Source organism: Zhongshania aquatica (genome assembly GCF_027257955.1).
In the GTDB taxonomy this organism is placed as follows: Bacteria; Pseudomonadota; Gammaproteobacteria; order Pseudomonadales; family Spongiibacteraceae; genus Spongiibacter; species Spongiibacter aquatica.
In genome coordinates this window covers 1-115,343 of the sequence record NZ_JANZNQ010000006.1, presented here as the reverse complement: position 1 = coordinate 115,343, position 115,343 = coordinate 1, and the positions used below count along the sequence as shown (strand labels likewise).

Sequence of the window (115,343 nt, the reverse complement as noted above, 5' to 3'; positions counted from 1 at the left end):
TATGTATCGGTAGCAAGGTCGCACCGATCTTCTACAACACCATGGAAGATGCTGGCGCACTGGTTTTCGAAGCGCCTGTTGACGAACTAAACATGGGCGACGTAATTGAAATCCGCCCCTACGACGGCGTTATTAAAAACGTCGAAACTGGCGCTACGTTGAGCACCTTTGAGCTTAAATCGCCCGTATTACTAGACGAAGTGCGCGCTGGCGGCCGTATTAACCTGATCATTGGTCGCGGCTTAACCACGAAAGCCCGTGAATCATTGGGTTTACCCGCGTCTACCCTATTCCGTTTGCCAGAGCAGCCCGCCGACACCGGGAAAGGCTACACGCTAGCGCAGAAAATGGTCGGCCGCGCCTGTGGCTTACCAGAAGGTCAAGGCATTCGTCCCGGCACTTACTGCGAACCTAAAATGACCACGGTGGGATCGCAAGATACTACTGGCCCAATGACCCGCGACGAATTGAAAGATCTGGCCTGTCTGGGCTTCTCTGCCGATTTGACCATGCAGTCGTTCTGCCACACTGCGGCATACCCCAAGCCAATCGACATCGATACCCAGCACAACCTGCCGGACTTCATTATGACCCGTGGCGGTGTTTCTCTGCGCCCTGGCGACGGCATCATCCACAGCTGGCTAAACCGTATGTTGCTGCCTGATACTGTCGGCACCGGCGGAGACTCCCACACTCGCTTTCCCATGGGTATCTCTTTCCCAGCAGGTTCTGGTTTGGTTGCTTTTGCTGCGGCTACCGGCGTTATGCCACTGGATATGCCTGAATCAGTACTGGTTCGCTTTAAAGGCAAAATGCAGCCTGGTATTACCCTACGCGACCTAGTTCACGCCATACCTTACCAAGCAATCAAAGAAGGTCATCTGACCGTTGAGAAAAAAGGCAAGAAGAATATCTTCTCTGGCCGTATTCTTGAAATTGAAGGCTTGGCTGGCCTGACTGTTGAACAGGCATTTGAATTGTCTGACGCGTCTGCTGAGCGTTCAGCTGCTGGCTGTACCATTAAGCAAGGCATTCCAGAAATTTCTGAATACCTGCGCTCGAACATCACTCTTCTGCGTTGGATGGTAAGCGAAGGCTACGGCGACCCACGTACTCTTGAGCGTCGCGCTGCCAATATGGAAGCATGGCTGGCTAACCCAAGCCTGTTAGAAGGCGATGCAGATGCCGAGTACGCTGCAGTTATCGAAATCGATCTTGACCAACTGAAAGAGCCCGTTGTTTGCTGCCCTAACGACCCAGACGATGCAAAATTACTGTCTGAAGTTGCCGGCGACAAAGTAGACGAAGTATTTATCGGTAGCTGCATGACCAATATTGGTCACTTCCGCGCAGCTGGTAAGCTACTCGATGCCAACAAAGGCACGCTGAATACCCGCCTGTGGATCTCGCCACCGACTAAAATGGATCAGCACACGCTGATGGAAGAAGGTTACTACAACATTTTCGGCGCATCAGGCGCGCGCACCGAAATGCCAGGTTGTTCATTGTGCATGGGTAACCAAGCACGTGTTGCAGATGGTGCGACAGTGCTGTCTACCTCAACGCGCAACTTCCCTAACCGCCTTGGCAACGGTGCCAATGTCTACCTGACCTCTGCCGAGCTGGCATCGGTTGGCGCGATACTGGGCCGCCTGCCAACGCCGGCTGAGTATATGGAATACTGCAAAGACTTGGATGCCATGTCAGGCGAGATTTATCGCTACATGAACTTTGATCAAATTGCGTCTTTCCAAAAAGGTGCCGAAGAAGGTAAGCGTATTGCTTCGGTAGAAATCACTGAAGTAACTATGTAAGAACGATGTAAGTCGTTGAGAAAGCCGCCTTCGGGCGGCTTTTTTTATTATTCGAATATCAAACGCAATACTGCTTTTTCAAGCTAACAAGACATTCGCTATTCTTGCTTGCGGAATAGAGCACAGAAACGATATTTATAGTCTTTAACTTCACTAAAGACTGGCAAAGACCAATCTGTGAATATATTGGGTGGCAACGCTTCGGGAGGCACTGGTGATGACGAAAGACGGTCAGTCCAGCTCATATGAATTTCTTCCATCGCGGTTTCAATCGGCATGTAGCCGTTCCGCTGCAGATCATCTTTGATACTTTTTTGGTGGAACCCCGACGTCACCAACCAGCAATTATTATACGAACTCAAACGGTCAAATACTTTAGCCTGTATATCCGCAGACACGTAAACCAATGCGTTAAGTAGTACCACCACATCAAAACTGCGCTCTGGTTCAAAGTCCGTAAAGTCACATGCGGCGTAAAACTCAACAGACTGTTTTACCTTGTCTGTTAATGACACCGTGCCACCATCCACCACAAAATACGCTCGCTCATTCTCCGAACAACCCTGCAGTACCTCTAGTGGGAAATGGGCTTGCTCAGCAAACCTAACAAAGTCGGGCTGCTTATCGGTAGCAAAACAAGAAACAATAAAATGTTTATCGAAGCCACCCACCAGATACTGAATCAAAAAACTATAAACTTCAGCGCCGATCGAGCAAGCATGAAATAAAATCGAATACTCTTTACCACCTGCAATCAGTAATTCATTGAGTAGCGTTTCATTAAGAACTCTATTGCGGAAAAAGGCTGTTGTACCGATTACGTCACCTACGGTTGGGCGCAAGCGAACTGGGGCTGGCTGTTTTTCAGACATTTGTTCGCTACTCAAGTTAAAAATTCAATAAACCATAACTGCGTTAACGCATATTAGTAAATACTTTTAGAGAAATCGAACAGCGTCACCGACTACGCAACCGTAGCTCAGTTAGCTAAGGGCGATTTGTCCTAGTGACGTTTTTTTCATAAAAAGAAATCGCCCACCCAAAGATGAAACAGGAATGTCGCCAACGCAGTATATGTAAATGCAATTCGATTATTATTTTAGGGTTAACACGTTTACCGAAAACCCAAAATAGCGGAGGCAAAAATGTTACTACCCCCACGGCGCTAGAGGCGCCATCAAACTCTCCCCTGGATACCCTACTACCTTTCCGAAGTCTTTAGATTCACCACTATTCCAGTCAGCAACAAAGCCACTAATTTCTTCCTTAGTGCGACCGATAAAATTCCACCACATCAACACATCTTCCTTAAATGGCGTGCCGCCAATGAGTAAAAAACGGCTGCCTTCATCGGCAATTATTTCAAGACTACTACGCCCGCAAGATAGATAAAGCAACTCGGTGGTATCTAAATTTTCACCAACTACATTTACTCGCCCATCCAAAACCAGAACGCCATATTCGAAATCAGGATTTAGCGCTAAAACCGCCAGCTTACTTTGAGCTGCGAAAAAATCCGCAGCCATCAGTGGTGTATAAAATTTCGCTGGCGCACTTAATCCGAACGCGTTCCCGGCAATGACGGTTATATCTAAGCCAGATAACTGCAATTTTGGTAAGTCAGGAAAGTGTTCAAACGCTGGATCGATGAATCGATGCTCTTCAGGCAGCGCTATCCATAATTGAGCGCCATGAAACGCTGACGGACGACCGTCGGGAGACTCCTCCGAATGACTAATTCCCTTTCCGGCAGTCATTAAGTTTACCTGCCCAGGACGAATCAATTGTTCATAGCCAAGGGAATCTCGGTGCAGCAATTCCCCCTCAATCATCCATGTAAACGTTTGCAAACCCGTATGCGGGTGGGGACCAACCTGAACACCGCTGCTCTCACTAATATCAGCCGGACCTATATGATCTAAAAATGTCCACGCACCGATCATTCGAAGGTGCTTACTCGGCAAAAACCTTTCGATAGTCATACCGGTGCCGAGTAATTTTTTTGCGCCGCCAATACGGCTGCTCTCAGGCCGACCAACTCTTACTGGACAACCACTCGAATTTGATGCTTCGCTTGCCTGGTCTGATACGCTCATACTCGCCTCGCTATATGCTAAGTTCGCATTTGAATTCAGGAATCAACAATATCTACTGTGTTTTAAAATGGTTTTGGCGCGTAGCCAGTCACTTCCGAAATACCCATTTCTTTACCTAATGTAGTCAACGGGTGAACGACAACTAAACCTCGGACAGATTTTTTGAACTTACCCATGTCCGCTTGTTCAACTTTAGTCAACGCGCGCGAAAATGCCATGGCCTTCAGTATCTCACCCTGCGCAGAATTATTACGACTCTGCATACCTTTAATACTAGCGATCTTTTTGTTCACTGTTGCCAGTTCTCGCTTAAATTGGAGAACCAAAGGCTGATTATCCTTGGCCTTTGCGTCATCTAACTTCCGTCGCAGAAGGTCTAGTTTATTGTTTAATTGCTGGATATCTTTGTTTAAATTCATTGCCTGCTCTCATCAAATTTTCAAATGACATCCTAAAACGTCTTTCGACATGCGTCATTAATGGCAGCAGTATAACAATATCTAGGAAGTAAACAGCGATAAAGCCATCAGGTTCTCGTATTGCTCACCCATTTAGATTGGAGCCTAGCGGTGAATTCGATGGCGGTGTCGAGAATAGATATCAGCAACTAAATATGGATGACAGGCTTAACTCGCATCGGCACCTGATCGTTGTGGTAAATACTTCAGCACGTATGGCTTTCTCAGGACCAAAAACGCAGCGGGCACAAAGAACAACGACAAAATTGTGGTCAAAACCGTGCCTCCTGCCAGAACGACTGCGAATGGCGGCCAAAACCCGCCGCCAGATAAAATCAAAGGAATGAGTCCGGCCACTGTGGTTATTGTTGTCGAACTAATATGCTTTGTGCACACCGAGACAATAGATACAATCTCGGCCTTATCGCCAGCCATAGCCAAAGGTGAGGCTTTTAACTCTGTCAAAATTACGATGGCGGCATTAACTGCTAACCCCATCAAACCCATCAAACCGATAATTGCAGTAAAGCCGAAAGGATATTGGCCAAGCCACAAACTGAGCATTCCCATTCCCGCCGACTGAAACGCCACCGCAAATACCAGTGCCGATAGCCGAAAAGAGTCGAATGCCATCACTACAGTGACTATGAGCAGAACTAAAATAATTCCAACGCTGCCCATGAGATTACCAACAGCCTCGTTGCGGCTTTCTGATTCACCACCAATTTCAAGTGTATAGCCTGTTGGCACCTCAAAATTTTCAGCCGCTAATCGCGCCTTTATACTTACTAGAACCTCTGAGGGCAGCACATCATCTCTAATAAATATCCCCACCATATTTGCGCGTAGGCCATCGCGTCGAGATATTTTTGCCTGTGCCGGCCGCAGCTCCACATTGGCTAGCGCTGACAACGGTCTTGGGCCCGATGGCAGCGCTAGCGGAAAGGCCATTAACTTTTCAATACTGGTCTCTTTTACACCAGCACCGGACACACGTACTGGCAACTGCTGCGTACCATCCAACATACTACTGCTCACAACGCCGTCAATACTCGCGGCGAGTAAGGATGAAATATCTTTAAGCCCAATTTGGCTGCGCTGCGCTTCACTCTCATCAATGTCCAGCCACACTTTCGGCACAGCTTGGCCAAGGGAGTCCTGCACGTGGATAACACCCTCTGTCTCCAGTGCAATTCGGCGCAACTCATCACCCATAGATTTTAAGCGCGGTAAACTGCTGCCATACAAACGTAGCTCGACCGGCGCATTAGCGGGCGGGCCTTGAGAAAGACGCTGTACAATAATTTGATAATCTGGAAAAGCCTCATCCAGCTCCCTCTGCAACACCGCGATTAAACGATTGGCTTGCGTAAAGTCAACCATTGTCATCATGCTCTGCGCGTAGTTAGATGCGCCATCCTTGGTATTGGTCAAGTTATAGTAAAACGACAGTGCACTGCGGCCAATAAACCAATGTAAGGACGCCACTTCAGGATGACGATTTATCACTTCGGAAACTTGTGCTGTCGCGAGTCGTGTGTGCTCAATGCTACTACCAGCGGGCAGATAGATCTCGAGGTTTATCATGTCGCGATCAGAGGGAGGGAAAAATTGTTCCGGTAAAGTTTGAACGGTGATAAAACCCAACACCGGTAGTATGCAAGCCACCAACATCATCCGTCGAGGACGAAGCAGAACCCAAGACAGTGAGCTACGAAACCAACTATTTAGGCGCGGAGCACCTACCCCGCTTGCCTGAGTATTTGACAACCATTTCCCAGCCACGGGCGCGATAATAAAAAGGGAGATCACCCAAGAGCCAATCAGTGAGAATATTACCGCACGAGCTAATGGACCGATAAATTCACCTGCCGGCCCTGCCATAAGGACTACCGGCATAAAGGTCAAAATCGTCGTCAAGGTTGACCCAAGCAAAGGAACCCATAAATGACGAAGTGCTTTTGTGGCAGCTGCGGTAGCGGAATAACCGTCACGGCGGTATCGCATTACAGTGTCGGCAACAACAATCGCATTGTCGACCATAATGCCCAACGCCACGATCAGACCGGTCACCGACATCTGATGAATAGGTAAGTCAGTCATCCTCATGCAAGCGAGAGAAAACAGCATCGTCAATGGCAGAGATAGGGCAACAATCACAGCAGATCGCCAACCTAGGGTGACTAGTAGAATCGCGAATATAAAAAGAAAACCAAGCAAGATATTATTTATTAAATCGCTCAAACGTACATCGTTATAGCGCTCTTGAACAAACAGTTCTTTCAGCATGATCTCATCAGGCAATGTTGCCGCAAAATCATCGACCTCTGCTTGCAGCTTGGCTGTCCAACGATCACCTCGCATATCAGGCAACATCCGAGATCCAATTGCGACGGCACGCTCACCACTCACTATTGCCATATCTCTGGGGACGTCTGGCTCTCCACGGTAAACTTGAGCAATATCCTGCAGTTGGAGAGATCCACCGTCTGGAAAGGTCAATATTGGCGTGCGCTTAATGCGCTCAACGGCATCAAAGCCGCCAATTAATTCAATAGAAATACGCTGTTGATCATTGGTCAGTTCGCCAGCCGCCGTTTTCGCGTCACTGTCGCGAAGTATTCCTGCAATTTTCGGTACATCCAAGCCAACTGCAGCCGCCTTAACAACATCCACTTTGACTTGTACTTCTTCAGCTGGTGCACCAACAATTTCTACGATGTCTGTACCGGCTATGTTTCTTAACCTGCTTGCCAGCTCATCGGAATAGCGACCCAGGCGCATTAAATCTGCTGGCCCGCTTCCCCGCCACGATAGCGCACCAATCCACGTAAACGCGGAATGACGATCAGTATCCAAATACGGCTCGCCTGCTCCATCGGGAAGTTGACGCGCGGTCTGCTGAATTTTGTCTCTTAATTCCGCCCAAAGCTGATCCCCGTCATCTTGCATTACGGCATCTTCCAGCTGTACAACTATCACAGACACACCACCACTAGAATGGGAGGTGATATGAAAAACTTCTGGGACCGTACGAATAGCATTTTCAAGTGGTTCAGCAACTAAACTTTCCACTCGCTCTGCGCTCGCGCCAGGAAAAGGCGTCACTAGTATTGCGTGACGATTGACAAGGTGAGGGTCCTCAAGTCGCGGTAAACTGGCGACGGCCGCAAGGCCAGCCACAAGTATAAGAGCGGTCAAAAGCGCAACCATGCGAGGATTAGTCAGCATTTTAGAGATCATACCGAATTACTCAGCCGCTAGACTGACATGCAGTCCCGGCGACAGCGTGTGCAGGCCTGCCGTAACCACCCTATCCCCGGTCTGTAACTCACCGTCGACGTAGACCAGCCCCTCATATTGATAAACAGGCTGCACTGACCGCTTTCTTAATTGATACAAACCGTCATCGGCGGGCGCGAGAAAATAGACTGCCCACGTTCCCCTTACATCTTGTAACAAAGCCGACAATGGCAACCAAAACCCTTCAATCTGACGTTTTTCAGGAAAGTGTAAGTAAGTCGTATTGCCATCAACTGCTGACGTCTCAGGTGGTAATTGAACCCGCACGGCCCTCGTCTGAGTTCGCCAATCTAAGTTTTGGGCGACTGAAACAACAGATACCGGCCACCGGCCAAAATCACCAGAAATGACAAGCTGTTGACCATAGGTAAGATTTCGCCCTAAACGATCAGAAAGGCCAAACACCGCCTCGGTACTGCCAGTAACAACTAACTGCATCAAGGGCTGCCCTGCACTAACCAAAACGCCCTCTTCTAAATTCTGAGTAGATACTTCCCCGCTGAATGGCGCAGTCAAATTAGACTTTTGCAATCGCAAGGCTACGCCCTTTAAACGAGCATCAACCTGAGAGAGCTGCGCTTCTGTTGCACTGCGCCGAGAGTCAAGCTCGTCTAGCTGGCCGACTGACACATAGCCGCTCTCACGTAAATTTCGGAATCGAAGCACATCTTTGTCTAGCTGCTCTAGTCTCGCACTGACCTCTCGTTTTGCGGCAAGTAATTCCGACCTTTCTATGTCTAAAGATCGGGTATCCAATCGCGCGAGTATGTCCCCTGCGTTTACTTGTTGACCATCTTCCACCAATACTTCCGCAACTTTTCCGGCAAGCTCAAAGCCGATATCAGCCCGCTGACTGCCCACCACTCTGCCAGCAAACAAGCGCTGCGCCTCGTATGCCGGCAATCGTTCTACAACCGAGCTACTAACGCTATGAATAGTGATTTCGGCACGTGCGCCGAATGGCGCAAGCCAAATCATCGCGAAAAACCCAGCCAAAATAATGAACCGCTGCATAACTAATACTCGAAATACTGTAAACAGCTCGAATATAGATAAACCATACTGGACTGTCCAGTCTATTTTATATAAATTAGCATTACAGCTCGGCAACCTCCGTCGCCGAGCAATATGTAGAAGGCAAACAACACAGTGCAAGAAAAACGCGTGAGACTAAAAAGCGAGGAAAAGCGCAGTCAAATTATCGATGCTGCCGGCGTACTGTTTATTAGCGATGGATTCAAAAAAGTCAGCATGGAAGAAATTGCTAAATCTGCGGGTGTGTCCAAGCAAACAGTTTACAGCCACTTTGGAAATAAAGAGCAATTATTCACCGCCGCCATTGACTGTAAATGCGACGAATATGATCTTGCTCCAGATAAAATCAAACACGCCATGCACTGTGAGGAATATCTGATTTTCTTTTGCACCCATTTAACGGCCCTGCTCACTAGCGATGATGCCATAGGCATGTTTAGAGTGTGTGTAGCGGAAGCGGGACATTCAGAGGTTAGTGAATTATTTTGGGAAGCGGGTCCAGGGAAAATCCGCGCCCAACTCAGTAAGTACCTCAGCGAGCAAAATGAATTGGGCACACTCATTATTGAGGATATTGAAATCGCGTCTGGTCAACTAATCTCGATGATAGTGTGTGAATCACAATTTAGACGCGTATTAGGTCTAAAAAAGAGCAAATCGAATGCTGAGCTCAAGAAATATGCCACAGATTGCGCAAGGCTGTTCTACAAAGCATACAGAGCCTAGCACTGTGGATCCTCTTTTTTCTGCGCTGCTGCGCTAGATTCCGAGACAGTTGCTAGCGGTTCATCCATCTTCAACTGCTTCGCGTTACCATTTAGTTTAATCACCGCTTTCTGTAAAATTATCGTATTCGGATACGTTACTGTACTGCCATCGTCACGCCGAATAAGTACATGAAACAAGGCAATTTCTACAACTTGTCCAGTAATATCATCATCTTTATCAACCACTTTAATACGATCACCAATGCGGTATGGAAAGGCGAAAAAGATAATAACGCCGGCGGTGATATTACTTAAAATTGACCACTGCGCCACTAAGGCGATACCCAATACCGCCAAGAACGATGATAGGAATATAAAGACTTGCTGATAACCTAGGCCGAATAAAAAGCAAATTAAAATAAAACCTAGAAGCAAAAAACCAATATTAATCGCCTTTCTCACGTAACCAAGACGCAGCGCTGACATACGGTTTTTTTGGGCGAACTTAAGTAAAAACCCCGTCACAAGCCGATTTAAATAGAAGATCAAAGCGACAGAAAATAACACAAGGACAATTTTGGTAATCAACGACTCATTCATCTATTTTTCTCAAATCTAACCACTTACGTGGACTTTGGTGACGTCGCAATTGTCTCAAATTATCCTGATAGCTTGCACTATCTTTAGGCAAATAACTGCAGGCACTAAATCGCTGTGTTTGCATTGACAACCAAGCACCCCAGCAGGGCTGCTCAATATTGACCCTCGCAAGAAAATCTTCTGGGGTTTCACCTGTCTTACGCGCGCATCCCCGTCGGGTCAGCGCGCGACAACTGTTTAAGTAATACCGTGCCGGCACATCGTCACTATGCCTGCGCGGTAGACGTAAACTAAAAAATGCCACTACTGCCAAAGGTAGGCCACCGACGAAAGCAACTGCAATGAGCATTCGCTGCGGGCTTATCTCTCCTAAAACTCCGCGTAAAAAACTATTCTGTGTATCGCTATCAAAATTCAACACCCAGCGCGCCCACGCGTAATTCATATTGTCTACAAAATAGCGTAAGCGGTTTGCCCACTCAAAACGACGTAGCGACATAGGCGAATCTTTTAAATACCCACTTTGCCTACTTAGGAGTGCTTCCGCTCCAAGTCTTATTCGAGAAGGCGCCACAGTGGCTGTTGGATCGACGCGCACCCAGCCACGATCATCTAGCCAGACCTCCGCCCATGCATGGGCATCAGACTGATGAACCAAAAGATAACCATCACGCTTATTAAATTCACCGCCTTGGTAGCCAACAACGATACGCGACGGCACTCCCGCGGCGCGCATTAAAAATACAAAACTACCGGCAAAATGCTCGCAATAACCCTGTCGCGTTGTGAATAAAAACTCATCAACATTATTTTGTCCGAGGATGGGAGGTGTAAGTGTATACACAAAGGGAGTTGTTTCGAAAAAGCGAATGGCAGCGGCCACCCTATCATTTGGATCGGCTAAGGTGTCCTGCCATGTAGACGCTAACGCGCGTGCTTGCGCATTATCACTACGGCTGCCTAACTGGAGGTTTTGGCGTTGTGACGCAGCACTATCATCGAGCTTCTGCGCAAAATTACTGCTTGCAGTATATTCCACTCGGCCACTAATGGGCCGTTTACTCAGCCACTGATGTTGAGCGCTGTAGTAAATATCAGCTCTATTGATATCCGCTAATGGCAGTGCATACAACCATTCGTGCGGGCCCGACTCCAAGGTCACCGTATACTTAATCTTCGGCTCAGCGATCACAGGCGAGGGTATTTTGTTTCGGGCAGGCCAGGCATTGCGACTCCAACGACGACCGTCGAATTGATCTAAGACCAACCCTCGCCAATACAGTGTTTCTAAATTAGGTAAGTCGCCTTCAAATCTAACCCGAAATGCCAACTCGCCAGATTGGCTTAATTTGGCGATATCGCCAAATTCTAAAGAATCCGACATTCCCACTTTGCCCTCACCACCAGGCAAGGGCATGGTCCAAAGCGGGCCTATTCGCGGAAAAATCACAAACAACAGCAGCATTAAAGGTATTGACTGAAGCCCCATCAACGACACCGATCGCAGCATTGTCACCGCCGAAGTTTTATCACGGTTCAACGCCTGCTGCGCGATCAGTAAGACAGCAACTTGCAGCAAGCTCACAACAACATCGACTATTTGTTGTGAAAATAATAAGCCACAAGCCACCACAAAATAGCTGAGCATCAGCACTAGCCAATGATCGCGCTCTGATTTTAGTTCGAGTAATTTTAAAATAAGAGCGAGAACAAGCACTGCTACCATCGCTTCGATTGCAAACAATGACGAAAACGATAGATACACTGCAATCGTCGCCGCAATTGCAAGTAAACCTTTAATTGGACCTATAGGAAACGACCAGCCAAAGGTGAGAATGCGCCAGTACCACCACGCCGCAGCAAACCACACCGCTACAATCCAAAACGGCAAAACCGCAACTAAAGGGAGTATCGCAAACAGTTGCGCAAGCAAAAGCCAAATGACCGCATGACGATTTTCCGCTGCATTCATAATAGCCATCTACTTGTACAAGGCCAGCGCGCGTAGCACGCGCGAGAGTTGGTCGTCGCCGCTGGCGGCGGTGATTCTTACTCCCGGTATTGTTAAACCAAATGACAAGCCACTGGTATTGCAGTCTAGCGCCCACGCACATAGCGTACTTAGTCTTTCTTCTGCATCAAGACCATCGAGCGCATCCCAATCAAGAATCAGCTCATCTGCCTGAGATTGCTCATATTGCTTACTCTGTAAACCCTGCCCCTTTGCGTAAGCTTTCCAAAATATTCGTCGCGGTGATTGTCCCGGCTGATAGCGCTGAAAGCCACTAAATTCGTCACTGTCGTGTTCGACATTGGGAATACTGCCCTCTCCTTCCGCAGCGCTATTCACCAACGGCCGTAAGCGTCTCGGCTTTGGGTAGACCAAACAATGCCAATCTAATTTAGGTGTTCCCCAACAGCGTAAAACGCCGAGTGGATAGCGTGTCGTAATTGTCATCCGACCTGGACGCATCGCACCCCGCTTTGTCGTCGGAAAAGTTAAGAGTACACTCGCGCCGCCAACATCTGACGGTACAGAACATGCCACTTCTGTCTGATCTGCAAACCCCAAATACAAGCGATGGCGATCGCGCTGTCCCGGGTCTAGGTGTAATTGAAAGGCGGCAGACTGCCCTGCAAAAACCGGTTCAGCGGCACCAGCTCGCAAGGTAATACCCGAAAGATTTGCAAAAGTATGGAGAATGGCAACCAAAAAAATACTAAACAACCAAAACGTAAGTGCAAAGATCAGGTTGTTTTGGTAATTAATGGCAAGCAGCAACAAGCCAAACAACATCAATAAATAAGCACCACCAGCGCGGGACGGAATAATAAAAATGCCACGCTGATTTAATAAAACTTCACTGCAAGGTGGGCTGCGCTTTTCCAGCCAGATGTCGAAACGACTACGAAAAAACGCGCTAATTTTGCCCGCCATAACTACACCACGACCGGCACCTGAGACAGCAGCCTTTTAATCAAATCCGGACCATCTTCCTGACTATCAGCGGCGGGTTTGAGACGATGAGCTGCGACAGGTTCTAATAAAATTTGAATATCATCCGGCAATACATAGTCCCGCCCAGCCAACATCGCCCATGCCTTGGCGGCCTGAATTAAAGCCAACGCTGCGCGCGTGGAAAGGCCGAAAGCATAATGAGAGTCTTGGCGGGAAAAAGCTATTAACCTCTGCACATAAGACAATACGCTATCTCTAAGTTCTACCTTATCGACCATTGACTGCAGGCCAATAATTTTCTCTGCGCTCAGCATAGCGCTTAGCTCACCGATGATAGTCCGAGGATCTCCACCAGCTAATAGACGACGCTCAGATTTTTCGTCTGGATAACCTAAAGAAATCCGCATCAAAAATCGGTCTAGTTGGGATTCGGGCAAGGGAAATGTGCCGGATTGAAACCACGGATTTTGGGTAGCCATAACAAAAAACGGATTAGGCAAGGCCCTCGTTGCACCTTCAACCGTTACCTGTTTTTCCGCCATAGCTTCGAGCAGTGCACTTTGGGTTTTTGGGCTGGCGCGGTTAATTTCGTCTACCAACAAAAACTGGGTAAACACAGGCCCCGGATGAAAATGGAAGGCACTGCTATTACGATCAAAAACCGACACTCCAAGAATATCCGAAGGCAGCAAATCACTGGTGAATTGTATGCGCTGATATTCTAGCCCCGTCACTTTCGCAAAGGCCTGAGACAAGGTCGTTTTACCAACGCCCGGCACATCTTCGATCAACAAGTGACCACGTGCCAACAGGCAACACAGTGCTTGACGCACCTGTAGATCTTTGCCTAAAACGACCCGAGAAATTTCCTGTGTTATCTGCGCAAAGATATCCATGTTCTACAGCGCGTCCAAGCCGCGCTGCATATCTTTACGTAAATCTTGAATATCTTCTAAGCCAACAGACACCCGAATAAGATTATCCGCTATATTCGCTTGCTGGCGCTCCTCAACGGTTAATCGGCCGTGGGTGGTCGTTGCAGGATGAACAATCGTCGTCTTGGCGTCGCCTAAATTCGCGGTAATCGACACTAAGCGGGTTGCATCTATAAATCGCCACGCGGCGTCTTTATCACTACCAACCTCAAACGAAAGCACGCCGCCAAAGGCTTTTTGCTGAGATGCCGCCAGTTCGTGTTGGGGGTGGTCGGGTAAGCCGGAGTAATACACTTTCTTGACGCCGGGTTGCAGTTGCAACCACGAGGCTAATTCCAGCGCGTTACTGCTGTGGGCCATCATTCTGAGTCTCAGCGTTTCTAAGCCTTTTAGAAACACCCACGCATTGAAGGGGCTCATACTAGGCCCAGCGGTGCGAATAAAACCAAGAACCTCATTCATTTGCTCACGACGACCAACAACAGCGCCACCTACACTCCGCCCCTGGCCATCCAAATACTTGGTCGCTGAATGCACAACAATATCTGCACCCAAGGCGAGAGGCTGTTGTAATGCGGGCGTGCAAAAGCAGTTATCTACCACCAACAAACACTTGTGCTGATGCGCGATATCCGCCAAAGCGCGGATGTCGGCGATCTCAGACAAGGGATTAGACGGTGTCTCTAATAATAGCATCTTGGTATTCGGCGTTATGGCGTCTTGCCATTCTTGCGCGTGGATGGGAGAGACAAACGTCGAGCTGATACCGAGCTTACCCAGATATTTAGTAAGCAACATAGTAGTTGTACCAAATACACTGCGCGAACAAATAATGTGATCGCCAGACTGCAGCAAGGCCATGCAGGTACTTAAAATGGCCGCCATTCCTGATGCTGTCGCCACGCCCATTTCAGCGCCTTCAAGTGCCGCAATGCGATCCTCAAAGGTTCTTACCGTCGGATTGGTATAGCGGGAATACACATTTCCTGCTTGTTCACCCGAAAAACGCGCTGCCGCCTCAGTGGCCGAAGCAAACACATAGCTTGAGGTCATAAAAATTGGCTCAGCGTGTTCGCCTTCAGCGGTACGAACTTGACCAGCTCGGACGGCGCGGGTATCAAGCTCAGCTTCCGCCAGTACCGCCTGTCGCTGGGCCAGATATTCTTGTTCGGTCATTATTAAATTTTGCTCCCGTCACTCAGCGCGGAAATAATTAAGTCCCTATGATACGTCGTTATGCAAGCCGATCAATGCACCTTCACCCATAACCGCATTTCGCTCACTTTGCGAATCGTCATTGCGATCAGCCGCCAACTTATCAAGGTAAGCTTGATCGACATCACCTGTCACATAGCTGCCATCAAACACCGAACACTCGAAATTGCTTATTTTCGGATTACCCTCAGAAGAGCAGCTTATCAAGTCATCGAGATCTTGGTACAGCAACCAATCTGCACCGATTTCTACCTGCACCTCTTCTGGCGTACGACCGTGGGCGATTAGCTCACTTGCCGATGGCATGTCGATGCCATACACATTGGGGTAACGCACCGGTGGCGCCGCAGAAGCGAAATACACTTTGCGTGCGCCGGCATCACGGGCCATTTCAATAATCTGTTGGCAGGTGGTACCACGTACGATGGAGTCATCCACCAACATGACGTTTTTATCTTTAAATTCCAAGCCAATAGCGTTTAGCTTTTGTTTTACTGATTTTTTGCGAGCGCTCTGACCGGGCATAATAAAAGTACGGCCGATATAACGGTTCTTTACCAGACCCTCGCGGAATTTAACGCCCAATTTCGCCGCCATAGATTGTGCGGCAATACGACTGGAGTCTGGTATGGGCACAATAACGTCGATGTCGTGATCAGGGAATTCGCGCAGAATCTTTTCCGCTAAGCGCTCCCCCTGACGCAAACGAGATTTATAAACTGAGATACCGTCCATAATAGAATCTGGACGAGCAAAATAAACGTGTTCAAAAATACAGGGCCGATACTCGCTCACCTCTGCACACTGCCTAACGTGTATTTCGCCACTGGTTTCAATAAACACCGCTTCGCCGGGAGCGACATCACCGATTAATTTATAACCCAATGCATCCAGCGCAACACTCTCAGACGCCAGCATATATTCTTTACCCAGCGCCGATTCACGCACCCCATAAACCAGAGGACGAATACCGTTGGGGTCGCGAAAACCAATAATGCCGTAATTCGCAATCATCGCCACAACGGCATAACCGCCTTTACAACGGTAGTGAACACCGCTAACCGCGGCGAACACATCGTCTGCAGCGGGTACTAGCTTGCCTAGTTTCTGCAACTCATGGGCGAAAACATTAAGCAGTACTTCTGAATCCGATTCCGTATTTAAATGGCGCAGATCAGATTGAAATAACTCTTTTGACAATTCCGCCGCATTGGTCAAATTACCGTTGTGGGCAAGGCTGATACCGTAGGGTGAATTAACGTAAAAAGGCTGAGCTAGGGCCGGACTGGAGCTACCTGCGGTGGGGTAACGAACGTGGCCGATGCCAATATGGCCCATCAAGCGCTGCATATGGCGAGTGTGAAAAACGTCTTTTACTAAACCATTGCCCTTGCGTTGATTTAATTTTCCATGTTCAAAGGTTACGATACCAGCGGCATCCTGACCACGATGCTGCAGCACCGTTAACGCATCGTACAAATCTTGGTTTACATTAGTCTTAGCGACTATACCGGCGATGCCACACATGCAGTACTACCTCATTAGGACGAAGATCAAACGGGTTAATTACTCTGACTCGACAATAACGATGAGCCCCAGTTAACCACATCATTGAAGCTCTGCTCTGACCAGTCCTTCATCAACAGAAACTCAGGTATCAGTTGGGATTCCTTCCACCACTGATCGTTTTCAACTCCCGTCAGGAGTGACGGGAGCAACACCAGCGCAGCCAACACAACAATCAAGCCACGCGCAGTGCCAAAAATCATACCGAGCAATCGGTCAGTACCACTCAAGCCTGTGCGCTTCACCAAGACCACAATAAAATAGGTGATCAAGCTTCCCGCTACCAAGGTCGCCACAAACAGGAGGATATACGCGAGTATCTCGCGCAAATAGATTTTGTCTATCAGCGCCTCTAAAAAGGCGACCGCTTGAGGATGAAAGGCAACCGTCACAAAAAATGCAATCGCCCACGCCAGCAGAGAAAGGGCTTCTTTTACAAAACCGCGAATTAAACTGATGAGCGCCGATGCTGACACAACGGCAAGAATGGCCCAATCAGCCCAGTTGAACGTGCTTAGCACCGTGGTTGGCTCCCGCGGAAATTCAAGACGCGAATTCTAACAAGCCAAAGGCTGCAGCCCAAGTAAGATTTTACTTTGTCTGCCAACTAAGGCTCGAATCGATTAACAATTGACTTCACATTAAACTTTCTATTAATGGCCGCTTGCTGCGACACGGCCTTTTCATTGCTAATAACCGGCCCAACCAATACACGGTAAAGCGTTTTAGAATTACGCTGAACCGGATCAACAAACGCCTTGTAGCCCGCGCCTTGAAGAGATTTTTTCAATCCTTCAGCATTAGCTTGACTACCAAACACGCCCACCTGAACAACCCAGGCTGGCGGCAGACCATTATCATCTAACTTTCTCGTTTCGACTGGACCCGGTACCGCTTTTACGGCGGTTTCTTTTTTCACTACTGGCGCTGTTTTGGCCACACTTGCCGTTTTTGTCGGTGAATCGGCCGGATCAGGGATATTCGCAGCCTCGGCTTTGACGCCAGCGCCACGACCGTCGTCGTCTGAAACCGGCAATATAGGCTGCGGTGGTACTAATAACGTGTCCGCTGACGCGATACCCTCAGGCTTTTGTGGCGCGGAATCAATGACAGGATCAACCAGTGGTGCATCTGGTATTTGGGTGTCCCTATCTAGCTTATAAGCAGCCGGGCCCGTGAATAGCAGTGACCAAAGAATTACTCCGCCACACAATAATACTAAAGCGCCAACTAAGCGTTGCCTCATCATAATCGGACTCCTAAAACCTGGTTATTCTAAGCCGATTAAATCAGCTAATTCTGCCATGGCCGCAGCCACGGTGAAAAAAGACCCAAATACAACTAACCGATCCCCTGCCGACAAACCTGACATGGCAGTATTCATACAGCCAGCAAACGAGTTTGCCACCGACACCGAATCAACATTCATTGAAGCTAGCAGCGCGCTCACACTGACTGTACTTGCTGCGCGATCGTTACTCTCTAGTGGCGCCAAATGCCAATGATCAAAACACGGTATTGAAATAGCGACTATATCCGTTATCGCCTTATCAGCCATTACCGCAAAAAGACAATCACTCCGCCCCGACACAGGATTAGCCGCCAGATGATCGACTAATATCTGCACCGATGCAGGGTTATGAGCTACATCCAACACCACATCGATACCACGGTACTGAACATGCTGACAGCGGCCGGCAATCTTAACAGAACCTAAACCCTGCTTGATCGCGGTATAGGACACCGGCAATCCCACATACTGCAAGGCTTGCAACACAGTGGCCGCGTTGTCGATAAAAATAGGCGGCTTTGGCAAGTCCAAATAAGACAGCGGATCTCCGTTCGCGGCCTGCCCCTTCCACGCCCACCCATCTGCACTTTGTTGAGCGTCAAACTGCGCACCACGACAAATAAGCGTTGCACCTAGTTTTTTACCGTAATCCAACACGGACTTCGGCGGTGTGCTTTCACCAATTATCGCCGGGCGCTTTGTGCGAAAAATCCCCGCCTTCTCACGGCCGATTGTTTCCCTATCGTTTCCCAGCCACGCCTCGTGATCAATCGAAATAGAAGTGACGATCGCCACGTCTGCGTCAACAATATTGACCGCATCTAATCGACCGCCCAAGCCAACTTCTAAAACCGCAACATCGACTGATTGCTGTTGAAAAACAAGTAAGGCGGCCAGCGTACCAAATTCAAAATACGTTAATGACGTGTCGCCTCGCGCTTCGTCAATCACAGAAAAAGCAGTACACAAGGAATTATCATCAACGCGCTCGCCAGCAACGACTATGCGTTCGTGATATTGATTAATATGGGGAGAAGTATAGGCGCCGACCCGATAACCATCTGCGCCAAGTATGGCTGACATTAAGGCCACACAAGACCCTTTGCCATTCGTGCCCGCCACTGTAATAACGGGCATCTTTAAATTGATGTCTAAACGGCTTGCGACTAGCGCAACCCGCTCAAGACCAAGATCGATAGCACGGGGATGTTGGGTTTCCATCCATCGCAACCACTCATCGACCTGCGTAAACCTCATAGAGTTTATCTAGCGCTGATAATACATCAGACTGCCGAGCAATCTTGCCAAGGTATCACGCATATCCGCACGACGTACGATCATGTCGATAGCGCCGTGGGCCAAAAGAAATTCGCTGCGTTGAAAGCCCGGCGGCAGTTTTTGACGGATGGTCTGCTCAATGATGTTCGGACCAGCAAAACCCGCTCTTGCGCCTGGTTCCGCCACATTAATATCACCCAACAAGGCCAAGCTTGCCGATACGCCACCATAAATTGGATCGGTCATTACCGAAATATAGGGCACGCCATTTTGTTTTAAACGCTCTAGAACCGCGCTGGTTTTCGCCATTTGCATCAGCGAAATTAACGCCTCCTGCATACGCGCACCACCGGAAGCAGAAAAGCATATTAGTGGGCAGCGCTCTTTAAGGGCAACATTCGCCGCCTGAGTAAACTTCTCACCCACAGCTGAGCCCATAGAGCCCCCATGGAAGTTAAATTCAAAGGCAACAACAATCACCGGCAATTCTTTGACTGTGCCCTTGTAGGCAATTAGTGCATCTTTTTCACCGGTCGATTTTTGCGCAGCGGTTAAGCGGTCACGATATTTCTTTTTGTCTTTAAACTTAAGTCTATCAACCGGCTCAATGTGACTTAGAATTTCTTCGCGTCCGGCTTCATCTAAGAACAAGGCAATGCGGCGACGGGCGCCGATACGCATATGATGATCACACTTTGGACAAACGTCCTGATTACTTTCCAGCTCGGGTCGGTAAAGTACCGCTTCACACTTAACGCATTTCTTCCAAAGCCCTTCAGGCACAACACCCTTCGCACCACGGCGTTCTTCTGAATCAACCCGTCGCACTCCCGAGGGAAGAATCTTATCAACCCAGCTCATAGTCCATTCCTGTTGTCATTTATAACTTTTTACAATGCACAAAATTCAATGTGCACTACTTTACCTTATCTACCGAACAATGAGCAGCCTGATATACGCAGCCACTCCCAAGAACTTAGGCGTCAAGGGCTGTTCGAATATCACCAATTAATGTTGCTGCAGCGACGACACGATCAGTGGCCGACATTGTTGCGTTGGTCGCAACTATGCTCTCAATTAAGGCACTACCCACCACTACACCTGCGCAGAATGGCGCCAATGCTGCCGCAGACGCACCATCTTTAATGCCAAAACCTACGGTTACGGGAAGGTCGGTGTAGCGCTTAATGCTGTCTAACTTTTCTGACACGGCCTTAACATCCAAATGCCCCGCACCGGTGACACCTTTTAGCGAAACACAGTACAAATAACCACTGGCCAAAGATGCAATTTTTTCAATGCGCGCGTCACTAGTGGTCGGAGCCAGCAAGAAAATATTATCTATACCCGCATCGCGCAGTATTTTAGTTGGCCCTTCCGCCTCCTCAGGTGGCATGTCCACCGTCAGCAAACCATCAACGCCCGCCGCTGCTGCACGATTAGCAAAGACGTGGTAACCCATGCGCTCAATCGGATTTGCGTAACCCATCAGCACAACAGGCGTCTCTTGGTCTTGAAGACGAAACTCAGTAATGAATTCAAGCACCATGGTCAGCGTCACGTGATTTGCTAAGGCCCGCTCGTGAGCAAGCTGAATCACCGGGCCCTCTGCCATCGGATCGGAAAACGGCACACCAATTTCAAGAATATCGGCGCCTTGGCGAACCAACTCATGCATTAAAGGTACAGTTAACGTCGTATCAGGATCACCGGCAACGATATACGGAACCAGCGCTTTGCGTCCGTTTGTTTCTAATTTTGTAAATACAGTAGCTAAACGACTCAAAGGACTTCCCCGTTACTCAATGCCAATACCGTCGATAGTTGCGACGGTATGAATATCTTTATCACCACGGCCAGACAAATTGACCACAATACTCTGTTCAGGACTCATGGTTTTTGCCAACTTCTCTGCATAAGCCACCGCATGGGCCGACTCCAAGGCTGGCATGATCCCCTCAACCAAGGTCAACTTGCGGAAGGCCGTCAGTGCTTCGTCGTCATTGATGGCGACGTAATTAACGCGCCCCATATCTTTGAGCCACGAATGCTCGGGCCCTACACCTGGATAATCCAAGCCGGCAGACACCGAATGGGTCTCAATAATCTGGCCGCCCTCATCCTGCATTAAATATGTGCGGTTGCCGTGTAAAATCCCCGGAATACCATCGTTTAGGGGCGCGGCATGTTTACCGGTTTCTACCCCGTAGCCACCGGCTTCAACGCCGTACATCGCCACACCTTCGTCATCGAGGAATGGATGAAACAGCCCGATAGCATTTGATCCACCACCAACGCAGGCTACCAAGGCATCAGGTAGACGACCATTTTGGCTCAAGCACTGCTCGCGGGCCTCGCGACCAATAACAGACTGGAAATCTCTCACCAACATCGGATATGGGTGCGGGCCCGCGGCGGTACCAATAATGTAAAAAGTATCATCAACGTTGGTAACCCAATTCCGCATCGCCTCGTTCATCGCATCTTTAAGGGTTCTAGAGCCCGATTTAACAGATACAACCTCGGCACCCAGTAACTTCATTCGATACACATTTAAGGCCTGACGATGGATATCTTCCTCGCCCATAAATACTTGGCAGGTCATACCCAAACGTGCGGCGACAGTTGCTGAGGCAACGCCGTGCTGGCCTGCACCGGTTTCAGCTATTACGTGTTTTTTGCCCATGTATTTAGCGAGCAGCGCTTGCCCTACGGTATTGTTTACCTTGTGGGCACCGGTATGATTTAGATCCTCACGTTTTAGAAAAATCTTTGCGCCACCAACCTCTTCTGACCAACGCTTCGCGTAGTATAGCGGCGAAGGACGCCCCACATAATGAGCTAGATCATGATCGAACTCCGCCTGAAAACTTGGGTCGTGACGAAGGCGTTGATAGGCCGATTCTAACTCGTCCAGCGCGAATACCAGTGTTTCTGAAACAAAACGCCCACCATAGATACCAAAATGGCCATTGGCATCAGGAAACTGACTAAAGTCTGCTTTTTCCAATTTACTTCCCACTCAATCCTCCCGTCGATCAGCTTTGCTGACCGCGTCAATAAATCTAGTCATTCTTTGCACGCACTTGATACCGGGCGACTGCTCAACTCCGCCGCTAACATCCAACGCGAATGGCTGGCATGCGGCAATGGCCTTCATTGCGTTTTCCGGGTTTAATCCACCCGCCAACACCACAGGGATATCTAAGTCCTTTGGTATGCGATCCCAGTCGAATGACTCGCCTGTACCACCCGGCACGCCAGGTTTGAAACTGTCTAATAGCAATGCGCTTGCACTAGCATATGTGCGTGTCGAAGCACGTACATCAACATCATCACTCATCCGAAGCGCTTTCATATAGGGCATAGAAAACGATTCGCAAAACTCAGGCGACTCATCGCCATGAAATTGCAGTAAATCGAGAGAGCACGACGCAAGTATTTCCCTTATTTCAGCCTCTTCAGCGTTAACGAAAAGGCCAACTTTGCTGACAAACGGCGGCAATATCGAGATAATTTTCGCGGCTTGTTCGCCCTTCAATGCACGTGGGCTTTTGGGGTAAAACACAAAACCCAGCGCATCAGCACCGGCATCGATGGCTGCAAGCGCGTCTTCAGCTCGGGTGATACCACAAATTTTTACGCGGGTACGGAACACTTGGATGTACAGCCAGACAATTAATCGGATGGAATACTAACAAATAACTGCCTGATTTGTCTGTAGATCAGAGCGTTAACAGGGAACAAAATCAGGACCAATATCTGTTTTTGGTAAATTGAAGTGTTCGGGATAAATAACATCAACTAAATACAGGCCATCAGGCTTCGCAGTAACACCACCCTGATTACGGTCACGACTATCTAACACCTGTTTCGTCCACCCCACCGGCATTTGACCGCTGCCAACCGCAATTAGAACCCCAGCGATGTTTCGAACCATATGATGCAAAAAAGCATTACCACCAATATCAATCACGACATAGCGTCCATTCCGACTGACATTTGCAAAATGGATATTTCGCATCGCTGTTTTAGACTGGCAAGACGCCGCTCTAAACGCACTAAAATCCTGTTCTCCGAGTAATGACTGTGCCTCGGTGTGCATGATTTCGGTGTTTAGAGGCTGATCAATCAGGGTTAAGCCATTCGCTAAATGCGCAGATCGACGGGCCTGATTAAGAATAATATAGCGATACCGTCTGGCGGTAGCCGAAAATCGAGCATGAAAATCGAAGGGAACTAACTTGGCCCACTTGACCGAAATATCTTTCGGTAACTTAGCATTCACGCCCGCAACCCACGCTTTCAAAGAGCGAGAAACCGGCGCTTCAAAGTGAACTATTTGGTGAGTTGCGTGAACACCGGCATCGGTGCGCCCAGCACAAATGACAGTAACCGGATGCGCAGCAATAGATGATATCGCACTTTGCAATGCATCCTGGACTGTTGCCACCTTTGGCTTATCTTGACTTTGCCAACCTCGGTAGGCGCTGCCCTGATACTCAATCGCCATAGCAACACGACATCCGACCGGCAGAGCGTTATCCGCAAACCGGTCAAAACAACCAAACTCATCAATCACTAATATTCAGCCAACACTTATCCGATATTATCTAACAAAGCCTGAGCATCACTTTGTTGCTGAATATCGCCTTCTTCTAGGACTTCTTCCAACATTTCGCGCGCACCTTCGCTGTCACCCATATCTATATAGGCGCGCGCTAGATCGAGCTTCGTGGCGACAGATTCCGAATCGATCAATGAATCAAAGCCTTCGACATCGTCTTCACTGGCGTCGAATTCATCAAACACCAAATCCTCTACCGATATCGCCTCACCACTAGCAACACTGGGCTCTGCGATTTCAGACGGCTTATCTTCAGACCCAGCGTCAAGTATTTCTCCACTCTCAGCAAACAACTCGTCGTCTAGGGTAATTTCATCCGATGTCGCATCATCTTCATCGGTCACGAAGAAAGACTCATCTACCTCAGACTCGTCGACCTCTGATACATCACCATCCGAGCTAGCGATTTCATTAGGCATATCAAAATCAGCCAGATCAAGCTCTATCTCATCAGTATCGGCATCACTTGTCGCAGCAAGACTAGCTGCACCGAGGGTATCAAACTCCTCCATATCCAAGTCTGACAAATCCAAATCAAGTTCGTCTTCGTCATTTGACTCTGGGTTTAAAGTTGGTTTATCAACAAATTCTGGGACTAATTCTTCGGCCGCACTGCCTTCTTCATTAAGCGCGGTAAGCTCGCCAATTTCGGTATCACCTAAACCAGAACTAGCAAACTCTATAGTCTCAAGCTCCACATCTGTGTCATCGCCATCAGACATTTCTGTAGAAGTTTGAGTATCCTCATTGACGAGAGGCGCACCAAGCTGAGTATCATCCAACTCAAAACTGGCAATATCGTCATCATCAAATGAGATCAACTCATCATCAGTCTCTTCAACGGGCGAAGAAACCTCGGCATCGTCGAGCGAAAAATCTAAATCAATCTTATCTAGGCTAGTATCGCCAGAGGCGTTACCGGCAGGACTGATTTCGTGGGCATCATCCAAACTGAAATCTAGCTCTTCATCTTCTGACAAGTCAGCAAACGCGGGGCCGAGTTCACCCGAGACGTCCATTTGGCCATCAAATGACGCCGGCGCATCTTCATTAAGGCTTTCGATCGGAGACGCTTCCGAAACAATACTCGGCGGCAACTCTCCTTCAACATCTAGCGGCTGCTCACCGGACTCGACACCAAAATCACCTTCAAAATCAAAATCCAAATCAGCTAGATCGACATCCAGAGACTCTAGCGTATCGGTATCTGCTACTGAGTCAGCGCTCGTCAACGGTTCTGCATTATTGTCCGCATCGACAAGCGTAGCAGTCTCTTCTGAAGTTTCAGGAGAATCGATAGGCGCATCATCTAACTCAAAATCTATTTCGTCATCGTCAACAGCCATTACGCCGGCATCTTCGACACTATCCAAACTGAAGTCTAAATCATCGCCATCACCATCAGCCTCGTCACTGACCGCTCTATGGCGACCAACATTCACGGTATTGTCCGAGACACTAGACTGCTCTTCACCCAACCAATGACTAACGCCCTCAATGGCCGACATGGACTCTTTAACCCGCGCGACCGCGGCATCATCGTTAAGACCTAACAGTCCACGATACGCACTTTCAAAATTCTCCTGATCACGAGTATCAAGATAAATATCGATAATCTTTAAGCGCAATTCACTGTTTTCTGGATCCTGGGCGATGGCAGTATTAAGCAAACTAGCCGCTTGATCGTAACGACCGTAGGCAACATATATCTCTGCCTCAGCAACAACGTCTCCTGTTTGAGGCGTGACAACAGCATCGCGAGTTTCTGCAACTTCATCAAACGCTGAACTATCAGCAACAACAACGTCGTCAGCTGATTCAGCACCGTCCGACTCCGACATACTGTCAAAATCAAAATCGTCGGCACTGAAAACCACTTCAGCGTCATCTTCATTTTGAGGAGCGTCAAAGCTCTTTTCATCAGAGTCAAAATCGAAATCGCCGTCACTTGCAAACATGACAGGTGACTCGTCTTGCTCTACTTCATCCAATCCACCTTCAAAATTCGCTAAATCAGCCTCTTCATCTGGGGACTTACGACGGCGAATCACTAACACCAGCAAAGCCAGCAAAGCCAAAAACACACCAACAAAAGCCACTAAATTTTGCTGTACCCAGCTTTGTGAGTCTTGTGCTGCAGTAACTACTGCGGCGGGCTTAGCCGGTTCCGCAGGCTTAGCGACCGAGGGCTTGTCGACGGCAGCATCCTTATTCTGAGCTTCCTTAACCGGCTCTGATGCAGCCTCAGCCTCATCGCTTGCCGCAACAGGCAGCGTCGCGACTTCAGGAGCCTGAGCTTCATCGCTGGCCTCATCAGCAACCTTTGAAAGGTCAGCCCCAGGCTGAGTCTGACCGTTTTGCAACGCAGCCAGTTGACTGTTTTTTAAAGCTATCAAACTTTGTAGGGTCTGAATTTGCTTTTCCATTTCAACAACACGATTTTGCATCGCACTGTTTTCCAGCTTTGTCTTTTCTAGATTTTCCTGCTCTTCCCTAAGTTTCTCACGAACCGCATCGGTGTTGTCGCCAGACGCTGCGTCTCCCGCACTACCTAAAGAGAATTTAACCGTTTTGTCAGCATCACTGGATTCTGGCGCATCAGAGTTCGCCGTCGCATCTAATTGCGGCGCCATTGGTGCGGCGGCTGAGGTGGCACTAGGAGCAGCAGGCGTTTTTTCAGCAGTGGGTTTGGAGCTTGCTGGCCTGGCGACTTTATCGCCACGCCACTCCTTTGCTTGTATCTTAATCTCCTCTACAGCTTGATTGTGATCTATAGCTTTCACTTCCGCCTCTGATGGCAAACGCAGGATGTAACCAGACTTAATCTGGTTCACATTGCCATTTACAAAGGCTTGAGGATTCTTTTTCACCAACGCCAACATGGTCTGCTGCGTGGTCACGTAGGAGCTTGGGCGTAGCTTATTGGCTAAACGCCACATGGTATCGTGATTCTGAACACGGTACTCATTGGGGTTATCTGATGCTGGTAATTCTTGCTGTTTGTCAAGATCACGAGGAACCGGTGGAGCACGATCTACTGCACCAATTGAACCGCCCGGATCACGTTGTGGCGCATTAGTCGGCACCGCCGATTGCCTAACGGGTGTTTGGCTTATAACTGGGCTAGTGGCGCTAATCGATACCGCCTGCGAAGCGCCATCGTCTGCATATACAGGCAAATCGAGCAAAACCGTGTATTCGCGGATCATTTTACCGTTGGGCCAGCGCGCCTCAACAATAAAATCTAAGTATGGCTCAACGACCGCTTTAGCAGTTGTGACAATAATTCGACCGTTACCGCCACTAAGCAGCTCAACTTTGAACTCCAAACTCGACAAAAACTGACTGCGATCTACGCCCGCATTTTCGAATGCGGTGCTATCAGCCAGCTGAACCCTGATTTGCTCTACGTCGAGCTCGCCGATATCCCTTAATGGAATTTCAGCACGAAAAGGCTGATTCAGCGTTGAATCGAGTGCTAACTCTCCTAGGCCGAGGGCACTGACTAGTCCGCTGTGCAGGGCACCAACCGTGAGCACCACTTTTGCCAGCCTATTACGCTTCATAATGTCACCGTTCGTGTATTAGCACTCACCCAAAGTTCAAGGAATGGCCAGTGCTACGATCAAATAATAACCAGTGGGTAGTAATTACCCATGACAATAGGTCGCCATTTCTCTAAACAGCATGCATAGATATAAGCTAGATATTGATTTTTATCAAGATTTTAAGCAATGCAATGATGTTAAACACCGAACCTTTACGAAGATTATCACCGACTAGGGTGCAGCGAAAGACCGTTCCATCCTGTCTTCCACTACTTATTGCTGAAATATCTATAGTTTCGCTATTTTGCAGGTTAATTGGCGAAGAATCAGCTATATCATCTTGGGGAAAGAGTCTAAAACGGTCATCACCGGCCAGCTTCTGCTTGAGGCCCGAAATATCCACTGACTGATGACAAGCCACACGCAACATCCCAGTGTGACCATAAAATACTGGCACAACATTTTCGAATACCGTAGCACCGACAGAGGTTTCACCCGTCGACATCAATGCAGACAGAGTGTGCTCTAGCGCAGCAACTTTATCTGCCGGTCGAGAAAGGACGTTAAACGCCATTTGCAGACCAAACTGAGAATCTTCTGGCGGCTGCCCATTGAGAAGTCTCGCCGTCTCTGATGCGAGTGTCTCGACACCGACGCGACCAAAAACCGACACCGGCTGACTTACCGCAAGATGAATATCGCGAACGCTACGCTCGGGAAGCAAACGTAATAATGCCGCCACATGACTGCTGACCGCGTCCGCTATAGCAAAGGCCGTCACTTTTGTATCAACGGGCGAGCCTTCACAAAACAAGGCGACGTCGCCACGCTGGGCAAGTGTGTCGGTACAATCGAGAATAATAATACCGGCATCTTCAGCCGCATCAATCACCGCAAAATCACAAAAGCCTTCGTTTAGAAAAATCGCAGCGTCAATATTACTGAAATCAGCTACGCTCGGTTCATTAACAACAACGGGGCGACCGCGATACATCACGGTCTCCCCATCGGCGTCATCGGCAAATGCCTTAACAGAGTCAACACCTAACTCAGCTTCGGCGAGTGCGCTTAATAGCAATTCACCCTCAAGCCCGCAAGCGCCAAATACCGCAACACACTTCAACGCCATTACTTAATATCACCAAGTAATATTCTTAACATCCGGCGTAGAGGTTCCGCGGCGCCCCACAAAAGCTGATCGCCAACTGTAAAGGCCGACAAATACTGATCGCCCATGTTGAGCTTACGCAGACGACCTACTGGTACGCGGAGAGTTCCAGTAACAGCGGTTGGCGTTAACCTAGCAAGGGTTTCAGCGCGATCATTCGGCACTACTTGCACCCAGTCATTTGCGGAGGCAAGAATGCTTTCAACCTCAGGAATCGCGACATTTTTATTCAACTTGATGGTCAAGGCTTGGCTGTGGCAGCGCATTGCGCCAATGCGCACACAGTTGCCGTCAATCGCTATTGGCGAATCTGCGCGACCAAGTATTTTGTTTGTTTCCGCCTGCCCTTTCCACTCTTCGCGGCTTTGACCGTTTTCCAGTTGAGTATCAATCCACGGCAGCAAACTGCCCGCCAGCGCATGACCGAAATTTTCTTTTGGGAACACATCGCTGCGCATCGCCTCAGCGACTTTACGATCAATATCCAAAATATTGGAACGCGGGTCGGCAAGCTCAGTCGCAACACTGTCACGCACAGTGCCCATTTGATTTATCAACTCACGCATATTCTGTGCGCCAGCGCCACTCGCCGCCTGATAGGTTTGTGCACTAACCCACTCCACCAATCCTTCGCGAAATAAACCACCGATCGCCATCAACATTAAACTGACAGTACAGTTACCACCAATAAAGTTTTTAACACCGCGACTTAGGCCATCCTTGATTACATCAAGATTGACGGGATCGAGAATAATAATGGCATCGTCGTCCATACGCAGCGACGATGCGGCGTCCACCCAATAGCCATCCCAACCGCCGCTGCGCAGCGCTGGGAAAACCGACTTGGTATAATCTCCACCTTGGCAGGAAATAATAATATCCATTGCTGACAGCTCAGCTATATTACTGGCGTCTTTCAGCGTGTCGATATCACGTCCAATCGCAGGCCCTTGACCGCCGACATTCGAGGTGGTGAAAAACACCGGCTCGATGCCGTCGAAATCTTTCTCTTCCAGCATCCGTCCCATTAATACTGAGCCAACCATACCGCGCCAACCAACAAATCCTACTTTCTTCATATGTACTCCTGAATTCTATCTTGTTGAATCTACGCTGAAGCCAAGGCTGCAATAACCGCGTCACCCATTTCAACAGTGCCAACCAAGGTGCTACCTTCGGAATAAATATCCGCGGTACGTATACCCTGATCCAAAACCGTACTTACAGCATCTTCAATTTGCTGCGCTGCCGCTGGTTCATTCAGCGAGTAGCGCAGCATCATCGCTACCGACAGAATGGTCGCTAGCGGATTTGCCTTATTTTGCCCAGCAATATCTGGCGCAGAACCATGGCATGGTTCGTACATACCGCGGCCATTTACATCCAACGACGCCGACGGCAACATACCGATAGATCCCGTGAGCATAGCAGCCGCATCCGACAAAATGTCGCCAAACATATTACCGGTAACAACTACATCAAATTGCTTTGGCGCTCTTATAAGCTGCATCGCCGCGTTATCGACATACATGTGGCTAAGCTCAACGTCGGGGTAGTCTTTCGCCATCTCATCCATCACTTCGCGCCAAAGCATGGTCACTTCTAATACATTGGCTTTATCGACTGAACACAAACGTCCACCACGCTTTTGCGCAAGTTCAAAGGCCACTTTACCAATCCGACGAATTTGAGATTCGTTATAGACGTAGGTGTTATAGCCCTCACGTTCGCCATTTTCTAACTCCCGAATACCACGCGGCTGACCGAAATAAATACCGCCGGTCAATTCACGAACAATAAGAATATCTAAACCGGCAACAAGCTCTGGTTTTAACGATGAGGCATCAGCAAGCTGCGGATACAAGATCGCTGGGCGCAAATTTCCGAACAGATCTAGGCGCTTACGGATTTCAAGCAAGCCACCTTTTTCAGGCCGCTCCGCAGGCGGCAATTTATCCCATTTAGGCCCGCCTACCGCACCAAGCAATATTGCGTCGGCCTGCTCGCATATCGCAAAAGTTTCATCCGGCAATGCAGTACCGTGAGCATCGATTGCCGAGCCGCCAACTAAGGCGTGCTGCATATTCAAACCAAGATCGTGAGCTTCGTTAACCCACGCCAATACCTTGACCGCCTCAGCCATAATTTCATGACCAATACCATCACCTGGCAACACTGCTATATTTCTTTGCTGACGCTCTGTCACAATTAAATTCCTTTACTAAAATATAAAATTAAGATTTATCAACACGACAGCGATTTACGCGCTATGCGTACGAAATAGCCAAGGTGATTTTTGCTGCCACTTAGCTTCAAAGGCACTGATTTCATCGGCATCTTGCAAAGTCAAACCAATATCATCAAGACCATTCAATAAGCAGTGTTTGCGGAAGCTGTCCACTTCAAACTGAATGCTTTCTCCCGCAGGCGTCACAATCACTTGGGCGTCCAAGTCAATTTTCAGAGTAAAACCATCATTGGCATACATAGCCGTGAATAACTCATCCACTTTTGCCGCCGGCAACACTATTGGCAGCACACCATTTTTAAAACAATTGTTAAAAAAGATGTCGGCAAAACTAGGCGCAATAACGCAGGAGAAACCATAATCTTCCAGCGCCCACGGCGCGTGCTCCCGACTTGAGCCGCAGCCAAAGTTTTCGCGCGCGATCAATATCGAGGCACCTTTGTAACGCGGAAAATTTAGCGGGAACTCTGGGTTCAAAGGCCGCTTAGCGCTATCTTGCCCAGGCTGCCCTTCATCCAAGTAACGAAGCTCATCAAACAAATTCGGACCAAAGCCACTGCGCTTAATCGATTTTAGAAATTGCTTGGGAATAATCATATCGGTATCTACATTGGCGCGATCCATTGGCGCCACAACACCGTCAAGTACTGTAAATGCTTTCATCATTAACTCCTCAGATCCATTCCCGAACGTCAACAAAATGACCGGCAATTGCCGCCGCCGCAGCCATCGCAGGGCTTACCAAATGGGTACGACCACCAAAGCCCTGACGACCTTCAAAATTACGATTAGACGTCGACGCACAATGCTCACCGGCGCCTAATTTATCCGCGTTCATTGCCAGACACATCGAGCAACCCGGTTCACGCCATAGCAAACCCGCGTCAAGGAATATTTTATCCAATCCCTCAGCCTCAGCCTGTTTTTTCACCAATCCTGAACCCGGCACTACCATGGCTTCTTTAACATTGGCCGCAACTTTTTTACCACGAACAACTGCAGCCGCCTCGCGCAGATCCTCGATACGCGAATTTGTGCAAGAACCGATAAACACCCGATCAAGTTTAATATCGGTAATCGCTTGACCGGCGGTGAGCCCCATATATTGCAAGGCACGCTCGCAACCACTGCGCTGTGCGGGATCGCTGTAATCATTGGGGCTGGGCACAATACCACTCACCGGCAACACCATTTCGGGGCTGGTGCCCCACGTGACTTGCGGCAAAATATCTGCGCCGTTAAGTACAACGGTTTTATCGAAAACAGCATCGTCATCGCTATGCAGAGTATTCCAATATTCCAGCGCCAGCTGCCACTCGCCGTCATTCGGCGCGAACGGGCGACCTTTAACGTAGTCGATAGTGACGTCATCAACCGCCACCATGCCAACCCGGGCACCACCTTCGATGGCCATATTACAAATGGTCATACGACCTTCCATCGACAGCTTGCGAATCACGTCGCCACCAAACTCAATCGCGTAACCAGTACCACCTGCGGTACCAATTTTACCTATAATGGCCAATACAACATCTTTCGCCGTTACGCCAGCGCCAAGCTCACCATCAACACGCACCAACATATTTTTACTTTTCTTCTGAATCAGGCACTGAGTAGCCAGAACATGCTCTACTTCAGACGTACCTATGCCGTGCGCCAAGGCGCCCAAAGCGCCATGGGTAGCGGTGTGGGAATCACCGCACACCACGGTCATGCCGGGCAATGTAGCGCCCTGCTCAGGGCCAACTACGTGCACAATTCCTTGGCGCACATCATTGATTGAAAATTCGGTGATACCAAACTCATCGCAATTCTCGTCAAGGGTTCTCACCTGAATGCGTGAAATCTCATCCGCAATCGCCTCGACGCCGCCGCTGCGTTCAACAAGTTCAGTCGGCACGTTGTGATCTGGAGTAGCAATATTTGCTGTGACACGCCATGGAAGCCGACCGGCCAAACGAAGCCCCTCGAAAGCCTGAGGTGACGTCACTTCGTGAACCAAGTGGCGATCTATATAAAGCAGCGCCGTGCCATCATCCCGCTCTTTCACCAGATGGGCGTTCCACAATTTGTCGTAAAGCGTTTGTCCAGCCATAATCATGCCCCATATTGTTCAACGCTGAATTCTCCAGCGGGTTAGCAAGTCTACGATACCAAAACCACGTTGCGCGGTGAGTTATCAGATCCGCAATACTACGCATCGCAGTCAAATAACACAAATTCATATTTTTCATTATTTGCATTCTATTATGGAATAGTAATATGCTTCGCCAATGGACACAGACACCTTAAAAGCCTTTCTCGCCGTCGCCGAGCGCCAGTCATTCTCACTGGCCGCAGAGCAGCTATATATAACCCAGCCCGCGGTCAGCAAACGGATCGCGGCCTTAGAAAATCATTTGAATTGCAAATTATTCGATCGCATCGGCAGACATGTACACCTTACCGAGGCCGGGCAGGCTTTGCTTCCACAGAGCCGACGTATTCTGCAAGACATCAAAGAGGCGGTTCGCAGCATCCACGATTTACGTGGCAATGTGAGCGGACGACTATCTATGGGAATCAGCCACCATATAGGCCTTCACCGCTTGCCACCGATATTACGAAAATATAGCCAGCTCTACCCCGACGTAAAACTCGACATCGACTTTATGGACTCTGAACAGGCGCACCAACTGATACTTCAGGGGGAAATGGACTTAGCTGTCATCACCTTGTCTCCCACCGGTGAACAATTATTGCAATCCATGCCGGTTTGGGAAGATCCTCTCGCCGTTACTGTCGCGCTTGATCACCCGCTGGCCAAATACAAAAGCGTGAACGCAGAAATGCTAAGCCAGCACACTGCGCTGCCACCTGGATTGAACACCTATACCGGACAAATCATTAAGGAGTTATTTGATAAACGCGGTTTGAGCATGAATATCGGCATGTCCACCAACTACCTAGAAACCATCAAAGTGATGGTCGGCATTGGTCTCGGCTGGAGCATTTTACCGTTAACGCTTTTGGACGACAGCGTGGTTGCGCTTGAATGGGAAGGACAAGTGCTGAGCAGAACACTTGGTTGTGTACATCATCGCAATCGAAGCTTATCTAATGCGGCTGAAGCCTTTATTGAATTACTCAACGGCGCCAGTGATAAGACCCAATCAAAGGGTAAATCCGCCTAACGCAATGTGGGTCGCAGCTTAGTCATCAGCACTTCCATTTCCTCCGGCGTATCGGCGTCGAGATAAATACCCTCATCGTCAAGCTCCACCATATCGACATGATCGACGTTTGACGAAATCATACTACGGGCGCCCTCGTCGCCACTCAATTTCATTAATGCTGGCCAGTACTGACGCCCAAACGCGACAGGATGGCCTCGCCTACCATTGTGTTGCGGCATGACAATACGATCCAAAGACGCTCGTTCAGCGACGCAACGTAGAGATTTGACTCGAATTAACGGTAAATCAACCGGCATAATTAAAACGGCATCTGCCGATGACAAAGCGGCGAGTTCGCTCAAGGTGTCGGCAATGGTTGCCCCCATTCCCGAGCTCGCATTCTTTGCGAAAAGACAAGGCGCATCAATTTTCTCCGACACATCATCTGAAGCATCGAGCGCCACATATACATCAAGCCCCGCCCTTCGCCCACGACGTACCATCGCATTCACTAAAACACCGCCATGGGGCAATATCGTAAAACGCTTATCCCCAACGCCGAAGCGCTTGCTTTTTCCTGCGGCCAAAATTACCAACGGCAACGCTATCATACTTTAGCGGACTCACTCATTATTACAGAAGTACCTGACGCTCTAAGCTGAGTGAGCTGCGCCATAATAGCGAGTGCAATTTCCATTGCTGATTTGCTTCCGATTGGTAAACCTACTGGCGCGTAAAGCCGGTCAATTTGTTCGTCGCTAATATCTAATTGCTTGAGGCGTTCGCGACGCTTCGCCGACGTCCTGACAGAGCCCAAAGCCCCCACATAAAACAGCGGCTCTATCAGCGCTTGCATCAACGCCATATCATCAATTCTGGGATCGTGAGTTAAGGTAATAACAGCGGTATACGGATCAGCAAATTCACTGACCGCCTCATCGGGCATTAAGGCACTTAACTCAGCACCAACGACAGCCCACTGCTCACGCCTATCCTCGCGGGGATCACACACAATTACTCGGTAATCCATCGCCAAGGCGATTTCAGAAATACAGCGTGCAAGCTCGTTTGCGCCTATTAATAATAATCGAACCCGCGGCCCAAAATCCTGAACCAAGCTTGTATCGTTAATCGTCAGCGGCTCGCAGCGCTCGACATATTCAAGATTCCAGCGACCCGTGTTAAGATCAACATAGCGACGGATCGCTTTGCGACTTTCAAACGCACCATCCAACTGTTCTAGTAATTTACAAAACTCACTGGATACTATTAGCGGCTCCACCAAAACGTGCATACGGCCGCCGCAGGGTAAACCGAAGCGCTCATTCTCTTCAGCGCTAACACCGTACTCAAGAATTTCCGGCTTAGTATTTGCCAGCTCGCCCCGTCGTAATTTTTCTAATAGCTCGTCTTCAATACAGCCGCCAGATAATGAGCCAAATACCGTTGCATCGATATTCATAACCAACATCGATCCCAAAGGCCTCGGTGACGCACCAAAGGTCTTCACAACGGTACACAACCAACCAGACTCTCCGCGCTGAAGAAACCCAAGTGCCGCAGCAATAACAATTTGCTCAATACTTTTCACAATTCTTTACACCAGCATAATCAAGAGACAAAAAAAACGCCGCTCACGCGGCGTTAGTAAATTACTCTAAACCAACACTTTAATACCAGCGGTATGTCACCTGCAACGCGGTGGTCCGAGGTGCGTCAATGAAGCCATAATGACCAATCGAGCTAAAAGTACTATTAGACAGCGGCGTGTCATTTGAATAAGAAATGGTGGTTTCATCCGTCAGATTCTTAACCAAAATGGCAGCATCCCAACCAGCAGCAACATCAGCTAAAGAGAGACGCAAATTCGCTTTTATATACGCATCTTGCTCCTGGCTTGGGTCTAAGTTTTGTGAAGAGTTATAAGCGCCGGTAAACACAAAGTCGGCACCGCCACGGAACTCAATATCCTTAGATACCATGGTGGTGTAAACAAATGTTAGGTTACCCGAGTAGTCGGCGACATACTGGTTAGTTTTGCCTTTGTAGTCACAATAAGGATTACCATCAACTTCATAATCAACAGGCTGCCCCTGATAACACTGGCCATTAGCGAACTCTGTAAATTCAAAGTCCAAGAAGGCTAATGCGCCCGTCATCATAAGATTCTCGGTTAACGCCATACGACCATCTAGCTCTAAGCCCATTGTAGTCGCTGCGCCAGCGTTGCCGACGTTGAAACCCAGTGTTCCATCAAAAATACTAACTTGAAGATCGTCATATTCCGTATAGAAAGCAGCGACGTTGAGCTCTGCAGCGCCATCTAGCAATGTCGTTTTAGCGCCGAGTTCAAAACTGGTCGCCTGCTCATCATCATACTCAAAACTACCTTCAATTTCAGGAGCCGCCGCACGCAATTTACCGCCACCTGGAGATGCATTTGACCGAGCATCGAATCCGCCAGACTTGTAACCAATACTTGCCGTGGCATACAACATAACATCGTCACTCCAGTCATGCTGAAGGTTCAACGATGGCGCCAAATTACCGCCTGAACGCTCACCGCTCAAATTATGACGCTCAGCAGAGAAGTTTTTTGCTACAACAGTATCAACTTCGCCTATAGCGCGACTTTGCCCCGTAGTGATATCGGTTAAATCGAGGCTACGGCTTCCCTCTTTTTCTTCATATGAATAGCGTAAACCCAGTGTTGCGCGAGTCAAATCGGTCACGTTCCATGTAGCCTGAATAAAACCTGAAAGCAGTTTGGTATCTGACTCAAAGTTGCGCGGCGTGCCCAAATTAATTATCTCAGTACCGGCATCGCCCACGCCAGACACAGGCAAACCTAATGGACCACCTATTAAGTCACCATCAGCAGGAGTCTCACCACGTGCACCGCCCTCCAAGACATCAACACCGTTTAACAATGTCGGCAAGATATCATTTCCAACGCGAATGCTATCGAAGAAATCCAAGGAACTTTGCTGATAGAACGCGCCCGCTATAAATTCAAAATCTTCACCCACCGGGGACACCCAGCGAACTTCCTGGCTAAACTGTGAATACTCCTCTTCAGCAGCAACACTGAACACTTCCGCACCGGTAAAGTCACAGTCACATAACTCAGATGTTTCATAACCCAGAATACCGGTGATAAAGGTAAAGGTATGGTCGCCCCAAGCGTAATCAACATTTAACGTCACGTTATGAGTGTCGTTATAGCTGAAATCGCCATTTGAAGATCGCTTGTAATCTTGGTAGTTATTAAGCACCGAAGGGTCAGAACTAACAGAGCCTAGAATCCCACCAGGCCCAACGTCATAGCTTTCCAAAATTCCAGCATATGTCTCGCCATTGAAGTTGCTATCCGTTGAAGCGTTATCATTGATAATTTCAATCTGACGACCATTAACATCAAACTGGCCGACTTCCAGTTTCAGCGCAGCCGTTAAATTTGCAGTTGCATCCCATTCAAAAATAGCGCGAATAGTCTGCTCATCGCGTTCTGGCTCATCACGGTTAAGCGTGAGGTTTTCCATATAACCGTCGGTGAGACGTTTACGGATCGCGAGACGGGCTCCAACGGTATCCGTCACCGCGCCAGAGAGCACTAAATCAAGCACCTGTTCATTGGTTTCTGGTTCATAGGTCCCAGATACCATACCTTCAAACTCTTGCCCAGGACGTGCAGATATCAAACTCAGCGCACCTGCAATACTATTTTTCCCGAACAGAATGTTCTGCGGACCACGCAATACTTCGACTCGCGCTAAGTCGAGGAACGGTGCCCGTGACAACTGAGCACGGCCATAGCTAACACCATCAAAATACATACCCACGGATTGTTCAAAGCCAGGGTTAATACCTGAACCGATACCTCGGATATAAATATTGGTACCGATGCCGGTTTCAGACATCGTTAAATTTGGCACATAGGCCTGCAAATCCTCTACTTTACCAATGCCGGCCTCCATCATTTTCTCACCGGAAACGGCATTTACAGAAACAGGTACGTCTTGAAGACTTTCCGCCCGAATCGTGGCGGTAACAATCACTTCCTCGAGTACAGGAGCAGCAAAAGAGTATGAGGAACACAATACAATAGCGGAAGCTAATGCGGAACGGCGAAAATTAGTAATAGGACGTTTTAAGGTCATATGACCTCCAGGTGCGATAGTTTTATATTTATAGTGCCGCCAAATACATCACGTATTATTGACGACCTAAACTCAAGGTAGCTCATATTATACATATACGCCAAAATGTGTGCATTGAAAACATATCTTAATATCGAAAATAGTTCAATGACTTAGCACTGACCTCATCCATATCAATTATAAAAAGCCTTAGCCAAAATGCAAAAAAGCGCGACCGTTAAGATCGCGCTTTCTCGTTAAGCCTTCCTATAATCAAGTTATGAAAACCAGCTTACCAGCGATAAGCCACCTGAACAGCCACACTACGAGGACGCTCAATAAAGGAATAATGCCCAATGCTTCCGAAACTGCTATTGGCTAAAGGCACGTCGTTAGAATAGGAAATAACATCTTCATCGGTCACGTTTTTACCCACAACCGCAACTTCCCATCCCGACTCAACATCCGCCAACGCAACACGAATATTCATCTCAACATAGCCATCTTGCTCCTGGCTTGGGTCAAGATTCTGAGAGGAATTATAATCATCGGTAAAGGTGAAGTCCGTTCCAGCACGGAACTCCATGCCCTGACCAAACGACCTAGTGTAAACAAAACCTACGTTCCCAGAGAAATCCGCTACGTATTGGTTCGTCTTGCCTTTGTAGTCACAAAAGTTAACTCCGTTAACTGTAGAATCCGGAGTTTGGCCTTGATAACACTGCCCATTCGGGAAATCAGTAAATTCGAAATCCAAGAAGGCTAATGCCCCAGTCATCAACAAATTATCTGTCAATGCAAAGCGTCCATCCAATTCAACACCCATTGTCTCGGCGGCGCCGGCGTTACCGACATTAAAGCCGAGAGTACCGTCAAAGATACTTACCTGTAGATCATCGTATTTAGTGAAGAATGCCGCGACATTCAACTCACCGCGACCATTTAAGAAACTAGTCTTAGCACCAACTTCAAAACTTGTCGCTTTTTCCTCGTCATATTCAAATGACCCCACAAGGGACTGACCGGCTGCATTTAGATCTGGGCTCGGAGAGGCATTAGAGCGAGCATCGAAACCACCTGACTTATTGCCGACACTGACTGTCGCGTAAGCCATCACGTCATCATTAACGTCATACTGCACGTTAAGAGATGGCGCTAAGTTGCCCCCTTTCTGAGTACCTTCTAAGTCGTGACGCTCAACTTTAAACAAGCCTGAAAGAACAACATCAACGTTACCTAGTGGGCGCTCGTTGCCGTTCAAGTCGGCGACCGTCAGTTTACGAGTGCCTTCTTTTTCCTCATAAGAATAACGCAATCCTAGAGTAGCTCTTAGACGCTCACTAGCATTCCAAGTAGTCTGCCAAAAAACAGAATATAACTCTGCATCACTGGTAAAATTACGCGGTGTAGTGGTGTTTGCAATTGAAGCGCTCAATGCTGCCGAACCGGTTCTCTGGAGCACAGCACCGGGGATAATTGGACTATCAATTAGGATTGCATCAAAGAAATCAAGCTCACTCTTTTGAAAATAAGCCCCACCAATATGTTCAAAAGTCCCGCCAGCGGCTGAAATCCAACGGATTTCTTGGCTGTATTGATCGTAATCTTCTTCAAAAGGTATGCTAAATACCGGGGCACCGGTAAAGTCGCAATCACAAAGCTCATCAAACTCGTAATGCAAAAAGCCACTTATAAAGGTCAATGTTCCCTCACCCAGAGCATAATCTACATTAAGCGTCAGATTCTTGGTGCGGTTATTACTATAATCACCGTTCGAAGAACGCTTGTAATCTTGCTTGGTATTCAGTACCGAGGAATCCGCACCAAAACTTCCAGCCAAAGCTTGGGAGTAGGTCGGGTTGCCGGCCAGTGTAGTTGAGGGTTGATCGTTAGTAATTTCAACCTGACGACCCAAGACATTAAATTTACCTAGTTCAAATTTAAGCATCGCGGTGAGATCAGGCGTCGCATCCCAATCCAAAATTGCCCGAATAGTCGATTCATCGCGCTGAGGTTCATCACGGTTCAAAGTCAAATTCTCGATGTAACCACCAAACTCGCGCTTACGAATGGCTACACGACCACCTAAAGTGTCGGTAATTGGACCAGACACCATGAAATCAACCACTTTCTCGTCATGATCTGGCTCATACAAACCTGAAATCATCCCTTCTTGCTCTTGGCCGGGACGGGCTGACACCAGACTCAACGCACCAGCAATACTGTTCTTTCCGTAAAGGATGTTCTGCGGACCGCGCAGTACCTCAACCCTCGCTAAATCTAAAAATGGTGCACGGGTCAGCTGGGCACGACTATAAGACACGCCATCGAAATACATACCTACCGACTGCTCAAACCCTGGGTTGATACCGGAACCGATACCACGAATATAGATATTAGTGCCGATACCTGTCTCAGACATCGACAAATTAGGTACATAGGCTTGGAGGTCTTCAATTTTATCAATACCCGCCTCCTGCATTTTCTCCCCCGCCATGGCATTTACTGATACTGGCACGTCCTGCAAACTCTCAGTACGTAGGGTCGCAGTAACCAAAACTTCTTCTAAAGCCGGCGCTGCAAAAGCCGCTGGATTTGCACACAAGCCGACAGCCAACACCATTGGTGCGACGCGACGATTTATTATGCGCTGTGTTGTCATTTAAGACTCTCCCTAATTTATTTTAATTATTCAACCTGTCCACCATGCACTAGAACTGTGCCGAGTAATACGGGTTGTTAATGAGTTTAGTCGGTATTTCACAGAAGTAAAATGTGACTTACCGCTATACTCGCACCTGAATGGTGCCACAAGCGGTACGAATAGTAGATGGGTTCAGATCAAAGAAAAAAACTAGGGATTGCTAATTTGATACAGATCAAGCTGTACCTAGAAAACTCCAATAATCAGGCCTGTCGCAAAAGCCGCGCCGAGTTCCTCTGCTTTTTCAAATACCTCTGTATCCGGCACCCCTGTTGTTATAATTGGCTCGCTCACGCAGCGCCACGAGCATCCCTTCGCTATACGTTCAAATTGTCTCAACGCGTTACTGCCATCGTTGCCCGAGCAAATGAACACGCTATATGGCCTATAAACCTGTTGATTGATGACGGGATAAAACGTGCGATCAAGGAAGTCTTTCATGCCGCCGGCAATCGCGCCGAAGTTTTCGGGAAAGAATAGCAGCACTCCATCACACCAAGCTAAATCACGGGTTCCCGCCTCAGCAGCCCGCAATAACCGCACATCAACACCGGAGTCCGCATCTCGCGCTGCCGCTGCCGCCGCATAAGCTAGGCTTTCGTTCCTGCCAGACTGGCTGTGGTATACGATCAATAAATGTTTTTGATTTGTTTGAGTCACAAATACTCCACCTCAAACTCTAGTAAACTTACACAAGCTCATAGCCTGTATCATACACAAGGCGCATACATTTTTTGCTAATTTGAATACGAGGTAACTTCATGAAATATCTCCACACCATGATTCGCGTAAAGGACCTAGATGCGTCAATACACTTTTATTGTGAGTTACTAGGTCTAAAAGAAGTGAAACGCTATGATAGCGAAAAAGGTCGATTCAGCCTTATTTACCTCGCCGCACCCGATGATTATAGCCACGCGAAAACCACGCAGACACCGACCATCGAATTAACCTACAACTGGGACACCGAAGATTACAGTGGCGGCCGCAATTTTGGCCACCTCGCGTTTGCAGTAGACGACATTTACGCCCTCTGCCAAAAATTAATGGATGCTGGCGTCACGATCAATCGACCACCAAGAGATGGCCATATGGCCTTTGTGCGCTCACCCGACTTGATATCGATTGAACTATTGCAGCGAGGTAACGCACTCTCTGCACAAGAACCATGGCTATCTATGCCCAATAGCGGTGAGTGGTAATTAAAAAATACCGAAGAACCAGCCGCCGCTTTTAAGGTCTTTCTCACAGCGGCCTAGCTGGCTGCCATATGTAGCCGCTCGTGAGGAAACCTTTCCGGCAACACGTTTTAGCCAAGGCTTATTTGCAAATGTTCTCTTTTTAAACCCGCCGTGGCCTTCGTGATAAGCCATATATAAGCTATAAGCGTCAGTATTGGCGATGCCGTTTATTTTACCGCTGGTATTGTTGTACCAGCCAATAAAATCAATGGCGTCTGCGAAATCATCCCGATCAGCACCCCAATTTCCAGATTTATCCACGTACCAGTCCCAGGTCGCATCCTTCGCCTGTGCATAGCCATAAGCATCGGACATTCTTCCAGCGGGAATAAAGCCCAACCAGTATTTCTTTGGTGGTTTGGCCTTAGCGACAAAACGCGACTCCTGATACATAATCGCCATCATGATCGGGATGGGAGAATTCCATTTTTTTGACGCGTCCTTAGCGTCGCCATACCAATCGTCTTTTTCTCGAAATATTGCGCAGACATCGCCGGGATTTCGGGGTGGCGACGTTGTACAGGCAGACACCGAAATAATGAGAAAAAGTAAGCAAAGCATTTTCATTCGCCACCACCCACATCAGCGAATACCTTAAGCAGGCCCTGCTCATCGATCACTTTTATCCCCAGGGCTTCAGCCTTTGCTAATTTAGATCCTGCACTCACACCAGCGGCAACACAATCTGTTTTCGCAGACACGCTCCCTGCCACTTTGGCTCCCAGAGCCTGTAATTTCTCTTTAGCCTCGCCGCGAGTCATTGACTCCAAATTACCAGTCAACACCCATGTTTGACCGGCTAGTGGCTGCGCGCCACCCTGCTTTTGCGCCGCGGGCCAATGAACACCGCGATCACACAACTGCTTAACCACATCGCGATTAAACTCGGTGGCGAAGAAGGCGTGTAAATGACTTGCGACAATCGGACCGACGTCCTCTACCTCTATGAGCATGTCCTCCGATGCCGACATTAGCTCCGGCAACGCGCCAAAATGCCGAGCAAGATTTAACGCGGTGGCCTCTCCGACTTCACGAATACCCAGCGAATATAAAAAACGTGGCAATGTCGTTGTTTTCGACTTCTCGATCGCCGCGATCAAATTCTCCGCCGATTTTTGCCCCATTCGATCTAAGTTAGCGATTTGCTCGACGCTTAATAGATACAAATCGGCGACCGTATTTATCAAACCTGCATCAACAAATTGCTCGACTAGTTTATCGCCAAGTCCGTCGATATCCATGGCCTTACGGCTGGCAAAATGCTTTATTGCCTCTTTGCGCTGGGCGCCGCAAACCAAACCGCCGCTGCAACGTAAAACAGCTTCACCCGGTGCGCGCTCCAATAGACTTTCGCATACCGGGCATTTAACCGGTGCAATTATTTCTTCGGTGCCTTTCGTCCGGCGGTCTAATACCACCTGAACAATTTGTGGAATGACATCACCGGCGCGACGCACAACAACATAGTCGCCAATCATCACTCCTAGACGTTCAATTTCATCAAAATTGTGCAGCGACGCATTGCTAACCGTGACACCGCCAACGAACACCGGTTCTAATTTGGCCACCGGCGTAACCGCGCCAGTGCGCCCAACTTGAAACTCCACATCGCGCAGTAAGGTAATTTCTTCTTGGGCAGGAAATTTATGCGCTATCGCCCAGCGCGGCGCTCGGGAGACAAAGCCGAGTTTCGCCTGCAGCGCCAATGAATCAACTTTAAAGACGATGCCGTCGATGTCATAAGCTAGGCCATCACGCCGTTGCAATAGGCTCTGATAATAATCGACGCAGTCTGCAATTGAACTGACCACACGCAACTCGGGACTCACTAAAAATCCCCATTCACGCAAACGCTGCAAGCCCTCACTATGGCTAGCAAAAAGCGCCTCGCCTTCTTGCTGAGCGATGCCATAACAACTCATTTCTAAAGGACGTTTAGCGGTTATCCGGCTATCTAATTGGCGCAAACTACCTGCCGCCGCATTGCGCGGATTGACGAAGACTTTTCCATCGGTCTCTCGGGCGAGTTCGTTGATGCGCTCAAACCCAGCGCGAGGCATGTATATTTCACCCCTCACTTCCAACTCATCCGGCCACCCTTCTCCTTGTAATTTCAGGGGTATAGACGAAATCGTTTTCACATTCTGAGTAATATCCTCGCCGACGCGGCCATCGCCTCGGGTAGCTCCGCGTACTAAAACACCGTCCACATACAATAAGCTAACCGCGATACCATCTAATTTTGGCTCACAGGCGTAGCTAAACTCAGCGCCATCTTCAAGACGCGATTTAACTCGACGATCAAAATCTAGTAACTCATCTTCTGAGAAAACGTTGTCGAGTGACAACATCGGTGTTTCATGGCGAACCTGACTAAAGGAAGAAAGCGGCGCCGCACCAACCCGTTGGGATGGCGAATCGTCGGTTTGCCAGTCTGGATGTGCTGCTTCGATGTCTAGCAGTTCGTTAAATAGGCGATCGTACTCCACATCCGGTATTTGCGGAGCGTCTAAAACGTAGTACTGATAGCTATGCTTATGGAGTTGCTCGCGCAGCGCCAAAAGGCGCTCGCGCTGGGAGATATCTGACATTCAAAACGCCATTATTGTTTGCACCTGCTTTTGGGCGATGCCTACATCAGGGTTAGCTGACGGCGCTCAAAATCACGTATGCGTTGTTTATAGTGTTCGAGGGTTTGCTTTGTCGCAACGCTATGACTCTGATCGCGCAGCTCGCCTTCAAGATTTTTTACTAAGCAGCGCGCGGTCTCTACCATTGCCTCGTATGCCTTGACGCTGTCTTTTGGGCCCGGTAGATGCATAAAGAACACCACACCCGGAGAGGTAAAGTCATCTATTTCATCAAGATCGAAATTACCGGGCTCGACTAAGTTGGCCACGCTAAATTGAATTTCGCCTGTGCCGTCGGCATTTTCATAACGATGAAAAATATTCATCTTTCCATAACGCACATCGCAGGCCATTAGAATTTGCAGTAAATCATTACCTTTAAACGGCTTTCCTTCTGGGGCCATTGCATTGATGACGAGTAACTCGTGATGCTCTGACTTGGGAGGCTCTTCTTTATTTGACGACGCCTTTTCATTCGCGCGCGAACTTTCGCGTTCTGAAACGTCCTGAGCTCTTACCCTAGGCGCCTCCTCAAAATCGTCATCAGATTTGGATGAAGACCAACCTGCGACGACCTCATCTTCATCGTCATCATCATCGAACTTGGAACGATACTCATCCGCCGGGTCGGTAAATAAAATATCGTCTTCGGGATCGTGGTAATCGCTTGCTTGATACTCTGTGTCGTCGTACTGATTCTCTTGCTGAATATCACCTAACTCATCGTCATCGAGTTCCGCTTCTGGTTCCACATCGAATTCAGGCTCTTTACGCACCTTGGCCGGCGCCGTTTTTGCGCGCTTAAGATGTAGACTGGGTGTTTCTCTAACCGCGACCACGCGGGCAGTACCCGTTGGTAACTCAGGATTACATAGGTCGTCATCTTGACGGTTTTTAGAACTTAAACGAATAGTATCTCGACGGTCTTTACGCATCCGTCGAAAACCATCAAGCAGCACCGCCGTCGCCAGCAAAGCGCCAATAATAATTAACCAATCTCTAACATTGAGATCCATTACCTAGCCCTTAATTAGCCTACGCGGCCATATCCTCAAAAAAATACGCTGTGGCTTTGGATATACTTCTGCCGCCATTGTTCCACGCGGTATGGTAAATATCCAGATTTTCGCCTAATTACGACACTTACATTGCCGCCATTTCTGCAGCTTTCTCCAGATCCACAGATACCAACCGCGACACGCCTGGCTCATGCATGGTGACACCCATCAATTGGTGCGCCATTTCCATGGCAATTTTATTGTGGCTAATATAAATAAACTGCACTTCGGAAGACATCTCTTTTACTAGGCGCGCGTAGCGACCAACGTTGGCGTCATCTAAAGGCGCATCAACCTCATCCAGCATACAAAATGGTGCTGGATTAAGTCGGAAAATAGAGAATACCAAGGCGATTGCGGTTAACGCCTTCTCGCCACCAGACAGCAGATGAATGGTGCTGTTTCGTTTGCCGGGTGGCCGCGCCATGATGGAAATGCCCGTATTCAACAAATCGTCGCCGGTCATTTCTAAAGAGGCGCTGCCGCCGCCAAAGACTTTAGGGAAAAGATCCTGAAGCCCACTATTCACCTTATCGAAGGTCTCCTTAAAGCGATTGCGGGTTTCCTTGTCTATGCGACGTATCGCGCCCTCCAACGTCTCTAACGCTTCAACCAGATCATCGTTTTGTGCGTCTAAATAGTTTTTTCGCTCAGACTGCTGCTTATATTCTTCAATTGCCGCCAAGTTAATCGGCCCCAATCGGGTAATTCGCCGCCCAGCTTGATCTAAGGATTCCAGCCACTCAGCTTCATTGGCATTTTCAGGCAGCGTATCCAACACAGACTGCAAATCGAACTGCGCCTCCTGCAACTGATCTTGTAGCCCTTTACGTCTAACTTGCAGTCCCTGATTTTCAACCCTAGCCTGCTCTAAGCTATTTCGCACGGTTTGCAAACGTAGCTCAATACCGTGACGTTTTTGGTCGTTTTCGCGCAGCTGCTGATCGACAACCTCCAAAGCCCGTCGAGATTCGGCTAACTCTTCTTCTACGGCTAGACGCTGCTCAAGACGCGCTTCAAGTTCAATCTTTAAATCATCTATTGGGGCATCGTTTTCATCGAGGCTCGCCGTCAACTGTTCGCGACGTTCTTGTAATTGCGCCAACTGCTCTTCCGTGCGGCCGATATTTTGCAATACCGAATCGCGCTGGGTCCGCAATGATTGGTGCCTCATGGCTAGCTGATGCGCATGATCTTTACTTTGCCGCGCAGTTTGCCGCGCCGCATCGAGAATTGTGCGATTATTGTCGCGTTCACTGAGCAGCGCTTCGCGCTTGCCAGAATCCTGCTCCATCGACTCAATGGCTTCCTGCAGCGTCATTCTCGCTTCAGCAACCGATTCCTGCTCAAGCTGGAACTGATTTCGCAACTCTTTACCGTCACCATCTAATTGCTGGCGCCGCGCCAAAACCTGCTCAATCTTGGCTTGTTGAGCGCTTAATTTCGCCTTTAGCTCACTGTGCTGGCGGTTGAATTGCTGCACTTCGCGATTCAGATTTTCCCGATCCTGTTCTTGGGTTTTTAGCAGGACTCTATCCGTATCCAGCCCGTCAACAATGGTTTGAATACGAATTTCAGCTTTGTCTATTGACTCACGCAGTTCTTGTAAATCCTGCTGGCGTTGCAATACACCACCCTGGGCGGTATTGCCTCGGCTGACACGAAGCCAATTGGCACCAAGCCACAAACCTTCAGGGGTTATAACAGACTCATTGGCCGCCAAACTGCTGCGCATTGCCAAGGCAGCAACGAGATCGTCAGCCACACGAACACTGCCAAGAATACCAAGCAGGGCTGTATTACCACTGACTTTATCTGCCAGAGAGGCCCCAGAGGAAACTGCCCTAGCTTCACCCTCGATAAAGCAAACACTACCTTCTTTTAAATCACCTAAGATACCGGCAACACCATCAAGGGAGTCTACACACAAGGCCTGGAGTTGATCACCTAAGACCGTTTCCACCGCCTGCTGCCAGCCGTCTGCTACCTGTAGCTGCTCAGCTAAGCGCGCGGTATTAGATAGCCCTTGAGTCTCAAGCCATTTCGCCGTTGCCTTGTCGCCCTGTCCTAAAGCAGCCTGCTGTAAGGCCTCCAAGGACGCCATACGGCCACGCATACGCTGTAACTCACTGCGGCAACTATCTAACTCATCGTTAGCCTGTTTTATACGCTCACGGCATTCGCTGATTTTGGGGATAATTTGTTCATGACGTTCCTGCACAGAGGACGCTTCTAGCTCAACCTCTGCCACCTCCTGCTGAAGCAGGTCTATATCGTCGTCAGTATCTTCAACATTTAGACCGCGACGCTCGCTGTCTAGCTTTTCGATGCGCTCCTGCAAACGCTGCAAGCTCAGTTCAAGATGCTGAATTCGCGACTGCTCCACTTCTGCACGCTGACGTGGCCCCGCCGCTAATTGGTTAAACTCATCCCAGCGCTGCTGCCATGACTGCATGGCGTCTTCTGCATTTGCGAGGGCTTCAGCAGCGCTTTCTTCTGCCGCATCGGTAATCTCAAGCTCAGGCTCAATTTCACCAATTTCTTCTTCCCAGATGGCAATTTTCTCGCGGTCACTTTCTAAATGACGCGTGGTTTCCAGCACGTTGACACTTAACTGCTGTAAATCCGTATCTAATTGACGACGGCGTTCCTGTTGGTGCTGAATGCCCTGTTCGGCCCGAGCTATTTCGGCACCAATACTGTAAAACCGACCCTGCACTTCGTTAAAGGAATCATTTAACTGGCTGTGCTGATCCCTAGCCTGTTCTATGCCTGTATTTAAGCCAACCTGTTCCGTAACAATCGCCTCACGTTCTAGCTCTAAGCGATTGATATCCTTTTCTTTTAAGCTCGCTTGCTCATCTAAGGCTTTCCACTGAAGTACCTGCAATTGTGCCTTCAACAAACGCTCTTCTTTTTTGTATTCAGTATATTTCTCGGCGGCCGCTGCTTGGCGCTGAAGATGCTGCAACTGGCGACCTAACTCGTCTCGAAGGTCGGTTAGACGCTCTAGGTTCTCTTGGGTACGGCGCATACGACTTTCGGTTTCGCGACGGCGCTCTTTGTATTTCGATATCCCAGCGGCTTCTTCTATGAATACCCGCAGCTCTTCTGGTTTAGATTCGATGAGCCGTGAGATCATGCCCTGCTCAATGATGGCATAACTACGCGGACCTAGGCCGGTGCCGAGGAAAATATCGGTGATATCACGACGTCGGCATTTAGTGCCGTTTAAATAATACTCAGAAAGACCTTCTCTGGTGACTTTGCGGCGAATGGCAATTTCATCGTAGGCGGCATACTCGCCACCCAGTTTTTTATCAGTGTTATCAAAGACCAGTTCAATACTGGCCTGCCCCACAGGCTTGCGATTGACCGAGCCGTTAAAAATAACGTCCGTCATTGATTCACCGCGAAGATTTTTAGCAGAGCTTTCGCCCATTACCCAACGCACGGCATCAATGATGTTTGACTTGCCGCAGCCATTCGGGCCAACAACCGCCGACAAATTCGTCGGGAAATGCGCGGTCGTTGGGTCAACAAAGGATTTAAAACCCGCTAATTTGATACTTTTAAGACGCATAAACCAATAACCAACACTCTGTGGCGCTACCGCGCGTAGTTCTATTATTTTCTCGCCGTAACACTCGCAATAAAAACAGGATCAATTTGCACAAAGCGCGATTATAGCGATAGCGGCAGGGACTGACAGCAGTATTTGTGACTTTGTCTTCAGGGCAGCGATTTAGATTACTTCCCCTGCACCCCAGAAATCGACAAACTGATAGCCTCGCCGAGATCGCCAGTATCAATATTTATCGGTGTGCCAACCCAATCACCGTCGCGGCGAATCGCCGTGCCCGCCCGGCTAATATGCGCTGACAAGGTAAGCTCTTTGAAATCACTGAGCGTCATCCCCTGCCGAATCACATCCGCATCTGTAAGCTGAAGGTTAATTGGCCAATCTTGATCGATCAATAAAGGAAACCGCAAAGCCGCAACCGGCATAGGGTTACCGTCAGTACTTTTTGCGACCACAAACAATACACCAGGCGGTGTCGCGCCGAGTTCGGGTGCCACGGCGACATTAACTGCGATGCTTTGTAAGTCCCCAGCAGCGCCTGCAAGCCGTTTAGACTCCGCCACTCCGCCACTTATGACTTTGGCCTCCGCTGAACCCGGCGGTAACTGGGCAAGAAGCTTTTGCCAATGCGTTAAGGCTTCAACATAATTCCCGCTGGCAAAGGCATCTATACCTAACACACCAAGCGCCGTACCTTGTTGCGGGTTAATTGCTAGTGCTTGTGTCAGTAACTGCCGAGTTTTATCGTCGATCTGACGATCCGCCACCAAATATCTCGCCTGAGCCAACTGCGCTAACACGTCCGGGTCTTGAGGATATAAAGCCTCTAATCGCTGGTAATACGGCAAGGCCCCGGCAAAGTCGCCCTGTTGCCGATACAGCGTAGCCATCATGATCAAATGCTCGCCGCTATCAGGTCGTCTCGCAAGAATCCCATCGACGATATCTTTGTAACGCCCCCAGCGGGCATCATCAATTCCCTCGCTGACAATTTCTGCCTGTAACTCGCGCAGGGCCAAATCTTGGCGGTAGCCCAGACGATCATAGAGAACGATCGCAATGACAGGGATCAACACTAATACCGCAATGATATAGCCGCGTTTTGCGATGCTGCTATTTAATTGCAGGTCGGCCGCCGACTCAGACACCAATTGTCGATCTAGCTCTCGCTCAAGATCTGCATATTGCTCTTGGTCAATAAGTCCTGACTCGACGTCATTCTGCAGTTCCCGTTGGCGTTGGTGGTAGAAATCTCGTTGCGCGCGCCGATGCATCTGGTGATCAGCCTGATTCGCACCCCTGTTTCGCAAGGCCAACAAAATCAAAATACCGGCCAATAACAATAAAATGGCTAGCCCAATATATAAACTGATCATCGTTTTTCTCCAGGCTTCGCCGCAGCACCGTCATCAGCCAGCAACTCCTGCAGGCGCGCCTGTTCGTCACTAGACAGGGGCGCATCGTTAACCACAAGCTTCGATTTTCGCCCCGACGCCATTCGCCACCACACCAATAAACCCAGCATTAACAAGGCAATTGGTGCCAGCCATAACACGGCGGTTTGACCACTAAACCGAGGACGATACAATATAAAATCGCCGTAGCGTGCCACCATATATTGGGTAATTTCGATGTCAGATTTATCATCCATAATCATCTGATGAATTTGGCGGCGTAAATCTTTAGAAATCGCAGAGTCGGAACCTGAGAGGTTTTGGTTCTGACATTTGGGACAACGTAACTCCTCAATAAACGCGTGGTAGCGCTTTTGCTGAAGTGGCGTATCAAACTGATAGGTTTCAATAACCGCAGCGGCGCCAACACTGAACAACATTAGCGCGAGGCAAAGCCAAACCGACTTCATTGCGCCGCCCCTTGATTGCTTAAGGCATCAATACGAGGCACAAACTCTTTATCCCACACTCTCTGGTCTAAGGCGCCTTGATAGCGAAAACGCACAATGCCATCCGCATCGACCAAATAGGTTTCCGGTGCGCCCGTTACACCGAGGTCTAGCCCGAAGGAACCATCTTCATCGAACAGAGTTAGCGAGTACGGATCCCCTTTTTGCGCTAACCAACGTTTGGCCCCATCCGCATCGTCTTTGTAATCAACACTGACAATATTCATGCCCGCTGCCGCGAGTTGTAACAAAAAGGGATGTTCAAAATGGCAGGTAGGACACCAGGTCGCCCACACATTCAGCAAGAACATCTCGCCGACGATCTGCGCCTTATCGATGATTCGGCCATCACTTAGCGACGGCTCAGAAAATTCGGGTAACGGCTTATCAATAAGTGCCGATGGCAAATCGGTCGGCGCATAGTCTCCGCTCTGCACGCGACGTTCCACGCCAAAGAAAACCGCCGCTAAAATAATAAAGACTAAAAGGGGCAAAAATAGCTTAAGTCGTTGCACTGTGCTCTTCCTTTTCGCTAGTGACAGAAGTCTTTGATGGTCGATAACGCTTGTCACAAATGGCAAGAAAACCGCCAAAGGCCATTAACAACGCACCTAACCAAATCCAACGAATAAAAGGCTTAACGTGAATACGAACCGCCCAAGCGTCTTTACCCACAGGCTCACCCAAGGCGATATACACATCCCGCATAAGGCCAGCATCAATAGCGGCCTCGGTCATGACTTGGCCGCTACGCGCGTGGTAGCGACGCTTTTCAGGATGCATTTCGGCAATAAATTTGCCGTCTTGCCAAAGGGTAAAGCTACCCCGCTGTCCCTGATAATTAGGTCCAGTTATTGACTGGATTGAATCAAAGCTAACTTCGTAGGCGTTCACGCTGGCGGTGCGCTCGCCCACTGCCATTCGAATATCTTGCTCGTGATTAAAGCTCGTCACCATCGCTACGCCGAGCACGCTACACGCAAAGCCAATATGAGCGAATAACATTCCGTAATACGACGGCGTCAACCGTCTTAGCCCAAGCGCTAAGCTTGGCGCATTGCGTACTTTGGTTCTCAAATTAGCGGCGCTACTTAACACAATCCACGCGGCCAATAAGACACCAATGGTGGCACCAATATGGAAACCGTCACCGAACCAATTCGGCAATAAAAATCCTAGTGCAACGCTACTCACAAAGGCCGCAATCAAGGACGACACCCACGAGCCTGACTTGGTCCGTTTCCACTGAGACGATGGCCCGATGCCCAAAATTAAGGCCAATAAACACATTAGAGGAACGAAAATGGCATTAAAATACGGCGGTCCCACCGAGTATTTACCCAAACCAGCAAAGTCCATTACCAATGGAAACAAAGTACCCAACAGCACAGTCATCGCCGCAACCAGCAATAAAATATTGTTGACCAGCAATAAGGCTTCTCTCGACAGCCAGGTGAAGTTAGAAGCAGACTTATTTGCAGGTGCGCGAAAGGCATATAGGGTCAATGAGCCGCCAACCACAATCACCAAGAATCCGAGAATAAACATCCCTCGCGTTGGGTCTGCAGCAAAAGCATGCACTGATGTCAACACACCCGAACGCACGAGGAAGGTTCCGAGCAAGCTAAGCGAAAATGTAAAAATGGCGAGCAACAAAGTCCAGCTTTTAAAGACGCCACGCTTTTCAGTCACCGCCAAAGAATGTATTAGCGCAGTACCGACCAGCCAAGGCATAAACGACGCATTTTCAACGGGATCCCAAAACCACCAACCGCCCCAACCAAGTTCGTAATAGGCCCACCAGCTACCAAGGGCAATACCCACGGTCAAAAACAGCCAAGCGGTATTTGTCCATGGTCGCGACCAACGCGCCCAACTGGCATCCATGCGACCGCTCATCAGAGCCGCAATCGCGAATGCAAAAGCCACAGAGAATCCTACATAGCCGATGTATAACATCGGTGGGTGAATCACCATTCCCGGGTCTTGTAACAAGGGGTTTAAATCCTGACCATCACTTGGGGTGTTTAAAAGATCGCGAGCGAAGGGATTAGAAGTGAACAGAGAAAAGCTAAAGAAACCAACCGCGATCATCCCCATTACTGACAGCACACGGGCGAGAATATCTAGGGGGAGTTGACGCGAAAATATAGCTACAGCAACCGTCCACAATGTCAGAACCTGCAACCAAAGTAGTAAAGAACCTTCGTGACCGCCCCATAGCGCGCTGAATTTATACGCCGGCGGCAACAAAGTATTTGATTGCATGGCAACAATATTTACCGAAAAATCATCGCTTAAAAATGCATAAACTAAACTAGCGGTCGCAATACTGGTAAAAAAACACTGCGCAAAGCTCAAATAGCGACTGGAGCGCATAGCTAACTGATCACCGCGATAAACGCCCCACAGCGGCAGAATAGCCAAAGCTAATGCAAAACAAAAACCGAGAATTAACGCAAAGTGACCATATTCAACTATCACAATTCACCCTTCTCTTGTTGCTCAGCTCTTTTGGCTGCCGCTTTTTCCAGCGCGTCGCTAACTTCAGGGGGCATATAGGTTTCATCATGCTTTGCCAGCACTTCAGTTGCGTAAAAAACGCCATCTTCACCCAGCTTACCTGACGCCACAACACCCTCACCTTCGGCAAATAAATCCGGCAAAATGCCCTCGTATTCTACGGTAACTACCGCGCTAAAATCGGTGACCACAAACCGCGTCTTTAAGCTGTCGCTGGCACGCTGCACGCTGCCTTCCTGAACCATGCCACCTGCTCGAATTGCCTTACCGACCGGCGCTTTACCAGAGACAATTTCTGCAGGCGGGTAAAACAAATTAATATTTTCTTTTAGGGCATATCCCAACAGTCCAGCGGCTAGGCCCGCAATCACGAGAATAAATATAACGATAATAAGGCGCTGTTTGCGCTGGGGATGCATAGCCATAACAATCTCTTTATCACGGTGCTGTCACTTAAGCTAAAGCGAGCAGCCTTTACTTTATAGTCGACGAGGATTCCTGTTTTCGACGAACGATTGCGCGAATATGCTGTTCAGTTTGCTTGCGACGACGGCGCGCCACAAAAATTAAACTACCGAGCACAACAACACTGACCCCGTAGGAAAACCAAACGTAGCTGCCGTGGCCACTCATATTGAGTAATTCGCTGAAGGTGTCAAAATACATTTAGCGCGCCTCTCCACACACAATATCTTGTACCCAGCGAGTATTTCTTTCGCGATCAAGAATCTCGGCACGGGTAAAGAGCAATAACACCCAAGCAAAAAACAAATACATACCACTCAATGTCGCCATCAGCGGACGCAGCATCGTTGGATGGATAGTAGACTCGCCGGTAAAACTAATACTCGCCGGCTGATGCAGGCTATACCACCACTCTACTGACCAATAAATGATAGGGATGTTCACCGCACCGACGATCGCAAGCACAGCACATGCCTTAGCGGCTGCATCTCGGTTTTCAAAGGCTTGATGCAGCGCGATAATCCCTAAATATAAAAAGAATAGAATTAATACCGAGGTGATCCGCGCATCCCACACCCACCAAGTACCCCAGGTAGGCTTACCCCAGACCGCGCCGGTTAATAAAGCTAAAAATGTAAGGGACGCACCAATAGGTGCAATTGCCTTCATCACCATGGCGGCTAGCTTCATTCGCCAGATCAGATGAATTGCCCCGGCAACTGCCATGGTCACATATGCACCCATGGCAACAGCGGACGCGGGAACATGAATATAAATAATCCGAAAACTATTACCCTGCTTATAATCCGCGGGCACAAACGCCAAGCCCCAAATGCAACCGCCCAACAATAGCAGCAGCGATAAGCCTGCTAACCACGGCAATAACCGCCCGCTAAACTGGTAAAACCAGCGCGGTGAACCCCACTTATGGAAGGTTGAGCTAATTGACACGGCAACATTCCCTTTAAAAGAAACTAAACAGACACCGAGTAGCTCGGTGCAAAGGCCGGGCAGTATACCCCAGTTTGATGGGAATTCAGAAAATCCCTCAACTCTTTAAACAGGACAAGAAACTTACCAAATAGACCTAAGGCCTACTGGTCGACGCTGATTCGCAACGCTCCGCAGATCGCCAACGGCGACAATGCCAAAGCCACCAAAAAAAACACCGCCAACATGGCTAATTGGGGCATATACGGGCCGCCATCGATCGCTGTTTTTACTACACTACTGCCAAAAATAAGCACGGGAATATAGAGCGGCAAGACAATCAGCGATAACAACAAACCGCCTTTACGCAGCCCTACAGTCAGTGCGGCGCCTATTGCTCCAATAAAACTCAGCACCATTGTGCCTAATACCAAACTCGCCATCAGCGGCAACATACCCGCTGGAGGTAATTGCAAAAGCACGCCTAAAATCGGAGACAATACGCTCAGCGGCAATCCGGTCATCATCCAGTGCGCCAAGGTTTTCGCCAATACCTGAGGATAGAGCGATTGATGAGTTAGCAGCATCTGCTCCAATGTTCCGTCATCGAAATCACCGCGAAACAAACTATCAGTGGCGAGCAATGACGCTAACAAGGCCACCACCCATAGAATGCCCGGTGCCAGCTCTGCAAGACGCTCTGGCTGTGGACCTATTCCCAAGGGAAACAAGGCGCAGACCATGACATAAAATACCAAGGGATTAGACCACTCACTTCCACGGCGCAAAGACGCTATAACATCCCGCTGTAATACCGCCAAGATCAAGCTCAATAATCCGGCACTAGGCATTGGCGTAGTCCCCCAGATTAAGAATCGTAAACTCATGGGAAAAATTGAGGCTGTGATGCGTCGTCAGTAATACTGCGCCGCCGTCATGTACAAAATCTGCAAGCCATTGCTCTATTTCCGCGACCCCCCGTTGATCTATCGCGGTAAACGGCTCATCAAGTACCCAAAGACTGGCAGGAATGCAAAATAATCGCGCGAGGTTTACCCGACGCTGCTGCCCCGCAGATAATGAATGACAGGCTTGTTCCTCAAATCCGCGCAAGCCGACCTTATCCAAGGCGGCCATAATAGAGGTATCACAATGAGACATTCCCCGCAGTGCGCAGGACCACCGCAAGTTTTCAAGTGGGCTCAAAACTGCTTTAATCCCGGCGCCGTGGCCGATATAGAGCAGCTGACTGAGGTAATCATGACGATGCCGTTGTAGTGATTTACCCTGCCACAGCACCTCGCCCTCATAACGGCTCGACAAGCCGGCCAAAATTCGCAGTAAACTGGTCTTGCCACTGCCATTTGGTCCGGCTATTTGCACAAGTTGTCCGGCATTGAGCTGAAAGCACAAATCTGAAAACAGTACCCGATCATCTCGTTCACTGAATAGCTGATTAACTTGCAGACCCGGTGCCGCCAAAACCACTCCCCGTTCTAATCGTTATGGCATGCCGACGACATGCGTAAAAATCGCCGCCAAGTATATACGAAGTCACAGAATTTTAGTGCTGAAAACGAGATGTGCAGAAGATTGCTAGCGCAAATAGGCATCAGTCATACAGGGCATTCGTACTTTATGACCTCATTGGCCTCAAGTTGATTACTCGGAGTCTTGATGGAAACTTTCAAAATCCTGGGCAACCAAATCTAAATACGCGAGCGCTTTATCTAATTCGGAAGAGTAACCCTTGCCATGAAACTTCATTAAGCGCTTTCTTACCCACGCTAGCTCAGCCACCAAACTGCCTAGTTCGCCATTCTCGGCCACCGCCGGCACCGGCATTGAGGAACTACTTAGCTCAGAAAACGATTGGCGCGTGAGTGTCGACATCGCGGTATTACCGGATTCGAAATAACGGGGAGTAGAGGAATTTTGTGCTACGTCAGCATCGCTATCAGCCTGCGCACTGACAACCCCATTTTCAGGTGCCTGCCCAACTATCGGCCTAAAGCTGCCGCTCTCGTACTGCAAAACAGAGGGAGCCAAACTTGATAAATGCTTGTCTCGCGGCCGTAAGCGGCCATCAAAAAACACCCCCATGGGATCGCTGAGCGGATCTATAGGATTATTCGCTGCGGTGGGCTTACTATTTCTATCACCGGCGCGAATTAAGCGGACTTTTAAATCATCATCAATCGGACTCACTTGCTGATGATTTATATGTCGTGCCAACATTAACTCGATTGCGCCGATAGCGGATACAAATAAAGACACCAGACTAGGGTTCATCGATACACGCCGATGGCGCACTCGGTCCATTACCCGTTCCGCTAATAACGCACATTCGGCAAGCTGATCTAGCTTTAAAACAGTGGCTCCACCATACAGGGTATGAAAACCGCGGTGTATATCGTCAAGTATCCGTTGACCATCATAGCCGTAGCGTAATTCCGCAAACTGTTCTGTCAGGTGATGAGCAATCTCCTCTGCTTCTGCAAGGAAAATCGCCAATATACCTTCGTGTTCTTGCTCGTTCACACTTTAACCCGACAATAGACATACCTAGATACATATTATCCACGATGAATAAACCTCATGCTGCAGGCTCGGTCACATTCCAGAAACATAAGCGCACAGACTAAGTAATTAAACTATGTCGTTAAGTAGAGTAAAGATCTGAGTTTTATGAGCTCATGGTTTTAACTATAGTGAGAATTTTGTTTTCCAAGGTTGCCGCCGTAAACGGCTTAACAATATAGCCATTTACACCCGCCTCAGCCGCCTGAATGATCTGTTCGCGCTCCGCGTCAGCCGTAATCATTAAAACCGGGATGTGCGCCAAATTCGCGTCGGCCCTTATCGCACGAAGCAAATCCAAGCCCGACATCCGCTGCATTACGAAATCGGTAATAACAAAATCAAATCGCTGATTGTGCAGCATCGGCAGCGCAGCCAAGCCATCTTCGGCTTCACTTACGTAGCGATAACCTAAATCGGCAAGTAAATTGCGGATAATTCGTCTCATTGTTGAAAAACCTTCAACAACTAATATGCGCATCTCGCCGGGGGTACACGCCCTAGCTGAGACCGGGTCAAGCTCCCCATGGCCGCCACTAAACGGGTTGGGCGATAGGCCTTCTAGTTCTTGATCACTCATCAATTATCAGCTACCTCACCGGCGCTAATGCGGTTACTCGCCAACAACCGTTCAACAAAAAACACCAAATGTCCTTGGGACTTGGCAGGCAAAGGCCATGTATGGGCGTGTTTGGCTAACTCTCGCAGCGCGCGCGCTGAGCCGCTGCTTGGCGCCGCCGTTATCACCGGCACTTGCTGACGCACAGATTCACGAAGCGCTGTATCAAAAGGCACTGTGCCCGCATAGATTAATGCGACATCTAAAAACCGACCACAGACGGCGCTCAAGCTATCAAACAATTGGCGCCCCTCGTGCTCGTCAGCCACCATATTGGCGACAATACGGAAACGACTTCGGCCAAAGTCTCGATTGAGTAATTTGATTAAGGCATAGGCATCCGTGATAGAGCTAGGCTCGTTACAAACCACCATCAATACTTCGTGGGCAGCGCTAAGAAAATTGACCACCGAGTCTGAAATTCCCGCGGCGGTGTCGACCACCAAAACATCCAATTGATTTGAAATATCACTAAAAGCACGGATAAGCCCGGCATGCTCTAGTGAGCTGAGCATACTTAGACGGCGAGTGCCCGAAGAAGCGGGAATAATCTTAATACCCGCTGGCCCAGTCAGCATGATATCTTGCAACGAACAGCTGCCATCAAGCACTTGCTCAATGGTGTCGGATGCCTTTAAACCTAGCAGCACATCGACATTTGCCAAGCTAAAATCGGCGTCCAACAGCACGACACGGGAACCCAACTCAGCTAATCCAACACTCAGATTTATAGCAACGTTGGTTTTGCCCACCCCCCCTTTGCCACCGCTAACCGCGATCACCTGAATAGCGCGCGTCATGCCACAACCGCCAATTCTTCAGCCTTGACGTAAATATTCTCGCGCCAAGGAAAGCCCCACATACGCTGCGTGTGTTCGCCGATTTGTTCAGCATCACACATAGCCATAATCTTTTTTAACAAGCGCTGATCAACGTCTTGAACATCCACCAATAGAACAAATAATCCCTCCGCAGCAGCGTCTTGATAATCTGCCAAGGCATCGTTGTCTTGCATTAGACCGAGCAATCCGCCCTCCCACGCGCCAAAAAACAACAGCATAGTCGGCAAAGAATACAGAATAATGTTTCTAACTAGTCCCTCCTCTATATCAAACAGAGGCATAACAATTAGAAACAGCAGCAAGCCCAAAGCAGTCCCCCAAAAACCGCCCCGCCACGCACCGCCCATCATATTGGTCAACATCAATGGCGATGCAACGGGCAAGCCCATGCGCTGAACATCGCCAATAGCACGGGTAAACACTCGCAAGCGCCAACCTTGCAGATGTGGTTGTTTGAGCATATCTGCAATTTCAAGAAGACTCGCCTGTTGGCGACTTAAAAATACCAGCCGACGTTTCATATTCTTTTTATCTCCGAGCTGTTCCCGATTTTGACACACCTAGATAAATCGTTATTAGGGTTTAACCTTGCTTAACTCAAGGACTTTAATCGCTCAGCCTGGCTAACCACCTCGGTCAGTCGAATTCCTAGTTTGTCTTCAATCACTACCACTTCACCACGCGCGATCAATGTACCATTTACTAATACATCTAATGGCTCACCCGCCTTCCGATCGAGCTCGACAATAGCGCCCTGATGTAATTGCAGTAAATCGCGAATAGGCATATTACTTCCGCCTACCTCCAGGGTAAGCCGCACAGGAATATCCATCACCATCGACAAATCCGGCCCAGTCGCCCCTCGCTCACGAAGTCTGGCAGATGCGCCCTCTGGCATGCGCTTAACGCCGGTTTGCCTAGCACCTTGAAGCTCACCCTTGTCGGCCGCCTCCATCTCTTCCTTTAATGCTTGGCGCTGACGGCGGAGTTCATCTTGTTTATCCATAGTTCAATCTCATTACCGCATCATTTATTTGTTTGTACAAAACGCATAGGGCTCAAAATGCTACTCATCAATAATCTTTAATGTGAGATAGCCATCCACAACCCCCAATTGCCCCCGCGCCATGGTCACACCAGATGCCTTTAACACCGACGGCTGACGGTTGCTAATAGGAATGACATCACCGACCTGCAAGTTAGCCACTTGCCCTAAGGTCATCATTGGCTCTGCTAGTGTGCAGCGAGTGCTAACCTTGGTATCCAACAGAGACAAACCAAGCGTAGCCTGCCAATGGGTGTTGCTACTTAACTGCTCTGAAGACGCATTTTTACTGAGCAAATCCATTACCGGCTCTAGCATGGTGAGTGGCAATGCAATATCAAATTCACCGCCGCCACCGCTATCTAATTCAATCTGAAAACGGCAAACCACTATCGTCTCTGCCTGACCGGCGATACCGGCCATCGCAGGATTCACTTCCATTGACAACGCTTCACTCTTGATAGTGCTCGTCAAGCGCCACGCCCGATCATAGTCCAGATGAGCACGCTCAATAAGCCGAGTAATGACACGGCGTTCTACCTTGCTAAAATCACGACCATCAGCATGACCTTGGCTACCGCTGCCACCAAAAAACATATCGACCAAACGAAACACAAGGCGCGCATCAAAGACTAGCATTGCCGCACCTTTCAGAGGGTGCAAGCGCATAATATTAAGAGAGGTAGGTACGTACAAAGAGTGTAAATATTCGCTGTAAGCTTGGAATTGCAGATCTATAGCCGCAACATCAACCCCTTGGCCCAAGACATCAGAAACGCTCTCGCGGAAGTACTCAGCAAAACGCTTATTAATTTGTTCTAAGCCAGGAAGCTGGCGCTTTGTTAGTTGCCGTCTGCTCGCTAAATCGAAGGAGCGGGCGGCAACAGAGTTAGCGCGATCTTGCCTTGGCGTTTGTGCTTGCACATTTGCCAATAAGGCATCGATTTCTGCTTGAGAAAGTAACTCTTTCACCATTAGGCCCAGACCAGCACTTAAAAAGGAATACACGTGCTTACAGCAAGACTTAGGCCAAAACTATTACTATAAATATCATATACTTAGGAGAAGGGTTTTACGTCAATAAATTGACATGTGTTATTTTCCCTCAGCCAACCATTTACGTATTAACATCATTGCTTCAGTGAAACAGCGCTGGGCGTTGCTAAAATCTTGCTGAATATCTTGAAAACTGGCATCGCGTCCACGCAGTTCCAGGCCGCGAAAGTGCTGGGAGAGATTGTCTGCGCCCAGCGACGCAGCGCCCCCCTTCATCGTGTGCGCCATCGTGCGTAGTTTTTCGGCGTCTTGATTTTCGATAGCCTGGCCTATGCTTTCTAAGCGCTCGCGGGTATCAATTTCAAATTCATCTATCAAGGTAATGACGTCATCTTCCATGAAGCCACGGAGTTCTTCGAGTAAGGATATATTCAAAGCCGACATGATCTTAAACGTCCTTGTTTAAAAATTAATTAAAGAAACACATTAGCGCGATAACACTTGTAACCCAGTTTAATCTAAGCCGCGCCAAAGATACTCATCAAAATACATCAATTTTGCGCGCATCGAGAATAATTTCACCAACCGCAGCCATTTGTTTAGCAACCATAACTATTTCTGCTTGTGCAGCAGCGCATTCAGCTTGCGTATATCGCCCGAGTAATAACTTCAAACCCTGCTTTTGCTCATCGCTGATCAAGCTTATAAATCGTCGCCGTAGCTGCGCGCCCGTCTCCGCCATCGCGGGCGCAAGAATCTCAGGCGTAAGCTGCCGAAGTAAAATAACAAGATCCTGATCCGACAAATGATTTATCTGTGCAAAACCGAACATCAACTCTTCCACGCGCGCCGCGTGATCAGGCTGCGTGGCTCTTAGCCCATTAAGCAGACTGCTTTCCACGCTCACATCCATTTCGTTCAGCAATGCCGCAGCTAGCGAGTCCCCTGTCATCGCTCTCCCAAGCGGTCTTCCGACTTCTGTAAAATACTGTTCCAGTAGGTAATCTAATTCTTCAAGTGCTGCAGGCGTTAACTTTGTTAATCCAGACAGCCTCGCTAACAAATCCAGACGCCGGGACTCTTCAAATGCTAACAGTACCTGACTACCCTGCGCAGGCTCCAAACAGGCAATAACTACGGCCTGAATTTGGGGGTGCTCGCGACGAATAATCTCTACAATCGTCGCCGCCTCCAACCACTTTAATTTACCGATATGCTGAGATTGGCCGTGCAACGCCAAGCGCTCACCGAGCAAATGAGCACGCTCTTCACCCAGCGCCTCCTCAAGCAAACTGAGCACTGCCTCGCTGGCCTTGGGTTTCACACCCGAAAAGGTTTTCACATCGCGATGAAAACGCGTCAACACCTGATTAAATTCTGTACTACTTGGCGCATCCATACCGCTCATCACTGCCGCTAAGCGATGAACATCAGCTGGTGGAAGAGCACGAATCACCGCTGCGGCCTGCTCTTTATCTAAGGACATAATTAGCGCTGCGGCCTGCTCAGCATCTGACAAATGCAACGATGTCGCCATCAACTAGGTGCTCCGTTTAACCACTCACTTAAAACACTGGCTACACGGCTAGGCTCTTCGTCAGCAATGCTTTTAAAACGCGTTAACTGATCGCGATAATCACCATCTAACTGCAAATCAGTCACACGCGATTGTCGGTAACGATGGAATGAAAACGTCAGTCCCACGGTGCCAAATAAGAGCAAACCTAGGACCAGATAAAGTCGGTGCTTAATTTCAAGAACAAACAGAAAATTCTTATTAGTTTGAGGGACTTGAAAGGCATGAAATTGCACCGTTAATTGATCACCAAGCGCGTCGTTTAGCGCCAAACCGGACCTAATAGCAGTATTTAAGAATTGTTCAGTTTCAGAATTTCGGACATCGCTATTAACAATAGCAAACACGGTTTTAAGTTCGCGGCCGTCGCTACCATTCGACGTTTGTACGCTTACGCGCAAATCCGCCACATCCATAAACGATGACGCCAAAACCAGCACTTTGCGTTCAAGGTAGTCTTCACGCTGGCTGCGTAGATCCGTCGCCGCTCCGACTATTTCTGCCTCATCGCTGACGCGCAGCTGCTGCCATATTAATTCGCCCCCCAATACCAAACCGGCGAGCAAGCACAGCGCCATCAAAACGACGACGCCTTTAAGTACTGTTATTGAAGAATTTTGTTGTTCCACACCCTGTCCCACAGCTGACTAACCTCGCTCACAGAGAGCACCAGCGAATACCTGTCAATTTAATGACGCCACGTCAAATATGATTCATCCACGCCCAATAATAGTCATTATTTTGACGAGCACACCTAGAATCAATGGCGAATAGTCAGACGTGGCGCCTATTTAGGCCAATTAGCAGTGATATAGCAGAAATCAGGCCAGCATCGACCCAATAGCCAAAGTGAAAGAAATGAAACCCTTATGAATAGAGTCGACGCGGGGATGCCACAAAAGAATTAAATTTGGAAACGATACAAGCACCGCCTGCTTCAGCGCAAAGTATCTTGCAAATGCCCAGCTATGCAACGAGGGCTCACCCTAGCTCAGCTGAACCAACTCGATAAAATCAGCAGATGAAGCCGGGGCCGTCGCCGGCACGCCACCCGCATCGATAGTTTGAGTAGAATCAAACTCGTACTCTTTACGTTCGCCCGAGCGATCTATGGTCAGCGACGCAAAATCAAATAAATTAGGATCAGCCATCTGGGATGGTGCAATATTTTGCATGGACGAAAATATCTTCTCAATCCGGCTGCCGTCGACCTTTTCCCAATCCATCAGCATTTTGCGAATATTCTGGCGCTGTAAATTTTCCTGCGAGCCACAGAGGTTACAGGGGATAATCGGGAACTGTTTATGCGCCGAAAATGCTTCGATATCACTCTCGCGGCAGTATGCCAGCGGACGAATAACGATGTTTCGCTTGTCATCAGAAAGCAGCTTTGGTGGCATACCCGATAAACGAGAGCCGTAAAACATATTCAAAAACAGCGTTTGTACGATATCGTCTTTATGGTGGCCCAATGCAATTTTGGTCGCGCCAATTTCCTCGGCAAAGGCATACAAGGTGCCGCGACGTAAACGCGAACATAGCCCACAGGTGGTTTTACCTTCTGGGATCTTCTGTTTGACGATGGAATAGGTGTCTTTGTTGACGATGTAATACTCAATACCCAGAGCATCAAGATACCCAGGTAAAATATGCTCGGGATAGCCCGGTTGTTTCTGGTCCATATTGACCGCAACCAGTTCAAATTTAACCGGCGCGCTCTTTTGTAGATTCATCAGTATATCGAGCATGGTATAGCTATCTTTACCACCCGATAGACACACCATAATCCGATCGCCCTCTTCGATCATCTTGTAGTCTTCAATTGCCTGCCCGGTGTGACGGCGCAAACGTTTTTGAAGTTTATTGAATTCAAGTTTCGGTGAGCTGGACATAAGGGACGAATCAATTGGTGAACTGGGTCGCGCATTATATAGAAACGTGCTCTCAGCGGCCACAAACTCGCACTCAGTAGCCCACCCAAAAGCGCATCTTGGCCTGTATTTGGCCTTTGCGGCCTCCAGCGCTGGCAATCCGCGACGGAGATGACTATCATTAGCCCGCCAAAATCTGCTGGCATGAGGTGTCTCGTACACGGCCAGACCCCGGCACGGGTGCATGTTGGACTGTGTAATCCACGTCCGATCGCACCCGCTCAAAAATCAGACCAACATCAGAAAGGGAATCGCCCAATGAAACAACCAGTTCGCGTCACCGTTACCGGTGCAGCCGGCCAAATTGGCTACGCACTTCTTTTCCGTATCGCATCCGGCGCTATGCTGGGCGACGATCAACCCGTTATTCTGCACTTACTTGATATCACTCCAGCCATGGACGCCCTGCAAGGCGTGCGTATGGAATTAGAAGACTGTGCATTCCCGCTGCTCGCTGGCGTTGTATGTACTGATGATCCAAATGTTGGCTTCAAAGATGCGGACTACGCACTGCTTGTTGGCGCCCGTCCACGTGGCCCAGGCATGGAACGTAAAGATCTGCTTGAAGCGAACGCTGCTATTTTCTCTGTTCAAGGCAAAGCGATTGATCAAAACGCTAGCAAGAACATCAAAGTATTGGTTGTCGGCAACCCAGCAAACACCAATGCACTGATCACTCAGCGCAATGCGCCATCTATTCCAGCGCGCAACTTCACAGCGATGACCCGTTTAGATCACAACCGCGCCATGACTCAGATCGCCATTAAAACTGGCAAGACAGTCAACGACGTGACCAACATGACAATCTGGGGCAATCACTCAGCGACCCAGTACCCAGATCTGTTCAACGCTAAAGTATCTGGCCAAACCGCCAGCGACCTAGTTGACCAAGCGTGGCTAGAAGCTGATTTCATCCCAACAGTACAGCAACGCGGCGCAGCCATTATTAAAGCGCGTGGCGCATCTTCTGCCGCATCTGCAGCCAATGCCGCTAGCGGCCACATGCGCAGCTGGGCACTAGGTACAACTGGTGACGACTGGGTTTCTATGGGCGTATATAGCGATGGTAGCTACGGCATTCAAGAAGGCCTGATCTACTCTTTCCCTTGCCGCTGCAAAGATGGCGAGTGGGAAATCGTTCAAGGCTTAGAGATAAACGACTTTAGCCGTGGCAAAATGCAAGCCACTGAGCAAGAACTTGCCGAAGAGCGTGATGGTGTAAAACACCTTCTGCCATAAGAACTCAGTTCTTAGTAGTTGATAAAAAGGCGGCCTCAGTCGCCTTTTTATTGCCTATAGAATTTGTGCACCACCAAATAAGTACTATTTTTCAGCCCCCCAATGACTACTCGGCTAAAATCATTTACCTTTTAGCTCTTTAAAATGACTAGGAAAGCCTCAAATGAACGTCTCCGACGCTGTAAAAACTCGCCGTTCCATACGCGGTTACAAACCAGACCCCGTTGCACCGGAGCTTCTTAAGAAAATTTTCGATCAGGCCCGCTTCGCCCCGTCGAACTGCAATACCCAGCCTTGGCATACCGTGGTGGTGTCTGGTCAGGCCAGAAAAGATTTACAAGCTGCCATGTTTGCCGAAATGAGTGCCGGCAAGGCACCGTCGCCCGCTTTCGCACCAGGGGACCAAAACCTCACAGGGGTCTATAAAGACCGCCAATATCAATGTGCAATGGACTACTACGGCACCATGGGTATTGAGCGTCACGAGAAAGACAAGCGTTTTGCTCTGATGATGAAAAACTGGGAGTTTTTTGATGCCCCGCATGTCGCCTTTATATCAATGCCTGCCAATCTGGGGCCGGTCAACGCCCTAGACGTGGGCATTTATCTGCAAACATTAATGCTGGTGTTAGTTGAACACGGCTTAGCTAGTTGCCCTCAAGGTGCGTTGGCGTTTTATCCCGACGAAGTCTTTAAAATAGCGAACATTCCCGAAGGCAACGGTATTATCTGCGGATTGTCCTTTGGCTACGAAGACGTGGGAGCACAAATCAACAACGTCACTATAGATCGCGCCACTCTCGATGATTTGGTGCAATTCATCAACTAAACAGTACCCGAAGTTGATTGACCTTATTAGCCTTCAATAGGGTCAATCACCTCAACAACTTTCGCGTCACCGTCTGACCTCTCTTCCTGCTCACCAGCCGCTGCCTGCTCTGCATCTGAGTCTTCTGTTCGCGGATCCAGCTCAAATATCATTGGCGAAGTAACCGAGACCGGAACAAATGGTTCCGTTGAATCGACAAGAGGCAAAACATGGGATTTTCGACGAATCGAAATTCCCAAGGTAAACCCAAGCAAACATACCGCCGAAAAAACAAATAACCCCGGTGGACCAAGTAGCGACATAAAGATCGAGGCCAATGGTGCCCCCAATGCCGAACTACAACCAAACAAAAATAAAATACCGCTCCCTATTAACACAAAATCACTGGCCTCGGCATTGTCAGACGTATGCGCCAAGCAAATTGAATACATGGTCATTACCGCCCCACCCCACAGCACCGACAACAGTAACAGCAAGTTGCCGATAGCTGGGACAAAGACTAAAACCATCGATACAGCAGCGCCCGCGAGACAGTTAAAATACAATACCAAGCGCCGATCATAGCGATCGGATAAACGCCCCAAGGGCAATTGGAACAAAGCGCCGCCTAGTACAGCACCGCTCATAAACAGGGTTAGCTCGGAGGTATCTAAACCTAGACCGCGTGCATACACTGGCCCCAATGCCCAAAAGGCGCCGGTGACAAGACCACTAGTAATCGCCCCCTCCATACCGACATGAGACAATTGCCAAAGCCGTCGAAAATTGAGCTTTACAACCGGCATTGGCGTTGGCGCCAAGGTCGCTGTTAAGCAGACCGGCACTATCGCAAGTGACAATAAAATCGCCGCCAAACCAAACAATACGGGTCCCGATGGGTCAGCAAAATTTAGCATTTGCTGACCAACAATGATCATACTTAAGTTGATGACGGTATACAGCGACAGTATCGTACCCCGTGTCTCGCGAGTTGCGCGGTCATTGAGCCAGCTTTCTATAACCATGTACAAACCGGAAATACAGAAACCCACCACAAAGCGCAGCACCAACCAAGCAACAAAACTGGGTAAACCGTGAAACAGCAAAACCACCGCAGAAAATATCGTCGCTAATACCGCAAAACTGCGTATATGCCCTACCCGACGCACGATATGCGGCGTGACCAAACAGCTAATAACAAAACCAACAAAATAGGTAGATGCGGTCAAACCTGTTTGGGTAGCGGTAAATTGCTCAATTTCAGCGCGCAGAGGCAGCAAGGTGAGCATTAATCCATGCCCAACGAGCAATAGGGCATCGGACAGCAGCAAAGCCGCCAATGGCATCAATAACCGCCTCATAAACAAACCTTGTAACTTGTGTGACCAAACATCATATGAACTTTAGCTCATTTCCATTACGACAACGCGCCAGGGTGTGCATTCTAGCAGCAGCCGTTAGTCATGTGCGGGACTATCCCAGATTATATGGGCAGCCACTCACTTGAAGTTATCAACTTTAAAGTAGCTAGTAAAAATCAAGCGAGGCATAATCGCTAATATCAGGTAAGTACACCTATCCACCGCCACCTCGCAACGCGTTCAGGATTTATGTTTAAACGGGCCCACCCGCTAATTGCTTTGTTATTATTTTGCATTTGCATCAATACGTTGGCAGATGAAACACCAAGCCTGTCTATTAGCGGCGGCAATGCAAAACTCCAAGAAAATATTCGCGCGCATTTTGTTGTTACCGACATTAGCTGTCAGCTATCTGAATTAAAACTACGCAACCGCCTTCGGAACAGCGACGATAAGATATCTGAAGCACTGCGCGCACTCGGTTACTACCACGGCAAATGGACACTAACAAAATCCAAGAAAGAGATAACAGCCCAAGGAAACAACAACGGCATCGTGTCCGCGGTTAATCCACTCAATCTCATCAAAAAAGAGACAACCTACGAATGCTGGCAACTCCACTTAGCGCTAAACCCCGGTCCAGCGACCAAAATTGCGAAGCTAGACGTTCGCATTGACGGTGACGGCAGCGAAGATCCCGTATTCAAGGACTACCTAGCTAAACTACCCACAAAAGTCGGCGAAAAGTTATTGCATAGCGACTACGAAGACATCAAAAAACAGATTAGCCAACGGGCGCGAAATGCTGGCTATTTCGACGGTAAATTCACTGATCATAAACTGGAGGTAAACACTGATACCAATACCGCCGCGATTAGCATCATTTTTCAAAGCGGAGCTCGCTACCACTTTGGCGCGATAAACTTCGGCCCTTCACTGCTGAATGATGCCTTGTTAAAACGCTATTTACCCTTTCAAAGCAGCGATCCATTTGAAACAGATAAACTCATTACTCTGCAAAATAACTTGGTGAGCAGTAACTACTTCTCTTCTGTAAACGTCGACCAAGAAAATCCAGACCCCAGCACCAATACCGTCGCGACCAATATTACTTTCACCCACAAAAAACAGTATGAAACCACTGCAGGTATTGGAGCTTCGACCGACACTGGCCCTCGTATTAGCTATGGCCTAAATAATCGGCGCATAAACGACGACGGTGACACCTATCAAATCACCAGCCAATATTCTCCGGTGCTATCGAATCTTGGCTACCAATATTCGCAACCCGGCGAAAAGCCGCTCAGTGATAAAACCGTGTGGTCTACCGGTGTGCAACGCAAAGACACGGACACATCAGAAAGTACCAGCTACAGAGCCGAAGTTGCCCTTATCTCGCTGACCGACAATGGCTGGTTGCAAACCCTAAGTTTGAAATTTCTCCGCGAAAATTTTGACATCGCTGGCGACAGTAATTCATCAACATTGCTTATGCCGGGTATCGCTTACGCGCGCAGCAAAGCCAATGATCGACGCTATCCAACCCAAGGCTGGCGTATAAGCGCGGCGGCGCGCGGCGCACTCGACGGAGTGGTATCGAATGTTAGTCTCGCGCAAGTAGAGCTAGACGGCAAAGTAATACTGCCCCTGCTCGGTGGCCGTCTTATCAGTCGCGGCGGGCTCGGCTTAACCGCATTAAATGACTTTTCTGAGTTACCCGCGTCCTTGCGATTTTTTGCCGGTGGCGACAACAGCGTGCGCGGCTTTGCCTATGAGTCCTTGGGCCCAGAGAATAGTGACGGCGAAGTTGAAGGCGGCAAACATAGGTTAACCGGCAGTATTGAATACGACCATAAGGTGTGGGGCGAATTTGCCCTCGCCACATTTTACGACGCCGGTAACGCATTTGACACCAATGACTTCACCTTCTATAGCAGTGCAGGCCTAGGCTTGCGCTGGTTTTCACCCATTGGTCCAATTCGTGTTGATTTTGGTTTTCCGCTGAAAGACGGCGGCTTCCGCTTCCATCTGTCTATGGGACCAGATCTATGAGTCTGCACAAGGACAAAACATCAAGACCGCCAACACAGCAATTGCGCCTGCTAGGCCGCTGGATTGTTCGAGGTGTTTTCAGCGTAGTCCTTTTGATAGTCACGCTGATCGCCGCGCTCTACTTTACCCTCGACACGCAACGCGGCAGCGATTGGCTGTTAAGTCGAAGTTTGTCATTTGTGTCTCCGCAGGCAACATTCTCAGAATATAGCGGCACCCTCGCCACTGGTATTCAATTAAAAGATCTACACCTACCACTAGATAGTGCTGACATCAGTATCGCGTCAATAAATAGTCACTGGAGCTTATGGGGCATACTCGGTGGCGAGTTTTTGATTTCCAAGCTGCATATTGACAGTCTGAACATCGATATTCATGCTGCGCCAGATTCAGCAAAGGAAACCTCGCCGCCGTCTCCGTGGCCCTCACTCCGTCTGCCGATTCCCGTCTCACTAAAAGACGCGAAAATAAGTGGGGTAACTATTCGCCAAGGTGACAGCATCCAATCCATCGATGCTATTTCACTGTCCGCACACAGCGGTTTAATAAACACGAACATTGCCAAATTAGAGATTAAAGCTTCGGAATATTCGGCAAAACTTAGCGGCAAGCTAAACAATCGCCCACCCTACCAAATGCGATTAAACCTAGATTGGTCATTACGCCTACCAAATCAGCCAGTATCAAGCGGTGCAGCCAAAATTAAAGGCGACCTCGCACACTTGCGACTGAGTCATAAACTTACCCGGCCCTCAGAAATTGATGGCGACATCGACATTTCCGACTGGTATGAGCCATCACAAGCCTCCGTCGATATTGAAAAAATCCGGCTAGACGCTAACTTTGACTGGCAAAAACTGGTGCTTGCACTGCCTGTAAATGACCCAGCGAAAAACTCAGCCGAGGCGCACAAAAATATCAATCTAACAAGCACAGAGGGCCAGTTTCGATTGCAGGGTACTTGGCAAAATTACGCGTTAAATCTCCACAGCCAACTCGTCTCGACAATGCCTTCGGAGAACGAAAAGTACTCAAACAATACGTCGAAAACGCAATCGATCGTCGATGGTGTGCTTGCGAAACCCGCCGATGTTGAATTAACACTGCGCGGTGATAAGCTCGCCATCGTCCTAAGTAGCTTCAACTTACAAACTGACGCAGGAAAATTAAGCCTCGCAGGCGAATTTAATGCGAATGCTTTACTGAGTCATCCAACGCAAAGCCAAGCGGAAAAAGTGAGCTGGCAACTCAAATTAGCCGCCGACGATGTTGACACTACTTCTCTGACTCCAGACTGGCCTGTCAAATTATCAATTGACCTAAGTACCACAGGGTATTGGCAGAACCAGACCTACCAGGCCGCTATAAATATTGCTACTTTGTCTGGCCATATTGCAGATAAAACCGTCTCAGGTAGCGGAACAGTTACCGTAAATGACAAAGGCCAGACATTTGACAAACTAAACCTTCAACTTGGCGACAACACCCTAGCTGCAGACGGGAAATTGCTCGACAAAAGTGAGTTTAATTGGGTATTAAACGCCCCTAAACTCGAACAGATTTTACCCCAACTTCATGGCGGGATAAGCTCAACAGGTATGTTGAAGGGTAGTGCAATCACTACGTTTTTTGACGAAGGTCGTTCACCTGAAATAAAAGCCGATGTTGCGCTAAGTAAACTACAGTACCAGAACTACAGTATTGCAGCAGCGCAGATAGACTTAGAAACCGATACCGCCGCCGCAATTAAACTCGACCTTGAAAGTTCAGGCATCTCGGCCTCAGTATTAAACAATGCAGCGCTAAATTTGCATGCAAAAGGAAGCATTCAACAACATCAATTGGTAATTGGTTTAATTGATGGAGATAAACACCTCGACGTCGCAATAACCGGTGCACTGCAGCAAACAGCCACAAAATATCGCTGGCTAAGCACCATCAAGTCCCTCGCGCTAGATAGCGCCGTGAGTGGACCGTGGCAACTAGAAAAAGACAGTAAAATTGACCTTGGCCCCAACAAGGTCACGCTGGCAAACTTTTGCTTAACGCAAAACGATACCCGAATTTACGGCAACGCAAACTTAGACAATGGCAGCATTCGTGCCGACGGGCACATAGACTCCTTTTCACTCAATCGATTTGCGGCGGGATTACCTGCGGGCGCCACTATCACAGGGACATTAAATAGCCGCTTTTCAATCAGCGGTAAAAGCGACGATCTCAACGGTGAACTCGATCTCGGCAGCGGGCCAATTCGTATCGCGTATCAGGCAAACGAAGAACAAGACGCGGTCGAGTATCTGGCAACATTAAGCACAAAGGCGAATATCGAGCACAATAAATTAAAGGCGAACGCGCTATTTAATATCGATGATGTCGGCAGTATAAAAGCAAATATCAATACCAGCGGACTCACAGCCAGCAGCGAGCTAACAGGGTCTATCAACGGCGGTTTCAGCAATCTTCGCTGGATAGGTGGACTCTTCCCTCAACTAGAAAAATTAGACGGCGAGTTAAGCGCAAACATTATCACTGCTGGGCAAATATCGGCACCGATAGCCGACGGCAAACTGAGTTTAAGCGACGTCAAAATGGAATTACCAGAACTTGGACTGTCCCTAAAAGACGCCAATGCCAATATTAATTTTGATAGCCGCGGCCCATGGCAACTAAACAGCCACATTCGCTCTGGAGACGGTATTTTGGCCATCAACGGCCAGGGTACGCTCGGTGGCAACGCCGGAGTAACCGGCGACATTCGTATCAGCGGCGAAAACATTACCGCGTTAGATAGAAGCGATGCCTTCGTACTGATCTCTCCTGACATTAGCGCAAGCCTGACACCAGAACTGATAAAAATACGCGGAACCTTAGCTATTCCAAAGGGTAACTTTACCCTTAAAACGCTGCCGGAACAGGCGGTGGGTGTTTCCCCAGACGAACAAATTGTAAACTCGCGCGTCGAGCGGAATGCCAATCCATCAAGGCCAATCGACACCCGCGTGCAGATCACTCTCAATGATAGTTTTGCGTTTAAGGGTTACGGACTGAGTACACGTTTGGGTGGCGAATTAAAAGTTACACAAAAATCGGATGCGGCCACACAAGCCTTCGGCTCTTTGTCGCTTTACGACGGCGTTTACGAAGCCTACGGCCAAAAATTAAATGTGCAGCGTGGGCTCCTTATATTTCAAGGCCCACTTGATAACCCCGGTCTTAATATTACGGCCGTGAGGGAAACTAAAAGCGCGACGGTCGGCGTCAATATTGGCGGTTTTGCACAAGATATTCGCAGCGAGCTGTTCTCTGACCCCGCACTACCGCCCACAGATGTGATGGCAATTCTAATCACTGGCAAAGCACCGTCTGATATGAACAAGTCAGACGCGAATCAAGTAATGAATGCAGCAACAGCCTTGGGTATTTCACAAAGCAGGGGAATTACCAACACCTTACAGAACACCTTTGGTGTCGATGTGATCAGCTTACAAGGCGGCGATAGCTACGAAGATAGTTCGCTGGTGGTGGGGAAATACCTCACGCCTGAACTTTTCATTAGCTATGTGCAAAACCTATTTACCCCTGCTGGCAGTGTGCAGCTCGACTACTCCCTCAGCAAGAATTTAGGTCTGAAGGCTCAGTCTGGAAAAGCTCAAAGCATTGACCTGCTGTATAAAGTAGAGCACGGCGAACAGTAGGATCTATTTCGCCGCCCCTACCGTTTTGTACTGAGTTTCCGGTTTAGCCGCCATTGGCAGACTAGCAACTTACCAAACAGTCTTCATAGTGCCGCCATCGGCAACAAGGGTCGCGCCGGTAATATAACTGGCCGCATCTGACAGCAGAAAAACCCCCGCCTTGCCAAATTCAGTGGGGTCACCATAACGTCCCATTGGTATCAAGGCTTGGCTAGCGGCGCGTTGCTCGTCAAAGCTTATCCCCTTCGCACTCGCTTGCGCGGTATCTAGGTTCACCATACGATCTGTCGCAATTAATCCCGGCACTAAATTATTAACGCGAATATTTTCTGACGCTAACTGCCGCGACAAACTCTTGGCCAGGCTCGTTACCCCTGAGCGCATCACGTTTGATAACAGCAGGAAATCGATAGGCTCTTTAACCGAGGATGAAGTTAGGGTCAAAATGGCTCCGCCACCCGCTTTGCGCAAGTGGGGCAAGCACTCACGAATCATTCTGACTGCACTCATCAGTGTAAGCTGAAATGCAGCTTGCCAGTCCTCATCACTAAAAATATCAAACTGACCCGGCGGTGGTCCGCCAGCGTTTACCACTAAACCATCGATTCGACCAAAATCGTTACTGGCCTGGGAAACCCAATTAATAATACTGTCGGCATCGCTGGCGTCCATGCTGTAGCCACGTACTTTTGCGCCTGTTGCCGAAGACAAGCCTGATGCCGCCGCCTGAATTGCGTATGAGTCACGACTCGCGATGGCTACCGATGCGCCATTTAAGGCGAGCTGTTCTGCAATGGCATAACCTAAGCCCTTGCTCGCACCAGCAACTAAAAACACCTTGTTGCTTACATTCAAATCCATACATACCTCTTGCAACTTGCGGAGCAAAGCAAAATCGCCTTGCCACACCTAATGCCGTGTTAAGCTTCATTATCACAAATAAAAGCAGAATTTACTCAGAAACCGCGCCAGTCTCTGTCAATAAGGCGACGTTCGGCTATAAATTGGCTAAAATAGCGCTGCTTTGTCGGTCAGCCGGCAAAAATCCGAAATAACACATGACACCCGATATAATCGCTGTCAACATTGCATCGAGATGACAGACGAAAAACCATGACTATGACTATACCAACAACACCCACTAGCTATCACCATGGCAACCTACGCCAAGAGTTGATGAACCTTGCCGTAAAGCATCTAATCAGTGATGGCATCGGTGAACTTAGCTTGCGCGCATTGGCCAGAGAGATTGGCGTTTCGCAAACCGCGCCCTATCGTCATTTCAAAGATAAGAACGCACTGTTGGCCGCGCTGGCGACAGAAGGCTTTAGCCGTTTCTTCGAATTTTGTCTGCCGAGCGAACGCGAGCCTCGTGCTGATTTGAGCCTATTATATTTTGGTCTAGGCTATGTTCAGTTCGCCAAAACACACACCGAGTTATTCCACCTGATGTTCGGCCCCGTATTACAACCACGAAATGACTACCCCGAGCTATTTGCGATGGGTCGTGAAGCTATTTATAAGGTTCGTGCGAGTGTTGAGCGCGGCTACAAAACAGGCGTATTGCGAGAGCTAGATGATGTCGCGTCTATGGCGCATACGGTGTGGGCGGCGGTTCACGGTGTTGCAACGCTGATGCTCGATCATGGCGATACCTATGGTTACCATCGCGATTTGGATTTACAAGCTGAAAAATCACTGCGCATGATGATCGCCGGGTTTTGTACCGATCCCACCGAAATCTCGCAACTGCCAACAACACTAACACCGTACCCGCCAGAACCAACTGAATAACACTAACGTCGCTTAAACTTAATTTAAGTGACGTTAACCGCTACAGTGTTTGCCGCAGCACGACTAGTGGCGGCTTGTTGACCAATTTACGACAGGAAATCCATGCGAGAAGACACATCGTTACCACGCCAATCAAGGGCGCAATAATAAAAACCATGCCGTGGAAAACCACATCCATATCCAGAACCCAGTACTGAAGACCTAATAACGCGACATTACTCCCCGCCGCTGCCAGCAAACCGGCCAGCAAGCCCACCGCGGCGAACTCAATCATTAAGCCGCTGATCATTAATTTCTTACTGGCACCTAGTGTTCGTAAAATCGCGTTCTCTTGTAGCCGGCTATCAAGGCTAGCTTGTACATTGGCGATACCGACAAGTAGCGCGCAGAAAACCACCAAAATTAATACTAAACCAATCGCGGAGCTTACCTGCCCCACTACAAGGGTCATTTGCTGAATAACCGCGTCGATTTCAATTAACGTAAAGGTCGGGAACTGCCTGAGTAGTTCGCCTAGTAGAGCTTTCTGATCCGCTGGTAAATAGAAACTGGTGATATAGCTCCCCGCGTAATTATCTAAAGTACTAGGCGGAAAGATAAAATAAAAATTAGGTCGCATACTGGCCCAATCTAAGCTGCGTATACTCGTCACTTTCGCGCTGAGCAATTGGCCGCCAATATTGAATTCCAACTCCGTACCTAATTTAATATGGAGTTTCTCAGCAAGCTCAGACTCTATCGATACCGGTATTTTATCGGTGTTTTCAGACTCAATCTCTGACCACCAGAGACCGGACAGCAATTGATTATCATCAGGCAAATCCTTTGCCCAACTCAAATTCAATTCCCTATTAATACTCCCGCTCTCAGCATCGACATCTTTTATCTCCGACACTTTTTGCTGATCGATATGGGTCAATCTCCCCCTTACCATGGGAAATAATCCGGCGTCTTTTAGTTTGTGCTCGTCAAAGAAGCTACTCAGGGGTGTAATCTCGGAGGGTTGTATATTAATCAAAAAATGATTTGGTGCATCAGTGGGCAACTGCAGCTGCCAATCTTCGAGCAAGGACGTACGAAGAAGCCCCAAGCACGTCAGCGCCATAAGTGACAGTGCAAAACTGGCAACCTGAAACGCATTGCCAAACCGACGCCGATACATTGCCGCTAGCGCTAGACGAAGAGCGCTTCCAGACCGATTAATAAGAACACGGCGCGCAAATGAAATTAAATACAGCACTAAAACGCTAGCCAGCACACCAATGACCAGTGCCGCAGCTAATACTGCCGAGCTAAGTAAAAGATCTTCGCTATACCACCACATTAATAGCCCAATACCACCGATACCGGTCAGCGCACTAACAAGTAATCCCGCGCTTTCATCATCACCTGCGCGTCGTAACACACGCATCGGCGAGACCTTGCTGAGCCGAAATACCGGCGGCATAGCAAATACCGCCGTGCAGCCAAATGCGGTTACCGCGCCGACCATAAACGGACGCCAACTGGCCCCTGGGACGTCCACCGTTAGTAGTTCTTTAAGACTCGTGAACAATGCCCACTGCAACCCTTGCCCACCCATGCCGCCGACAACAATTGCGCCAATGCAAAGCAAACCAAGCTGCGTACCATAGTGGATGAGTACCTGCTTACGGCTTGCGCCAAGGGCTTTCATAATGGCGACATTGTCGGTGTTCCGCTCACCATAACGCCTCGCCGCCAACGCGATTGCTGCACCAGCTAAGGCTACACCGAGGCTTGCCGCAAGTAGTAAATAGCCCTCTGCTCGCTTAATGGTTGTTGCCATCGCGGGCTGGCCGTCACGAACACCCTGCCAGCGCTGGCCGTCTTCTAAGCGAGGCCTGAGCCAAACCTCGTAACTCTCAAGCTGTTGCTCAGTACCGGCAAATAAATAGCGGTAGGTCACTAAACTTCCGGGCTGCACCACGTCAGTGGCGGCCAGATCGGCATAATTGATCATCCCGCGGGGCGCCAACATGTCGTTCATGCCGCCCTGATCGGGTTCGCTGATCAGCGCTCTACCGGCAGTAAATTCCTTATCACCGACAGCCGCGGTATCGCCTATCTGCAAATTTAGGAGCGCATATAGACGTGAATCCAGCCACATTTCACCTGGCTGTGGGCCGGTTGTGCGCGCTTGTGGCATGCCAAACAGTACATCACTGACTCCGAGTTCTCCGATAAGCGGATAGCCATCTGTTACCGCTTTTATAGATGCCAGCTGCATGGCATCACCGGCGTAGACCATAGACCGAAAGCTCGCGACCACGGCGGTGCGCAGGTCACGCTTCTTGGCCTCAGCAATCCACTCGTCGGGAACCGTGCGCGCCGTCTTTAATACTCGGTCAGCTGCCAGAAAATGGTGACTTTGCTGCTCCATATTACGACTTAAGCGATCTGAGAATCCGGCAATACCGGTGACAATTGCCACCGCCAACGCCAATGAAAAACCGAGCAGGCCTAGCTCGCCACCGCGCCACGCTCGCATCAAATGCCGTATACCGCGAACGATCATAGGGTGGTACTCGCGCTCACTGGCTCTTCACTCAGCTGACCGTCGTGCATAACTAAGATTCGTTCACAACGATGAGCCAAACCGGCTTCATGGGTGACCAACACCAAGGTTGTTTTACTCTGACTATTGAGTTCAAACAGTAAATCAACGATACGTTGACCTGTATGTTCGTCCAAATTACCCGTCGGCTCATCGGCAAATAATATATCGGGTTCAACGGCAAATGCTCTGGCCAAGGCAACACGCTGCTGCTCGCCACCAGAGAGAACTCTGGGGTAGTGAGCGCCGCGATCCTTTAAACCTACTTTATCTAGGAAAACTTGGGCCGCCGCAGCGGGCGAACGATGCCCAGCCAACTCAAGGGGCAGCATGACATTTTCTAGCGCGGTAAGACCTGGCAGTAGTTGAAATGACTGAAATACAAAACCCACATGCCGCGCACGCAGTGAAGCGCGCTCATCTTCATTCATTAAACTGATATTTTCATCGTGCAAATAGATCTCACCACTACTCGCATTGTCGAGCCCAGCGAGCAAACCAAGTAGCGTCGACTTGCCCGCGCCAGAGGCGCCAACAATCGCCACGCTCTCGCCCGCCTTGATTTCAAAGCTGATCCCTTTCAGTATGTCTAATTGCTGTCCGCCAGTGACAACCGTTTTACAGAGATTATTGACACGAATCATGATGAAATTTACTTCCCAATTATTGTCTATGCGACATCTAGTACTGCGACGTCTAACGGTATTTATTGGTGTTTTTAGCCTACTGTGCAGCAGCAATATTGCATATGCAGAGCTTGTACCTGACTGCAAAATTCTCGTTCTGGGCGACAGTGTTAGCGCAGCGTACGGAATGCGCCAGCACGAGGGCTGGGTTCCGCTCTTACAAAAAGAAATCGCTGATCAAGCGACGCTTATCAACGCCAGCGTTAGCGGTGAAACCACCGCCGGTGGCCTTAACAGACTACCGGCCTTACTCAAAGAACATCAGCCCCACATCGTTATCATCGAACTCGGCGGCAACGACGGACTGCGCGGTTATCCTGTGCCCAGCATACGCAAGAACCTTCAAAACTTGATCACACTCAGTTCTGATGCCGGTGCACAAGTTTTGCTGATCGGCATGAAAATACCGCCAAACTACGGTAAGCCATACACCAGAGCCTTTGAAGAAAATTACACGCTGCTCGCAAAGGAAAATGATCTTCCACTGGTACCTTTTTTACTAGAATCTGTTGCCGGCAATAACGAGCTCATGCAAAGTGATGGCATTCACCCCACCGCGAATGCCCAGCCCCTGATAGTACAGAACGTATTACCTTCACTGCGAGCAATGCTGGATTAAGTTTTTGTAAGTTCGAGCAACGGTCATACCCACATAGAACGATGAAATGACTCTTAGCAATAAAGAACAATTTATAAAAGAGGCAAACAACGTCATTCTCTTTGATGGGGTATGCAAGCTATGCCACGCATGGAGCCGATTTATCATTCGATTTGATAAATCCAGACACTTCAAACTTTGCGCAGTGCAATCCGACGAAGGTGCCGCGATTATGACGTATTACCAGCTACGCGACGCCGATCAGCCTAGCGATCACTACGACAGCATGTATTACCTAGAAAACGGCCACGTCTTCCAGAAAAGCGCCGCCTTTCTTCAGATCATGGCAGCGATGCCTTACCCATGGCGAATTCTCCGTATTTTTGTGCTGATACCTGGTGTTCTGCGGGATTACGGCTATGATTTTATCGCCAAAAATCGCTACGTAATTTTCGGAAAATATGGTCAGTGTTTGCTGCCAAGTGCTGATCACGCACAACGATTTTTATGCTTTGAAACAGTTAAGCATTAATGTAAATCGAGAACACCTAAGGCTGAGTTCACACTAGTTTTAACGGATCCAATAACTTACTCAGCTCCTCTCTGCTTAAATCAGTCAATTCTTCGGCAACGTCAATCACTGGCCGCTGATCCGCGTAGGCTTTCTTAGCAATTTCTGCCGAAGCAAGGTAACCAATAACAGGGTTCAGAGCGGTGACCAGTATAGGATTTTTAGCCACGCTCTCGGCCAACGAAAACTCATTAATCTCGAAACCCGATATTGCTTGGTCAGCCAATGAGCGACAGGAATTCGCCATCACGCTAATACTTTGCAGTAAATTGTAGGCAATCACCGGGAGCATCACGTTTAACTGAAAATTGCCCGATTGCCCTGCAACCGTTATACAGGCGTCGTTACCGATGACTTGAGCAGCAGCCATCGCGACGGCTTCGGGAATTACCGGATTCACTTTGCCCGGCATAATACTGCTGCCCGGCTGCAGAGCAGGCAATCGGATTTCACCTAAACCCGTCAATGGCCCGCTATTCATCCAGCGCAAATCATTGCAAATCTTTATCAGCGACACCGCCAACGTTTTGAGCTGCCCTGACACCGATACCGCAGCATCTTGAGACGACAAGGCTTCAAACAATGAGGGATTTGGTAAAAAACCCAAGCCGGTATCAATACTGATTGCCGCACAAAACTTTTCAGCAAAAAGATCCGGCGCATTTACCCCGGTACCCACCGCGGTGCCACCCTGAGCTAAATAACATAGCTGATGTTGCGCCTCGAGCAGGCGCTTTCCCGCCTTGTGCACCTGTTCCGCCCATGCGCCAAGCTCCTGCCCCAATGTTAAGGGCATCGCATCCATCAAATGAGTACGACCCGTTTTTATGACTCTATCAACGCTGCTCGCTTTTTCTCGAATGCAGGCTTCTAAGTGTTCTATAGCCGGTAGGAGCTGAGCGTGTATCGCCAAAGCCGCGCTTATATGAATGGCGGTTGGGATGACATCATTACTGCTTTGACTCATATTGACGTGGTCATTAGCACTAACTTCTAAGCCACTTATCTCTGAGGCCACATTCGCCAACACCTCATTGACGTTCATATTGGTACTTGTGCCCGAACCCGTTTGAAAAACATCAAGGGGAAACTGATCACTAAATTCGCCGGCCAATACTTGGTCTGCTGCGCTGGTTATAGCTTGAAATAATGGCTCAGAAAGCAGCTCCTCTTCACGATTAACCATTGCAGCGCAACGCTTCACACGCACAATAGCCGCAATAAATTCCTTCGAAAAACGAAGATCACTGATCGCGAAGTTCTCAATCGCACGCTGGGTTTGCGCACCGAATTTTGCACTTTTCGGCACAACCACATCACCCATGCTGTCGTGCTCTATTCTGCTCTCGCTCATATCCACTCCTTTAGTCTTAAACATGACGTGGCGCGTCAACGGTGTCTTCTTTTTGCAAATCTATCGCGGTATTAGCACGTATCAACACCACCCTATAATGACATTTTTATGGGGGTTCTGTTACCAACACAAATATTCAAGTTATATAGTGCCCCGATAACGCTAAGGTCTGCCGCCTGATTAAGCAAAGATTTCTACTAAACTCGTGTTATGGCTCTTAAGTGCTTAAAATGACGAGCATTCACATGGAGATAATAATGTCTGATTACCGCAACGCCACCACTGAACAATGGCTGCAATGGGACAAGGATCATATTTGGCACCCCTATTCGTCAATGTTAACGCCCGCGCCGATGGTGCCGGTGGTCGCGGCAAAAGGGGTGAGACTTACCCTAGCCGACGGTACAGAGCTCATTGACGGCATGTCATCTTGGTGGTCTGCCATTCACGGCTACAATCATCCTGCACTCAACGCCGCCGCGACATCCCAGCTAGCAGACATGTCTCACGTCATGTTTGGCGGCATCACCCACCCCGCAGCGGCGTCCCTAGGTAAACGCTTAGTTGATTTAACCCCTACGCCGCTGACAAAAGTTTTTATTTCCGACTCTGGCTCGGTCGCGGTAGAAGTTGCCATCAAGATGGCGCTGCAATACTGGTATTCCATTGGCAAACAAAATAAAACACGGCTATTAGCACTTCGCAATGGCTATCACGGCGACACCTTCGGCGCGATGGCAACCTGTGACCCGGTAACCGGTATGCACCACCTATTTAATAAAGTCTTGCCGTCACATTTATTCGTCGAATCACCTCGCACAGCGTTTGGTAATAACGCGAGCGACGAAGACATGGCTGAGCTCAAAAGTTTATTAGAAAAACACCACCATGAGTTGGCTGCCGTCATCGTTGAACCGATTGTTCAGGGTGCGGGAGGAATGAAATTCTACGGTGGAGATTACCTAAGGCGTCTCCGTGCCCTGTGTGACGAGTTCGATATTCTGCTGATTCACGATGAAATCGCCACTGGCTTTGGCCGAACAGGAAAGTTATTCGCCTGCGAACACGCCGACATAAGCCCGGACATAATGTGCGTTGGTAAAGCGCTTACTGGCGGCTATCTTTCCCTTGCGGCGACCCTATGTAGTGATCGCATCGCCGAAGGCATCTGCAACGGCGAAGCCGGTGTGTTCATGCATGGTCCCACATTTATGGGTAATCCATTGGCGTGTAGCATCGCTAACGCCAGTATCGATCTTTTACTAGCAGACGACTGGCAGGCCAATATTGAAAGAATTGAAGGTATTCTCAAGACTGAACTAGCATCTGCCACACAGTTAAATTCTGTTGCCGATGTTCGCTGCCTTGGTGCAATTGGTGTGATTGAACTTAAAGAAAGCGTCAACATGTGCAGTATTCAATCGCGCTTTATCGACAAAGGTATTTGGATGCGGCCCTTTGGTAAGCTGGTTTACACCATGCCTCCCTACATTATCAGCAACGACGATTTACGCTATCTTTGTCAACAAATTGTCGCCGCTGTAGCCGAAGAGGAGTAAGGGGATGGCTAAGCCGAGTTTGAAGGCGCGCCTCTACGAAGTGATATTCGGCACCGAACCAGGTCCCGGCAGAAATTTCGATATTTTTCTAATTTTTATCATATTAACCAGTGTCACTGCATTATTTGTAGATTCGGTTGCATCAATACATGAGCGATTTGGCGACTGGCTTTTTATTGCCGAAATAGTATTCACAATATTATTTACCTTAGAGTATATCGCCCGCATATATTGTTCTCCCAATAGACGCGCGTATATCCTCAGCTTCTACGGACTTGTCGACCTACTTGCCACACTGCCAACTTACCTTTCTCTTTTTATACCGGGCGCACAGCATCTATTAGTGATTCGGATATTTCGTGTACTTCGCGTATTTAGAGTTTTTAAATTATTTCACTATATGAGCGAAGCCAATGTGCTTATTCGCTCACTGATTTCCTCCCGAAGAAAGATATCAGTATTTTTAGTTTCTGTGCTGACTCTGATCGTCGTCTTCGGCGCACTAATGTACTTAATTGAAGGTCCAGAAAACGGATTTACCAGCCTACCTAGAAGTATGTATTGGGCAATTGTAACGGTGACGACCGTCGGTTACGGCGATATAGCACCACACACACCTTTGGGGCAATTTATCGCTGCGCTAGCAATGATTACTAGCTACGCCATCATTGCAATACCAACGGGTATTCTTAGCGCCGAACTAATACAGGAAAGTCAGAGAAGCATGAATAACCGGCAATGTAATAGTTGCGAAAAATTTGGCCACGGAAAAGAGTCTTCATTCTGCCATCATTGCGGTGAAAAGTTGCCACCGCCAAATTAGGAAAAGCACGGAATTCACACAATGATTAAACAGTTCTCTTTTTCTGTAAATGGCCAAGGTTTACATAGCATTACAGATGCAATCACTAACAAAATTTCTGAGTTACTCCCTCAGCAAGATGGCCTGTGCACCTTATATATTCAGCACACCTCTGCCAGCCTACTGATACAAGAAAATTACGATGACAGTGCCCGTCGAGATTTGGAACAATGGCTGAATCGCTTAGTACCCGAACACGACCCGCTATACACCCATACGCTTGAGGGCAACGACGATATGCCCGCACATATCAAAGCCACATTAACCGCAACGTCTCTGTCGATTCCAATTATAAAAGGCCAGCTTGCTCTGGGAAATTGGCAGGGAATCTACCTTTGGGAGCATCGCCATGCACCCGCCGAGCGCAACATTATTATGCATATTGGTGCATAACTAGTTCGCCGTTCAGTTACCGTTCATCAAGGTCCTGTAAACTTTGCGGGGTATTATGGTAGTGACGCAAAGATGAAATAAGCGTCATATTTGCATCGCAAAGCCTATGGTATTCTTAGTTCGCTTTTACTCGACTTAATAATTCAGGTACGTGCTACATGATAACTTTAAAAAAAATCACATTAGCTTTTTCACTTATTGGGCTCTCGGCCTTTTGCAACGCCATCGAAGTCGGCGGCACACTCCCTAATTTTACTGTGCCAAGCAAAGGTGAACTGGTGCTAAATGGTGAGAAAATTAGTCATAAACCGTGGTCAACATCACAAATTGCCCTCGGCTCTCCGGCTCTCATTTTTCATACCGCTGCCAGAATGTCATCCGACGGAATAATAGCCCCTTTAAAAAAACGTCTTAATGCGCGTGAATTTGAACCCGGTAGCTTTCAGTCAATCAGTATAATCAATCTGAATGATGCACTTTGGGGAACGTCAGGGCTGATTAGCAGCGAACTTAGCAAGAATAAACGTGAGCACCCTGAGGCCATACTTGTTGCCGACGAAAAGGGAGCGGGGATTAAGGCGTGGACATTGAGCACAGGTACTGTGTCATTCATCCTTGTCGACGATGAAGGAAAGATTCGATACATAAAAGAAGGGAAGCTTAGCGCCGCAGATATCGACACGATTATGACGCTTTTAGATGAAGAAATTGCCAAAAGCAAAAGCTAGGGCTTAAATCAAAATGGGCCGCTATTTGTTACCATCTAACAGCAAGTACGGCCCTCTACCAAGCGCGCAAACTTACGTAGCATCATCTTTACGCTTAAATGCATTACCGGACTAAACACCGGCAAGAAGTACTTACTAAACCCTTTTGGTTTCATCGCCATTGTCCAACGAACACGGCAACGCTTCTCCTCTAATGCATCAACTTCATATCGCTCTGCGAACGACTCGATATTGTCCTTACTGCCGTGGGTAAAACAAAAAGCCATTTCCCGCCCGCGCTCCCAAGCGATAAACTCCTCGTAACCAACGAGACCGCCGACCATACTGACGGTTCGGGTGGTGCCAATGCCGAAGGGCTTGGGCGCGGTCCACTCTACTTTTTGAATAGGCATAGCCCAACGCGGCCAATCGTCGGCATTTTCGAAGGACGCAAATACATCCGCCGCGCTAACATTCACCTCAACCTCTGCGACATAGCGAAAAGGGGCAGAATCAAAGAATGTCATATCGACGATTTTACAGGGGTACTTTTGTGCCACGCGAACTCTCCAAAAAAACCGACTACCAACAAGTACGACTAATTATGTGTATAGCGGCGAATCTAACACCGGCAGTAATTCTCAAACAAGATCAGAGTGTGAATATGACAAAGTCTTCATCTAAGGCCCTATTATAAAATGGACACAACCAAGCAACAGATTGACGGCGTTGAGACCCTCGATATTCTTTACCAAGACGATGACATCGTCGCTATCAATAAGCCTTCAGGCCTACTGGTTCACCGCAGCCCAATCGACAGGCATGAAACACGATTTGCAATACAACTGCTGCGAGATCAGATAGGCCAGTATGTCTATCCCGCACACCGTTTAGACAAGCCAACTTCTGGGGTTTTACTCTTTGGCTTAAGTGCCAACGTAGCCAGTGAACTAGGAAATACCTTTAGCCAACAGCGAATAGCTAAATCCTATATCGCCGTTGTCCGGGGACATTGTGCAACGGAAGGCCATATAGACCACCCTTTAACTGAAGTAACAGACCAGCGTATCGTCAAGAGCAAAGCCGCTGAAGCGCAGTCAGCAATTACCGATTTCCGCCTATTGGACAAATTTGAGTTAGATGTGGAGATTGAGACCTATGCTCAGTCCCGCTACTCCCTGATTCAGTTACAGCCACATACGGGACGTCGCCACCAATTACGACGCCATTTAAAGCACATTTCCCATCCGATTATCGGTGATGCCAAATACGGCCGAGGTCGCCACAATCGCTTCTTTGCAGACCAACTTGAGTGCCCTCGCCTACTATTGCACGCGGCACAGCAGTCGTTCCTGCACCCAATCAGCGGTAAAAATCTATGTATAAACGCACCTGTAGACTCATGCTTTTCTGGTCTCCTCGCCCGCTTTAATTGGCAAGAAGCACTTCCCATGGAGTGGCGTGAGAAAAAGGTTACAAAATTATAACTTACATCTAATACCGCCAAATCGTATTGTACAGCTAATAACAATACACCCACTGTAAAAGTCACCAACAGCAAACTGGGTTAACGCGGAAAATTAGCATGACTACTCACTATGATTACATCATTGTTGGCGCTGGATCGGCGGGCTGCGCCTTGGCCAACCGCCTATCGGCAAGTGGTGAACATACCGTACTGCTACTGGAAGCTGGCGGCAAAGACAGCCACCCTATGGTGCATATTCCCCTCGGTTTCGCGTTTACCATGAAAAACCCGCAATTCAGCTGGTGCTATAAAAGTGAGCCAGAACCGCACATGAACAATCGCTGTATTGACCAGCCACGCGGTAAGTTGCTAGGTGGCTCAAGTTCAATTAATGGCATGGTATATATTCGTGGTCAACGCGAGGACTATGACAATTGGGCAAAATTAGGTAATCGAGATTGGTCTTATGACGATCTACTGCCCATTTTTAAGCGCTGCGAACACAACACCAATGGCGATAGCAAATATCATGGCAGCAATGGCCAACTCTGGGTGGACAATGTTGGTGACAAATACGACTTAGCGAATATGTATATACAGGCCGCCACGGAATCTGGCATTCCGGCGAATGACGACTTTAACGGCGAAAACCAAGAGGGAGCGGGCTTCTTTCAGGTGAACATTCGCAATGGTTTACGACAAAGTACCGCAAAAACCTACCTTAAACCGGCAATGACGCGCGCCAACCTAACAGTCGCCACGAACGCCTTGGCATGTCGTATTGAATTTCAGGGAAATCGTGCATCTGCACTGCGCTACCTTCAAAATAAAGCGCAAATAACCGTCAACTGCCGAAAGGAGATCATTCTCTGCGGTGGCACCGTTAATTCTCCGCAGTTACTAGAACTGTCCGGCGTCGGCAACCCCGAGATACTTAGTAAGCACGGTATCAAAGTTCACACTCCGCTAGCGGGTGTGGGTGAAAACCTACAAGACCATCTAACCGTTAATACCCAGCGTTCCTTCGTAGGTTTAAAAACGTTCTATGAAGACAGCAAGCCCTTAGCAATGGTGGGCACATTTGCTAAATTGGCGTTTCAACGACGAGGCATGTTGGTACACCCGGCGTCACAGGTAGGCGTGTTCTTTAAAACTGATCCCAGCGTGGATCGTGCCGATGCGCAAATTCATTTCACCCCAGCCGCCGGCACCCAAGACGAAAGCGGCCGCATGCAGACCGTTCCGGGCACCACCGCTACGGTGTGTTATCTGCGCCCCAAAAGCCGGGGACACGTCCATATTCGCAGCAATGACCCGACCGACGCTCCAGCGCTATTGCACAATTATCTAGCGGAAGAAGACGACCGCAAAAAAATGATAGCCGCAGTACGTAAAACACGCGCCATCTTTGAGGCACCAGTCTTCGATGCATATCGTCGAGAAGAACTAGTTCCGGGACCAGAAGTACAAAGCGATGATGAACTACTAGAATTCATCCGCAACACTGGCGAGTCGGTCTATCACCCCGTGGGCACATGCAAAATGGGCAACGACGATATGGCAGTGGTCGACGATCGTTTAAAGGTGCACGGCATAGAGGGTTTGCGGGTAGCCGACGCGTCAATCATGCCCACGCTTATTTCAGGTAATACCAATGCCACCGCAGTACTTATCGGCGAGCGCTGCGCCGACTTTATTTTGGGAGAGAATGGCAACTGATACGTTGAACTGCTCTAATTTTGTCTATACGGAATCTGACAATATTCAATGCCATTGACTGGCCGGATACCGTTCTTAACTAAACACATTTTCATCGAGTTCATCGACAAACTGATATTGGGCGTGGGCCCCAAGTAAACGTGATCAAGGTCAACAGCATCAGTATCGTCGGCGACCAAGGAAAAACTCATATACGGCACCAACATACTGCGGCCCTCGCGAAAATTTACCGCCGCTTGGCGATAATCCGATATCACCGGCGATACCAACCGCCACTCTTGCTCCTCTTCAAAGGAGGGATGCTTAAGAATGGCCGCCAAGCGCAATAAATCGCTTTCTAGGTGCTCAAAAAGCTGATGATAAACGTCACTTTCAACATTATCTTCAAACCCTGTCGCCAACACCTCCACAGCATCCATAACCTGTGAAATTAGCAATTGCTGTTCGACGCGATCGTATATGCATCGCCCCATCTTAAACTGCTGCTGAGTGGCACACCTGACAATGGAATTTGGGTTAAAGCCCAAACTAGCCCCCTTGCCTACCGAACTATAGCCACGCCACTGACTTAACAAATTCCCATTCGAACGAAATGACGCACCAAACAGAATGTGACCGTTGGTAATGCGATTTCTCACCCAGTCTAAAAAGCTAGTCAACAATTGCGGCCGAAGGTGACCCTCATTAATCCGCTTAGACACTTCATTGGCGACGAGATCGGCGGTATGACGCAGCTCCGCCGAATCGTTCATATAGCGAATATCACTCGCCCACAGCGTTCGGCTACCAATAATGCCAAGCACCCCACTTAGGGACGTGTAGTGATATAAAGTTTCTCTTGGCGGTTCAGAAAATAGCGTTTCGGTAATCGTGCTAATCATGTCAGCTCCTCGTTTCCCGCCGTTTTAACATAGCGATGTGACAATCAATATTGGTCAACCACTAAAATTTGCTGCGCAATTATTATTTGGTTCGCCGCTCTTTAGGCTGCCTCGTCACTCCGTAAAAACTCATTTACTAAGCCGTTAAATATTGCCGGGTATTCAGCGTGCAACCAGTGCCCCGCATTGGCGATGGTTTCAAAATACATATCCTGAAATTGACGCATCATCGGCGCTCGGTTCTCGTCACGAATATAGCCCGAGCGTTCGCCTCGAATAAAGAGTGTCGGCCCATTGAATGGCTCCGAAGACGGTGCATCTCGCAAATTATCATAAAGCTCTGCTATAACAGCTAAATTCATTCGCCATGCCCAGCCATCCTTTCCGTCGCGCATCAAATTTTTAAGTAGAAACTGCCTAATTTCAATTTCAGGAATGTCTTTCTTTAACGCCTCATCAGCCTGCCCACGGTTTTCAAGGGAGCGTAATTCAAGACCAAGCAAGGCAGTGATGATATTGTCATGCCCGCGACCGTAACGAACCGGCGCAATATCAGCAACGACTAAGCGTATAACGCGCTCCGGATGGACAATTGCAACTTGCATCGCAACTTTTCCACCTAAGGAGTGACCAAGCAGGTGGGCCTTTGCAATTTTTAGTTCGTCCATGGCGGCTAGTACGTCTTCAGCCATAACGGGAATATCCATCTGGTCGCTGTGAGCAGATTTACCGTGATTACGTAAATCCATGCGTACTACGGTAAAATGGTTCTCCAAACTCCGCGCCACTGAGAGTAAATTGCTGGCTGAACCGAATAGGCCGTGTAATAAAATAACACTGGTGTCACCGCTACCGCTGACTTCTGTATGTAATCTCACTGCTCTGGGCATATGTTTGCTTCTCATCATCTATAGCCGTTGCTAGAATGCACAGGCTTTTTATATAAAAAAGGGGTTATTGTGCGACTTTATCTACTTATCTTGGCGCTAATCGGCGCTGTAGTGACGACCGGCTGTAGTTCAACAGACTACAATCCGACAACATATGACTATTTTATCAGTCGCGAAGACATCAAACAAAAACCAATAAAGAAAGTCATTATAGCCACTGTCAATGTTAGTGGTGCCCCGACCCGCTCTGTGTTGCGCGATAGTGTTGACAAGGTAGACGGTCTAGTAGAAGACTATTTAAAATCAAATGGTATAAGTATCGCGCCAAACCACCTATTTAATAATGCTTGGCAACAAGCTTTACTAACCTACGGCAACTTCTATGACCCTACTACAGGTAAAGTTGATTCAGAGGGTTGGCAAAAGGTGATGGCTGCAACCCTAGAAAGCTTAAGTGCTCAGAAAGACATCGATGGGGTTGTGTTTACCGATCTGATCGAGCACGACGTGCAACATAGCCCAGGCATGAAACACTATGCGCGCTGGTATGGCGTAACGAGGGAGCCCGCCACAGAGGGAGCTACATCAAGCGTACCAACTGACTTCAATTGGACACAGATTATTAAGGGTGCGTCTCTCGTCGTCACAATTTATACCACTCAGGGCAAACCGCTGTTCTCTAGCCGAGGCGGTATCGACACCTTACATGGTATTGATACCCGAAAATCCGACAAGGGCTTTGTTAGGCGGAAAAAAATACTCAGTCGTAGCAATAATATTGAAGAAGGCATTGAAATCGCGTTTCACCCTTTAATCACAATGAAGCACTATCCTGGAAAAGAACCAGAAAAAACTAAAACTGCAGTAGACACCGACTTACCAGAGCCACAAACTGAATAAATAATCAGTACACACCTAGAAACGTGGCCTCTAGTAAAATAAGGCCACGATCTATCATCCAGAAACTCGCAATCGAACCCATCAAATACACTGCCACCAATCTCGCTAGCACTGCGCAGCGTAGTTGGGCGTGTGGCCACATCTGCAGTAGGCGATTTGCGAGTATAACCGCACAAAGCACTACCGTTATAAAAAGTATCTGACCTAACTCAATTCCAATATTAAAGCCCAGAAGCGCAGGCAACATCTCGCCCGACGGCACACTAAGCTCCTCAAGTACCGAGGCAAAACCTAAACCATGTAATAATCCGAAAACACCAATAAGCAGAGTAAATCGTTTACTGCTTAGCTTACCGCTATATTTATCGTTATTCCTTTCAGCCCATAGCGCCATAATCAATACGCTCGCCGCGATAAGCCACTCAGTCAGCGCTGGCCAGCGCGGAATAACACCAATGCTCACCAACAGCAGAGTCACGCTATGCCCAACGGTAAAAGCGCTAATCCAAACAAATAGGCGGTAACGATTTTTCGCCACCAGTAGTAAACCAAGAACAAATAAAAGGTGATCAGCACCAATTAAAATATGCTTAACACCAAGCCCCGTAAACTGCAGGATTGGCAATCCTCTGCCATCTCGGTTTTGTGGTGAGAATGTATCCTCGTCAGCAGCTAATAACTGTTGCTGCTCTTCGCCATCAAGACCATACCATCTCACTAAAGCGGCTGAGCGCGATGCTGACAAGCCACTTAATGCGAACTCTAAATCTGATGTTGATTTTGAACACAGCAGTGAATAGCGCTGTTCCGCCGCAGTGGCATTAATAGATTTATCAAGGCTTCCCATCGTTTCACACGATGCCGGTAAGACAACGTCAGGAGGCTTCGACGCCACAAGCGGTGTTCGCCACATAAGCCCAATGACGCCGCCCGGCAATTCAGTAAGTTCTAGTAAAGATGGCGCGAGCTTATGGGCGCTCACACTACTGCAAATACAGAGACATAGCAGAAAAACACTACTTATTCGCATGACACACCTCTCGATAGCGGCCACGCAATTGTTGTACATACTGCTCCCAACGTTTTGCTTTAGTTTCCTCTTGCCAAATATCTTCAAGCTCCGAACGCAAACTTAAAAAAGAAAGTCGATACGCGTCTTCGCGAGAGAGTATACGTACCGCGTGCGAGCCAAATTGGGATTCTAGTGGCCCGGACCATTTCCCAAGGGGTAGATCACCGTCGCTCAGGGATTGACTAAATTCTTCGCCAAATATTGACGTTATCGCAAGGGGAGTCATATTGAAAAACTCATTGCCACTTAAAAAGACATCACCTTGATCAACGCTTTCAACGCCCAGTTGTACGCGGCGTGCCGCTCTCGCGTTCGCATCATCGACAATGACATCACCGGCGCTCGGCTTATTATCTTGAGTATTGAAATACACATGTTCAAAGCTAATACGCCGAGGAATAACCCCAAGCTCTTTATGCTGGGAGTATATTGTCTTTAAATCAGCGTCTGTTGGCGGGTTATCCTTCTCTGAACTCCATACATTATATTGTAAAACTTGAATCAAACGCCGACGAACAACCTCATCGCTCGCCGCTATATCCAAGGACAACACAGCTTCAATTTTGTCTTTAGCATTACCTTCGACACCAAGGAAATCAGCGTCCCGCAATAAGCGTTGAAGAATGACAGGATCCGATTTATGTAAGCCCTGCAGCATCGCCTCTTTAACCAAAATTTGTTCGTCCAAGGCAGCATCCGCTAAATGCGCGAGTTCATCTGGCCGCACTGCCCTGCCCGTATTTTTCGCCCAATCCTCGGCTAAAACATTGAGCTTTGAGTCCGTCAGACACAAAACATAGCGCTGCTGCTGACGACTGTAGGCATTAATCAGAAAATAAATGACGAGACCAATACTAAAAAAATGTAAAAGTCGTGAGGAAACGAAGCGCTTCACAGGGTTGATTCTTTCCCTGTGCGAGCCGCGTCAAGCCCGACTCCATTCGTTTCAAAGGCGGTTTCGCGCGTCGGCGAGTACCAAATGGGCGACGACCACGCCCGCTCCTGAATGACTGGGCGATGCTCAGCTGAGCAACACTGTTCATACCCCTTTTTAATTGTGTCAGGCTTGTCGCAATCGATCTTTGCCGCTACACAGATCTGTTGGCTCCAGCGACAACTCGGATTTTCCAAAACACGCGCATAGTAGTAAGCATGCTCTGCAGGATTAAATTGCGGATCCTGCCAACGTCCACATAACTGCGCCTGCCCAGGACCATAAGTCTCGCAGGTCTGTATATCAACACCGGCTCCATTACCCGCGTCACCCGCAATATCAATCACGCGCTCATTGCGATTGCCGTCTTCATCTACGCTCCCCTTGATGATTTGAATTCGCTGGAGAGGCATACCTGGGTGCGCTGTACTGCCACCATCCATTTTTGCGAAAACGGTAAACACTGGAGATGTTGCAACAGCCGATAGATTTAAATCACTTCCCATTGGCACGCCATGCTCATAGCCCTGCGCAACGTAATCTTGCCGCTCGCATATATCATTAGGCAAAGAATCATCTCCACCAAAGAAACGGAGTATTATGCGGGGACCACTAGTCCCATAGGTTTCTCTGCGCTGCATCGCGTCAAACAATGAGTCGCGACTATTTTCTTCCGCCCACACCGCCGCTAAACCGCCGGGATTAAATTCCAAATCATCTGGCAGACCTTCCGGCACTTCATCGCCAACCGGCACGCCCGCACCACCGTGCCCTAAAAAGCCTTTTTCAGCTACGGCACCTGCTGCACCTATATGTGTATCTGAACTAGCAATAAACCCCAGTTTGAATGGATTTACGCCTAACTTTTGTTTCTGTTCCATTCCATCACGCAACACATCACGAATAAATCCTGCATCTTTTCCCGCTGGCTTACTCATAAAAGGCAAAATTTTGCCGGCAAATTTATCGGTAAAGCTACTGTAAGGTAATTGTTCAAAACCGCATAATTCATCAGCGCTGTTTAGCGGGTCGTAGAAGCATTCTGAACTACCTTTGTGCTGCATTACCTCAACTAATCGCTCTAAGCGAGCGCGCTGCTTAGCATCTTCTGTCGTAATTAATGTTCCATCATCGCGAGCTAAACTGAACATATAACCATCACTAAGATTCGAGTTATGGGGTATTACCAACACCTCGCATCCCGTTCCCGCATTGACACAATCACGATCAAGCGCATCCCACAGCAAGGGTGCAGACGGTGTGTCGACAAAACTCAGCGGCAAGGCGGGAACCTGTTTATTTTTAAATATTATATTGCGATGTAAGTTGGCTAAATTAGCGGATGCTCCGGTCCATTCATAGGCTACAAAACTGGTAAATTCGCAGCCCCCAGAGCGATCATAAGCCGCCTCCGCCGCCTGTTGAATTTCTTGCCAAGGACGCAGCCCAGCAGCCCGGCAAAGCTCGCCATCATCACCACACATACCTAAGCGCTTAGCGCGAGAAGACTGAGTATTAAACAAGAAAAACGCGGCACGGGGGATATTTCGGTAGATTTTACACTGCCAACTATCGTAGCCCGACATAGACGGGGTTTGGCATATTTCCACTTCGCCAAATAACTCTGCGTGATCAGTCACAACGGCAAAATCCAAGGGCCGATCTAAACGCAAATGACGCAGTGGTTTGCCATCAGCAGTCCAAGGCTGGACTCCAATTTTCGCTCCCTGAGCAAAACGGTAGGCATCTGCGGGCGAGGTACGCGTACCCTGTGTGCTGGCATCTAAGGAGTATTTAGTGTGCACGTGGGTGTCACCCCAAAAAACCTGCCGTTTAGCCGTGTGGCTATGGCAGGGCTCGCGGGAGTCCATAGGCGCAGAACTCGGACCAGCGATATTGATGTCAAGCGCCTCATCGGCTTTAGCATTGGCACAATCAAGGAAGCAAAAAAGAAATAGAAATATCGAAACCCGGTGATTGAAGAAACTATCACTCATGTCGTACGCACCCTGTTTTTATAGTATCGCTATTATTATGTATGGACGCAATATTTACAAATACTCTGGCGTTCAGGAGTCGTTCAGCCAAGCAATGCGATGATTGCACCGTATTCAACACAAGGAGCATCACCATGAAATTTACAAAAACCTTAATTCTACTCGCCAGTCTCGGTCTCGCCACTAGCGGAGCATACGCGGACCACTACGGCAAAAAACAATTCGATAACCGCTATCAAAGCCACGGTAAAGCCTATAAACACGGCCACAAAAAACACGATAGAAAATACTACAAGGACGACCACGGTCGCCACTACTCAGGACATTACAGCAGCTATTACCATGATCGCCACAATGACCGATACTATGTTCGTCATGAACATAACCGCTACTGCGGTCACTATTACAAACCGGCGTTTAATACGCGAGTGAAGGTTTTTCTTGGTATTTAACTAAAAGGGCAAAATCATAGTGATTTTGCCCTTTTAGCTCACCGAGATTTACTCGCCAAGTGCTAGTTTCATGCTATTAAACCAGTCCTGAAGGATCGAGCAGCTTTCAGGAATTGCGCGTCGAACCCAACCACAAAAGCCAAGAACGACATAGAGGTCGATATCAGCCTGTGACATTGTATCACCCACCAAGAACTGTTTACCGGCAAGCTCTGCATTCATGGCTTCGTGGAATGCGCCAATACGTAAATTACCACGCTCCACAAGTTCGGTGATTTGTGGCATTTTCAAAGGCCCTGGAATGGGACTATCTTTGAACGCGTCCCCTTTATTTCTGAGTACTTCAGCCACAGCAGTGAAACCGTCGAAAAAGATTCTGTGGCAATATCCGATAATCTGCGCGCGCTCTAGACTCGTTTTGCCAAACACCGGTTTATCTGGATATAGCTCGTCTAAGTAAACGCAAATAGCAATAGTTTCTGACAACGTAGTGCCATCGTCGAGAACCAGTGTAGGTAGCGTTAATCTGGGGTTTACTGCGCTAAAAGCCGGTGAAAATTGTTCCTTCGCCATAAGGTCTATTTCTTGGGTGTCTAGCTCAATACCCTTGTACTTCATCAATAATCCCACACGACGAGGATTAGGTGCCGCTGCATAGGTATATAATTTCACCAATTTCTCCTTACTCTTATTAAAATTAACGTCAGCAACATATCGTTCAGCTTTAGTTAAGACAAGTGGCCGTATGCTAGATACTACCAATAGAACCGGAGTATAAGCTATGTTCAAGTACGCAGTTATCCCGCTGATTATCGCCTGTTCCAGTGCGGCATTGGCAGACCATCGCGGCAATAGCTATAGCAGTACACAATTTGCACGGGTCACTAATGTACAGCCTATTTATGAACGCGTTTCTTATAGTAATCCCGTTGAAGAGTGCTGGCAGGAAACCGTGACTCACCAACGTAGCAGTTCCGCACCAATTTTCGGTGCCATTATTGGTGGAGCCCTAGGCAATGAACTAGGCCACCACAAAAGTAACAAACGGGTTGGCACTGTCGTAGGCGCCGTACTCGGTGCAACTGTCGCTGCAGACATTTCCCGTCAGCGCAACACCGGACACTACGAAACCGTAGACCGCTGTGAAGTACAACATCGACAAGAATGGCGAGATGAAGTCGTTGGCTATAATGTAAGCTATCGCTACCAGGGAGAGATTTACCACACTCGCTTGCCTTATAATCCGGGCAGGGAGATTGAAATTGAAGTAAATGTCACGCCCCGTGGCTAAAAATGGTTGTTTGGGAGTTCTATGAAACTTACTTCGCAAATTAGTTTGTCATTACGAATACTGCTGTTGGCTGCAGTGGCTAGCTGTGCCGCACATAGTAATGCAAACCCGCTAGGTAATTTGACCGGTGGAAGAATTAATATGCCCGAGCGCCGCGCTCCTGAGCAGCGATTGGACACGCGAAGCAAATTGAGTGTCAATGAAGCGATTTCTATCGCGGAGCAGCGCTATGGTGGAAGAGCAGTTGGTGCAAAAAAAATCTCTAGCGGTAATGGCAGCGCTTATAGTGTGCGCATACTGCAAGACAACGGCAAAATAAAAAATGTCATTATTAACGATTGAGTGATATCTACCATGCGTATTTTGCTAATCGAAGATGAAAGCCTGTTGCTAGAGCAATTACGTAGCAATTTTGAGCGCGCTGGCTATGCCTGCGACACCGCCGCCGACGGACCAGAAGGGCTTTATCTGGGGCAAGAAAACCCTTACGACTTAGCCATTGTTGACCTTGGACTGCCAGGTATCGACGGCATTCAGGTTATCAAACAGTGGCGCAAAGAAGGTCGAAAGTTTCCCGTATTAATCCTCACTGCCCGCGACCGCTGGCAAGATAAAGTCGAAGGCCTTGAAGCTGGAGCAGACGACTACGTGGCGAAACCTTTTCAAATAGAAGAAGTCATGGCGCGTGCCAATGCTTTAATTAGACGCTCCGCCGGTTTCGCCAGCCCTCAACTGCAATTTGGATGTATCACCATAGACACCGGCGCCAAACGCGCATTAGTTAATAGCAACCCGGTTGATCTGACCGCGTACGAGTACAATGCCCTAGAGTACCTCGCCATGCGCAGTGGACAAGTGGTCTCGAAAACGGATCTTACCGAACACCTTTACGATCAAGATTTCGATCGCGATAGCAACGTTATAGAAGTATTTATTGCCCGCCTTCGCAAAAAAATCGATCCGGAAAACTCACTAAAACCTATCTCGACACTTCGCGGTCGAGGCTACCGTTTTGAGCTTAGTGAAACCCGGCACTGAAATGAGAACGCATAGTTCAACGTCAATCACTAAGCGACTTATTATAGCCAGCCTTAGCATGATGGCGTTGCTTTTAGCTGCGACAGGAATCGCGATCGATCGCGCGCATACAACGAGCTTAATCAGTGCAGAGCAAGACCAACTAAGACTGCAATTTTTTGGTCTACTCGGCGCAATGGAATGGCAAAATGGATCGGTCGATATGGGCGACCGTTTAAAAGAACCGAGATTTTGGCAGTTTAGATCTGGTCTCTACGCACAGGTTCGCCTTCGCAATGGCACACCGCTTTGGCAGTCAGTATCTAGCGAGACAATTCCGCTGCCTATGCCCGAAAATTCGCCCCGCGGCGGCCAAGAATTATTTAGCGAAATCCAAGTTTATAAAGAGCCTTTCTTTGTATTTCAATACCACGCTGTATGGGAGACTGAAGACGATCGCGAAATCCCGCTTATCTTTTCTCTGTATTCAAGCCAGACGTCAGTCATCAACGAGCGCAAAAAATTCCAAAATCAGCTTACGCTTTGGCTAGGCCTTGTACTCTCCATCTCCCTATTAGTCACAGCACTAATTTTATACTGGGGACTCCGCCCATTACGTGACTTAGCTACAGACTTAAAACGCCTTGAAAGTGGTGATACGAGCAAACTCCAACCCGATTATCCTCGTGAATTAAAGGGAATAACGCGAAATTTAAACCAACTTTTAGATAAAGAAAAAAAGCAGCGTGAACGCTACCGAAATACATTGGCCGACCTCGCCCACAGCTTAAAAACACCCCTCGCCATTCTCAAAGGTAGCAACAATAAAGACGCGGCAGTAATTGAACAGATTGATCGCATGGACAATATAATCAACTACCAACTGAAACGGGCAGTAAGTAGCGGCAAACAGAACCTTAGTGGTCGTATTCTGCTATATCCACTATTACAAAGACTGTGCAATACCTTGGAAAAAGTGTACCGCGACAAATCACTACAATTTCAACTATTGCTCGACGAACAACAGGTAGTCGCAATTGATGAACAGGATGCCATGGAGCTCTTCGGTAATTTACTCGATAACGCCAGCAAAGCCTGTAAACATAGAATAGTAATTAGTGGTGAAAATAATAGCAGCACATCTAAGATTTACATCAATGATGACGGCCCCGGGATATCCGAAGAATTCAGGGAGCGCCTCTTAAAGCGAGGAATACGTGGTGATCAATATGGTCAAGGCCAGGGTCTCGGTCTTGCGATAGTTGGAGACATTATCGATAGCTACGAAGGCAGCATCCGCTTTAATGACTCTGATCTAGGCGGTGCATGTGTCGAATTATCACTACCGAAGTAGTGGCGAGATATTTTGCTCGAGTCATGATTAACTAGCTTGTAAACGTTAATGTTCTTAATAGTTTCCACTTGGAACCGAAAACAGGCTGTTGAGTAAGTCTAAAACCTATTTAATATGGAACATACTTTTGGGCAGTTAAAGCAACAAAGCCAGAGGGTACGTCTCCGACTCTTAAAATTAACTAAATAAATCGTAGCTCACTAATAGGAATACACACTCTTAGATTGGAATAATCGCGAGGATATCTTCTGGTAGCGCATCAAAGGATGGAAGGTCTCCAGCAAGAATAGCATCAAGACGAGCCACTGGCATTAAATCCAAACCTGATAACCATCCGCCCAACCGCAGAGTAGGTGTCGCAGGCATACCAGATACCAGGACTACAGCAGATATTGCAAGCTCACTTACATTACGATTTATCATCGAGCTTCCTTCAAGAACGGCTGTTCATTTATTTGACTGTTATATTCTCTGAATCAAACCGATACTCAACACCAGACGACTAGGTTCGCTAACTTTATATACCATTACATAAAGTTAGCTTGATCAGCCCCATAGAAAAAACCACAAAAGGCTACTACTTCTCGCGCCCGCATAGATGCAATTTTAATAAATAAAAAAGCAGCCAATATGGCTGCTTTGATAAGACAAAACAAAAAAATATTCAACCAAATAAAAGTCTTTTAAAAAGTAACGGACAAACGCCAGAAAAAATTAACCTCTAACTCCGATAAAACGTCATCGTCAAGATTATCGTCATAAATTGGAGTCGCCGCTAAAACTTCGGTAACAAAGTGTTTACCCAGTTCCGCTTTCACACTAAAGCCAGCATCTCCTAGTGCGCGAACATCACCAGCTTGCCCAACAGCATCTTCAAACCAAACCTGACCATGTTCCACAAAAAGTACTGGCTTGAACATGAGCCCAAACAAAGGAACGCCATTACTATCCAAAGACAACTTGGTATAGGTACCCGAATCGCCAACTAATACGCCGGGCAAATATGCGTGCAAACCTGCAGCACCGCCCAGAAAAAACTGTTGTTGAAGAGGTAATTGCTGATCGTCCGAAAATTGACTAATGATATTTATGTTAAAAGTAGCCCAATTCCCCACCGCGGATTTTAAACCTAGACGCGGCTTAAATAACAGAAATTCACTCGTTCTCCGGCCCGTTGCCACCACACCCTCGCGAGTGTCAGTGCCTAACGTACCAGCATCAGAGGCTAGCCCCGCCTCTACAAAACCTTGTGCAGTAATTTGAGTACCGGCACCAAACAACCGTAGGAGCTTATTGTATTTCAACCCTAGCTCGAGGCTTGTCTGTGGCTCATCTAAAGCCGTACCAAAGTCTTTAACATCAATAACACTATCTACTTTTTCTAAGCGTTCAGACACGGTGAAGCGATGCAACGAATCGCTACTCACTACTTGCTCACCGGTAATCGCAATACTACTGGTCTCTGAATATAAATTCAGCAGGGTTTCATTTGTCGCGCCACCGCCCAAATCTATCCCAAGTAAATTGCTAGCTAATCCGCACACCAGAGGAATAGAACACGCGGCGGCAGTAGCCGGACTCCCCCCCGCAGCGACCCCCAATGCTTCTCTTTCGTACTCTGTATAGCGCGCTTCTATACCATACAATCCAAAGCTACTCGGATAATTCATCCGAAAACTATACCCATTGTAGTACTTACCGCCATTCACTTCGCCAAGTGCTGTTAGCGCTCGGTCGTAGGATAACGATGCTTCTATACCTGAGCTAAAATCATGCTTTATAGTAGCATTGGCAAAATACCGGCCAAGAAAACGGTTGCCGAAATTATTAGTACTTAGGCTCAGATCGGTGCCATCGTGGTCGTCCTTTTCTGACTCGGTAAGCACAATAGTGTAGGCCGTAGGGTCATCTGAAAGTTGGTAACTAACAGCATAATTTAAGCCGGCTCGTTCACTTTTGAGATCGGCCAAGACTCTCTGTGTTTCAAATTCGGTACGGCTTAAATCCTCATCGCCAATCAATTTTGAAAAATAAGGATATAGGCTATCTGGGGCTTTAATTTCCGACAAATGACCATTGATGACATGCGCAAAAATAGTCTTATCACGGTGTGCGAAATATACCGTAACTAAAAGATGCCCGAGCTGGTAATACGCTTGATTCAGTGCGTTTACAGCCTGAGCGGGAGTTTTAACTCGGCTCATAACAAGATCAATTTGTTCACGGCTTAAATAACGATTACCAGAAATTCGCAGATCATAGCCACCAACTTTTACTTCAATAACCGAGTCAGATTGTACCGCTGCGTACTGCTCAATTCGATCAGCAGTCGACGCCTGCGGGGGAATAATGGGGGGTAGATCAATTGCCATATTTACTCCAAAAATTCTATTATCGTCGCCCGAAGGTCAAGGCTGATGGTATTCGCCGAGCACACGTACTTCCACTCGCCGATTTTGGCTGCGAGCGTCACTCAACGCTCGTCCAGATAAGCCCTCAATTGAGGCCGCCGCTTGAGTTTCACCGTATCCCTTTATGACTAATTGTTTTTCAGGGACACCCGCAGCGACAAGATAGTCCTTAACTGCAAGCGCGCGTTTCTCAGACAAATATTGATTCGCACTATCGCTACCAACATCGTCGGTATGACCACCTACTTCAATCATTGTATCTGGCATAAACGTGATCATTTGGACCACTCTTTGAAGCGTCTTAGTAGATGACGCAGTAATCTCTGCGGTGCCTACAGCAAAAGATACACCTTGCAATGCGAGGGGTTTAGTACGATCAAAATGACAACCAGTCGGCAGTACCATCGCACCCAGAGGCGAGCTTAGACATTGATCCACGCTATCACAGACGCTATCGCGATCTTTATCTTCGCAGGCATCAGCCTTTCCGCTAGAAATCTGACTTAGTTGATTTGATTCAGACTGAGATTTGTTATCCTTACTATCATCAAACTCAGCGGTCCCCTGCGACCCCTCACCATCAGAGCCAGGCAACGAGAGAGTCAACACGGTTGGGTTTATATCACCCATCGCCGTATCTTGAAGAAATTCTAGCACCGCGCCCTGCGAACCATCGACGAGGCCACTTAAACCACTTAAGTCGTCCGCCCCGCTTCCACCGCCAGCGATTGGTGCGCCTAACAAGAGAATATCTTGTCCGCTAACACTAACGCCCAGCAGTGAATCAGATCCTAAAAGATCAACACCAAGCAATTCGTTCATACCCCCAGAATCGCTTGCAAGCAGATTGACGTCTGCTAGCACATCGGTAACGGGAGCTATTATCGATGTGCCGAGTATCTCAACATTAACTATTTGGGCACGCGCGGCGGGCGCCATGGCAAAAACTATGAACGACAGGATACAACTTACGAACCGCGCCAATGGAATCAAACTAATTACTCATACAGCCTTGTAGCTCATAGTATAGACCGTAACAAAATACATTCGTTAGATCGTAATGGATCAATAACATCAAAACCCGCATCAAACCCTTTAATTTACAAGGAGTTTCTACAAATTTCCAAGCTTAGTGTGGCATAAGCTCTAAAGCATTACCAAAACCAAGACGCTAATAGCAAAAAGCCAGCCGTAATTTGGCTGGCTAAAAGGATTTTACACAACAATCAGAGACAACAAACTAGAATATACCGGCAATATGCCTATTTAGCCGCTAAATCACGACTAGTTGGCCTTATTTAAACAAGCGATATCATTTGCCGATGAACCACAATCATTTTCAAGACCGAAATTGCTCCTGAACCGCGTCGAAATCCCAGTAGGCTTTTAGCGACGTTATTTTACCCGCCGAATTTGCAGCATAAACAACGACCATATCTACCTGCATCGTGATATCTCCGGGCAGTGTATTGACCATTTTCACTACATTCGCGCACTCATCCCCGGCAGGATGCGAAGATACAATAGTAAATTCAATATTTCCGGTGGCGATAACCAAATCCCAAAAGTTGGAGATAGCGGCCTTACCAAGATGGCCTTTACCACTAGGGTCTAAAGGGGATTTGCCAACGGGATCTTGAACACAGGCATCATCAGCAAAGAGTGCCAACCAGGCGTCTTTATTCCCCTGTTCAACAAACTGTCCAGACAAACGACTCGCGGCCAGTGCCAATTGTGCATAACTCATAATTTTACCTTTTTGCTCTTATAGCAAAAATGCCAGTAATAACTTAGAGCTTAATACTGGCGCTCGCTATTTTTAGTTTAGGTGCGGAATACCCCAAAGCACCTAGTATCTGACAAAATAAGCATCAGAAACGCAAGGTAACATCAACGCCATAACTTTTAGGCTCACCAAAATAGGCACTGCGATATGCGCCTAAGCTAATAGAATGAACTTTGTACTCCTCGCTATCGAGATTACGGCCCCAGGCCGCCACTTCTAAACTCGCCTCTCCTACCCCAATCTCAGTAATAGCTAAACGTGCATTTACTACTCCGTTATCGTCTAAAAAGAAGCCCTGAAGATCATCATTGAATGCCGTGCCATATCGCTCATCGCGCCAGCTATAATCAAGTGAGGCTTGCAAAACGCCGACGCTAATCGGGGTCTCATAATCTAAACCAACGGTAAATGACTGCTCAGGCGCATAGGGCATCACCGCTCTGTCCGACACGTCTTGACCAAAAGTAGCTTGCCCAGGCCGCTGATCAATAAACTCAATAAAATCGGCGTCTGTGTAACCATAAGATGCTTGCAGAGTTAAGCCCTCGATCAACACCGCCATCAAGTCAAATTCAAAACCGTCAATCTCGGCCTCGCCAACGTTAAACACGTCCGTCAAAAATATCGTGGCATTATTGGTGATTTGCTGCAGCTGCATATCCGTGTATTCAGCATGGAAGGCAGCCGCGTTGAAGCTTATCCGACGATCAAGCCATGTTGATTTCAGTCCAATCTCGTAGGACATAATATTTTCTTCATCGAAAGGTGGCTGAAAGCCGGCTTCGGTACTGCGCACATTAAATCCGCCCGACTTATAGGCGCTAACGACTTTGCCGTAGGTGCTAAGCGTGTCCGTCCACGCAAAATCCATAGTTAAACTTGGGTTAAAATGGCTCCAGCTTTCGCTAGCTGCCTGCGGACCGTTAACAAAGGTAATACTTGTTTTGTTCGCCTTGCGATCATCCGTCGTATAGCGGCCACCCAAGGTGATATCTAGACGATGATCAAAGGACTCAGGTGACCACGTTACCTGTCCATAAATTGCCTGCGCTTCACTCTCCGAAATTATCTGCCTATTCTCCAAGGGAAAACCGCCAAAGGTATCGGTTTCAATCTCATTATCCTCTTCCGAGAAATAATAAAGGCCCATCACATAATTGATATCTGAACCATAGTTACCAACGAGCTGAAACTCTTGCGAGATTTGCTCTTGATCGACACCACCGTTGACACGAAAGCCCGGCGCACCGGCAGCGTAGTCTTGGACGATCGACTCATTGAGCTCTCGATAAGCCGTAATCGACTTAAATACGCCAACCGACGTGTCCATTGTAACGATCAAACTGTGCCCACTAATTTCTGTTTCGCTTGGCTCAACGCCGCCAAACCATTGACCACTGCTATAACGACCACTTTTAGCAGGAGCGGCAGGATTTGGGGACGTCCCAGAAATAGGCTGATAAAACTGTTGCGGCCCGTCTATATCAGAAAAATCGTAGGCATAATCGACAGACATCGTGTCACTGACATCCCAGCGCAGCGCGAAACGACCAGCTGATTTATCCTCTGCCCCAAAGTTTCTACCCGACCCAGTATTATCTACCCAGCCGTCGTGTGCTGAGCGCATAAAGGTAAGTTTTGCGGCGACATCACCGACCTTGCCTGACTCTATCTTCGTGAGAGATTTCCAATAGCTGCGGTTGCCGCGGCTAAGTGTTTGGGAAAGACCAGCCTCGTCAGAAGGCTTAGCCGTAATCAAATTAATTGCGCCACCAGTGGTATTGCGGCCATACAAAGTTCCCTGAGGCCCTCGCAACACTTCTATACGCTCTAAATCGGCGACATCACTAGTAAGGCCAATACTGCGGGCCATGTATATGCCATCTAGGTAGACACCCACCGCCGGGTCTTGGGTTGACTGGCTGTCGTTGTTACCCACACCTCGCATAAAGACAATGAGAGAACTACGGCTAACGGGAAAAGGGGTAATTTCAACATTAGGTGCTAAACCACTAATGTCACCTAAGTCGGTCACCCCAAACCGGCTTAGCTTTTCTGCAGAAAATGCCAATATTGAAATGGGGGTGTTCTGCAAGGACTCTTCCCGCTTTTCAGCAGTCACCAACACCTCCTCTAAACTCAGTGCCTTGCCCGATAGCGCCTCAGCGTTGATAGTTGGTGCCAGACATGATCCCACAATAGCCATAGCTAATGCGGATTGACGTAGATTGGTCATTTTTGTCTCCCGTGTCATACTGACGCAATTATTGTTATTTTCAGTCTTTTAAAAGACGTTGTAATTATAGAAAGGCCTATTCAATGCCTCAAATTCGCTGCCGATAATCGCAGTCTAGGTTATGTGGGGAACATCCTCCATTCGACGTAGGTCATAAAAGCGAAGGTGTGTTTGTCTACTTACACTATTTAACAATGAGCTGAACCCGCAACACAGGACATCAACTATTCACATGAGTGACTTCGCTCCAGTAGGGTTTTTACAAAATCCCCACGCGCAATCTATTCTTGCATCTACCAGCTTACGGCGTCTGCGTATTTATCCTCGCGCACGTGCGATGCTAAACGCCAGCAAAACGGTGATACTAGACTGTGGCGACGGCCATCAGCTACTTGGCGAATACTCAGCTCAGCCAAAGCGAAGTAAGGGGCTTGTCACGCTAATACATGGATGGGAAGGTAATGCCCGGTCAAGTTATATGCTCTCAGCCGGCGGCGCTTTATATAATGCAGGCTATGATATTTTTAGACTAAATCTGCGAGACCATGGTGCCAGTCACCACCTCAACAAAGAGCTATTCAACTCAGCTCGTCTGTCAGAAGTAATTGGTGCAATACAAAACATTCATAAAACCTATCCCCACGAATGGCATTTTCTAGCAGGGTTTTCACTTGGGGGGAACTTTTCACTACGGATTGCCGCTAAGGCACAGGAAATGGGCCTAAATATTAAGCAAACCGTGGCAATATGCCCCGTCGTCGATCCTGAAAAAACCATGGTAGCGTTAGAAACTGGCTGGTGGGTGTACGAGAAATACTTTGTTCGGAAGTGGCAAAAATCCCTGCAGAAAAAAATTCGCCTTTACCCTGAACTAGGCTATAAAAACAATCTGTTGAAGCTTAAAACTCTGCGGGATATGAATCACTATTTCATACCCAACCATACTGAGTTTGCCAGTCCCGAAGACTATTTCAAGGCCTACAGCATTGCGGGTGAGGTACTGAATACGCTCTCGTCTCCAGCCCACATCATCGCCAGCCAAGATGACCCAATCATCTTGATTGAAGACTTTGCACGCCTGGCCACCAACGAACATCTGCATATTGAAACCAAGCAATATGGAGGACACTGTGGCTTCGTCAAAAATTATCAGTTAGAAAGTTGGTTAGACGAACGTGTGCTTGAAATAATTAATTTAAGCCGCTTCCCTAGCGGCCATCCCTCAGCAAGCACAGTCACACAATAACCCCCTAGCGGCACAAGCAATCCGCCGCTGAACATTGTTTGCCCCGTATTAGTCACGTTCAGCGATTTGCTTTGCCATGGCGAGCAAGCGCACAGCCTCTTCAACGTGAAGAGATTCAACTAAGCGTCCATCAACCAACACAACACCCTTACCCTCTGCCTCGGCAACTTCCCATGCTAGACGAATTTTTTCTGCCCTAGCCAAGGTTTCATCTGAGGGCGAGAACACCTGATTTGTCACATCAATTTGCTTGGGATGAATGAGTGTTTTACCGTCAAAACCGAGCTCCACACCTTGCTCACACGCACGCAGCAAGCCTTGTTCATCATCTAAATCTAAGTGAACACCATCAAATACATCAATACCATGGGCGCGCGCGGCTAACACGCACATGCCTAATGAGGTCAACATACCTAAACGTTGGGGCGTATGCGGAACGCGAAGATCCTTAGCTAAATCAGAGGTGCCCAACACGATGCCGTCCATCCGCGGATGCGCACCGGCTATCTCAGCCACCGCCAATATGCCACGGGGTGTTTCTGCCATAGCCCATAATTTTAAGCTAGGATCGGCGCCCGCTTGCTGAAGTACCTGAACAACCGCATGTATTTCCGCTGCCGACTCAACCTTTGGCAAACATAAGGCCGAAATGGGTGCACGGGCAAAGGCCTCAATATCGTGACGCCCCCACTCGGTGTCAAAGGCATTTACACGAACGACAAGCTCGCGACGGCCATAGCCACCCTCCTTCACCGCCGCCAACACTTGCTCACGCGCATGCACTTTCTGCGCAGGTGCAACAGCGTCTTCCAAATCTAAGATCAATACATCGGCATCAAGACTGCGCGCTTTTTCCAAAGCTCTGGCATTGGAGCCAGGCATATACAGAACTGAACGGCGAGGATTGTTGGCCATCGGATACGTCTCCAAAACAAAGCCCGAAGTTTATCACAGCAAGCTCAAGCAAAGAGATACACAGACTTAGCACGCCGCTGCTTTTCATGTTTTAATTGCGAATCATTATCAATAACGAGTAGAATATCGGCCCTCGGCTTTGTGCCCGCAATGCTGTAGTTCTGCGGAGATTTTCCATGACAATTCTGTTACGTCAACTATTACTTATTATTGGCTTATCTACTCTCACATTAAACGCACTCGCTGCGCCTAACATGCCGAGTCCCATGGAGAAACGCGCGGTTGCCGTGCACTACACAGACATCGCTTACGCCATTTACAGTGACGCAGAAAAAAGCGCTGAGGCGCTACAAGGCAAGGTTGACGCCTTTTTAAAAGCGCCTGATCAAAAGGGACTTGTCGAAGCACAAACGGCATGGAAATTAGCACGTAAAGCCTATCTACAAAGCGAAGCGTTTCGGTTTGGCAACCCCATCGTAGACGACTGGGAGGGACAACTAAACAACTGGCCGCTTGATGAAGGCATCATTGACTATGTCGACGATGATTACTTTTATGCGCTAGGCAATATAGGCGGCGATCTAAATATTATTGCCAATACGACGCTAAATTTAGGCAGCGATACCGTTGATGCCTCACAAATAAATAAAGAATTACTGCGCAACCTTCATGAGCTTGGCGGATCTGCGGCCAATGTCACCACAGGCTACCACGCCATTGAGTTTTTGCTTTGGGGCCAGGATTTAAATGGGCATGGGCCCGGAGCCGGTGAGCGCCCCTATACCGACTACCTCCAATCGGAGCAATGCAGTCACGGCAATTGCGATCGTCGCGCAGACTATCTACGCGCAGCAACTGCCGTATTGCTCGAAGACCTGCAATACATGAGTCAGCAGTGGGCGCCGGGAGTTGACAATAACTACCGCGCCCAATTGCTGGCAATGGACAACGACACCATCATTGCGCGGATGTTTTACGGCCTCGGCTCCCTGTCGTTAGGTGAGCTCGGTGGTGAACGAATTAAAGTAGCGCTTGAAGCAAACTCAACCGAAGATGAGCACGACTGCTTCAGTGACAACACACACTGGTCGCACTACTACGACGGATTGGGAATCCAAAATATTTACCTTGGTCAGTACCAACGACTCGACGGAACCCTGTTAACGGGGCCGTCGTTAAGTAAACTTGTTGCTAGCGTCAATACCGATGTAGACAAAAACACGCGGCAAGCACTAGACAAAACGATGACAGCGCTGACGGTATTAGTCAATGCCGCAGAAGCCAAAGACAAGCCAATGAAATTTGACATGATGATAGCCGAGGGAAATAAGCGCGGCGAAGAAATACTCGGAAATATTCTCAACGCGCTAGTCGATCAAACACGCGGCATTGAACAATCCGCAGCAGCCATTAATATTGACCCAACGGCCACTGGACTATAATTGCTATTCTTAGGTAACGTGGGTCAAAGCAAGCGACGGCAATATGCTATTGCCGTGCTGCTCGTGACCTCCGTATTCACTAGCGGCTGTTCTACCGAATACATCAACACACCTCAGATCAATAACGAACAGCAAATTGGCAACGCAAATCCGCCCCCACTTAGCAATAAGTCCGGCGGCAGTTTTACCATCGCAAACCGAGGTCGCCAAGCCTTACAACGTCCGCAACCAAACCTATCTGGCGAGCAACAGCTTGAGTGGGCCGTGGGTAAAAGTTTCGCAAGCCAAGCGTGGGTAACAGCCCCCGCCACGACGACCTCGCGAGATGGCCTAGGCCCCCTATTTAACGCAAATAGCTGTATCGGATGCCACGTCCGTAATGGCCAAGGCCAAATGCCAGAAAAAGGACTGGGGCTTATTTTAAGGCTAAGCGACAACAGCGCATTGTCTTCTGGGTATGGAGAACAACTACAGGACATGGCAACCCCGGGCAACAACCCAGAAGGTACCATTAACTGGTCATCGTCCAATACCAACATCAATCTGGCTAATGGCCATCGGTACGACGTAAATCAGCGTCGATATAAGATTACCACTAACAACTCAGACAATGAGCGCTCTACTAAGGATCATTCTGACGTTCACGTTTCAGCGCGACTCGCGCCCGCGCTAATCGGCATGGGATTGCTCGACAATATTAGCGAGAAAGACATTCTCACCAATAGCGATCCTGATGATATTGACGGCGATGGGATTTCCGGCCGCGCAAATTTTCGCGAAACCGCCCCCTCCACACGTCATCTGGGTCGCTTCGGTTGGAAGGCAAGTCAAACGAGCTTATACGAGCAGGTTGCTTTGGCATTTTCCCAAGACATGGGTATTACCTCCTCCATCCATCCTTTTGAAGTCTGCACGAATTGCAATGCCAACGCCGGAAATAATGTAGAACAGGAAATAAGCGATAAACTACTACTTGCTGTGACAAATTACATAGCCAACTTGGCAGTGCCTGAAGCGAACCATGACGCACTAAGTCAGCAAGGGCTGGCAGTATTCAATCAACTAGGCTGCGCCGCCTGCCACACCCCGGCATTTACAATACACCTGGCAAAAACCTCTATTAATAACGTAAATGTGATAAAACCATCCGCGCTAGTGCACTCAACACCAGAAACCATTTACCCCTATAGTGATCTACTGCTTCACGATATGGGCAACGCACTTGCTGATGCTCGTTCTAGTGATCATACGCCAGCCAATGAATGGCGAACCGCTCCGCTTTGGGGACTTGGAATACGCAGCGAAAACCCTGACACTACGAGACTACTTCACGATGGCAGGGCAAGAACAATCACCGAGGCGATACTATGGCATGGCGGCGAAGCCAATGCGAGCAAAGCAAGCTTTAGCCAACTTTCTGAACCTGAGCTATCCGTGCTCCTACATTTTTTAAAGGCACTGTAATGATTTCTACAGCAATGAAACCCATGCTTAGCGCGCGCACCTTCCGCGCAATAATAATCGCGACGAGCCTGTCGACATTAGCCGCATGTAGCCCGCCACCAAGTAGTAAAGTACTAATAGAAACCGGCAATAAAAGTATTATAAGCAGTTACCAAGCCTTCAGCCTTGCAAGCCAAAAACTCAATAAGGCGGCCACCAGCTACTGCAAGGCAGCAGAAGATAACCAGAAATTCGAGACGGTGCGGTCAACTTGGAGAGAAGCTGTATTGGGCTGGTCTACTGTGCAAAATATTCAGTTCGGTCCCTTGATGGTCGACAATCAAGCGTGGAAAATTCAGTTTTGGCCAGATAAGAAAAACCTGATTGCTCGCAAAGTTGAAGCCCTGCTCAAAGAGAGCGATGTAATAACACCTCAGCGGGTAGACGACGCCAGCGTAGTTGTCCAAGGACTATCATCCCTTGAGTATCTCCTGTTCGACGCCAAAGCCGGTACGCTAGAGCGTTACACCGGAGAAAAGGGGCAGCGTCGCTGCGAACTGCTTGTTGCAGTCAGTGACCACCTGAATAATGTCAGCAGTGGTCTATACAATAGCTGGCGCGCAGACGGTGGAAACTATATTTCTACGTTTAGTAAAACCGGCGAGAAAAACACTGAATTCCCCGATGACAACATCGCTATTGGCTACCTCCTAGACACCTTGGTATCAGGCGTTGAGTTGATCAAACGAGATAAGCTAGAGCGGCCCTTGGACATTACTACCGGCGGGAATGGCGAAGAAAACCACCCACTGCAAACGCAGGTCTACCAGCTGGAGTGGTGGCGCAGTCAGTATTCGAAACAAGCGATAATCACCAACTTACACGCACTGAAAAATATTTTTAACGCCAATGAGGCCTACGGGCTTGATGACTATTTGCGCGATGTAAAACAACAGAGTGCGCTAAGCGATAAAATAAACGACGGATTCAAACGCTGCATTGCAGCCGCATCAGCTATCGAAGGCAGCCTATTCAGCATTGCGAATAAGCCCGAGCATCGTCAACCAATACTCGCTTTTGACAGTGAACTGGCAAATTTACTCGCAGTATTAAGAAACGACTTACCGACAGCCCTAGGTGTCAGCCTAGGTTTTAATTCCAAGGATGGCGACTAAGTAAACGCAAAACAAATTGTGGTATGGGTATGCAACGACGTCATTTTTTGCTCGGCAGTAGCGCGATTCTTTTTGCACCACGACTCTTGCTTGCTGCACCGAGCGGGCTGGGAGATAACAGCAATAAGCGAGGCTTTAGCCCCGTACTGAGCGCCGCTAGCAACGCCAATGGTCATCGCATCGGCGTGTGGCGAAATGATGGCTGGCAATATTCCCAGCCCATCAACCATCGTGGTCACGACAGTGCTTACCATCGCCGGCGCCAAGAGCTAATATTTTTTTCAAGACGGCCTGGCCGTGAATTATATATCGTCGACGCCACTACGGGTTCAGCATTGCTGACCATCCAAAGCGAGGAAGGCTATCATTATTACGGTCATGGCTGTCTAAGCAAGGATGGCCATTATCTGTACACCACTGAAAACCATATCGACAACGACGGCGCCGGAAGTATCGGAATTTATGATTGCGAAAACAATTACCGCTGCGTCGGCCACATCGACTGCGAAGGGATAGGCCCCCACGAGTTAGCCTTGATGCCAGACGCTAAAACCATCGTCATCGCAATCGGTGGGATTAAGACCCTGCCAGCCACTGGCCGACAAACATTAAACCCCGAAACCTTAGCGCCAGCACTGCACTACCTCGATATAGAGTCACGTAAAATTGTAGAAAAAGTCGCGGCACCGCACTATCAACTTAGCCTGCGGCATTTAGATATCAGCCCAGACGGCAGTGTCTTAGTGGGCGCCCAATTTCAAGGCCAGTTGCCATCAGACAAACCACTGGTGTTTTACCATCGTCGCGGCCAAACTCTACAGACCTTGGATACTGGCGAATTACCCCTACATTTTAAGCGCGACTATATCGCCAGCGTGAGCATTGACGATCGCGGCAAATGGGGAGTCACTAGCTGCCCACGGGATAACCTTGTCTGCCTATGGGATCTGCAATCCCTGTCACTTTCTCAGGTCTGGAATCTCCGCGACTGCGCTGGTGCCATCTACGACCAAGCCTACGAACAGTTTATTCTAAGTAACGGTGACGGCCAGCTTCTCGCTCTGGTGCCAGGAAACAAAACACTCAAACCGCTCGCCTATAGCGCTGGCACCCACTGGGACAATCATCTGACCCTGTGCGTTTAAGTAAACCCAATACGCACGAATGGAGACAATATGAAACGCAGAACCGTAATCAAGTCAGGAGCCATTGGACTTGTCAGTGCCAGTTTGCCTAAGATTACTTTGGCAATGGGCTCGGCCAAAAAAGCACGCGATGCGGAGTACGATTACATACTAACCGCTGAACCCGCAAAAGCCCGCATCGCCTCTGGTGGCGACAGTGATATTCTAGGGTTCAACGGTCAATTTCCAGCCCCGATCATCCGCGCCAAACAAGGCAAATCACTGCGCATCATGTTCATCAATAAGATGGATGAACCTACAACAGTGCACTGGCATGGCATTCGAATTGAAAACAGCATGGACGGCGTCCCCTTTCTGACCCAAGCGCCGGTAGCCGCAGGCGGCAGTTTCTTGTATGAATTCACCTGCCCCGATGCCGGTACATTTTGGTACCACCCTCACATGAATAGTGTTGAGCAACTCGGTAAAGGTCTGGTCGGTGCGCTGATTGTTGAGGAGGAAGAGCCTCAGGACTATCACGACGTCATCGTGGGTTTAAAAGATTGGCGACTCAAAAAAGACGGCAGCTACTTGCAACTTTCAATACCTAGAGAGGCCTTTCGAGATGGCACATTAGGCACTATCGCAACAGTAAACGGTGAGCAAAAACCTACGATAGAAGTGCCCGCTGGCGAGCGGCTGCGTTTACGTTTTCTGAATATGGATAGCACCCGGGTGTTCAACTTAAGTTTAAGAAATCCCGATGCACAAATTATTGCTATCGACGGCAGCCCCATCGTAAACCCGATCCCTCTTGATGTTCACCCCACGGGAGCGGGAATGCGCCTTGATGTCGGCATAATTAGCCCAAAGGAAATCGGTATTGAGATTCCCATATTCGATATGAAAGGCCGCTTTGGCGTGGAAATCTGCCGACTAAAAACCGCGGCGTCCACCTCAAAAAGAAGTCCAAAAATCGGCATTCCTGCCCTGCCAGAAAACCCAATCCCGGCACCGCAATTAAACGGTGCAGAATCGCTCAGCTTTGTCTTTGAATGGGCCGGAGCATTATCCCCGAGTGACGCTAAGGGAGGAGTAGACCACAACTTTTGGTTAATTAACCGGCGCGCGTGGAGCGATCACAGCCACCAAGATTTACCAGAGCCGCTCGCCGAGCTCACCCTAGGAAAAAGCTATATATTTGAACTGCACAATGCGACGCCCCACCACCACCCAATCCACCTACATGGTTTGATATTTACAGTGTTAGAGTCCGACAAAAAAGACATCACTCCCTTTCATACCGACACCATTCTGCTAGAAAAAAACGAGAGGGCCAAAATCGCCTTTGTTGCGGATAATCCAGGCAAGTGGATGTTTCATTGCCATGTAATTGAGCACATGAAAACCGGTCTAATGGGCTACATTACCATTGTTTGAATAGATTCCCGCCCGGCACACGATCTAACGCTCAAAATAAGCCCCACCAAGGCTTTGCACTTATTCCGATACGAGTTACTATAAAAACTACTCGCAGGGAAGTAGAGGCCTCACAAAAGTCGCAATGACCATTCTAAAAAGAGCACTACTAACAATTGTGGGTAACGTGGTAGTTATTTTCGTTCTCGCCCTGCTCGCCCGCAATTACATTCTCAATCCAGACCTACTAAAAATTGAGCACGCAGCGGATCAGAAAGATATTCAGCGCTTCGAGCAGGCATTAGATCGCTACCGCTTAGTGTTAGAGGGTCGCATAAAACGTATTTACGAAGCGGCAGGCCTATTAGAATCGCTAGATGACACCATCAACTGGCAACCCCTGATTCAACATTTAGCTAAGATTGGCGGCTACGAAGACTTAGACTATTTTATTCTCTCAGACGAAAGTGGCGCTAACGCAGTATTACAAGCAGGCGAGTTTGTCGACCGCAATGGGTCGCCACCACCACAACAGGCGCTAGACGAAATTCTCGCCCACATACTCCCAAAATTAGATTCTTCAAATCGCAGCGCTATTTCTGGCCTATTTAGGTCTGCATCAGATGGGCCTATTGTATATGCGGCCGGACGCGCGCACTGGCACAGTAAAAAACTACCGTCGATTTACATTGCAGTTCGTCGCCTAAACGACACAATGATCCCCGATTTCACCGCACAACTCGGCCTAGATGCTGAAATCATTTCCCCGACAATATTAAATGAAGAGTTAGACAAATACGATATAGCGCTGGGTCAACGTAGCACAATCGATACCCTTTACAGCGAAGTAGAAGGTGACGACAAACAGCCCATTATGTCCCTTCGCTTTCACACTGCACCACGCGCCTTCGATGACGAAACCTTCAGCCCAACGCTAACCGTAGCCATGTTTGCCGTAGCCGCGTCATGGAGCATCGTGTTCATCTATCTTTACTATAATATGATTATGCCAGTTCGCCGTAACCGTCCGGCGAACTCACCTTTCCATTCGATTTTAAGCTAGTAGCCTTGGTGTCCACCTCATTTTAAGTGGACACCTATTATGAATACTCAAGGATTACTTCCCTCTCCAAGCACGCCACCGCG

Annotated in this window: 101 protein-coding genes (1 of these 101 running past the window's edge); 30 read left to right on the top strand and 71 right to left on the bottom strand. The window is 48.4% G+C overall.

Annotation, left to right across the window (positions count from 1 at the left end; translation table 11 throughout):
* Positions 1-1,814, top strand: partial view of a bifunctional aconitate hydratase 2/2-methylisocitrate dehydratase gene (acnB, locus tag O9X78_RS08010; protein ID WP_269619118.1) — the 3' portion only. It extends 814 nt beyond the left edge of the window; 1,814 of the gene's 2,628 nt are visible here — the last part of the coding sequence; its start codon lies beyond the left edge, outside the window; the stop codon is at positions 1,812-1,814.
* Positions 1,815-1,912: 98 nt separating this feature from the next.
* On the opposite strand, the gene O9X78_RS08005 is transcribed toward acnB, so the two are convergent.
* The 5 genes from O9X78_RS08005 to O9X78_RS07985 all read right to left on the bottom strand — a co-directional run bounded on the left by O9X78_RS08005 (position 1,913) and on the right by O9X78_RS07985 (position 8,685).
* Positions 1,913-2,686 carry a CheR family methyltransferase gene (locus tag O9X78_RS08005; RefSeq protein WP_269619117.1) on the bottom strand — a complete coding sequence of 258 codons (774 nt, stop codon included), beginning with the start codon at positions 2,684-2,686 and terminating at the stop codon, positions 1,913-1,915.
* 279 nt (positions 2,687-2,965) lie between these two features.
* Positions 2,966-3,910 (bottom strand): pirin family protein, encoded by a 945-nt coding sequence (locus tag O9X78_RS08000; RefSeq protein WP_269619116.1) that lies wholly within the window; start codon positions 3,908-3,910, stop codon positions 2,966-2,968.
* 62 nt (positions 3,911-3,972) lie between these two features.
* Positions 3,973-4,329: a YibL family ribosome-associated protein gene (locus O9X78_RS07995; RefSeq protein ID WP_269619114.1), complete on the bottom strand. Its 357-nt coding sequence runs from the start codon at positions 4,327-4,329 to the stop codon at positions 3,973-3,975.
* Positions 4,330-4,536: 207 nt separating this feature from the next.
* The gene (locus O9X78_RS07990; RefSeq protein WP_269619113.1) at positions 4,537-7,599 is read right to left on the bottom strand and encodes an efflux RND transporter permease subunit; all 3,063 of its coding nucleotides are present in this window, start codon (positions 7,597-7,599) and stop codon (positions 4,537-4,539) included.
* Between the two features lie 18 nt (positions 7,600-7,617).
* Positions 7,618-8,685: an efflux RND transporter periplasmic adaptor subunit gene (locus O9X78_RS07985; RefSeq protein ID WP_269619112.1), complete on the bottom strand. Its 1,068-nt coding sequence runs from the start codon at positions 8,683-8,685 to the stop codon at positions 7,618-7,620.
* 150 nt (positions 8,686-8,835) lie between these two features.
* Here O9X78_RS07985 and O9X78_RS07980 point away from each other — a divergent pair, with 150 nt between their 5' ends.
* A complete protein-coding gene (locus O9X78_RS07980) occupies positions 8,836-9,432 on the top strand; it encodes a TetR/AcrR family transcriptional regulator (RefSeq protein ID WP_269619111.1) in 597 nt (198 codons plus the stop codon).
* On the opposite strand, the gene O9X78_RS07975 is transcribed toward O9X78_RS07980, so the two are convergent.
* The 20 genes from O9X78_RS07975 to leuC form a co-directional block, all read right to left on the bottom strand.
* Positions 9,429-10,013 (bottom strand): mechanosensitive ion channel family protein, encoded by a 585-nt coding sequence (locus O9X78_RS07975; protein ID WP_269619110.1) that lies wholly within the window; start codon positions 10,011-10,013, stop codon positions 9,429-9,431. The genes O9X78_RS07980 and O9X78_RS07975 overlap by 4 nt on opposite strands.
* Positions 10,006-11,985, bottom strand: a complete 1,980-nt coding sequence (locus O9X78_RS07970) for a transglutaminase TgpA family protein (protein WP_269619109.1) — start codon at positions 11,983-11,985, stop codon at positions 10,006-10,008. The genes O9X78_RS07975 and O9X78_RS07970 overlap by 8 nt, the downstream gene beginning before the upstream one ends.
* 9 nt (positions 11,986-11,994) lie before the next feature.
* Complete coding sequence (locus O9X78_RS07965) at positions 11,995-12,951, bottom strand: DUF58 domain-containing protein (RefSeq protein WP_269619108.1); 957 nt, start codon at positions 12,949-12,951, stop codon at positions 11,995-11,997.
* A 2-nt stretch (positions 12,952-12,953) separates the two neighbouring features.
* Positions 12,954-13,868: an AAA family ATPase gene (locus O9X78_RS07960; protein ID WP_269619107.1), complete on the bottom strand. Its 915-nt coding sequence runs from the start codon at positions 13,866-13,868 to the stop codon at positions 12,954-12,956.
* 3 nt (positions 13,869-13,871) lie between these two features.
* Positions 13,872-15,083 (bottom strand): O-succinylhomoserine sulfhydrylase, encoded by a 1,212-nt coding sequence (locus O9X78_RS07955; protein ID WP_269619106.1) that lies wholly within the window; start codon positions 15,081-15,083, stop codon positions 13,872-13,874.
* 45 nt (positions 15,084-15,128) lie between these two features.
* On the bottom strand, positions 15,129-16,649 hold the full coding sequence (gene purF / locus O9X78_RS07950) for an amidophosphoribosyltransferase (protein ID WP_269619105.1): 1,521 nt from the start codon (positions 16,647-16,649) through the stop codon (positions 15,129-15,131).
* 35 nt (positions 16,650-16,684) lie between these two features.
* Positions 16,685-17,209: a CvpA family protein gene (locus tag O9X78_RS07945; protein WP_269619104.1), complete on the bottom strand. Its 525-nt coding sequence runs from the start codon at positions 17,207-17,209 to the stop codon at positions 16,685-16,687.
* 86 nt (positions 17,210-17,295) lie between these two features.
* On the bottom strand, positions 17,296-17,937 hold the full coding sequence (locus O9X78_RS07940; protein WP_269619103.1) for an SPOR domain-containing protein: 642 nt from the start codon (positions 17,935-17,937) through the stop codon (positions 17,296-17,298).
* A 21-nt stretch (positions 17,938-17,958) separates the two neighbouring features.
* Positions 17,959-19,236: a bifunctional tetrahydrofolate synthase/dihydrofolate synthase gene (gene folC, locus O9X78_RS07935; protein ID WP_269619101.1), complete on the bottom strand. Its 1,278-nt coding sequence runs from the start codon at positions 19,234-19,236 to the stop codon at positions 17,959-17,961.
* A 9-nt stretch (positions 19,237-19,245) separates the two neighbouring features.
* Entirely contained in the window at positions 19,246-20,118 is an 873-nt protein-coding gene (gene accD, locus O9X78_RS07930; RefSeq protein ID WP_269619099.1) for an acetyl-CoA carboxylase, carboxyltransferase subunit beta, read from the bottom strand.
* A gap of 115 nt (positions 20,119-20,233) precedes the next feature.
* Positions 20,234-21,043 carry a tryptophan synthase subunit alpha gene (gene trpA / locus O9X78_RS07925; RefSeq protein WP_269619098.1) on the bottom strand — a complete coding sequence of 270 codons (810 nt, stop codon included), beginning with the start codon at positions 21,041-21,043 and terminating at the stop codon, positions 20,234-20,236.
* A 12-nt stretch (positions 21,044-21,055) separates the two neighbouring features.
* Positions 21,056-22,279: a tryptophan synthase subunit beta gene (gene trpB / locus O9X78_RS07920; RefSeq protein WP_269619097.1), complete on the bottom strand. Its 1,224-nt coding sequence runs from the start codon at positions 22,277-22,279 to the stop codon at positions 21,056-21,058.
* Positions 22,280-22,915: a phosphoribosylanthranilate isomerase gene (locus O9X78_RS07915; RefSeq protein WP_269619096.1), complete on the bottom strand. Its 636-nt coding sequence runs from the start codon at positions 22,913-22,915 to the stop codon at positions 22,280-22,282. It lies immediately after the preceding gene.
* Positions 22,916-22,990: 75 nt separating this feature from the next.
* On the bottom strand, positions 22,991-23,839 hold the full coding sequence (gene truA / locus O9X78_RS07910) for a tRNA pseudouridine(38-40) synthase TruA (RefSeq protein WP_269619095.1): 849 nt from the start codon (positions 23,837-23,839) through the stop codon (positions 22,991-22,993).
* Between the two features lie 17 nt (positions 23,840-23,856).
* On the bottom strand, positions 23,857-27,450 hold the full coding sequence (locus tag O9X78_RS07905; RefSeq protein ID WP_269619094.1) for a FimV/HubP family polar landmark protein: 3,594 nt from the start codon (positions 27,448-27,450) through the stop codon (positions 23,857-23,859).
* Positions 27,451-27,586: 136 nt separating this feature from the next.
* On the bottom strand, positions 27,587-28,561 hold the full coding sequence (locus tag O9X78_RS07900) for an Asd/ArgC dimerization domain-containing protein (protein WP_269619093.1): 975 nt from the start codon (positions 28,559-28,561) through the stop codon (positions 27,587-27,589).
* A complete protein-coding gene (gene asd, locus O9X78_RS07895; RefSeq protein ID WP_269619092.1) occupies positions 28,561-29,679 on the bottom strand; it encodes an aspartate-semialdehyde dehydrogenase in 1,119 nt (372 codons plus the stop codon). Before asd ends, O9X78_RS07900 begins: the two co-directional genes overlap by 1 nt.
* Before the next feature lie 29 nt (positions 29,680-29,708).
* Positions 29,709-30,806, bottom strand: coding sequence for a 3-isopropylmalate dehydrogenase (gene leuB, locus O9X78_RS07890; RefSeq protein WP_269619091.1), 1,098 nt, complete (start codon positions 30,804-30,806; stop codon positions 29,709-29,711).
* Positions 30,807-30,860: 54 nt separating this feature from the next.
* On the bottom strand, positions 30,861-31,511 hold the full coding sequence (gene leuD, locus O9X78_RS07885; protein ID WP_269619090.1) for a 3-isopropylmalate dehydratase small subunit: 651 nt from the start codon (positions 31,509-31,511) through the stop codon (positions 30,861-30,863).
* Positions 31,512-31,521: 10 nt separating this feature from the next.
* Positions 31,522-32,943 carry a 3-isopropylmalate dehydratase large subunit gene (gene leuC / locus O9X78_RS07880; RefSeq protein WP_269619089.1) on the bottom strand — a complete coding sequence of 474 codons (1,422 nt, stop codon included), beginning with the start codon at positions 32,941-32,943 and terminating at the stop codon, positions 31,522-31,524.
* Between the two features lie 178 nt (positions 32,944-33,121).
* Between leuC and O9X78_RS07875 the strand changes: the two genes are divergently transcribed.
* Positions 33,122-34,021: a LysR family transcriptional regulator gene (locus tag O9X78_RS07875; protein WP_269619088.1), complete on the top strand. Its 900-nt coding sequence runs from the start codon at positions 33,122-33,124 to the stop codon at positions 34,019-34,021.
* Here the strand turns inward: O9X78_RS07875 and O9X78_RS07870 are convergent.
* The 5 genes from O9X78_RS07870 to O9X78_RS07850 all read right to left on the bottom strand — a co-directional run bounded on the left by O9X78_RS07870 (position 34,018) and on the right by O9X78_RS07850 (position 41,506).
* Positions 34,018-34,614: a nucleotidyltransferase family protein gene (locus tag O9X78_RS07870; RefSeq protein WP_269619087.1), complete on the bottom strand. Its 597-nt coding sequence runs from the start codon at positions 34,612-34,614 to the stop codon at positions 34,018-34,020. The genes O9X78_RS07875 and O9X78_RS07870 overlap by 4 nt on opposite strands.
* The gene (locus O9X78_RS07865; RefSeq protein WP_269619086.1) at positions 34,611-35,594 is read right to left on the bottom strand and encodes an XdhC family protein; all 984 of its coding nucleotides are present in this window, start codon (positions 35,592-35,594) and stop codon (positions 34,611-34,613) included. Before O9X78_RS07865 ends, O9X78_RS07870 begins: the two co-directional genes overlap by 4 nt.
* 79 nt (positions 35,595-35,673) lie before the next feature.
* Positions 35,674-38,163: a TonB-dependent receptor gene (locus O9X78_RS07860; protein ID WP_269619085.1), complete on the bottom strand. Its 2,490-nt coding sequence runs from the start codon at positions 38,161-38,163 to the stop codon at positions 35,674-35,676.
* A 271-nt stretch (positions 38,164-38,434) separates the two neighbouring features.
* Complete coding sequence (locus O9X78_RS07855; protein ID WP_269619084.1) at positions 38,435-40,804, bottom strand: TonB-dependent receptor; 2,370 nt, start codon at positions 40,802-40,804, stop codon at positions 38,435-38,437.
* 228 nt (positions 40,805-41,032) lie between these two features.
* A complete protein-coding gene (locus O9X78_RS07850; protein ID WP_269619083.1) occupies positions 41,033-41,506 on the bottom strand; it encodes a flavodoxin family protein in 474 nt (157 codons plus the stop codon).
* A gap of 101 nt (positions 41,507-41,607) precedes the next feature.
* Here O9X78_RS07850 and gloA point away from each other — a divergent pair, with 101 nt between their 5' ends.
* Positions 41,608-42,048 (top strand): lactoylglutathione lyase, encoded by a 441-nt coding sequence (gloA, locus tag O9X78_RS07845; protein WP_269619081.1) that lies wholly within the window; start codon positions 41,608-41,610, stop codon positions 42,046-42,048.
* Here the strand turns inward: gloA and O9X78_RS07840 are convergent, their stop codons facing one another.
* The 23 genes from O9X78_RS07840 to ttcA all read right to left on the bottom strand — a co-directional run bounded on the left by O9X78_RS07840 (position 42,049) and on the right by ttcA (position 64,729).
* Positions 42,049-42,654, bottom strand: coding sequence for a transglycosylase SLT domain-containing protein (locus O9X78_RS07840; protein ID WP_269619080.1), 606 nt, complete (start codon positions 42,652-42,654; stop codon positions 42,049-42,051). It abuts the gene before it with no gap.
* The gene (gene ligA / locus O9X78_RS07835) at positions 42,651-44,678 is read right to left on the bottom strand and encodes an NAD-dependent DNA ligase LigA (RefSeq protein WP_269619079.1); all 2,028 of its coding nucleotides are present in this window, start codon (positions 44,676-44,678) and stop codon (positions 42,651-42,653) included. Before ligA ends, O9X78_RS07840 begins: the two co-directional genes overlap by 4 nt.
* A gap of 41 nt (positions 44,679-44,719) precedes the next feature.
* A complete protein-coding gene (gene zipA, locus O9X78_RS07830; protein WP_269619078.1) occupies positions 44,720-45,733 on the bottom strand; it encodes a cell division protein ZipA in 1,014 nt (337 codons plus the stop codon).
* 127 nt (positions 45,734-45,860) lie between these two features.
* Positions 45,861-49,358 carry a chromosome segregation protein SMC gene (smc, locus tag O9X78_RS07825; protein ID WP_269619077.1) on the bottom strand — a complete coding sequence of 1,166 codons (3,498 nt, stop codon included), beginning with the start codon at positions 49,356-49,358 and terminating at the stop codon, positions 45,861-45,863.
* Between the two features lie 167 nt (positions 49,359-49,525).
* Positions 49,526-50,734 (bottom strand): c-type cytochrome biogenesis protein CcmI, encoded by a 1,209-nt coding sequence (gene ccmI, locus O9X78_RS07820; protein WP_269619076.1) that lies wholly within the window; start codon positions 50,732-50,734, stop codon positions 49,526-49,528.
* Positions 50,731-51,222, bottom strand: coding sequence for a cytochrome c-type biogenesis protein (locus tag O9X78_RS07815; RefSeq protein WP_269619075.1), 492 nt, complete (start codon positions 51,220-51,222; stop codon positions 50,731-50,733). Before O9X78_RS07815 ends, ccmI begins: the two co-directional genes overlap by 4 nt.
* Entirely contained in the window at positions 51,219-51,776 is a 558-nt protein-coding gene (locus tag O9X78_RS07810) for a DsbE family thiol:disulfide interchange protein (RefSeq protein ID WP_269619074.1), read from the bottom strand. The genes O9X78_RS07815 and O9X78_RS07810 overlap by 4 nt, the downstream gene beginning before the upstream one ends.
* Positions 51,763-53,745 (bottom strand): heme lyase CcmF/NrfE family subunit, encoded by a 1,983-nt coding sequence (locus O9X78_RS07805; protein WP_269619073.1) that lies wholly within the window; start codon positions 53,743-53,745, stop codon positions 51,763-51,765. Before O9X78_RS07805 ends, O9X78_RS07810 begins: the two co-directional genes overlap by 14 nt.
* The gene (gene ccmE, locus O9X78_RS07800; RefSeq protein WP_269619235.1) at positions 53,742-54,203 is read right to left on the bottom strand and encodes a cytochrome c maturation protein CcmE; all 462 of its coding nucleotides are present in this window, start codon (positions 54,201-54,203) and stop codon (positions 53,742-53,744) included. Before ccmE ends, O9X78_RS07805 begins: the two co-directional genes overlap by 4 nt.
* Before the next feature lie 55 nt (positions 54,204-54,258).
* Positions 54,259-54,450 (bottom strand): heme exporter protein CcmD, encoded by a 192-nt coding sequence (gene ccmD / locus O9X78_RS07795; protein WP_269619072.1) that lies wholly within the window; start codon positions 54,448-54,450, stop codon positions 54,259-54,261.
* The gene (locus tag O9X78_RS07790) at positions 54,451-55,200 is read right to left on the bottom strand and encodes a heme ABC transporter permease (protein ID WP_435056050.1); all 750 of its coding nucleotides are present in this window, start codon (positions 55,198-55,200) and stop codon (positions 54,451-54,453) included.
* Between the two features lie 143 nt (positions 55,201-55,343).
* Positions 55,344-56,030, bottom strand: coding sequence for a heme exporter protein CcmB (gene ccmB / locus O9X78_RS07785; RefSeq protein ID WP_269619071.1), 687 nt, complete (start codon positions 56,028-56,030; stop codon positions 55,344-55,346).
* The gene (gene ccmA / locus O9X78_RS07780; protein WP_269619070.1) at positions 56,023-56,661 is read right to left on the bottom strand and encodes a cytochrome c biogenesis heme-transporting ATPase CcmA; all 639 of its coding nucleotides are present in this window, start codon (positions 56,659-56,661) and stop codon (positions 56,023-56,025) included. Before ccmA ends, ccmB begins: the two co-directional genes overlap by 8 nt.
* Before the next feature lie 180 nt (positions 56,662-56,841).
* Positions 56,842-57,720, bottom strand: coding sequence for an Hpt domain-containing protein (locus O9X78_RS07775; protein ID WP_269619069.1), 879 nt, complete (start codon positions 57,718-57,720; stop codon positions 56,842-56,844).
* Between the two features lie 145 nt (positions 57,721-57,865).
* Entirely contained in the window at positions 57,866-58,240 is a 375-nt protein-coding gene (locus tag O9X78_RS07770) for a response regulator (protein WP_269619233.1), read from the bottom strand.
* A 98-nt stretch (positions 58,241-58,338) separates the two neighbouring features.
* Positions 58,339-59,178, bottom strand: a complete 840-nt coding sequence (locus tag O9X78_RS07765) for a MinD/ParA family protein (protein ID WP_269619068.1) — start codon at positions 59,176-59,178, stop codon at positions 58,339-58,341.
* Positions 59,175-59,741, bottom strand: coding sequence for a hypothetical protein (locus O9X78_RS07760; protein WP_269619067.1), 567 nt, complete (start codon positions 59,739-59,741; stop codon positions 59,175-59,177). The genes O9X78_RS07765 and O9X78_RS07760 overlap by 4 nt, the downstream gene beginning before the upstream one ends.
* A gap of 71 nt (positions 59,742-59,812) precedes the next feature.
* Positions 59,813-60,226: a flagellar motor switch protein FliN gene (gene fliN, locus O9X78_RS07755; protein ID WP_269619066.1), complete on the bottom strand. Its 414-nt coding sequence runs from the start codon at positions 60,224-60,226 to the stop codon at positions 59,813-59,815.
* A gap of 60 nt (positions 60,227-60,286) precedes the next feature.
* Positions 60,287-61,240, bottom strand: a complete 954-nt coding sequence (gene fliM, locus O9X78_RS07750) for a flagellar motor switch protein FliM (RefSeq protein WP_269619065.1) — start codon at positions 61,238-61,240, stop codon at positions 60,287-60,289.
* Between the two features lie 120 nt (positions 61,241-61,360).
* On the bottom strand, positions 61,361-61,705 hold the full coding sequence (locus O9X78_RS07745; protein ID WP_269619064.1) for an Hpt domain-containing protein: 345 nt from the start codon (positions 61,703-61,705) through the stop codon (positions 61,361-61,363).
* Positions 61,706-61,802: 97 nt separating this feature from the next.
* The gene (locus O9X78_RS07740; RefSeq protein ID WP_269619063.1) at positions 61,803-62,798 is read right to left on the bottom strand and encodes a FliG C-terminal domain-containing protein; all 996 of its coding nucleotides are present in this window, start codon (positions 62,796-62,798) and stop codon (positions 61,803-61,805) included.
* A complete protein-coding gene (locus O9X78_RS07735) occupies positions 62,798-63,466 on the bottom strand; it encodes a hypothetical protein (protein WP_269619062.1) in 669 nt (222 codons plus the stop codon). Before O9X78_RS07735 ends, O9X78_RS07740 begins: the two co-directional genes overlap by 1 nt.
* A gap of 357 nt (positions 63,467-63,823) precedes the next feature.
* Complete coding sequence (ttcA, locus tag O9X78_RS07730) at positions 63,824-64,729, bottom strand: tRNA 2-thiocytidine(32) synthetase TtcA (RefSeq protein ID WP_269619061.1); 906 nt, start codon at positions 64,727-64,729, stop codon at positions 63,824-63,826.
* 297 nt (positions 64,730-65,026) lie between these two features.
* On the opposite strand from ttcA, the gene O9X78_RS07725 reads away from it, so the two are divergent.
* Positions 65,027-66,007: a malate dehydrogenase gene (locus O9X78_RS07725; RefSeq protein WP_269619060.1), complete on the top strand. Its 981-nt coding sequence runs from the start codon at positions 65,027-65,029 to the stop codon at positions 66,005-66,007.
* A gap of 163 nt (positions 66,008-66,170) precedes the next feature.
* A complete protein-coding gene (locus O9X78_RS07720; protein WP_269619059.1) occupies positions 66,171-66,836 on the top strand; it encodes a nitroreductase in 666 nt (221 codons plus the stop codon).
* Between the two features lie 26 nt (positions 66,837-66,862).
* Here the strand turns inward: O9X78_RS07720 and O9X78_RS07715 are convergent, their stop codons facing one another.
* Positions 66,863-68,176 carry an MFS transporter gene (locus O9X78_RS07715; RefSeq protein WP_269619058.1) on the bottom strand — a complete coding sequence of 438 codons (1,314 nt, stop codon included), beginning with the start codon at positions 68,174-68,176 and terminating at the stop codon, positions 66,863-66,865.
* 249 nt (positions 68,177-68,425) lie between these two features.
* Here O9X78_RS07715 and O9X78_RS07710 point away from each other — a divergent pair, with 249 nt between their 5' ends.
* Positions 68,426-70,228, top strand: coding sequence for an autotransporter assembly complex protein TamA (locus O9X78_RS07710; RefSeq protein ID WP_269619057.1), 1,803 nt, complete (start codon positions 68,426-68,428; stop codon positions 70,226-70,228).
* Positions 70,225-73,926 carry a translocation/assembly module TamB domain-containing protein gene (locus tag O9X78_RS07705; protein ID WP_269619056.1) on the top strand — a complete coding sequence of 1,234 codons (3,702 nt, stop codon included), beginning with the start codon at positions 70,225-70,227 and terminating at the stop codon, positions 73,924-73,926. Before O9X78_RS07710 ends, O9X78_RS07705 begins: the two co-directional genes overlap by 4 nt.
* 69 nt (positions 73,927-73,995) lie before the next feature.
* Here O9X78_RS07705 and O9X78_RS07700 read toward each other — a convergent pair whose 3' ends face one another.
* On the bottom strand, positions 73,996-74,787 hold the full coding sequence (locus tag O9X78_RS07700; RefSeq protein WP_269619055.1) for an SDR family oxidoreductase: 792 nt from the start codon (positions 74,785-74,787) through the stop codon (positions 73,996-73,998).
* A 252-nt stretch (positions 74,788-75,039) separates the two neighbouring features.
* On the opposite strand from O9X78_RS07700, the gene O9X78_RS07695 reads away from it, so the two are divergent.
* Positions 75,040-75,720 (top strand): TetR/AcrR family transcriptional regulator, encoded by a 681-nt coding sequence (locus O9X78_RS07695; RefSeq protein ID WP_269619054.1) that lies wholly within the window; start codon positions 75,040-75,042, stop codon positions 75,718-75,720.
* Positions 75,721-75,760: 40 nt separating this feature from the next.
* On the opposite strand, the gene O9X78_RS07690 is transcribed toward O9X78_RS07695, so the two are convergent.
* On the bottom strand, positions 75,761-78,256 hold the full coding sequence (locus O9X78_RS07690) for an ABC transporter permease (protein WP_269619053.1): 2,496 nt from the start codon (positions 78,254-78,256) through the stop codon (positions 75,761-75,763).
* Positions 78,253-78,939: an ABC transporter ATP-binding protein gene (locus O9X78_RS07685; RefSeq protein ID WP_269619052.1), complete on the bottom strand. Its 687-nt coding sequence runs from the start codon at positions 78,937-78,939 to the stop codon at positions 78,253-78,255. Before O9X78_RS07685 ends, O9X78_RS07690 begins: the two co-directional genes overlap by 4 nt.
* On the opposite strand from O9X78_RS07685, the gene O9X78_RS07680 reads away from it, so the two are divergent.
* Positions 78,938-79,600, top strand: coding sequence for an arylesterase (locus O9X78_RS07680; protein WP_269619051.1), 663 nt, complete (start codon positions 78,938-78,940; stop codon positions 79,598-79,600). The two genes, O9X78_RS07685 and O9X78_RS07680, sit on opposite strands and share 2 nt — an antisense overlap.
* Before the next feature lie 46 nt (positions 79,601-79,646).
* Positions 79,647-80,111: a thiol-disulfide oxidoreductase DCC family protein gene (locus tag O9X78_RS07675; RefSeq protein ID WP_269619050.1), complete on the top strand. Its 465-nt coding sequence runs from the start codon at positions 79,647-79,649 to the stop codon at positions 80,109-80,111.
* 28 nt (positions 80,112-80,139) lie between these two features.
* On the opposite strand, the gene O9X78_RS07670 is transcribed toward O9X78_RS07675, so the two are convergent.
* On the bottom strand, positions 80,140-81,504 hold the full coding sequence (locus O9X78_RS07670) for a class II fumarate hydratase (protein ID WP_269619049.1): 1,365 nt from the start codon (positions 81,502-81,504) through the stop codon (positions 80,140-80,142).
* 257 nt (positions 81,505-81,761) lie between these two features.
* Here O9X78_RS07670 and bioA point away from each other — a divergent pair, with 257 nt between their 5' ends.
* The 4 genes from bioA (at position 81,762) to O9X78_RS07650 (ending at position 85,046) form a co-directional block, all read left to right on the top strand.
* Complete coding sequence (gene bioA / locus O9X78_RS07665) at positions 81,762-83,063, top strand: adenosylmethionine--8-amino-7-oxononanoate transaminase (RefSeq protein ID WP_269619048.1); 1,302 nt, start codon at positions 81,762-81,764, stop codon at positions 83,061-83,063.
* Positions 83,064-83,067: 4 nt separating this feature from the next.
* Positions 83,068-83,886, top strand: coding sequence for an ion transporter (locus O9X78_RS07660; protein ID WP_269619047.1), 819 nt, complete (start codon positions 83,068-83,070; stop codon positions 83,884-83,886).
* Between the two features lie 21 nt (positions 83,887-83,907).
* Complete coding sequence (locus tag O9X78_RS07655; RefSeq protein WP_269619046.1) at positions 83,908-84,318, top strand: secondary thiamine-phosphate synthase enzyme YjbQ; 411 nt, start codon at positions 83,908-83,910, stop codon at positions 84,316-84,318.
* A gap of 158 nt (positions 84,319-84,476) precedes the next feature.
* A complete protein-coding gene (locus tag O9X78_RS07650) occupies positions 84,477-85,046 on the top strand; it encodes a YtfJ family protein (protein ID WP_269619045.1) in 570 nt (189 codons plus the stop codon).
* Positions 85,047-85,081: 35 nt separating this feature from the next.
* Here the strand turns inward: O9X78_RS07650 and O9X78_RS07645 are convergent, their stop codons facing one another.
* Positions 85,082-85,585 carry an SRPBCC family protein gene (locus O9X78_RS07645; RefSeq protein ID WP_269619044.1) on the bottom strand — a complete coding sequence of 168 codons (504 nt, stop codon included), beginning with the start codon at positions 85,583-85,585 and terminating at the stop codon, positions 85,082-85,084.
* Positions 85,586-85,723: 138 nt separating this feature from the next.
* Here O9X78_RS07645 and O9X78_RS07640 point away from each other — a divergent pair, with 138 nt between their 5' ends.
* Both O9X78_RS07640 and O9X78_RS07635 read left to right on the top strand, forming a co-directional pair.
* Positions 85,724-86,512, top strand: coding sequence for a pseudouridine synthase (locus O9X78_RS07640; protein WP_269619043.1), 789 nt, complete (start codon positions 85,724-85,726; stop codon positions 86,510-86,512).
* 98 nt (positions 86,513-86,610) lie between these two features.
* Positions 86,611-88,212, top strand: coding sequence for a GMC family oxidoreductase (locus tag O9X78_RS07635; RefSeq protein ID WP_269619042.1), 1,602 nt, complete (start codon positions 86,611-86,613; stop codon positions 88,210-88,212).
* Positions 88,213-88,226: 14 nt separating this feature from the next.
* Here the strand turns inward: O9X78_RS07635 and O9X78_RS07630 are convergent, their stop codons facing one another.
* Together O9X78_RS07630 and O9X78_RS07625 are read right to left on the bottom strand one after the other, a co-directional pair.
* Positions 88,227-89,093: a DUF2971 domain-containing protein gene (locus O9X78_RS07630; protein ID WP_269619041.1), complete on the bottom strand. Its 867-nt coding sequence runs from the start codon at positions 89,091-89,093 to the stop codon at positions 88,227-88,229.
* A 101-nt stretch (positions 89,094-89,194) separates the two neighbouring features.
* Positions 89,195-89,983 (bottom strand): alpha/beta fold hydrolase, encoded by a 789-nt coding sequence (locus O9X78_RS07625; RefSeq protein WP_269619040.1) that lies wholly within the window; start codon positions 89,981-89,983, stop codon positions 89,195-89,197.
* Between the two features lie 69 nt (positions 89,984-90,052).
* Here O9X78_RS07625 and O9X78_RS07620 point away from each other — a divergent pair, with 69 nt between their 5' ends.
* A complete protein-coding gene (locus tag O9X78_RS07620; protein WP_269619039.1) occupies positions 90,053-90,883 on the top strand; it encodes a hypothetical protein in 831 nt (276 codons plus the stop codon).
* Positions 90,884-90,887: 4 nt separating this feature from the next.
* Here O9X78_RS07620 and O9X78_RS07615 read toward each other — a convergent pair whose 3' ends face one another.
* The 3 genes from O9X78_RS07615 to O9X78_RS07605 are packed head-to-tail and all read right to left on the bottom strand — an operon-like array spanning position 90,888 to position 94,886.
* Positions 90,888-91,913, bottom strand: coding sequence for a HupE/UreJ family protein (locus O9X78_RS07615; RefSeq protein WP_269619038.1), 1,026 nt, complete (start codon positions 91,911-91,913; stop codon positions 90,888-90,890).
* Positions 91,900-92,850: a peptidylprolyl isomerase gene (locus tag O9X78_RS07610; protein ID WP_269619037.1), complete on the bottom strand. Its 951-nt coding sequence runs from the start codon at positions 92,848-92,850 to the stop codon at positions 91,900-91,902. Before O9X78_RS07610 ends, O9X78_RS07615 begins: the two co-directional genes overlap by 14 nt.
* Positions 92,847-94,886, bottom strand: coding sequence for a DUF3604 domain-containing protein (locus O9X78_RS07605; RefSeq protein ID WP_269619036.1), 2,040 nt, complete (start codon positions 94,884-94,886; stop codon positions 92,847-92,849). Before O9X78_RS07605 ends, O9X78_RS07610 begins: the two co-directional genes overlap by 4 nt.
* A gap of 134 nt (positions 94,887-95,020) precedes the next feature.
* Here O9X78_RS07605 and O9X78_RS07600 point away from each other — a divergent pair, with 134 nt between their 5' ends.
* Entirely contained in the window at positions 95,021-95,338 is a 318-nt protein-coding gene (locus O9X78_RS07600; protein ID WP_269619035.1) for a hypothetical protein, read from the top strand.
* 48 nt (positions 95,339-95,386) lie between these two features.
* Here the strand turns inward: O9X78_RS07600 and O9X78_RS07595 are convergent, their stop codons facing one another.
* Entirely contained in the window at positions 95,387-96,010 is a 624-nt protein-coding gene (locus O9X78_RS07595) for a glutathione S-transferase family protein (RefSeq protein WP_269619034.1), read from the bottom strand.
* Between the two features lie 109 nt (positions 96,011-96,119).
* Here O9X78_RS07595 and O9X78_RS07590 point away from each other — a divergent pair, with 109 nt between their 5' ends.
* Genes O9X78_RS07590 through O9X78_RS07575 form a run of 4 tightly spaced genes read left to right on the top strand, consistent with a single transcriptional unit; the run spans position 96,120 to position 99,000 of the window.
* Entirely contained in the window at positions 96,120-96,629 is a 510-nt protein-coding gene (locus tag O9X78_RS07590) for a glycine zipper 2TM domain-containing protein (RefSeq protein WP_269619033.1), read from the top strand.
* Positions 96,630-96,650: 21 nt separating this feature from the next.
* Complete coding sequence (locus O9X78_RS07585) at positions 96,651-96,971, top strand: PepSY domain-containing protein (protein WP_269619032.1); 321 nt, start codon at positions 96,651-96,653, stop codon at positions 96,969-96,971.
* A gap of 12 nt (positions 96,972-96,983) precedes the next feature.
* Positions 96,984-97,667: a response regulator transcription factor gene (locus O9X78_RS07580; protein ID WP_269619031.1), complete on the top strand. Its 684-nt coding sequence runs from the start codon at positions 96,984-96,986 to the stop codon at positions 97,665-97,667.
* A 1-nt stretch (position 97,668) separates the two neighbouring features.
* The gene (locus O9X78_RS07575; RefSeq protein ID WP_269619030.1) at positions 97,669-99,000 is read left to right on the top strand and encodes an ATP-binding protein; all 1,332 of its coding nucleotides are present in this window, start codon (positions 97,669-97,671) and stop codon (positions 98,998-99,000) included.
* 219 nt (positions 99,001-99,219) lie between these two features.
* Here O9X78_RS07575 and O9X78_RS07570 read toward each other — a convergent pair whose 3' ends face one another.
* The 5 genes from O9X78_RS07570 to O9X78_RS07550 form a co-directional block, all read right to left on the bottom strand.
* Complete coding sequence (locus O9X78_RS07570; RefSeq protein ID WP_269619029.1) at positions 99,220-99,423, bottom strand: hypothetical protein; 204 nt, start codon at positions 99,421-99,423, stop codon at positions 99,220-99,222.
* 260 nt (positions 99,424-99,683) lie between these two features.
* On the bottom strand, positions 99,684-101,372 hold the full coding sequence (locus tag O9X78_RS07565; RefSeq protein ID WP_269619028.1) for a ShlB/FhaC/HecB family hemolysin secretion/activation protein: 1,689 nt from the start codon (positions 101,370-101,372) through the stop codon (positions 99,684-99,686).
* A gap of 36 nt (positions 101,373-101,408) precedes the next feature.
* Positions 101,409-102,350: an OmpA family protein gene (locus tag O9X78_RS07560; protein ID WP_269619027.1), complete on the bottom strand. Its 942-nt coding sequence runs from the start codon at positions 102,348-102,350 to the stop codon at positions 101,409-101,411.
* A gap of 400 nt (positions 102,351-102,750) precedes the next feature.
* Entirely contained in the window at positions 102,751-103,158 is a 408-nt protein-coding gene (locus O9X78_RS07555; protein WP_269619026.1) for a nuclear transport factor 2 family protein, read from the bottom strand.
* 124 nt (positions 103,159-103,282) lie between these two features.
* Positions 103,283-105,433 carry a TonB-dependent receptor gene (locus O9X78_RS07550; RefSeq protein ID WP_269619025.1) on the bottom strand — a complete coding sequence of 717 codons (2,151 nt, stop codon included), beginning with the start codon at positions 105,431-105,433 and terminating at the stop codon, positions 103,283-103,285.
* A 232-nt stretch (positions 105,434-105,665) separates the two neighbouring features.
* On the opposite strand from O9X78_RS07550, the gene O9X78_RS07545 reads away from it, so the two are divergent.
* On the top strand, positions 105,666-106,679 hold the full coding sequence (locus O9X78_RS07545) for a YheT family hydrolase (protein WP_269619024.1): 1,014 nt from the start codon (positions 105,666-105,668) through the stop codon (positions 106,677-106,679).
* A 48-nt stretch (positions 106,680-106,727) separates the two neighbouring features.
* Here the strand turns inward: O9X78_RS07545 and O9X78_RS07540 are convergent, their stop codons facing one another.
* Entirely contained in the window at positions 106,728-107,594 is an 867-nt protein-coding gene (locus O9X78_RS07540; RefSeq protein WP_269619023.1) for an HpcH/HpaI aldolase/citrate lyase family protein, read from the bottom strand.
* 176 nt (positions 107,595-107,770) lie between these two features.
* Between O9X78_RS07540 and O9X78_RS07535 the strand changes: the two genes are divergently transcribed.
* The 6 genes from O9X78_RS07535 to O9X78_RS07510 all read left to right on the top strand — a co-directional run bounded on the left by O9X78_RS07535 (position 107,771) and on the right by O9X78_RS07510 (position 115,260).
* The gene (locus O9X78_RS07535) at positions 107,771-109,036 is read left to right on the top strand and encodes an imelysin family protein (RefSeq protein ID WP_269619022.1); all 1,266 of its coding nucleotides are present in this window, start codon (positions 107,771-107,773) and stop codon (positions 109,034-109,036) included.
* Complete coding sequence (locus O9X78_RS07530) at positions 109,037-110,500, top strand: di-heme oxidoredictase family protein (RefSeq protein ID WP_269619021.1); 1,464 nt, start codon at positions 109,037-109,039, stop codon at positions 110,498-110,500. It abuts the gene before it with no gap.
* Positions 110,500-111,654, top strand: coding sequence for an imelysin family protein (locus O9X78_RS07525; RefSeq protein ID WP_269619020.1), 1,155 nt, complete (start codon positions 110,500-110,502; stop codon positions 111,652-111,654). The genes O9X78_RS07530 and O9X78_RS07525 overlap by 1 nt, the downstream gene beginning before the upstream one ends.
* 29 nt (positions 111,655-111,683) lie before the next feature.
* Positions 111,684-112,799: a DUF1513 domain-containing protein gene (locus O9X78_RS07520; protein WP_269619019.1), complete on the top strand. Its 1,116-nt coding sequence runs from the start codon at positions 111,684-111,686 to the stop codon at positions 112,797-112,799.
* 30 nt (positions 112,800-112,829) lie between these two features.
* A complete protein-coding gene (locus O9X78_RS07515) occupies positions 112,830-114,218 on the top strand; it encodes a multicopper oxidase family protein (RefSeq protein WP_269619018.1) in 1,389 nt (462 codons plus the stop codon).
* 124 nt (positions 114,219-114,342) lie between these two features.
* Positions 114,343-115,260 carry a hypothetical protein gene (locus O9X78_RS07510; protein WP_269619017.1) on the top strand — a complete coding sequence of 306 codons (918 nt, stop codon included), beginning with the start codon at positions 114,343-114,345 and terminating at the stop codon, positions 115,258-115,260.
* Positions 115,261-115,343: the final 83 nt, after the last annotated feature.

Coding starts and splice junctions, on each gene's coding strand:
- O9X78_RS07540 (WP_269619023.1), bottom strand. CDS start 107,594: ATGGCCAACAATCCTCGCCGTTCAGTTCTGTATATGCCTGGCTCCAAT.
- O9X78_RS07990 (WP_269619113.1), bottom strand. CDS start 7,599: ATGCTGACTAATCCTCGCATGGTTGCGCTTTTGACCGCTCTTATACTT.
- O9X78_RS07960 (WP_269619107.1), bottom strand. CDS start 13,868: ATGGATATCTTTGCGCAGATAACACAGGAAATTTCTCGGGTCGTTTTA.
- ccmI (WP_269619076.1), bottom strand. CDS start 50,734: ATGATCAGTTTATATATTGGGCTAGCCATTTTATTGTTATTGGCCGGT.
- smc (WP_269619077.1), bottom strand. CDS start 49,358: ATGCGTCTTAAAAGTATCAAATTAGCGGGTTTTAAATCCTTTGTTGAC.
- O9X78_RS07675 (WP_269619050.1), top strand. CDS start 79,647: ATGACTCTTAGCAATAAAGAACAATTTATAAAAGAGGCAAACAACGTC.
- O9X78_RS07680 (WP_269619051.1), top strand. CDS start 78,938: ATGATGAAATTTACTTCCCAATTATTGTCTATGCGACATCTAGTACTG.
- O9X78_RS07685 (WP_269619052.1), bottom strand. CDS start 78,939: ATGATTCGTGTCAATAATCTCTGTAAAACGGTTGTCACTGGCGGACAG.
- O9X78_RS07560 (WP_269619027.1), bottom strand. CDS start 102,350: ATGGCGCCCGCCGCGCGTGCCCAAATAGTTAATGTTGAGATACTCGGC.
- O9X78_RS07715 (WP_269619058.1), bottom strand. CDS start 68,176: ATGAGGCGGTTATTGATGCCATTGGCGGCTTTGCTGCTGTCCGATGCC.
- O9X78_RS07605 (WP_269619036.1), bottom strand. CDS start 94,886: ATGAGTGATAGTTTCTTCAATCACCGGGTTTCGATATTTCTATTTCTT.
- O9X78_RS07615 (WP_269619038.1), bottom strand. CDS start 91,913: ATGCGAATAAGTAGTGTTTTTCTGCTATGTCTCTGTATTTGCAGTAGT.
- O9X78_RS07905 (WP_269619094.1), bottom strand. CDS start 27,450: ATGAAGCGTAATAGGCTGGCAAAAGTGGTGCTCACGGTTGGTGCCCTG.
- O9X78_RS07640 (WP_269619043.1), top strand. CDS start 85,724: ATGGACACAACCAAGCAACAGATTGACGGCGTTGAGACCCTCGATATT.
- O9X78_RS07745 (WP_269619064.1), bottom strand. CDS start 61,705: ATGTCGGCTTTGAATATATCCTTACTCGAAGAACTCCGTGGCTTCATG.
- ligA (WP_269619079.1), bottom strand. CDS start 44,678: ATGTCAGATATCTCCCAGCGCGAGCGCCTTTTGGCGCTGCGCGAGCAA.
- O9X78_RS07660 (WP_269619047.1), top strand. CDS start 83,068: ATGGCTAAGCCGAGTTTGAAGGCGCGCCTCTACGAAGTGATATTCGGC.
- O9X78_RS07710 (WP_269619057.1), top strand. CDS start 68,426: ATGTTTAAACGGGCCCACCCGCTAATTGCTTTGTTATTATTTTGCATT.
- O9X78_RS07625 (WP_269619040.1), bottom strand. CDS start 89,983: ATGCCCAGAGCAGTGAGATTACATACAGAAGTCAGCGGTAGCGGTGAC.
- asd (WP_269619092.1), bottom strand. CDS start 29,679: ATGAAGAAAGTAGGATTTGTTGGTTGGCGCGGTATGGTTGGCTCAGTA.
- O9X78_RS07740 (WP_269619063.1), bottom strand. CDS start 62,798: ATGGCGACATCGTTGCATTTGTCAGATGCTGAGCAGGCCGCAGCGCTA.
- ccmD (WP_269619072.1), bottom strand. CDS start 54,450: ATGTATTTTGACACCTTCAGCGAATTACTCAATATGAGTGGCCACGGC.
- O9X78_RS07650 (WP_269619045.1), top strand. CDS start 84,477: ATGATAACTTTAAAAAAAATCACATTAGCTTTTTCACTTATTGGGCTC.
- O9X78_RS07770 (WP_269619233.1), bottom strand. CDS start 58,240: ATGCGCATATTAGTTGTTGAAGGTTTTTCAACAATGAGACGAATTATC.
- O9X78_RS07565 (WP_269619028.1), bottom strand. CDS start 101,372: ATGGCAATTGATCTACCCCCCATTATTCCCCCGCAGGCGTCGACTGCT.
- O9X78_RS07975 (WP_269619110.1), bottom strand. CDS start 10,013: ATGAATGAGTCGTTGATTACCAAAATTGTCCTTGTGTTATTTTCTGTC.
- O9X78_RS07635 (WP_269619042.1), top strand. CDS start 86,611: ATGACTACTCACTATGATTACATCATTGTTGGCGCTGGATCGGCGGGC.
- O9X78_RS07600 (WP_269619035.1), top strand. CDS start 95,021: ATGAAATTTACAAAAACCTTAATTCTACTCGCCAGTCTCGGTCTCGCC.
- O9X78_RS07970 (WP_269619109.1), bottom strand. CDS start 11,985: ATGAATGCAGCGGAAAATCGTCATGCGGTCATTTGGCTTTTGCTTGCG.
- gloA (WP_269619081.1), top strand. CDS start 41,608: ATGAAATATCTCCACACCATGATTCGCGTAAAGGACCTAGATGCGTCA.
- O9X78_RS07525 (WP_269619020.1), top strand. CDS start 110,500: ATGATTTCTACAGCAATGAAACCCATGCTTAGCGCGCGCACCTTCCGC.
- O9X78_RS07985 (WP_269619112.1), bottom strand. CDS start 8,685: ATGCAGCGGTTCATTATTTTGGCTGGGTTTTTCGCGATGATTTGGCTT.
- O9X78_RS08000 (WP_269619116.1), bottom strand. CDS start 3,910: ATGAGCGTATCAGACCAGGCAAGCGAAGCATCAAATTCGAGTGGTTGT.
- O9X78_RS07875 (WP_269619088.1), top strand. CDS start 33,122: ATGGACACAGACACCTTAAAAGCCTTTCTCGCCGTCGCCGAGCGCCAG.
- bioA (WP_269619048.1), top strand. CDS start 81,762: ATGTCTGATTACCGCAACGCCACCACTGAACAATGGCTGCAATGGGAC.
- O9X78_RS07815 (WP_269619075.1), bottom strand. CDS start 51,222: ATGAAGTCGGTTTGGCTTTGCCTCGCGCTAATGTTGTTCAGTGTTGGC.
- O9X78_RS07550 (WP_269619025.1), bottom strand. CDS start 105,433: ATGACCAATCTACGTCAATCCGCATTAGCTATGGCTATTGTGGGATCA.
- O9X78_RS07655 (WP_269619046.1), top strand. CDS start 83,908: ATGATTAAACAGTTCTCTTTTTCTGTAAATGGCCAAGGTTTACATAGC.
- leuD (WP_269619090.1), bottom strand. CDS start 31,511: ATGAAAGCATTTACAGTACTTGACGGTGTTGTGGCGCCAATGGATCGC.
- O9X78_RS07580 (WP_269619031.1), top strand. CDS start 96,984: ATGCGTATTTTGCTAATCGAAGATGAAAGCCTGTTGCTAGAGCAATTA.
- fliN (WP_269619066.1), bottom strand. CDS start 60,226: ATGGATAAACAAGATGAACTCCGCCGTCAGCGCCAAGCATTAAAGGAA.
- O9X78_RS07690 (WP_269619053.1), bottom strand. CDS start 78,256: ATGATCGTTCGCGGTATACGGCATTTGATGCGAGCGTGGCGCGGTGGC.
- O9X78_RS07720 (WP_269619059.1), top strand. CDS start 66,171: ATGAACGTCTCCGACGCTGTAAAAACTCGCCGTTCCATACGCGGTTAC.
- O9X78_RS07765 (WP_269619068.1), bottom strand. CDS start 59,178: ATGACGCGCGCTATTCAGGTGATCGCGGTTAGCGGTGGCAAAGGGGGG.
- O9X78_RS07570 (WP_269619029.1), bottom strand. CDS start 99,423: ATGATAAATCGTAATGTAAGTGAGCTTGCAATATCTGCTGTAGTCCTG.
- accD (WP_269619099.1), bottom strand. CDS start 20,118: ATGAGCTGGGTTGATAAGATTCTTCCCTCGGGAGTGCGACGGGTTGAT.
- O9X78_RS07900 (WP_269619093.1), bottom strand. CDS start 28,561: ATGGCGTTGAAGTGTGTTGCGGTATTTGGCGCTTGCGGGCTTGAGGGT.
- O9X78_RS07630 (WP_269619041.1), bottom strand. CDS start 89,093: ATGATTAGCACGATTACCGAAACGCTATTTTCTGAACCGCCAAGAGAA.
- O9X78_RS07510 (WP_269619017.1), top strand. CDS start 114,343: ATGACCATTCTAAAAAGAGCACTACTAACAATTGTGGGTAACGTGGTA.
- O9X78_RS07515 (WP_269619018.1), top strand. CDS start 112,830: ATGAAACGCAGAACCGTAATCAAGTCAGGAGCCATTGGACTTGTCAGT.
- O9X78_RS07670 (WP_269619049.1), bottom strand. CDS start 81,504: ATGAGCGAGAGCAGAATAGAGCACGACAGCATGGGTGATGTGGTTGTG.
- O9X78_RS07955 (WP_269619106.1), bottom strand. CDS start 15,083: ATGACCGAACAAGAATATCTGGCCCAGCGACAGGCGGTACTGGCGGAA.
- O9X78_RS07590 (WP_269619033.1), top strand. CDS start 96,120: ATGTTCAAGTACGCAGTTATCCCGCTGATTATCGCCTGTTCCAGTGCG.
- O9X78_RS07695 (WP_269619054.1), top strand. CDS start 75,040: ATGACTATGACTATACCAACAACACCCACTAGCTATCACCATGGCAAC.
- O9X78_RS07705 (WP_269619056.1), top strand. CDS start 70,225: ATGAGTCTGCACAAGGACAAAACATCAAGACCGCCAACACAGCAATTG.
- ttcA (WP_269619061.1), bottom strand. CDS start 64,729: ATGTCCAGCTCACCGAAACTTGAATTCAATAAACTTCAAAAACGTTTG.
- O9X78_RS08005 (WP_269619117.1), bottom strand. CDS start 2,686: ATGTCTGAAAAACAGCCAGCCCCAGTTCGCTTGCGCCCAACCGTAGGT.
- purF (WP_269619105.1), bottom strand. CDS start 16,649: ATGTGTGGCATCGCCGGTATAGTCGCTAAGACTAATGTAAACCAAGAT.
- folC (WP_269619101.1), bottom strand. CDS start 19,236: ATGAGGTTTACGCAGGTCGATGAGTGGTTGCGATGGATGGAAACCCAA.
- O9X78_RS07760 (WP_269619067.1), bottom strand. CDS start 59,741: ATGAAACGTCGGCTGGTATTTTTAAGTCGCCAACAGGCGAGTCTTCTT.
- O9X78_RS07840 (WP_269619080.1), bottom strand. CDS start 42,654: ATGAAAATGCTTTGCTTACTTTTTCTCATTATTTCGGTGTCTGCCTGT.
- ccmB (WP_269619071.1), bottom strand. CDS start 56,030: ATGCCTAGTGCCGGATTATTGAGCTTGATCTTGGCGGTATTACAGCGG.
- O9X78_RS07855 (WP_269619084.1), bottom strand. CDS start 40,804: ATGACAACACAGCGCATAATAAATCGTCGCGTCGCACCAATGGTGTTG.
- O9X78_RS07585 (WP_269619032.1), top strand. CDS start 96,651: ATGAAACTTACTTCGCAAATTAGTTTGTCATTACGAATACTGCTGTTG.
- O9X78_RS07700 (WP_269619055.1), bottom strand. CDS start 74,787: ATGGATTTGAATGTAAGCAACAAGGTGTTTTTAGTTGCTGGTGCGAGC.
- O9X78_RS07545 (WP_269619024.1), top strand. CDS start 105,666: ATGAGTGACTTCGCTCCAGTAGGGTTTTTACAAAATCCCCACGCGCAA.
- O9X78_RS07520 (WP_269619019.1), top strand. CDS start 111,684: ATGCAACGACGTCATTTTTTGCTCGGCAGTAGCGCGATTCTTTTTGCA.
- O9X78_RS07940 (WP_269619103.1), bottom strand. CDS start 17,937: ATGATGAGGCAACGCTTAGTTGGCGCTTTAGTATTATTGTGTGGCGGA.
- zipA (WP_269619078.1), bottom strand. CDS start 45,733: ATGGATCTCAATGTTAGAGATTGGTTAATTATTATTGGCGCTTTGCTG.
- O9X78_RS07965 (WP_269619108.1), bottom strand. CDS start 12,951: ATGGCGGGCAAAATTAGCGCGTTTTTTCGTAGTCGTTTCGACATCTGG.
- O9X78_RS07995 (WP_269619114.1), bottom strand. CDS start 4,329: ATGAATTTAAACAAAGATATCCAGCAATTAAACAATAAACTAGACCTT.
- ccmE (WP_269619235.1), bottom strand. CDS start 54,203: ATGCATCCCCAGCGCAAACAGCGCCTTATTATCGTTATATTTATTCTC.
- fliM (WP_269619065.1), bottom strand. CDS start 61,240: ATGGTGAAAGAGTTACTTTCTCAAGCAGAAATCGATGCCTTATTGGCA.
- O9X78_RS07870 (WP_269619087.1), bottom strand. CDS start 34,614: ATGATAGCGTTGCCGTTGGTAATTTTGGCCGCAGGAAAAAGCAAGCGC.
- leuC (WP_269619089.1), bottom strand. CDS start 32,943: ATGGCTGGACAAACGCTTTACGACAAATTGTGGAACGCCCATCTGGTG.
- O9X78_RS07725 (WP_269619060.1), top strand. CDS start 65,027: ATGAAACAACCAGTTCGCGTCACCGTTACCGGTGCAGCCGGCCAAATT.
- O9X78_RS07575 (WP_269619030.1), top strand. CDS start 97,669: ATGAGAACGCATAGTTCAACGTCAATCACTAAGCGACTTATTATAGCC.
- O9X78_RS07555 (WP_269619026.1), bottom strand. CDS start 103,158: ATGAGTTATGCACAATTGGCACTGGCCGCGAGTCGTTTGTCTGGACAG.
- O9X78_RS07535 (WP_269619022.1), top strand. CDS start 107,771: ATGACAATTCTGTTACGTCAACTATTACTTATTATTGGCTTATCTACT.
- O9X78_RS07860 (WP_269619085.1), bottom strand. CDS start 38,163: ATGACCTTAAAACGTCCTATTACTAATTTTCGCCGTTCCGCATTAGCT.